The 114675-nt window shown below is 59.0% G+C and carries 106 protein-coding genes and 7 pseudogenes (1 of these 113 cut by a window edge); 66 read left to right on the top strand and 47 right to left on the bottom strand.

Annotated features, from left to right (window positions below; translation table 11 throughout):
* From M1D34_RS31775 to M1D34_RS31805, 7 genes are all read left to right on the top strand, one after another.
* Positions 1–137, top strand: partial view of a (2Fe-2S)-binding protein gene (locus M1D34_RS31775; RefSeq protein WP_127627010.1) — the end only. Its footprint begins 478 nt before the window's first position; 137 of the gene's 615 nt are visible here — the last part of the coding sequence; its start codon lies beyond the left edge, outside the window; the stop codon is at positions 135–137.
* 3 nt (positions 138–140) lie between these two features.
* Positions 141–1139, top strand: coding sequence for an FAD binding domain-containing protein (locus M1D34_RS31780; RefSeq protein WP_498786619.1), 999 nt, complete (start codon positions 141–143; stop codon positions 1137–1139).
* On the top strand, positions 1136–3271 hold the full coding sequence (locus M1D34_RS31785; RefSeq protein WP_498786621.1) for a xanthine dehydrogenase family protein molybdopterin-binding subunit: 2136 nt from the start codon (positions 1136–1138) through the stop codon (positions 3269–3271). Before M1D34_RS31780 ends, M1D34_RS31785 begins: the two co-directional genes overlap by 4 nt.
* 160 nt (positions 3272–3431) lie before the next feature.
* Complete coding sequence (locus M1D34_RS31790) at positions 3432–4199, top strand: SDR family oxidoreductase (RefSeq protein WP_088196158.1); 768 nt, start codon at positions 3432–3434, stop codon at positions 4197–4199.
* A gap of 11 nt (positions 4200–4210) precedes the next feature.
* Positions 4211–5992 (top strand): Rieske (2Fe-2S) protein, encoded by a 1782-nt coding sequence (locus M1D34_RS31795; protein WP_498786623.1) that lies wholly within the window; start codon positions 4211–4213, stop codon positions 5990–5992.
* 421 nt (positions 5993–6413) lie between these two features.
* Entirely contained in the window at positions 6414–7598 is a 1185-nt protein-coding gene (locus tag M1D34_RS31800; protein ID WP_498786625.1) for an MFS transporter, read from the top strand.
* Between the two features lie 661 nt (positions 7599–8259).
* Complete coding sequence (locus M1D34_RS31805) at positions 8260–9375, top strand: metallophosphoesterase (protein WP_498786627.1); 1116 nt, start codon at positions 8260–8262, stop codon at positions 9373–9375.
* A gap of 280 nt (positions 9376–9655) precedes the next feature.
* On the opposite strand, the pseudogene M1D34_RS31810 reads toward M1D34_RS31805, so the two are convergent.
* Positions 9656–10492: pseudogene (locus M1D34_RS31810) on the bottom strand (LysR family transcriptional regulator).
* Positions 10493–10647: 155 nt separating this feature from the next.
* Here M1D34_RS31810 and M1D34_RS31815 point away from each other — a divergent pair.
* Genes M1D34_RS31815 through M1D34_RS31825 form a run of 3 tightly spaced genes read left to right on the top strand, consistent with a single transcriptional unit; the run spans position 10648 to position 13725 of the window.
* Positions 10648–11094, top strand: coding sequence for a (2Fe-2S)-binding protein (locus tag M1D34_RS31815; RefSeq protein ID WP_498786629.1), 447 nt, complete (start codon positions 10648–10650; stop codon positions 11092–11094).
* A 13-nt stretch (positions 11095–11107) separates the two neighbouring features.
* Positions 11108–13354: a xanthine dehydrogenase family protein molybdopterin-binding subunit gene (locus M1D34_RS31820; RefSeq protein WP_498786298.1), complete on the top strand. Its 2247-nt coding sequence runs from the start codon at positions 11108–11110 to the stop codon at positions 13352–13354.
* Positions 13351–13725: a c-type cytochrome gene (locus tag M1D34_RS31825; RefSeq protein WP_498786300.1), complete on the top strand. Its 375-nt coding sequence runs from the start codon at positions 13351–13353 to the stop codon at positions 13723–13725. The genes M1D34_RS31820 and M1D34_RS31825 overlap by 4 nt, the downstream gene beginning before the upstream one ends.
* Before the next feature lie 194 nt (positions 13726–13919).
* On the opposite strand, the gene M1D34_RS31830 is transcribed toward M1D34_RS31825, so the two are convergent.
* Complete coding sequence (locus M1D34_RS31830; protein ID WP_498786302.1) at positions 13920–14759, bottom strand: MBL fold metallo-hydrolase; 840 nt, start codon at positions 14757–14759, stop codon at positions 13920–13922.
* A 471-nt stretch (positions 14760–15230) separates the two neighbouring features.
* Here M1D34_RS31830 and M1D34_RS31835 point away from each other — a divergent pair, with 471 nt between their 5' ends.
* The 6 genes from M1D34_RS31835 (at position 15231) to M1D34_RS31860 (ending at position 22730) form a co-directional block, all read left to right on the top strand.
* Positions 15231–15986 (top strand): SDR family NAD(P)-dependent oxidoreductase, encoded by a 756-nt coding sequence (locus tag M1D34_RS31835; RefSeq protein ID WP_498786304.1) that lies wholly within the window; start codon positions 15231–15233, stop codon positions 15984–15986.
* Positions 15987–16110: 124 nt separating this feature from the next.
* A complete protein-coding gene (locus M1D34_RS31840; RefSeq protein WP_498786306.1) occupies positions 16111–18588 on the top strand; it encodes an ATP-binding cassette domain-containing protein in 2478 nt (825 codons plus the stop codon).
* Positions 18589–18680: 92 nt separating this feature from the next.
* Positions 18681–19589, top strand: a complete 909-nt coding sequence (locus M1D34_RS31845; protein ID WP_498786308.1) for an ABC transporter permease — start codon at positions 18681–18683, stop codon at positions 19587–19589.
* Between the two features lie 35 nt (positions 19590–19624).
* Positions 19625–20653 carry a substrate-binding domain-containing protein gene (locus M1D34_RS31850; protein WP_498786310.1) on the top strand — a complete coding sequence of 343 codons (1029 nt, stop codon included), beginning with the start codon at positions 19625–19627 and terminating at the stop codon, positions 20651–20653.
* Positions 20654–20743: 90 nt separating this feature from the next.
* The gene (locus tag M1D34_RS31855; RefSeq protein ID WP_498786312.1) at positions 20744–21652 is read left to right on the top strand and encodes an SMP-30/gluconolactonase/LRE family protein; all 909 of its coding nucleotides are present in this window, start codon (positions 20744–20746) and stop codon (positions 21650–21652) included.
* A gap of 94 nt (positions 21653–21746) precedes the next feature.
* A complete protein-coding gene (locus M1D34_RS31860) occupies positions 21747–22730 on the top strand; it encodes a LysR family transcriptional regulator (protein WP_498786314.1) in 984 nt (327 codons plus the stop codon).
* A gap of 69 nt (positions 22731–22799) precedes the next feature.
* Here M1D34_RS31860 and M1D34_RS31865 read toward each other — a convergent pair whose 3' ends face one another.
* The 3 genes from M1D34_RS31865 to M1D34_RS31875 all read right to left on the bottom strand — a co-directional run bounded on the left by M1D34_RS31865 (position 22800) and on the right by M1D34_RS31875 (position 25862).
* Positions 22800–23786: a Bug family tripartite tricarboxylate transporter substrate binding protein gene (locus M1D34_RS31865; protein WP_498786316.1), complete on the bottom strand. Its 987-nt coding sequence runs from the start codon at positions 23784–23786 to the stop codon at positions 22800–22802.
* 295 nt (positions 23787–24081) lie between these two features.
* The gene (locus M1D34_RS31870) at positions 24082–24945 is read right to left on the bottom strand and encodes a fumarylacetoacetate hydrolase family protein (RefSeq protein ID WP_498786318.1); all 864 of its coding nucleotides are present in this window, start codon (positions 24943–24945) and stop codon (positions 24082–24084) included.
* 77 nt (positions 24946–25022) lie between these two features.
* Positions 25023–25862, bottom strand: a complete 840-nt coding sequence (locus tag M1D34_RS31875) for a hypothetical protein (RefSeq protein ID WP_498786320.1) — start codon at positions 25860–25862, stop codon at positions 25023–25025.
* Between the two features lie 127 nt (positions 25863–25989).
* On the opposite strand from M1D34_RS31875, the gene M1D34_RS31880 reads away from it, so the two are divergent.
* From M1D34_RS31880 to M1D34_RS31890, 3 genes are read left to right on the top strand one after another with little or no spacing between them, the layout of a single operon-like run.
* The gene (locus tag M1D34_RS31880; RefSeq protein WP_498786322.1) at positions 25990–26919 is read left to right on the top strand and encodes an HpcH/HpaI aldolase family protein; all 930 of its coding nucleotides are present in this window, start codon (positions 25990–25992) and stop codon (positions 26917–26919) included.
* On the top strand, positions 26916–27791 hold the full coding sequence (locus M1D34_RS31885; RefSeq protein ID WP_498786324.1) for an SDR family NAD(P)-dependent oxidoreductase: 876 nt from the start codon (positions 26916–26918) through the stop codon (positions 27789–27791). The genes M1D34_RS31880 and M1D34_RS31885 overlap by 4 nt, the downstream gene beginning before the upstream one ends.
* A 13-nt stretch (positions 27792–27804) precedes the next feature.
* Positions 27805–29256: an aldehyde dehydrogenase family protein gene (locus tag M1D34_RS31890; RefSeq protein ID WP_498786326.1), complete on the top strand. Its 1452-nt coding sequence runs from the start codon at positions 27805–27807 to the stop codon at positions 29254–29256.
* Here M1D34_RS31890 and M1D34_RS31895 read toward each other — a convergent pair.
* On the bottom strand, positions 29216–30226 hold the full coding sequence (locus M1D34_RS31895) for a LysR family transcriptional regulator (protein ID WP_498786327.1): 1011 nt from the start codon (positions 30224–30226) through the stop codon (positions 29216–29218). The genes M1D34_RS31890 and M1D34_RS31895 overlap by 41 nt on opposite strands.
* Before the next feature lie 204 nt (positions 30227–30430).
* Between M1D34_RS31895 and M1D34_RS31900 the strand changes: the two genes are divergently transcribed.
* From M1D34_RS31900 to M1D34_RS31920, 5 genes are all read left to right on the top strand, one after another.
* On the top strand, positions 30431–31414 hold the full coding sequence (locus M1D34_RS31900) for a Bug family tripartite tricarboxylate transporter substrate binding protein (protein WP_498786329.1): 984 nt from the start codon (positions 30431–30433) through the stop codon (positions 31412–31414).
* Between the two features lie 92 nt (positions 31415–31506).
* Positions 31507–32988 (top strand): aldehyde dehydrogenase, encoded by a 1482-nt coding sequence (locus M1D34_RS31905; protein ID WP_498786331.1) that lies wholly within the window; start codon positions 31507–31509, stop codon positions 32986–32988.
* A 55-nt stretch (positions 32989–33043) separates the two neighbouring features.
* Entirely contained in the window at positions 33044–33787 is a 744-nt protein-coding gene (locus tag M1D34_RS31910) for an SDR family NAD(P)-dependent oxidoreductase (protein WP_498786333.1), read from the top strand.
* Between the two features lie 28 nt (positions 33788–33815).
* A complete protein-coding gene (locus tag M1D34_RS31915; RefSeq protein WP_498786335.1) occupies positions 33816–34277 on the top strand; it encodes a tripartite tricarboxylate transporter TctB family protein in 462 nt (153 codons plus the stop codon).
* 10 nt (positions 34278–34287) lie between these two features.
* A complete protein-coding gene (locus M1D34_RS31920; RefSeq protein ID WP_088196137.1) occupies positions 34288–35781 on the top strand; it encodes a tripartite tricarboxylate transporter permease in 1494 nt (497 codons plus the stop codon).
* Positions 35782–36397: 616 nt separating this feature from the next.
* Here the strand turns inward: M1D34_RS31920 and M1D34_RS31925 are convergent.
* The 4 genes from M1D34_RS31925 to M1D34_RS31940 form a co-directional block, all read right to left on the bottom strand.
* Complete coding sequence (locus tag M1D34_RS31925; RefSeq protein WP_498786337.1) at positions 36398–36697, bottom strand: YciI family protein; 300 nt, start codon at positions 36695–36697, stop codon at positions 36398–36400.
* A 593-nt stretch (positions 36698–37290) separates the two neighbouring features.
* Positions 37291–38577 (bottom strand): phospholipase D family protein, encoded by a 1287-nt coding sequence (locus tag M1D34_RS31930; protein ID WP_498786339.1) that lies wholly within the window; start codon positions 38575–38577, stop codon positions 37291–37293.
* A gap of 120 nt (positions 38578–38697) precedes the next feature.
* Complete coding sequence (locus M1D34_RS31935; RefSeq protein WP_498786341.1) at positions 38698–39435, bottom strand: hypothetical protein; 738 nt, start codon at positions 39433–39435, stop codon at positions 38698–38700.
* A 5-nt stretch (positions 39436–39440) separates the two neighbouring features.
* Positions 39441–40505, bottom strand: coding sequence for a ComEC/Rec2 family competence protein (locus M1D34_RS31940; RefSeq protein WP_498786343.1), 1065 nt, complete (start codon positions 40503–40505; stop codon positions 39441–39443).
* Between the two features lie 222 nt (positions 40506–40727).
* On the opposite strand from M1D34_RS31940, the gene M1D34_RS31945 reads away from it, so the two are divergent.
* Positions 40728–40961 carry a DUF6429 family protein gene (locus tag M1D34_RS31945; RefSeq protein ID WP_100673318.1) on the top strand — a complete coding sequence of 78 codons (234 nt, stop codon included), beginning with the start codon at positions 40728–40730 and terminating at the stop codon, positions 40959–40961.
* On the opposite strand, the gene tnpC is transcribed toward M1D34_RS31945, so the two are convergent.
* The 6 genes from tnpC to M1D34_RS31975 form a co-directional block, all read right to left on the bottom strand.
* Positions 40942–42642 (bottom strand): IS66 family transposase, encoded by a 1701-nt coding sequence (tnpC, locus tag M1D34_RS31950; RefSeq protein WP_498786345.1) that lies wholly within the window; start codon positions 42640–42642, stop codon positions 40942–40944. The genes M1D34_RS31945 and tnpC overlap by 20 nt on opposite strands.
* 45 nt (positions 42643–42687) lie before the next feature.
* On the bottom strand, positions 42688–43026 hold the full coding sequence (gene tnpB / locus M1D34_RS31955) for an IS66 family insertion sequence element accessory protein TnpB (RefSeq protein WP_080579326.1): 339 nt from the start codon (positions 43024–43026) through the stop codon (positions 42688–42690).
* Between the two features lie 11 nt (positions 43027–43037).
* Entirely contained in the window at positions 43038–43484 is a 447-nt protein-coding gene (tnpA, locus tag M1D34_RS31960; RefSeq protein WP_411927416.1) for an IS66-like element accessory protein TnpA, read from the bottom strand.
* A 376-nt stretch (positions 43485–43860) separates the two neighbouring features.
* Complete coding sequence (locus M1D34_RS31965) at positions 43861–44784, bottom strand: DUF6615 family protein (RefSeq protein WP_498786643.1); 924 nt, start codon at positions 44782–44784, stop codon at positions 43861–43863.
* Between the two features lie 169 nt (positions 44785–44953).
* Positions 44954–45442, bottom strand: a complete 489-nt coding sequence (locus M1D34_RS31970; RefSeq protein ID WP_498786347.1) for a hypothetical protein — start codon at positions 45440–45442, stop codon at positions 44954–44956.
* A 307-nt stretch (positions 45443–45749) separates the two neighbouring features.
* On the bottom strand, positions 45750–46052 hold the full coding sequence (locus M1D34_RS31975) for a hypothetical protein (protein ID WP_498786349.1): 303 nt from the start codon (positions 46050–46052) through the stop codon (positions 45750–45752).
* 259 nt (positions 46053–46311) lie between these two features.
* On the opposite strand from M1D34_RS31975, the gene M1D34_RS31980 reads away from it, so the two are divergent.
* The gene (locus M1D34_RS31980; RefSeq protein WP_498786351.1) at positions 46312–47922 is read left to right on the top strand and encodes an RcgA family putative transporter; all 1611 of its coding nucleotides are present in this window, start codon (positions 46312–46314) and stop codon (positions 47920–47922) included.
* A complete protein-coding gene (locus M1D34_RS31985; RefSeq protein ID WP_498786352.1) occupies positions 47912–48937 on the top strand; it encodes an RcgR family putative quorum lactone hydrolase in 1026 nt (341 codons plus the stop codon). The genes M1D34_RS31980 and M1D34_RS31985 overlap by 11 nt, the downstream gene beginning before the upstream one ends.
* Positions 48938–49278: 341 nt before the next feature.
* Here the strand turns inward: M1D34_RS31985 and M1D34_RS31990 are convergent, their stop codons facing one another.
* The 3 genes from M1D34_RS31990 to M1D34_RS32000 all read right to left on the bottom strand — a co-directional run bounded on the left by M1D34_RS31990 (position 49279) and on the right by M1D34_RS32000 (position 51894).
* Positions 49279–50577, bottom strand: a complete 1299-nt coding sequence (locus M1D34_RS31990; protein ID WP_498786354.1) for a cupin-like domain-containing protein — start codon at positions 50575–50577, stop codon at positions 49279–49281.
* 68 nt (positions 50578–50645) lie between these two features.
* Positions 50646–51086: a CxxCxxCC domain-containing protein gene (locus M1D34_RS31995; protein WP_498786356.1), complete on the bottom strand. Its 441-nt coding sequence runs from the start codon at positions 51084–51086 to the stop codon at positions 50646–50648.
* 130 nt (positions 51087–51216) lie between these two features.
* Entirely contained in the window at positions 51217–51894 is a 678-nt protein-coding gene (locus tag M1D34_RS32000; protein ID WP_498786358.1) for a 2OG-Fe(II) oxygenase, read from the bottom strand.
* A gap of 83 nt (positions 51895–51977) precedes the next feature.
* On the opposite strand from M1D34_RS32000, the gene M1D34_RS32005 reads away from it, so the two are divergent.
* From M1D34_RS32005 to M1D34_RS32015, 3 genes are all read left to right on the top strand, one after another.
* Entirely contained in the window at positions 51978–52235 is a 258-nt protein-coding gene (locus tag M1D34_RS32005; protein ID WP_498786360.1) for a hypothetical protein, read from the top strand.
* Positions 52236–52538: 303 nt separating this feature from the next.
* Positions 52539–52754, top strand: a complete 216-nt coding sequence (locus M1D34_RS32010) for a hypothetical protein (RefSeq protein WP_498786362.1) — start codon at positions 52539–52541, stop codon at positions 52752–52754.
* Positions 52755–52839: 85 nt separating this feature from the next.
* On the top strand, positions 52840–53991 hold the full coding sequence (locus tag M1D34_RS32015) for a CgnE/CgnB domain-containing protein (RefSeq protein WP_498786364.1): 1152 nt from the start codon (positions 52840–52842) through the stop codon (positions 53989–53991).
* Positions 53992–54054: 63 nt separating this feature from the next.
* On the opposite strand, the gene M1D34_RS32020 is transcribed toward M1D34_RS32015, so the two are convergent.
* A complete protein-coding gene (locus tag M1D34_RS32020) occupies positions 54055–55299 on the bottom strand; it encodes a 2OG-Fe(II) oxygenase (RefSeq protein ID WP_498786366.1) in 1245 nt (414 codons plus the stop codon).
* A 621-nt stretch (positions 55300–55920) separates the two neighbouring features.
* Here M1D34_RS32020 and M1D34_RS32025 point away from each other — a divergent pair.
* Complete coding sequence (locus tag M1D34_RS32025; RefSeq protein WP_498786368.1) at positions 55921–56256, top strand: hypothetical protein; 336 nt, start codon at positions 55921–55923, stop codon at positions 56254–56256.
* Between the two features lie 69 nt (positions 56257–56325).
* Here M1D34_RS32025 and M1D34_RS32030 read toward each other — a convergent pair whose 3' ends face one another.
* The 7 genes and pseudogenes from M1D34_RS32030 to M1D34_RS32060 all read right to left on the bottom strand — a co-directional run bounded on the left by M1D34_RS32030 (position 56326) and on the right by M1D34_RS32060 (position 61842).
* On the bottom strand, positions 56326–56742 hold the full coding sequence (locus M1D34_RS32030; protein ID WP_498786370.1) for a hypothetical protein: 417 nt from the start codon (positions 56740–56742) through the stop codon (positions 56326–56328).
* Between the two features lie 142 nt (positions 56743–56884).
* Entirely contained in the window at positions 56885–57685 is an 801-nt protein-coding gene (gene istB, locus M1D34_RS32035; protein ID WP_498786372.1) for an IS21-like element ISSme2 family helper ATPase IstB, read from the bottom strand.
* Positions 57685–58978: pseudogene (gene istA, locus M1D34_RS32040) on the bottom strand (IS21 family transposase). Before istA ends, istB begins: the two are co-directional and overlap by 1 nt.
* Positions 58979–59038: 60 nt before the next feature.
* Entirely contained in the window at positions 59039–59596 is a 558-nt protein-coding gene (locus tag M1D34_RS32045; protein ID WP_498786374.1) for a hypothetical protein, read from the bottom strand.
* A gap of 406 nt (positions 59597–60002) precedes the next feature.
* Positions 60003–60704, bottom strand: a complete 702-nt coding sequence (locus tag M1D34_RS32050) for a thermonuclease family protein (RefSeq protein ID WP_498786376.1) — start codon at positions 60702–60704, stop codon at positions 60003–60005.
* Entirely contained in the window at positions 60701–61237 is a 537-nt protein-coding gene (locus M1D34_RS32055) for a thermonuclease family protein (protein WP_498786378.1), read from the bottom strand. Before M1D34_RS32055 ends, M1D34_RS32050 begins: the two co-directional genes overlap by 4 nt.
* Positions 61234–61842, bottom strand: coding sequence for a hypothetical protein (locus M1D34_RS32060; protein ID WP_454265387.1), 609 nt, complete (start codon positions 61840–61842; stop codon positions 61234–61236). The genes M1D34_RS32055 and M1D34_RS32060 overlap by 4 nt, the downstream gene beginning before the upstream one ends.
* Before the next feature lie 222 nt (positions 61843–62064).
* Here M1D34_RS32060 and M1D34_RS32065 point away from each other — a divergent pair, with 222 nt between their 5' ends.
* From M1D34_RS32065 to M1D34_RS32125, 13 genes are read left to right on the top strand one after another with little or no spacing between them, the layout of a single operon-like run.
* Positions 62065–62976, top strand: a complete 912-nt coding sequence (locus M1D34_RS32065; RefSeq protein WP_498786645.1) for a lytic transglycosylase domain-containing protein — start codon at positions 62065–62067, stop codon at positions 62974–62976.
* 11 nt (positions 62977–62987) lie between these two features.
* On the top strand, positions 62988–63326 hold the full coding sequence (locus M1D34_RS32070; protein WP_498786380.1) for a TrbC/VirB2 family type IV secretion system protein: 339 nt from the start codon (positions 62988–62990) through the stop codon (positions 63324–63326).
* Between the two features lie 3 nt (positions 63327–63329).
* Positions 63330–63629: a VirB3 family type IV secretion system protein gene (locus tag M1D34_RS32075; protein ID WP_498786382.1), complete on the top strand. Its 300-nt coding sequence runs from the start codon at positions 63330–63332 to the stop codon at positions 63627–63629.
* A gap of 2 nt (positions 63630–63631) precedes the next feature.
* The gene (locus tag M1D34_RS32080; protein WP_498786647.1) at positions 63632–66091 is read left to right on the top strand and encodes a VirB4 family type IV secretion/conjugal transfer ATPase; all 2460 of its coding nucleotides are present in this window, start codon (positions 63632–63634) and stop codon (positions 66089–66091) included.
* Positions 66088–67176 carry a lytic transglycosylase domain-containing protein gene (locus M1D34_RS32085; protein WP_498786384.1) on the top strand — a complete coding sequence of 363 codons (1089 nt, stop codon included), beginning with the start codon at positions 66088–66090 and terminating at the stop codon, positions 67174–67176. The genes M1D34_RS32080 and M1D34_RS32085 overlap by 4 nt, the downstream gene beginning before the upstream one ends.
* Before the next feature lie 11 nt (positions 67177–67187).
* Positions 67188–67895: a type IV secretion system protein gene (locus M1D34_RS32090; protein WP_498786386.1), complete on the top strand. Its 708-nt coding sequence runs from the start codon at positions 67188–67190 to the stop codon at positions 67893–67895.
* Positions 67896–67914: 19 nt separating this feature from the next.
* The gene (locus tag M1D34_RS32095; protein WP_498786388.1) at positions 67915–68112 is read left to right on the top strand and encodes a hypothetical protein; all 198 of its coding nucleotides are present in this window, start codon (positions 67915–67917) and stop codon (positions 68110–68112) included.
* A 15-nt stretch (positions 68113–68127) separates the two neighbouring features.
* Positions 68128–69159: a TrbL/VirB6 family protein gene (locus M1D34_RS32100; RefSeq protein ID WP_498786390.1), complete on the top strand. Its 1032-nt coding sequence runs from the start codon at positions 68128–68130 to the stop codon at positions 69157–69159.
* A 38-nt stretch (positions 69160–69197) separates the two neighbouring features.
* The gene (locus M1D34_RS32105; RefSeq protein WP_498786392.1) at positions 69198–69893 is read left to right on the top strand and encodes a VirB8 family type IV secretion system protein; all 696 of its coding nucleotides are present in this window, start codon (positions 69198–69200) and stop codon (positions 69891–69893) included.
* Positions 69890–70699 carry a TrbG/VirB9 family P-type conjugative transfer protein gene (locus tag M1D34_RS32110; protein ID WP_498786394.1) on the top strand — a complete coding sequence of 270 codons (810 nt, stop codon included), beginning with the start codon at positions 69890–69892 and terminating at the stop codon, positions 70697–70699. Before M1D34_RS32105 ends, M1D34_RS32110 begins: the two co-directional genes overlap by 4 nt.
* A complete protein-coding gene (virB10, locus tag M1D34_RS32115) occupies positions 70699–71910 on the top strand; it encodes a type IV secretion system protein VirB10 (protein ID WP_498786396.1) in 1212 nt (403 codons plus the stop codon). The genes M1D34_RS32110 and virB10 overlap by 1 nt, the downstream gene beginning before the upstream one ends.
* Entirely contained in the window at positions 71891–72919 is a 1029-nt protein-coding gene (virB11, locus tag M1D34_RS32120; RefSeq protein WP_498786398.1) for a P-type DNA transfer ATPase VirB11, read from the top strand. Before virB10 ends, virB11 begins: the two co-directional genes overlap by 20 nt.
* The gene (locus tag M1D34_RS32125; RefSeq protein ID WP_498786400.1) at positions 72916–75015 is read left to right on the top strand and encodes a type IV secretory system conjugative DNA transfer family protein; all 2100 of its coding nucleotides are present in this window, start codon (positions 72916–72918) and stop codon (positions 75013–75015) included. Before virB11 ends, M1D34_RS32125 begins: the two co-directional genes overlap by 4 nt.
* A 255-nt stretch (positions 75016–75270) precedes the next feature.
* Here the strand turns inward: M1D34_RS32125 and M1D34_RS32130 are convergent, their stop codons facing one another.
* The 7 genes and pseudogenes from M1D34_RS32130 to M1D34_RS32160 all read right to left on the bottom strand — a co-directional run bounded on the left by M1D34_RS32130 (position 75271) and on the right by M1D34_RS32160 (position 84684).
* Complete coding sequence (locus tag M1D34_RS32130; protein ID WP_498786402.1) at positions 75271–76671, bottom strand: hypothetical protein; 1401 nt, start codon at positions 76669–76671, stop codon at positions 75271–75273.
* Positions 76672–76778: 107 nt separating this feature from the next.
* Positions 76779–77744 (bottom strand): DUF4238 domain-containing protein, encoded by a 966-nt coding sequence (locus M1D34_RS32135; RefSeq protein ID WP_498786404.1) that lies wholly within the window; start codon positions 77742–77744, stop codon positions 76779–76781.
* A 104-nt stretch (positions 77745–77848) separates the two neighbouring features.
* On the bottom strand, positions 77849–79216 hold the full coding sequence (locus tag M1D34_RS32140; RefSeq protein WP_498786406.1) for a hypothetical protein: 1368 nt from the start codon (positions 79214–79216) through the stop codon (positions 77849–77851).
* Positions 79213–80382: a PD-(D/E)XK nuclease domain-containing protein gene (locus M1D34_RS32145; protein ID WP_498786408.1), complete on the bottom strand. Its 1170-nt coding sequence runs from the start codon at positions 80380–80382 to the stop codon at positions 79213–79215. Before M1D34_RS32145 ends, M1D34_RS32140 begins: the two co-directional genes overlap by 4 nt.
* Positions 80370–82655 (bottom strand): argonaute/piwi family protein, encoded by a 2286-nt coding sequence (locus M1D34_RS32150; RefSeq protein WP_498786410.1) that lies wholly within the window; start codon positions 82653–82655, stop codon positions 80370–80372. The genes M1D34_RS32145 and M1D34_RS32150 overlap by 13 nt, the downstream gene beginning before the upstream one ends.
* A gap of 343 nt (positions 82656–82998) precedes the next feature.
* A pseudogene (locus M1D34_RS32155) lies at positions 82999–83622 on the bottom strand (tyrosine-type recombinase/integrase).
* A 168-nt stretch (positions 83623–83790) separates the two neighbouring features.
* A complete protein-coding gene (locus M1D34_RS32160; protein ID WP_437409312.1) occupies positions 83791–84684 on the bottom strand; it encodes a LysR family transcriptional regulator in 894 nt (297 codons plus the stop codon).
* 125 nt (positions 84685–84809) lie between these two features.
* Between M1D34_RS32160 and M1D34_RS32165 the strand changes: the two genes are divergently transcribed.
* The 5 genes from M1D34_RS32165 (at position 84810) to M1D34_RS32185 (ending at position 90016) form a co-directional block, all read left to right on the top strand.
* Entirely contained in the window at positions 84810–85997 is a 1188-nt protein-coding gene (locus tag M1D34_RS32165) for an MFS transporter (RefSeq protein ID WP_498786412.1), read from the top strand.
* 121 nt (positions 85998–86118) lie between these two features.
* On the top strand, positions 86119–87198 hold the full coding sequence (locus tag M1D34_RS32170) for an alpha/beta hydrolase (RefSeq protein WP_437409309.1): 1080 nt from the start codon (positions 86119–86121) through the stop codon (positions 87196–87198).
* Between the two features lie 90 nt (positions 87199–87288).
* Positions 87289–88035, top strand: coding sequence for an SDR family oxidoreductase (locus M1D34_RS32175; RefSeq protein WP_498786414.1), 747 nt, complete (start codon positions 87289–87291; stop codon positions 88033–88035).
* A 145-nt stretch (positions 88036–88180) separates the two neighbouring features.
* Positions 88181–89368 carry a (R)-mandelonitrile lyase gene (locus tag M1D34_RS32180; protein ID WP_498786416.1) on the top strand — a complete coding sequence of 396 codons (1188 nt, stop codon included), beginning with the start codon at positions 88181–88183 and terminating at the stop codon, positions 89366–89368.
* Positions 89369–89605: 237 nt separating this feature from the next.
* Complete coding sequence (locus tag M1D34_RS32185; RefSeq protein ID WP_280731498.1) at positions 89606–90016, top strand: cyclophilin-like fold protein; 411 nt, start codon at positions 89606–89608, stop codon at positions 90014–90016.
* Positions 90017–90295: 279 nt separating this feature from the next.
* Here the strand turns inward: M1D34_RS32185 and M1D34_RS32190 are convergent, their stop codons facing one another.
* The gene (locus tag M1D34_RS32190) at positions 90296–90841 is read right to left on the bottom strand and encodes a cysteine hydrolase family protein (protein WP_046117505.1); all 546 of its coding nucleotides are present in this window, start codon (positions 90839–90841) and stop codon (positions 90296–90298) included.
* Between the two features lie 52 nt (positions 90842–90893).
* On the opposite strand from M1D34_RS32190, the gene M1D34_RS32195 reads away from it, so the two are divergent.
* Entirely contained in the window at positions 90894–91931 is a 1038-nt protein-coding gene (locus tag M1D34_RS32195; RefSeq protein ID WP_498786649.1) for a GlxA family transcriptional regulator, read from the top strand.
* A gap of 493 nt (positions 91932–92424) precedes the next feature.
* On the opposite strand, the gene M1D34_RS32200 is transcribed toward M1D34_RS32195, so the two are convergent.
* The 5 genes from M1D34_RS32200 to M1D34_RS32220 all read right to left on the bottom strand — a co-directional run bounded on the left by M1D34_RS32200 (position 92425) and on the right by M1D34_RS32220 (position 97836).
* A complete protein-coding gene (locus tag M1D34_RS32200; protein WP_498784522.1) occupies positions 92425–93618 on the bottom strand; it encodes an IS91 family transposase in 1194 nt (397 codons plus the stop codon).
* A 13-nt stretch (positions 93619–93631) separates the two neighbouring features.
* On the bottom strand, positions 93632–94519 hold the full coding sequence (locus M1D34_RS32205; protein ID WP_498784524.1) for a tyrosine-type recombinase/integrase: 888 nt from the start codon (positions 94517–94519) through the stop codon (positions 93632–93634).
* Between the two features lie 204 nt (positions 94520–94723).
* Positions 94724–94936: a hypothetical protein gene (locus M1D34_RS32210; RefSeq protein ID WP_498786419.1), complete on the bottom strand. Its 213-nt coding sequence runs from the start codon at positions 94934–94936 to the stop codon at positions 94724–94726.
* Between the two features lie 5 nt (positions 94937–94941).
* The gene (locus M1D34_RS32215) at positions 94942–97431 is read right to left on the bottom strand and encodes a conjugal transfer protein TraA (protein ID WP_498786421.1); all 2490 of its coding nucleotides are present in this window, start codon (positions 97429–97431) and stop codon (positions 94942–94944) included.
* 3 nt (positions 97432–97434) lie between these two features.
* Entirely contained in the window at positions 97435–97836 is a 402-nt protein-coding gene (locus M1D34_RS32220) for a plasmid mobilization protein (RefSeq protein WP_498786423.1), read from the bottom strand.
* 666 nt (positions 97837–98502) lie between these two features.
* Here M1D34_RS32220 and M1D34_RS32225 point away from each other — a divergent pair.
* The 4 genes and pseudogenes from M1D34_RS32225 (at position 98503) to M1D34_RS32240 (ending at position 100762) form a co-directional block, all read left to right on the top strand.
* Complete coding sequence (locus tag M1D34_RS32225; protein ID WP_498786651.1) at positions 98503–99216, top strand: ParA family protein; 714 nt, start codon at positions 98503–98505, stop codon at positions 99214–99216.
* Positions 99209–99646 carry a hypothetical protein gene (locus tag M1D34_RS32230; protein WP_498786425.1) on the top strand — a complete coding sequence of 146 codons (438 nt, stop codon included), beginning with the start codon at positions 99209–99211 and terminating at the stop codon, positions 99644–99646. Before M1D34_RS32225 ends, M1D34_RS32230 begins: the two co-directional genes overlap by 8 nt.
* 3 nt (positions 99647–99649) lie before the next feature.
* Positions 99650–100040, top strand: a pseudogene (locus tag M1D34_RS32235) (hypothetical protein).
* Between the two features lie 224 nt (positions 100041–100264).
* Complete coding sequence (locus M1D34_RS32240) at positions 100265–100762, top strand: helix-turn-helix transcriptional regulator (protein WP_498786427.1); 498 nt, start codon at positions 100265–100267, stop codon at positions 100760–100762.
* Between the two features lie 388 nt (positions 100763–101150).
* Here the strand turns inward: M1D34_RS32240 and M1D34_RS32245 are convergent.
* Positions 101151–101565, bottom strand: a pseudogene (locus tag M1D34_RS32245) (ATP-dependent DNA ligase); the annotation flags it as partial.
* A 297-nt stretch (positions 101566–101862) separates the two neighbouring features.
* Here M1D34_RS32245 and M1D34_RS32250 point away from each other — a divergent pair.
* Genes M1D34_RS32250 through M1D34_RS32260 form a run of 3 tightly spaced genes read left to right on the top strand, consistent with a single transcriptional unit; the run spans position 101863 to position 102710 of the window.
* Positions 101863–102315: a hypothetical protein gene (locus M1D34_RS32250; RefSeq protein ID WP_498786429.1), complete on the top strand. Its 453-nt coding sequence runs from the start codon at positions 101863–101865 to the stop codon at positions 102313–102315.
* Positions 102308–102490 carry a hypothetical protein gene (locus M1D34_RS32255; protein ID WP_498786431.1) on the top strand — a complete coding sequence of 61 codons (183 nt, stop codon included), beginning with the start codon at positions 102308–102310 and terminating at the stop codon, positions 102488–102490. Before M1D34_RS32250 ends, M1D34_RS32255 begins: the two co-directional genes overlap by 8 nt.
* Before the next feature lie 31 nt (positions 102491–102521).
* Positions 102522–102710 carry a hypothetical protein gene (locus M1D34_RS32260; protein WP_498786433.1) on the top strand — a complete coding sequence of 63 codons (189 nt, stop codon included), beginning with the start codon at positions 102522–102524 and terminating at the stop codon, positions 102708–102710.
* A 258-nt stretch (positions 102711–102968) separates the two neighbouring features.
* Here the strand turns inward: M1D34_RS32260 and M1D34_RS32265 are convergent, their stop codons facing one another.
* The gene (locus tag M1D34_RS32265; RefSeq protein ID WP_498786435.1) at positions 102969–103142 is read right to left on the bottom strand and encodes a DUF3606 domain-containing protein; all 174 of its coding nucleotides are present in this window, start codon (positions 103140–103142) and stop codon (positions 102969–102971) included.
* 103 nt (positions 103143–103245) lie between these two features.
* Here M1D34_RS32265 and M1D34_RS32270 point away from each other — a divergent pair, with 103 nt between their 5' ends.
* On the top strand, positions 103246–103488 hold the full coding sequence (locus M1D34_RS32270) for a hypothetical protein (RefSeq protein WP_498786436.1): 243 nt from the start codon (positions 103246–103248) through the stop codon (positions 103486–103488).
* 648 nt (positions 103489–104136) lie between these two features.
* Here the strand turns inward: M1D34_RS32270 and M1D34_RS32275 are convergent.
* Positions 104137–104271, bottom strand: a pseudogene (locus M1D34_RS32275) (transposase); the annotation flags it as partial.
* Between the two features lie 281 nt (positions 104272–104552).
* Between M1D34_RS32275 and M1D34_RS32280 the strand changes: the two are divergent.
* On the top strand, positions 104553–104948 hold the full coding sequence (locus M1D34_RS32280; protein ID WP_498786438.1) for a response regulator: 396 nt from the start codon (positions 104553–104555) through the stop codon (positions 104946–104948).
* Between the two features lie 242 nt (positions 104949–105190).
* Here M1D34_RS32280 and M1D34_RS32285 read toward each other — a convergent pair whose 3' ends face one another.
* Positions 105191–106189, bottom strand: coding sequence for a sensor histidine kinase (locus tag M1D34_RS32285; protein ID WP_498786440.1), 999 nt, complete (start codon positions 106187–106189; stop codon positions 105191–105193).
* A gap of 250 nt (positions 106190–106439) precedes the next feature.
* Positions 106440–106703, bottom strand: a complete 264-nt coding sequence (locus M1D34_RS32290; protein ID WP_498786442.1) for a hypothetical protein — start codon at positions 106701–106703, stop codon at positions 106440–106442.
* 157 nt (positions 106704–106860) lie between these two features.
* On the opposite strand from M1D34_RS32290, the gene M1D34_RS32295 reads away from it, so the two are divergent.
* Positions 106861–107121 carry a DUF2934 domain-containing protein gene (locus M1D34_RS32295; protein WP_018098581.1) on the top strand — a complete coding sequence of 87 codons (261 nt, stop codon included), beginning with the start codon at positions 106861–106863 and terminating at the stop codon, positions 107119–107121.
* A 214-nt stretch (positions 107122–107335) separates the two neighbouring features.
* Here M1D34_RS32295 and M1D34_RS32300 read toward each other — a convergent pair whose 3' ends face one another.
* A complete protein-coding gene (locus M1D34_RS32300) occupies positions 107336–107815 on the bottom strand; it encodes a DUF982 domain-containing protein (RefSeq protein WP_498786444.1) in 480 nt (159 codons plus the stop codon).
* A complete protein-coding gene (locus M1D34_RS32305; RefSeq protein ID WP_498786446.1) occupies positions 107730–108077 on the bottom strand; it encodes a nuclear transport factor 2 family protein in 348 nt (115 codons plus the stop codon). The genes M1D34_RS32300 and M1D34_RS32305 overlap by 86 nt, the downstream gene beginning before the upstream one ends.
* 317 nt (positions 108078–108394) lie before the next feature.
* On the opposite strand from M1D34_RS32305, the gene M1D34_RS32310 reads away from it, so the two are divergent.
* From M1D34_RS32310 to M1D34_RS32335, 6 genes and pseudogenes are all read left to right on the top strand, one after another.
* Positions 108395–108604 (top strand): hypothetical protein, encoded by a 210-nt coding sequence (locus tag M1D34_RS32310; protein WP_498786448.1) that lies wholly within the window; start codon positions 108395–108397, stop codon positions 108602–108604.
* A 404-nt stretch (positions 108605–109008) separates the two neighbouring features.
* The gene (locus M1D34_RS32315) at positions 109009–109902 is read left to right on the top strand and encodes an MBL fold metallo-hydrolase (protein WP_498786450.1); all 894 of its coding nucleotides are present in this window, start codon (positions 109009–109011) and stop codon (positions 109900–109902) included.
* 732 nt (positions 109903–110634) lie between these two features.
* Complete coding sequence (locus tag M1D34_RS32320; RefSeq protein WP_498786452.1) at positions 110635–111459, top strand: universal stress protein; 825 nt, start codon at positions 110635–110637, stop codon at positions 111457–111459.
* Positions 111460–111773: 314 nt separating this feature from the next.
* Positions 111774–112811 (top strand): TerC family protein, encoded by a 1038-nt coding sequence (locus M1D34_RS32325; RefSeq protein WP_498786454.1) that lies wholly within the window; start codon positions 111774–111776, stop codon positions 112809–112811.
* A 414-nt stretch (positions 112812–113225) separates the two neighbouring features.
* On the top strand, positions 113226–113789 hold the full coding sequence (locus M1D34_RS32330) for a dual specificity protein phosphatase family protein (protein ID WP_498786455.1): 564 nt from the start codon (positions 113226–113228) through the stop codon (positions 113787–113789).
* Positions 113790–114016: 227 nt separating this feature from the next.
* Positions 114017–114278 (top strand): annotated as a pseudogene (locus M1D34_RS32335) (DUF1476 domain-containing protein).
* The last annotated feature ends 397 nt before the right edge of the window (positions 114279–114675 follow it).

A 114675-nucleotide genomic window follows, 5' to 3' on the forward strand; every position in this document is an offset into this window, starting at 1 on the left:
GCGAGGGTCATGCGGGCTCGCCGGAGGAGATCCGCGAATGGATGAGCGGCAACATCTGCCGCTGCGGCGCCTATGACGGCATCGTCGCTGCGATTCAGGACGCGGCTGCCGCGCCCGGTTCGGTGCGGGGAGGTTGAGCCATGCATCCGTTTATCCTCGAACGCCCGCGTGACCTTTCCGCAGCGCTTGCACTGGGCGCCCAGGCCGGCCGCACGGATGCGCCGGCCGAATACATCGCCGGCGGCACCGATATGGTGCAGCTTCTGCAGGAAGATGTCCGCCGGCCCGAAAGGCTGGTGAGCCTGGCGGGCCTTCTAGACGACGGAATCGAATTCGGACTACAGGGGCTAAGGCTCGGAGCCGCCGCCACGATGGCGGATGTGGCGGCTCATCCAGATGTGGTGCAGCAGTTTCCTCTCATATCCGATGCTCTGCTGAATTCGGCGAGCCCTCAGGTCCGCAATCAGGCGACGATGGGCGGCAACCTGCTGCAGCGCACGCGCTGTCCCTACTTCCGGGATGTCGGCTACGAGGCCTGCAACAAGCGCACGCCAGGTTCGGGCTGCGCCGCGCTCGATGCCGAAAACCGCTGGCACGCCGTTCTCGGCACGAGTGACAACTGCATCGCCGTCAACCCCTCGGATCTTGCTGTGGCGCTGGTCGCGCTCGATGCGACGGTCGAGGTGCGCGGAGCCGGCGGTGAGCGCTCGGTGCCGCTTGCCGACTTCCATCGCCTGCCCGCCGACACGCCGCATATCGAAACCGTGCTGGAGCCGGGCGAGGTGATCAGCGCGATCATGGTGCCGGCCAATCCGGCGGCGCGGCGCTCACATTATCTCAAGGTACGTGACCGTGCCTCCTTCGAGTTCGCGGTCGTATCAGCCGCGGTGGCGCTGGACATGGACGGCGACCGCATCCGGCAGGCGCGCGTTGCCCTTGGCGGGGTGGGGACCAAGCCGTGGCGCGTTCCCGAGGTTGAAGCGGCGCTCGCCGGCGCCAGCCTCGACCCCGCTGCCCTCCGGCAGGCTGCCGCTCTTGCCGCCGAGGGAGCGCAGGGGCGCGGCAGCAACGACTTCAAGATCGAACTGATGCAGCGCGCCATCGTGCGTGCGGTCGAAACCGCAGGAGCTCGAGCATGACCACCGCCGTTATCGGAAAGCCTATCAGCCGTGTCGACGGGCGCGCCAAGGTCATCGGCAGCGCCACTTATGCCGCCGAATTCGATCAACCGAACCAAGCCTATGCGGCAGTTGTGCGGAGTACGGTCGCCGCAGGCCGTATTACCTCGATAGAAACAGCGGAAGCCGAGCAGGCGCCTGGCATCGTCGCTGTTCTCACCCATCGCAATGCGCCCAAGCTCGCCTATGCTCCGCATAAGGGCTTCACTGACCCCGCGATCGGCGAGCGGCTCCATGTGCTTCAGGACGACCGCGTGAATCATCAGGGCCATCCGATCGCCTTGGTCGTTGCTGACACTCTGGAACAGGCGAACCACGCGGCGACTTTGCTCCGCGTCACCTACGCGCCCGAGACCGCGGCCACCGATATCGATGCTGGCGAACCGGTTCTGCCAACTCAGCAAAAAACTGACCAGGCCACAACCCAGCCGCCCGAGACGCGGCGCGGCGATCCCGGCGGGGCGCTTGCAAGCGCCGAGGTCAAGGTCGAGCAGACCTATGTCATCCCGCGCGAGAACCACAACCCGATCGAGATGCACGCCACGGTAGCAGCGTGGAATGGCGACCGCCTGACGCTCTGGGACAAGTCACAATATGTGTATGGCGTGGCCGAAGAGATCGCCGCTGTATTCGGTATTAGGGCGGAGAACGTCCGCGTGGTCTCTCCTTTCGTCGGTGGCGCCTTCGGTTCGGGGCTGCGCGCCTGGTCGCATGTGACGTTGGCGGCGCTCGGCGCGCGCGTCGCCGGGCGCCCGGTCAAGCTGATGCTATCGCGGCGCGAGATGTACTATGGCACCGGCTTCCGGCCGCACACGGTTCAGAGGGTCGCCCTTGGCGCCTCGCGCGACGGCCGTTTAACGGCCATCCTGCACGACGGATACGAAGAAACGTCCACCTACGAGGAATTTGCGGAGGCCCTACTGGACGCGACGCGAATCCTGCATTCCTGTCCGAATGTCTACACGCGCCATCGTCTTGTGCCCATGAACGTGCACACCCCCATCTGGATGCGCGCCCCCGGCGAGGCGAGCGGTGTCTTTGCGCTGGAATGCGCACTGGACGAACTCGCGGTGGCCCTGGACATCGATCCCGTCGAGCTCCGCTTGCGCAACGAGCCGGAGCAGGACGAGTTCAAGAGTTTGCCATTCTCGAGCCGCTCGACCCGGGAATGCTACCGCGTTGCGGCCGAGCGGTTCGGCTGGAGCCGCCGGACGCCTAAGCCTCGCTCGATGCGGGACGGACGCTGGCTGATCGGCTGGGGCATGGCGACGGCAACCTATCCAGTGAACTTTGCGCCGGCTTCGGCCATGGCGCGTCTTCTGCCGGATGGGACCGCCGAGGTGACAAGTGCCGCCAGCGACATGGGACCGGGCACGTGGACATCCATGACCCAGGTAGCCGCCGACACGCTCGGCTTGCCCATCGAGCGGGTCAAGTTCAGTCTCGGTGATACACGGATGCCGAGAACACCCCCGCATGGCGGCTCGATGACCATGGCAAGCGTCGGTAGTGCCGTCCAGGCAGCTTGCCGTAAGGCGAGGGAGGATGCGCTTGCCCGTGGTGGAGCCAACGATCTCGTCGGGGCCATGGCTCGTCTGGGCCAACCCGTCGAGGCGACGGCAGACTCGACTCCCGGCGATGCGGGCCAGCGCTTTTCCATGCACTCCTTCGGCGCCGTGTTCACGGAGGTCGCCGTCGATCCGGATCTCGGCGAGACACGCGTGCGCCGCATCGTTGGCGCCTACGGTGCCGGCCGCATCGTTAACCCGAAGACCGCCCGCAGCCAGTGCGTCGGCGGCATGATCGGCGGCATGGGCATGGCGCTCATGGAGCATTCCGTCGTTGACCCCCGCAACGGGCGCGTTACGAACGCCAACCTCGCCGAATACGCTGTTCCCGTGCATGCCGACGCGCCGCCCGTCATGGACGTGATCTTCGTGGACGAGGAGGACCCGCACGTGAACCCGCTCGGTGTGAAGGGCCTCGGCGAGATCGCCCTCGTCGGCGTCGCCCCGGCAATCGGCAACGCTGTCTATCATGCCACGGGAAAGCGCCTCCGCGAGCTGCCGATCACGCCGGACAAGCTGCTCTGACTGGCTACCAGGCGAAGGCTCCGCACGGCGGGCAACAAGAAGTGGCGCGCGAGAGCGGCGGCTCGGGATTCTCCGCCAGGGCGCGGGCGAACTGGTTCACCGGGGGCATGTGAATAGGCCCACACGTTACGGCTACTCGCAGCATGACGAGAGGAATGAGATGAATCCGAGCTATGACTTCAAGGGGCAGGTGGCGCTGGTTACCGGCGCCGCCAAAGGCATGGGACTGGCGACAGCGCGGATGTTCGCCGAAAGCGGCGCCTCCGTCGTGCTAGCCGACCTGGACGGCAATCTCGCCGCGAAGGAGGCCGAGCAAATCGTCCGAGACGGCGGCATCGCGACCGGCATCGCCTGCGACGTTTCCGACGAGGCGCAGGTAGTGGCCCTGGTCGACCGTGCGGTTGCGGAGTACCGTCGGCTGGACATGGCGTTCAACAATGCCGGCATCCAGGTGCCCCCTACCGATGCCGCCGACGAGGCGATCGAGCAATTCGAGCGCGTCACCGCGATCAACCAGCGGGGAGTGTGGGCCTGCATGAAGCATGAGTTGCGCGTGATGCGCGATCAAGGGAGCGGTGCGATCGTCAACTGTTCGTCCTTGGGCGGTCTCGTCGGCCTCCCGCAACGTGCAGCCTATCACGGCACCAAGCACGCGGTGCTCGGAATGACCAAAAGCGCGGCGCTCGAGTATGCGCCCCACGGCATCCGCATCAACGCGGTATGTCCCGGAACGATCGACACGCCGATGGTCGCCGACATGCTCGCGAAAGGCGAGCTCGACATGGCCGAGGCGGTCCGCAACCAGCCGATCGGTCGTCTCGGAACCGCCAACGAGATCGCAGCGGCCGTCCTCTGGCTCTGCAGCCCGGGAGCCAGCTTCGTCGTCGGAGTCGCGTTGCCGGTCGATGGCGGCTTCACCGCGCAATGAGAGCTATACCGATGGATGTGCCGACCTCAGACTTTGTGCACGCCTGCAGTCTCGCTGAACTGAAGGCCAAGGGTGGGCTCGTGCTGCATGGCCGCCATTCCCCGATCCTGGTGGTTTATGACGAGGGGCGCGTTTTCGCCCTCGACAACCGCTGCCCACATTTGGGCTTTCCGCTCGATCGCGGCAGTGTGGAGGACGGTATCCTGACCTGTCACTGGCATCACGCGCGCTTCGATCTGGCGAGCGGCTGCACCTTCGATCTCTGGGCAGACGATGTCCCGAATTTTCCGGTCGAGGTGCGTGATGAACAGGTCTGGATTAAGCCGTCGTTAGCCCATGCCGACGCTTCGAGCCACTGGCGCGGTCGGCTCGACGACGGTCTGGCCCACAATCTCAGCCTCGTGATCGCAAAGGCCGTGCGCGGACAGCTAACGGCTGGTGTGCCCGCACCGGAGATCCTGCGGCAGGTGGCGTTGTTTGCTGTGCAGAACCGTGACGGATGGGGAATCGGCGCGACCATCCTCACCGCGCTCGGCAACTTACTCGCAGTGCTGCCGGAAGAGGAGATTTACCTCGCGCTCTTCAACGGCGCCCGGAGGGTCGCCGCCGACTGCGACGGCGAGGCGCCGCGACGGAAGCGTGACCCGCTTGCGAGCCGGCACGATCTTTCGACGCTCCAGCGCTGGCTCCGGCACTGGTGCGCCGTACGCCATCGCGAGGCCGCCGAACGCACACTGCTCACTGCAATTGCGGCGACTGAAACCCCGCCGACCGGCCTGGCGCGCCTGCTGTACGCGGCGGCGACGGACCGAGCCTTTGCCGACGGCGGGCACTCACTCGACTTCATCAACAAGGCATGCGAGTGCCTCGACCTGATCGGTTGGGAACATGCCGACACCGTGCTGCCGAGCGTGGTCGGGCAGATGGTGGCGGCGCGTGGCGCCGAGGAGACCACCGTATGGCGCCACCCGATAGACCTTGTCGCATTGTGCGATAAGGCGGCGGCGGACCTCGAAGAGACTTTCGAAACTGCGTCCCATACCGATGGTTGGTCCGATCATGCGCAACTGTCCGCCGCTCTTCTCGGCGACGATCCGAACTCGATCCTGGCGGCGCTCAAGGCGGCGGTTCGGGCGGGGGCTTCGCCTGCCGATCTCGGCCGTTCGTTGGCCTACGCCGCGGCGCTGCGCGTCGCGCGCTTCGGCAGCGCGAACGAACATGCCGACTGGGAGACGGCCCACCACGTCTTCACCTACGCCAACGCCGTCCATCAAGCGTTGAAGCGAATTGGGAGGGACAGTAGCGAGCCGAATGCCGGGATCGACGGGGTCCGGGGAGTGCTTCACGGGGCGATGGCGGTCTACCTCACCCGCTACCTCAACGTGCCACCCGCGCGGTTGCCCGGCGAAGGCGGCGAAAGTTTGGACGAGCTTCCCGACATGATCGAGGATATCGGGGCGGCTTTGCTGGGAGCCTTCAATCGCCAACGCCAGGTCGACACGGCCGCGCGGCTGGTCGCGCGTAATCTCACGCTCGGCCATCCGCCCGAGGCGCTCATTGCAACGCTCGCGCACGCGCTGCTCCGCGAGGATGCGGGCTTCCACGCCTATCAGATGCTCGATGCCGGCGTGCGGCAGTTCGGGGAGTGGGGCAACACCGATCAAGGCCGGCACATCCTGGTCGCGGTCGCGCGCTACCTTGCGGCCCATTCGCCCACCGAGCGGGCAATGTTTCAGACAGCTGACATTGCGCGACGACTGCTGCGCGGCGGCCAACTTCACAACGAAGTATGACCTTTGCAGCGTCGCATTCGACCGGTTGGAGAAGCCGATTCCGGAGGCTGGCGGTAAATGAGCCTCTTGCGGTGAATGGGAACTTGCAAACGCGTCATCACCAGCATTGATGAATGGTGCTCATAACAGCATTCAAAAAGCCCTGGATTATGGCGGGGCGGTGTCATCACTATATATTAGCTGGCGCATTTGGGAAGGCCGACGTTCATCACATCGAGTTTTGGTGTGGTGCGCCGTGGTGTTTGGGTGTCACGCTCGGCCTGAAGCTGTCGCAGGGATTCGCGCTCGCTGACAAGAGTGTCGAAAGCATCCATTAGAGACAGCGCAACCTGCTCAAACAGATGGCCCAACGCGCATGAGGGCGACGGCCCAAAGCGCCGGAAATTTCGAATTCTCACCCTTGGAGCTTGGTGCCCCACCGATGTCGATCTCTGATGGCATTTCTCGAAGGTTCGGGTTCATTGCGGCAACCCTCGCGCTGCTTTCCACTTTTGCCGCCTCAGCGGCTCCGATCCCACTCTATGGGATCTATCGTGAGGCGGAAGGCCTCACCTATCTCGACCTGTCTCTGACTGCGGTCGGCTACTTCGTCGGTACAATCGTGGCACTGGTGTTCCTCGGTCGTCTGTCGAATCATCTCGGGCGTCGTCCAGTGGTTCTGGTCTCACTCGCATTGGCGGCTGCCGGTTCGCTGGTCCTGCTCGACGTGCAACATGCCGCTCCCCTGATCCTCGGGCGTGTGCTGCTTGGGCTCGCCTGCGGCGTGGCGTCCAGCGCGACCAACACTTTCATCGTCGACAATGCGCCTTCCGATCCCCAGTGGCTCGCCGCGGCAGTCGCAAGCACCGCGCCAATGGTCGGTCTGACGATCGGTGCGCTCGGCTCGGGAGCGCTGGCCGAATATGGCCCGATCCAGCGAACCCTTCCCTATCTGGTCGTTATCGCCGGTCTGGTCGTCAGCGCCTGCATGGTGATGATGAGCAGGGAAACGGCGCCGTGCCAACCAGGTGCGGTCGCTTCGCTGCGCCCGACGGCGACATTGCCAGAAGCCAGTCGAAGGCTCTATCCGGTGGCGAGTTGCACCTTCGTCGCGACCTGGGCCTTGGGTGGGTTCTACCAAGCATTCGGACCCGCAATGGCGACGGATTTGCTCGGCTCGACAAACACGCTGATCGCAGCCGCCGTGTTTTCCTCAATGATGGCCCCAAGCGCAGTCGGTGGACCTCTTTCTGGACGATTATCCCCGGCGAGCGCGCAACGCATCGGCATGGTCGCCTTTACGCTATCGGTCGGCGGCATTCTTCTCTCCTTGTGGGTTGGCGCCGTTGTTCCTTTTCTCGTCGCAAGTATATTCGCCGGAACCGCGCAAGGCGTAGTATTGACCGGTAGCATCCGCGCGCTCGTAACGCCGGCCTCCGCGCGTGAGCGAGCCGGAATCTTCTCGCTGATCTACGCCACCTCCTACAGCGGCGCGGCGATCCCATCCTTCCTTGCCGGACAGTTCTCTCGAACGTTTGACCTTTTCGAGCTTGCGATGGGCTACGGCTTGCTGGCTGTCCTTACCTGCGTGATTACCTTGCTTGCCGCTAGAAAACCCGCACCTTAGCGCAAGCAACCAATGCTCCCGATCGCCCCGCCCGTTCCTGGGCCGCCGCTGCCGGGCGGCCGTGGGCGGCCAGAGTCGAGCGCGTCGAAGGCTTCGGAGAGCCGTCGCTCCAAACTGCTGCGATCTTGTTTGCCGAATTGGAGTTGGTAGACGGCATATAGGAGAAGTAGTCTGATGACCTTCAGTGAAAAAAGAACTTGGATTATAACAGCTGCCCCTCCGGTCGCTCGACGAACACGCTGGGATCTCCGTGGGAGATCGTCATGGCCCGGCGAGGTTCGTTTCGAGCAGCGGTCCAGCACGAAGTCCAGAAAGAGTGGACCCGGCTCGCATTTGGCTTTGTCCCACCTCCCTCGACGCCTGGTTTGGGACACGGACCTCTCTCGAAGTGAACGTCAACTAATCTCTCGCCAGGATAAACGTCGGACGGGGAGGCCTTCGAAATGGATGCGCTCCTGTTTCTGGGTAGCGGTCGCGAGTTGTTCTAACAGCTCCGCTCGGCGTTGCGGGCAACACGACCGTTCAACGCTTCAGCTTCCAAGTTCTGAACATAACGTGAGTAGGCGGATGCATCATGGCGCGCTAACACCGCCTTCGTCCTCCTTCATACATGTGGCGAGTGTGATAGATCATCCGCAGGCCGCCGAAATAGAGACCATCAATGTTCCATCTCGCCAAAGCTCTTCTCTGCCTGTACGTCGTCGTCCGCTTCCTTCTTCCTTTGCCAGGGCCGCGCTGGTTGAAGGGTTTACTGGCCGTAGTGCTGATGGTCGTGTTCCAGCACAGTCTGATCAGCCTCTTCGTGTTCGGCACGATGTTCTCTCCCGAAATCCCCAGGATGGCGATTATCTGGGTGAACTGGCTATCGGGGGTCGTCCTCTTCCTCGCCTTCTTTCAGTTGGTCCTTGATGTCGCTCTGCTGCTTGCGGTCGCAGCGCGCCGCCGACGCTTCCGGATCCCACAGGCGGCGCGGTACGGCGTAGGCATTGGGGCAGTCCTTCTAGCAGCGTTCGCCGTCAGCCAAGCCATTCGAGTACCTCCGGTCAAAGAGGTGGAGATCGCTGTCAAAGGTCTGCCAGCCGAGTTCGACGGCTATCGTCTGATCCAGCTCACCGATCTTCACATCAGCCGGCTCTTCCAGGCGCCATGGGTTGAGGAGACGGTGGCTCTAGCCAATGCACAGAACCCGGATCTAGTCGTGATTACGGGCGACCTGATCGACGGGGATCTTCAGGCGCGCAGCCTGGATGTTGCGCCACTTGCTAAACTCAAGGCCAAGGACGGCGTCTTCACCATTCCTGGCAATCACGAGTACTACTTCGGGCATGATGAATGGATGCGGCAGTACGAGGCCCTCGGGCTGCGAACGATTTCGAACAGCCATGTGGTGCTGTCGCGCGGCGAGGCGCTCCTGACGCTTGCTGGCGTGAACGATCTGGCCGCCGCTAGGTTCGATCTTCCGGGACCGGATCTGCAGCAGGCGCGCGATGGCGCCCCTTCAGACGCGCCTATCATCCTTCTGAACCACCAGCCGCGCGATGCACGTAAGGCCGCTCAGGACGGGGTGGCTCTGCAGCTCTCCGGACATACCCACGGCGGCATGATCCCGGGATTTGACCGCTTGATCGCGCGGTTCAACAACGGGTTCGTCTCCGGTCTTTACGAGGTGGACGGCATGAAACTCTATGTCAACAATGGTACGGCGCTGTGGATTGGCTTTGCCCTAAGGCTTGGCGTCCCTTCCGAATTGACGGTCGTCACGCTGAGATCAGCTTGAGTGCCGGGCGGTGGCACCGGCGGTTTTCGATTGGACCATCCGCCAGCCTCGGGAGGATTCACGGCATCAGGCGTACGCGGATGTGCTGGCCAGGGGCGGCGCTACGGGCGCCGGATCTCGTGCTGCAGTCGTGGGGAATGTGCGTCTAAGCGAGACGAAACTATGCGCTTTAAAAGAATAGAAGCGGCTTTCCGCCCGCTCTCTAACATTTCTAAGGGCGCAAAGCGTTCAGAAACTCGGTCACCACGCCATATGTGAGGGACCCGCGCAGTGACCGCAACTACGATCTTTGATATCGCAATGCGTCCACCACCACCTTGAATGCCGGGGAGTGCTGATGCCGGCTCGGATAGTAGATGTAGTAGCCGGAGAAGGGTGGGGACCAGTCGGACAGGAGCGCGACCACACGTCCCGCTTCAATATGTCTGGCGGCCAAGTCTTCCGGCAAAAAAAGCAATTCCATAGCCAGCCACCGCAACATCCACCATTGGATAGGAAGTGTTGAACGTGAGTTGCCCGTCGACCCTGACGCGAAGCTCCTGCCCGTTCTTCTCAAATTCCCACGTATAGAGCCCGCCGCCGGTTGCCTGCCGCATGTTGATGCAGTCGTGCTGCATCAGATCCTGCGGATGTTGGGGAACCATTCGACCGGCAAGATACCTGGGCGAGGCGACGGCCAACATACGCCAGTCCGGTCCAATTCTGACCGCGATCATACCTTTCTCGATACTCTCACCAAGCCTCACGCCCGCGTCAAAGCCATCCTCCACGATATTGCGCAGGCCATTGTCACGGCTCAATTCTATCTTGATGTCGGGGTATTTAGACATAATCGGCCGCAGTTTCGGCCAGACGATGGTCTCGAAAGCATGATCAGAAAGCGTAATCCTGATCGTTCCAGCCGGGGTATCACGCAGCGCCGTGAGCGCCGCCAGATCGTTCCTATCGCCGATATCCTAGGCGAAAGCGACTGAAAGACGCGATCCCCGGCTTCGGTCAACGCGACGCTTCGAGTGGTACGCGTCAGCAGTCTCAGCCCCATTCTGGTTTCAAGCCGCTTTATCGTGTGGCTTAGCGTCGACTGGGACATGCCAAGTTTAGCGGCCGCCTTCGCCATCGCCTCCCGCTTGGTCCTGTCTGATTTATGGGTCTCATCGATAAAAGTAAGCGAAACAGAGCAACTAATCCATAGCCGTGTCCTTTGCTAGCGTGTGCCGTGAGACAGTCCGCCTCTGTTTCGAGGCCGTCACTGCGCAACCCAAGGAGAGCACTATGGAACTCACCATCAATGGGACAAGACACCAGGTGGACATCGAACCCGATACCCCGCTGCTTTGGGTTCTGCGCGACGAGCTTGGATTGACGGGCACGAAATACGGTTGTGGGCTCGCCCAATGCGGCGCCTGCACGGTGCTAGTCGATGGGCAGGCAACGCGGTCTTGCGTTACATCCGTAGAAAGCGTCGCCGGCACCGAGATCATGACGATCGAAGCCGTTACTGATGATCCGGTCGGCCAGAAGGTCGTCGAGGCCTGGGTCTCCAACCAGGTCGCCCAATGCGGCTACTGCCAGTCCGGCCAGGTCATGGCAGCCACCGCCCTTTTGAAGCAAACGCCCAAGCCAAGTGACGAGGACATTGCCGGCGCGATGGTCAACCTCTGTCGCTGTGGCACCTACAATGCAATCGCCGCGGCCGTCCGCGACGCCGCTCAAGCTTGATTGAAGGTGCACCATGAACGACATGACACCAATTGTCCCCGAGGTTCTGGCTAGCGAAAACGGAAAGCCTTTCAAGGTATCCCGTCGCGGCTTTCTTGGCGCGTCGCTGGGCGCGCTTGTTCTCGGCGTCACGCTTCCGGCGGACCGGACCCGTGCGTTGGCGGCCGCGCCTGCGGCTATCACACCCGGCTCCCGGGTTGCGGCATTCCTGGAAATCCGGCCCGACAGCACGGTCCTTTTCCGCAGTGCCTTCATCGAAGGAGGGCAGGGAATCTTCACCGCCATGGCGCAGATCGTTGGTGAGGAGTTGGATGTTGACCCTGCGAACTTCGTCGTCGAAGGTGCGCCACCCGGTGCCGACTATCTACTGACGGGCGGCGGGCGATTCACGGGCGGCAGCATGTCCGTCCGCATGAGTTACGACACGATGCGTAAGCTCGGCGCTTCCGCACGGCATATGCTCCTTCAGGCGGCGGCGGCAAAGCTTGGCGTGCCTGTATCCGAGCTTTCGACTGAACCGGGCAAAGTGATCCACGTCGCCTCCAGTCGTACGGTCCCTTATGGCGAAATAGCCGACGACGCTGCCGCGTTGCCCTTGCCGGCTGAGGTTCCGCTCCGCGATCGGGCAAACTTCCGCTGGATCGGCAAGCCGTTTGCGCGGCTTGACGCGCGCGACAAATCGACAGGTAAGGCGAAATACTCGATCGATCAGACGATCGACGGCATGCTCTACGCCGCTGTCCAGCACAGCCCGCGGCTCGGCGGCGAGCCAGAGGCCATGCAGAATGAAGCTGACGTTCGCGGCATGCCCGGCGTCCATTCCGTCCACAGACTTCCGGGCGCAGTTGCCGTGGTCGCCAACAGTTGGTGGCGCGCCCGCCGCGCTGTCGAGGCCTTGCAGGTGAACTGGACCGAGGCCCCTTCCACGGCTTCGCACCCGATGCCGGCCGATTTCTCGTCCGAAGCGCATATGGCGAAATTGAAAGCGGCATCCGGCGACGGCGTAGCCTTCGAAACGGAGGGCGATGCGGCTGGCGCGCTTGCGGGCGCAACGGGCGTGGTCGAGGCGATCTATGACGCGCCTTATCTCGTGCACGGGCAGCTCGAACCCCCGTCGGCGCTCGCGCGCTGGAACGAGGATGGCTCACTCGAGTTATGGATTCCCAACCAGGCACCGGAGATGTTTCAAACCGATGCTGCGAAGGTCGCTGGCATTGCTCCGGAAAAGGTCATCATCCACTCGCCGATGCTGGGCGGCTTCTTCGGACGCCATTTTCTTTACCAGACAGCGAACCCGTATCCCCAGGCCATTCAGCTTGCGAAGGCGGTGGGGCGTCCGATCAAGCTCCTCTGGAGCCGCGAGGAGGAGTTCCTGCGTGACGCGCTCAGGCCGATGGCAGCGGTCCGTTTCCGTGGCGGACTTGATGCCAGCGGTACGCCGGTGGCACTCTCGGCGGTCGCGGTCGGAGAAGGACCCACAGGCCGATGGTTTGGTCGCCAGCCCGATAAGGTCGACAGCTCCGCAGTCGAGGGTATCGCCGGCAAAGTCTATGCGATCCCCAACCGGCGTGTCGGCCAGATCCACGTGGATGATCCCGCCATCATCGGCTTCTGGCGTTCCGTCGGCCACTCGATGAACGACTTCTTCTACGAGACGTTCCTCGACGAGTTGGCGGATGCAGGTCAGCAGGATCCTTACGAGTTGCGTCATCGTCTGCTGGCCGGCAGCCCGAGGCACAGGACGCTTCTAGAGGCTGTGGCCGATCTCGCCGGCGGATGGAAACGAGGTCCGTTTGTTGCCGAAGACGGCACTCGGCGCGCGAGAGGGGTGGCCATGGCCTCGCCCTTTGGCAGCGAGGTGGCGACGATCGCCGAAGTCTCGTTGCAGGAAGGCGAAATCGTCGTCCACGACGTATGGGTGGCGATCGATCCGGGCAGCATCGTCAATCCCGCAATTATCGAAGCTCAGATGAACTCGGCCGTTGCCCTCGGTCTTTCCTCAGCCCTCCTGGAGGAAGTCGTCTACGTGGACGGCGTGCCGCAAGCACGAAACTACGACGGCTATCAGATCCTGACGCCCGATCGAATGCCACGGGTCCATGTCCGGATCGTGGAAAGCGGCGCGCCCATGGGCGGTATTGGCGAGCCAGGATTGCCCGGCGTTCCGCCGGCCGTAGCCAACGCCCTTTCGGTGCTCGCCGGCAAGCGCATCCGAAGCCTGCCTCTGTCCAAACTCGATCTCAAGGAAGTCGACGGTTGAAGACGCTCATCCTTGCCTCATTGGCCTCTCTCATCATGGCAGGCGCTTATGCGCCTGCTTACGCCCAAGGAACGGACGCGTCGCCAGGCGAGCGGCTGTTTCAACAGCGCTGCGGCACCTGCCATCAGCTTGCCACTACTCGAAACGGTGTTGGACCTCATCTGCAGGGTGTGATCGGCCGGTCGGCTGGAAGTATCGAGGGTTTCAAGTATTCTCCCGCCCTTAAAGGATCCGGCGTGACGTGGACGCCGCAAACCTTGGAGACCTACCTGACTAACCCGGGCGCTATGTTACGCGGAACGCGCATGACGCAGCGCTTCAACAACGCCGAAGAGCGGCGCGCGATTATCGAGTTCCTAGGCTCGCACTAGGGCTTTCGAAACAACCTGGCATCGTGGCGGCGTCGTTACTCGGCGTCGCCACTCGGGACTTGCCCTTTCGCGGATCTATGCGCCACTTCGATGGATGCAAGCGAGCCGCGGCGGCTAATTCGATTTCGGTTGGTTGAAGGCTCGTCGCAGCAACGCTGGCCGCAGGCTGGCGTTCCGAAGAACCCTCGCGCCCGTCAGCCCCAGTCGCGGTCTGACAGCGGGGAAAAGCGATAGCCATCCCCAACGCGTTCCACGTAGCCAAGTCCTGGAAACGGGAAGTGGTAGAAGAAGGCTGGCATCGCCCGCGACGCCAGATACTCCAGCGTTCTAAGTCGTGTTTCGACACCCGCGTCAGGATCCGTATCGAAAAGCATTTTCATGTGGGGGTGGGATAGCTGACACTGGTGATGAACGATATCGCCAACGACAAAGAGCAGGTCATTATCGGAACCAATCACAAAGCTGGTATGTCCGACGGTGTGGCCCGGCGTGTGCATTGCAGTGACGCTTGGAAACGTCTCCTGGTCGTCGACGTGAAACTCCAATCGATCGAGGTTGGGCACGAGATTGCGACGTGCCACAAGTGCCGAACGCTCCCCGCGGGTGCCAAGCCGGTCATCGGCCAACCAGAATTCAACGTCGGACGCATGAAGATGAATTGCGGCATTTCGGAAGTTTCTGTGCCCGTCCAGGTCCATTATCCCTCCCACATGGTCGAGATGGGCATGCGTGGGAATAATTGCGTCGATCCGGCCCAAGTCAAAGCCCGCGGAAACGAGCCCCGCATGCAGTGGATTCAGGCCGGTATCTCGAAACGGTGCGCCCGTTTCAAAAATCGCGATCCGGCCTCGACTCCTTACAGCCAGAACGTTCTGTTCGACGACAATCCTGCCTTTGCTGCTAAGTTCGCAGACCTCTCCATGATCGCAATGCGCCGAATCAAAAGCCTTATCCGGTTCGCCGATGTCGAGCGGACCGGCCGAAACGACATACAATTCCACGTCTCCAACCTTGCCGGTGTTCTGCGACACCATGAGGGGAGGGGGCGCCTCTGTCGTAGTCTGCCGATGACGCACTTGACCTCCTGTTCAAGCTTGAGAACCCCACAAACTTCCATGCTCCAGAAAGAAGTGCTTGAAAACCGCGCTCGAGGCAAATCGAGCATATAAGCTCTACTTATCGCCATGATGCCTGCGCGCACAGGAGGGACGGTGAACGCTAAACGTGCGAGGCGCATATAACATTATGCTATATGTCTGAAATGGTGCAGATTCCACATAACGGATTGATAGGTAAGGGGGTTTCTCGCAGCTGAATTTTTCAGCTCGTCGCACATGCCGGTGATCATCGAAACCCTGCGTTGACAAAGACTGGTCTGAACCGAATACCGTTCGTCCTGCGAGCGCATCGGGAGACCGCTCCGCAAGAAAGATCGCCGGTCGATATTGTCGGTCACACCCGGAGCCGACCCTAGTGACGCTCCAGCATGCAGTGGAGGAAATGGAATGAAGCGCTTTGAAGGCCGTGCCGTGATCGTGACCGGTGCAGGCAGCGGTATCGGTGCTGCTTGTGTTCGGCGTCTGCACGCTGAGGGGGCAGACGTGGTGGCAGTCGACGTCACCCAGGAATCGGTGGACAAGATCGTGTCAGAATTTGGCGGCAGCGATCGCATCTTAGGTGCCGTGCTCGACGTCCGCGATCAGGCTGCCGCCCAAAATCTGGCAACCGGCACACGCGCGCGACTCGGCAGACTGAATGGATTGATCAACTGTGCCGGGATTACTGGCGTTGCGAGCATACTGGATGTCGAGCCGGAGAAGCTTGAACGCGTCATGGCGGTCAACCTGGGAGGCACCGTCAACATGTGCCAGGCCTTCGTACGTGCCGTGCGCGACGACACCGGCTCGCGCGCCATCGTAAATATTTCGTCCGGGGCGGGCGTGATGGGGGTTCCCAATCGCCTGCCCTATGTGGCTTCCAAGTTCGCCGTTTCTGGCATCACGAAGTCGATGTCGCCAGAACTGGGACCGCTGGGCATTCGGGTCAACGCAGTGGCGCCTGGAATGACCAAGACGCCTCTGGTCGAGTACATGTTGCAGGACCCGGCGGCCGTAGCCCGCATCAACGCAGCACATCCGATCGGCCGCATGGGAGAGCCGGAGGAGATTGCAGCGGTGATCGTGTTTCTCCTGACTGACGATGCCAGCTTCATGACCGGCGCCGTCGTTTCGGTGGACGGCGGCCAGACGGCCTGCCTGTAGTGGACAGATCCAAATCGAGCAATGCCCGTGCGGGCACGGGTGTCCGGTGAACGACATCGGACCGGCTGATGCTGTCCGTGCGCCTTGTCTTTCGGCACTGCAATGTCTTCTGGAGGAGGAGACGATGGAAGAGAAACGAGCGAATGAAAGCGTCCCGGAGCACGCAACACCGCCGCTTATCTCAGCACGTGACCTGTCGAAGAGTTTCGGCAATCACCGGGTACTTCGCAATGTCAGCGTTGATATCCACGCCGGCGAAATTGTGGTTCTGCTCGGCCCTAACGGGGCAGGCAAGTCGACCTTCCTGAACCTCATTGGTGGTACCTTGCAGCCAAGTTCCGGAACTATGGCTGTCGATGGAAATCCCATCGATTTCGAAAAGTACGTTGGAGCGAGCAGTCGGAGCCGGGGCATTCAACGTGTGTTCCAGGAACTCTCGACCTTTTCCAACCTTACTGTCGCCGAAAACCTGGCTCTCACCTCTGACCGCGGCAGCCTAGGGTCGCGACGCGAGATGGCCAGACGGGCAAGGGAGCGGCTGCAGGTCTTTCCCGGGAACAAGATCGACGTTGGCGCCGAGGTCGCCGGATTGTCGATCGCCGAACGCCAGATGATCGAAATCGCGCGGGCGATGACTGAACCGGGCACGCGTCTTGTCATCCTCGATGAACCGACCTCTGCGCTTTCGTCCCGCGAGGCGGATCAACTGGCAGATCTTGTCACCCGTAAGGCAGCCGAGGGCGTATCGATCATCTACGTCACTCACAAGCTGGAGGAAGCGATACGCCTCGCCCACCGCGTCGTTGTCCTGCGCGACGGAAAGCTGCACTTCGACGGTGACGGTCGAAACCTGACCCATGACAAATTACTGTCGATGCTGGGTGCGACCGCGGCGCAGGGTGCGCCGGTCTGCCCGCGGTCGAGTGACGCGAATTCCCACGAGCTTCTGACGGTCCAAGCACTGTCTTCATCCCGTCTACATGATGTCGCCATAACGGTGGGCGCCGGCGAAATTGTCGGGATTGCCGGCCTGGAAGGTGCCGGCCAGCGCGAGCTGTTGCAGGCGATTTTCTCCGCTCGCAAACGAAATACGGGTGCCATCTCTTCGAGCACCGACATCGCTTATGTCAGCGGCGACCGGAAGCGTGAAGGGTTGCTTCCATTATGGACCGTGCAGGACAACGTCGCCATCTCCGCCGCCCCAAGGCTGTCTTCTGCTGGATTCGTCGACTTTGCGGCACTAAAAACGGCTGCTCAAACATGGCTGTCTGAACTCGGACTAGCGCACCGTGCCCAGTCTCCGATTACAAGCCTCAGCGGCGGCAATCAACAGCGAGCGCTTCTCGGGCGAGCGCTTGTGAGCGAGGCCCCGCTTCTGCTTTTAGACGATCCCACCCGCGGCGTCGACGCAAGCGCAAAGGCTTCCATCTATGAAATCCTCGACAAGCTCAAGGAGAAGGGACGAAGCGCTATCCTCTATTCGACAGAGGTCGCCGAGTTTCAAAAATGCGACCGCGTTTATGTCATGGCGCGCGGGCATATCGTGGCTGAATTCGACGGCACGGAAGCAACCGAGGAACGTATCATCCAAGCCTCATTTCTCCGCCCCGGCGTCCATCCGTCAGCGAACGCGGCCTCGGGGCGCGCCGGACCCGTTGACCCTCCCGCCAAGGCATCTCTTGCGCCACTCCTTGCATGGCGCTCGCTTCCCGCAGCCATTTTAATGTTCACGATGTTTGCCCTTGCCATCTGGCAGCAGCCGAACGCTTTCAGCACATTCGGGCTGGAGCTTCTTCTTCAGGCGTCGTTGCCGCTGGCGTTCGCCGTCATGGCTCAGATGCTGTTTCTTCTTGGTGGCGACATCGATCTCGGTTTGGGTTTCGCCATCGGCCTCGTCAATATTCTTGCTGCGACCTACTTGGTTGACGCGCCGGCGGTCGGCGTCTTTGCTCTTGGGCTGGTTATTGGCGGATACGTGGCGTTGGCACTGATCGTCGAGCTTCTTGGCGTGTCGTCAGTGGTTGCCACCCTGGGCGCTTCGTTCGTATGGCTCGGGACTGGCCTCATCATTCGAGAAACTCCGGGTGGTCAATCGCCGGGATGGCTGACGGCGCTTGCAAACATCAAGCTGTGGCCGCTCCCGCTAGCCTGCTACGTATTGGTTGCTGTCGCATTGGTGGGCCTCTGGATTTGCCAGGGCTGGGGGTACAGCATCCGACTGCGCGCGCTCGGGCACAATCGGCGCATCTTTGTTTCATTGGGTTTCTCGGCGCTGGCCGGACGCATCACGATCTATGCATTGGCGGGCTTGTTTGCGGTGCTCTCAGGTCTTCTGCTGACGGCAACGACCGGTGCAGGAAACGTCCATGTTGCATCGAACTTCACCCTGGCGACCGTCGCAGCAGTGGTTGTCGGCGGAGCAAGCTTCTCCGGCGGAATAGTTTCTCCGATTGGTGCGGTGATGGCCGTCATCGGTATCTCGCTTGTCGCAACCAATCTGACCTTCCTCGGGATCAGCTCCGAATACTCGACCGCTATAGGTGGTCTGATCTTGATCCTTGCCCTCAGTTTCCGTTCGCTCGCGAGGTCGATCGAGCCATGACCACACAAACAACGTCTTCCGGTAGCGAAACGCCCATGTCGGAGGCTGACGCCTCGCAGGGAACCTGGCGCAATATCCTTAGTCGCTCATGGATGGGAGCGCTGGTCGCGGTCGTCATCCTTTGGTTGGTCGCCGGCTATGCCACGGGAACACTATCCCTTTCATTCATTCTCGCGAACGCGACGATTGCAGGCTTCCTTGCGCTGGCAGGGACAGCCCAGATGATCGTCATTGCAAGCGGCCCGGGGAATTTCGACCTTTCGCTACCGTTCATCATCACCTTTGGCGCCTACGTCATGTCGGCCGGCATCGCCGGAGACGGCAACATTGCCGGCTCCTTGGCACTTACGCTTTTGGTTGGAGCTCTGGCGGGAGCGGTCAACGCGGCCCTGATCGTCCGACTGCGCATTCCCGCAATCGTGGCGACACTCGCTTCCGGCTACATCATCTACAGCTTCATCGTCGCAATCCAGAGTAGGGGCTTCAGCCGCATAGGGGGGCTTTTCGAAGCTTCACTACGCATGCGTGTCTGGGGGATTTCCGGAGCGCTGGCGGTTTCGATCGTCACGCTGCTCGTGGTGGCAATCCTGCTTTCGCGGACGGTGTTTGGCCTCCAGCTTCACGCGCTTGGACAGAACGGGGAGGCGGCACGCTTGGCGGGCGTCAGGAGGGGCTGGCTGGTCCTGGGCGCGTTTGTTTTATCAGGTGTGCTGGCGGCTTGGCTGGGCGCGTTGCTGACGACGTACCAAGGCGGCGTCTCTGCAGACGTTGGTCGCAGTTACTTATTGGGATCAGTCGCAGCAGTTGTCGTCGGAGGAACGCGGATCACTGGTGGAGTGACATCCGTCCTGGGGACAGCCATCGGAGCGCTGGTGCTCACACTCGCCCAATCCGATCTGATCCTTCTGCAATTCAGCATCGGTTCGCAATACGTCATCCAAGGCCTGATCGTCCTAGTGACGGTCTGCCTCGCGGCCATTCGTTCGCCCGAGCGCAGGTAACACGAAGATCGACGCATAATATTGAGGAGGAGAAGATGACGAAGAATGTCGTGAAAAGGCGGTCGATTCTGGCCGGAGGGATGCTGCTTGTGGCAACGCTTGCCGGAGCAACGGCGCAGGCTGAAGACAAATTCACCATCGGTGTCGCAATGCCGTTCCAGGGCAATAGCTGGCAAAAGGGATTTCTCGCTGCGGCCCAGTGGGCGGCGGACGAGCTCAGCGCAAAGGGGAAGAAAGTCGAGCTCGCGGTCGTGGATGCCGCCGGCGACCCGCAGACGCAGATTCAACAGATCAACAACATGACGCTTCAAGGCGTGGACTTCATCATTCTCGAGCCCCTGTCCGATACAGCCTTGAACGGAGCGATCGACAATGCGCTCAGCGCGGGGATACCCGTTCTCACGACGGCTCTCGGCTCGGTCACGAATGCAAAGGCGATAGATCTTCAGTTCGACTACAATGAACTTGGTCAGAAATATGTCAGCTACATCGCTGAGCGGACGGGAGGCAAGGGCAACGCTTTGAACATCCGCGGACTTGCGGGAAACGCCGCGGAACAGGCAATCCAGGACGCATATATTCGCGCACTGGCCAAATACCCGGACATCAAGATCGTTTCAGAAGTCTACGGCGACTGGAACCAGTCGGTCGCACAGCAACGCGTTGCGGCCATTCTCCCAACCCTGCCGAAGGTCGACATCATCTTTTCTCAAGGCGTTGCAGCATTTGGCGCTGGGCAGGCGTTCCTGGCGGAAGGTCGCGACGTGCCGTTGCAGGTTTATGGCTTTGACGGAACGGACGTAAACCTCCTGATCGACCTCAATGCAAAGACTGGCTACGAATCCGTCGCCATCAACGTCGATCCCGGCATTGGCAGCCTGGCCGTGAACGTTGCCTATGCCAAGTTGAGCGGAGTCGACGTCCCGATGAAGATGGTCGCACCCATCCCCACCATTGATCTGCAGGAGCTCAAGACGAGCTACAACGGGATGGCCGACAGTGACATCGTGTGGGTGAAGTATGCCTACGACTGGACCTTGAAGAACGTTGTCGGTGCCAAATAGCCGAGGTGGCCCGACTGCGGTCGGGCCACATCATCTTCCAAGCGTTAGCGCGACCGATGCGTACTCACCCGTGAGAATTGGAAAGCAGGAATGTCAGAGCATTACGAGATCGTGGAGAAAATCTTCGGCGAGATGGTCGCGCCGATTTTCCCGCCCGAAGAGTTGTTCAGCCAGGGCCTTTTTACCGAGGGGCCGGCCTACTTCCCCGCCGGACGATATCTGCTGTTCACCGATATTCCGAACGACCGCATCTTGCGGCTGGACGAAACGGACGAATCGATCAGCGTTTTCCGTCAGGATTGCGGTCATCCCAACGGCCAGACGATCGATCTCCAGGGCCGCCTGCTGACTTGCGAGCACCGCCATCGGCGAATAAGCCGAACTGAGCATGACGGCACGATCTCAACGATTGCCGACAACTGGCGTGGAAAAAAACTGAACTCGCCAAATGACGCGGTCGTCACTTCTGATGGCGCCGTTTGGTTCACGGACCCGACTTACGGGATCCTTCACGACCTCGACGGCATCAAGGCGGATCCCGAAATCGGCGGTTGTCATGTCTATCGCGTCGATCCGGCGACAGGTGAGGTCGAGGCAAAGATCACCGACATGGTGATGCCCAACGGTCTGGCCTTCTCGAAAGACGGAAAAACGCTCTATGTCGTCGACAGTGGCAAAAGCCATTTCGAAGACGGCCCGGCGCATCTGCGCACATTCAAAGTCGCCGCGGACAACCGCCTCAGCGGCGGCGAAGTTCTTACCGACTGCCCAGTCGGCATTTTCGACGGCTTGCGACTTGATAGCGACGATAACATCTGGATCACAGCGGGAGACGGTGTCCATTGCTACAACAACAGCGGAGCCTTGCTCGGTAAAATCAAGCTCGGAAAGATTGCGGCAAACCTCACCTTCGCAGGGCCGCGCCGCAATCTCATGTACATCTGCGCCATGAATGGGCTTTATCGTGTCCGATTGAAGGTCAATGGCCGTCCGCGATAAAGGCGGGCGCTGGTGGCCGAGAGAGTGCATTGCGCCAACGGCGATCGGACCTACAGGAGCGATGGGCCTACAAACCAGAACGGGGACGATGCTGATGCAAGATCTCATGCTCAAGATCGACCCCAAAAAGCTGCTCTATCTTGCCACGATCATCGAACACGGAAGTCTCAAAAGAGCCGCCCGTTCCTTGAACGTTACCCAGCCGGCGCTCTCGAGCTCCATGAGCCGGCTCGAAAGTGAGCTTGGCATACGTGCTTTCGAACGGACACCCAAGGGTGTCATTCCTACGGATCTCGGCGAGATTCTTTATTGCCACGCACGACTCATTCGCGATGAAATCGGATTGGCGGAGCGTGCGTTGCTCAGCGCATGGGGAGGAGCCCCAGCCGCTGTCCGGCTGGGGAGCCTACCGAGCCTGGCGACCGCAGTCATGCCTCTCGCGCTGCAAAAGTGGGGACAAGCTCATCCTGACCGTGAATTGCAGATCGTGGAAAGCCCGCAGATCGATCTGCTGGTCGGCCTGTTGCGACGGGAGTTCGACTTCGTGATTGGTTTCACGGAATGCTACGATCTCGAGGAGGGCTTGCGTCAACGTGTGCTGTTTCGCGATAAGCTCCTGGTCATCGCGCGAAAAGGGCACCCGCTCGAAGGAAATACCGATGTCGATTGGCCTACTCTTGTCAGCTTTCCCTGGGTGTTTCCTACCGCGCGCCGACCGCACGCCGTTCTCGGCGCGGCGTTGAAAGCCGAAAACATACCGCCACCGGAAAACATAACAGTGTGCGGCTCCGTCATCCTATTGAAGGCGGTGGTCGCCAACAGCGATCACCTAGCGGTTCTGCCGGTACATGCGGTGAACGACGAGCTCGCCGAAGGTCGGTTGCGCAGCATTCCGATCGATGCGGCAGCGCTGGATCGAAACATCGCCCTCTACTTCAGGGAGGGGCATCAGATGGACGAAGCCAGCCGGGACTTGATCGCGATCATCGAGAAGGTCGGGCAGGAGATCTGCCAGAGAGGCTTGGCCACGCCGTCCTCCGACCTCAGCGCCACGGAAACACCAAGCAACCACCAGTAGCGGTGTCGAAACCCTTGCGGTTGTGTGGCACGAATGACGAGCCGCCCGATGGGGCAGCCCATCATGTTCTTATTCGCCGAGCGTGATCCCAAGATCGCGGATCAACGGCTGCCAAACAGCCTTGTCATCCTGCCAGCGTTTTTCAAAGGACGCGGGATCGCTTGCCGGCATGCCTAAGCCCAATTGCTCGTAACGCGATTTCACACCCGGATCCTGAAGAGCAATTGTGAGCGCGTCGCTCAGGCGATTGACGGCCTCGTCAGGGGTGTCATGCGGCACAACCAGTGCCTGCCACGCGACGGCCGAAAACCCCGGAAGGGCCTTTTCCCCGAAGGTGGGAACATTGGGAAGCGCGGAGAGGCGAGAGCGGGAGAATATTGCGAGTGGCCGCAGGTCCCCCGAACGGAGCATCTCTCGTGCGGTTGAGTAGTCGATGACGATCGCCGGGACGACGCCGGCAAGTGCATCGTTCAGCGCAGGCGCCATGCCCCGGTAGGCAACATGTTCCAGCTTGACGTCGGCTTCACGTGCCATCCGTTCCATCGCAAGATGGAGAGGTGTTCCGATCCCCGGGCTCGCGTAGGGGATCGGGTTTGACGCGGTCCTGGCCTGGCTCAGAAATTCCTCGACAGTGTTGAAAGGCTGGTCCTTTCCGACCGCCAGCAGGAAGTTCACCTCAGCGTAGACACCAACCGGCCTAAAGTCCTTGTCTGGATCATACTGCAGCGTGCGATAAGCAACAGGATTGATCACCAGCGTGCCGTTGTCCACCGACATCACTGTTAGGCCATCCGGTTTCGACTTGGCCAGGGCTGTGGCAGCAATGGAACTCCCGGCTCCCGGACGGTTGTCAACGATGATCGTCTGCTCGAGCTTTTTGGAAATTGGCGCCGCAAGAAGACGCGCAATGGCATCCGTCGAGCCGCCAGGCGGGTAGCCAACCAGCCAACGGATCTGCCCGCTGTCCGCAAAAGTCGGTGAAGTGCTCATCGCCACCGCTCCAAGGGCCAACATGGCCGTAAACAGTCGTCGTCTTGTCACCTGTAGCAAGTTCATTTGTTCCTCCCATAGAACAGTCATGGATTAAAGATGTGCTGGCAGCGTCCTCGAGCTCCTCTTCTCACTGAAGTGACGATAGCTGGCGGCCACCGCGAGACAAGTCCGCCTCCGCTGCCGATATAACGTTACGTTATATGACTTGGCCGCAATGCGGCTCTTTTTGGCGCGCCCCGCCAATGCCCGTAATCTTGCGGCCTTAGCGTTCATACGGAGCGGACCGTTTGGTCCGCCCACCAACTTGCCAGACTAGCAACGTCATCCCACATTTCCGCGAAATGCGGTGAAAGGCGCACTATGCGAAGGCGTTGCTCAGCGATCCGATGCCGGAAATCGTAATCTCGACGCGATCACCGGCCTTCAGGAAACGAGGCGGCGTGAATCCGATTCCAACGCCGGCCGGCGTGCCGGTGGCGATGACGTCGCCAGGCTGCAGAGTCAGGCCCGCGGAGATCGCTGCAATCAATTGCGGGATCTTGAAGATCAGATCGTTGGTGTTTGCCTTCTGCCGAAGTTCACCATTCACCTTGCACTCGATGTCCAGGTTGGCGCCGTCGATTTCATCGGCCGTGACAATCCAGGGACCCATCGGACAAAACGTGTCGAGGCCCTTGCCGGCAAGCCACTGTTTATGGTTGCGCTGGCGGTCGCGGGCGGTGACGTCGTTGACGATCGTGTACCCCCAGACGTGCTGCATTGCGTCAGCTTCCGAGATGTTGCGACCGGGCTGACCGATAACGACGGCCAGTTCGGCCTCATAGTCGACTGCTTGCGTCGCTTCCGGGTGCATTTCGACAGTATCATTGGGACCGGTCACGGTGCTGGGAGGCTTGGAGAAGATGGCGGGATACGAATCGATCTCCTGTCCCTTGACGGCGCCGGCCTCGAAGCCGCTGCCCGCAAACTCCTTTGCATGCTCGTAGTAATTCTTCCCCACGCAGAAGATATTCCGCTCAGGCACAATCGGAGCCATGAGCTTGACGTCGGAAAGAGGCAGCCCCGGCCTTGATCCTGTTTCAAAGATGAATCCCGACGCGCTAAAACGGATCAGGTCCGCCATGCTGGTTAAGTGGGAATCGATCGGGTGAATGGTACCCGCAGCGTCATCCACGACGCCGAGCAGTATCTTTCCGTTCTTGGAGAATCTGGCGACTTTCATTTCAGGCCCTTTTAAGACGATAGGCTCAATGCCGACGTGAAGCTTCTCAGGGCGGCATCTTGGAGCGTGCTCAAGTTTTAGAATTGCGGAAGGCGAATGGTCAGTAGCAGCGCATCTGCCGCTGCGGTGATCTCAGCGGGTGCGTCAGTCGGCAGCAGCTCTATGCCGGTCTGCGGGCCGTACGTCTTTCCGTCAACGGTGATTTCACCTTCACTGAGGAACAGCACTTCGATTGCGGTTCGGGTTCCCGTATTGAACGTCGCACCCGCCTCGATCTTGATAAAGCCAAGCCGCATTTCGCGCTCGGTGAACACACCCAGTGTCTTTGTCGAAACGCCTGGAGTTTCCGACTTCACCCACGGGCTCGCTTCCGGGTACATCACCACGACGTCGTCGTAGCGGGGCTCGGCAAATTCGAGTGTCTTGCCTGTAGCCTCTTCAACGCACGCGGCCGAACCGTCCTTGTTGTGCTTCTTTCCCTGTTCGTCATACCAGGTGAACACGCCGTTCTTGAACTCGCCCTTCTTCTTGAGCGCTTCATTGGCCGCTTCGCGCCGGGCGACGCTGAGAAAGCCTTGGCCGCTGGCGCCACCGAATTGAATGACCATCATTTCAAGCCCCTCGGGCCGATCCTGAGGGCCATAGTGCACGCTCTCCGGGAAGTAGGCGACGGTGCCCTCCTTCATGACCTTGTGAGGTGAAACCGGGTAGCTGCCCTTCAGGACGTAGCGGACCTGGTCGAAGTTATGACGATGGCGCGGCGTCCCCCAGCCCCCCGAGCCGGTCCGTCCAACATTCAACAGGTAGTTGTTCGGAGAGTCGTCATCGCCCGTCAGCAGAAACTTCTGGTCCAGCTTGCCGTCCCGCATGCTGCCGACGCTTCCGCCCTCGGCCTTGTCTGCTTCTGAGATACGCATTTCATCCTCCTCGGTTCGCGAAATCAGGTTTCTCTAGTTTTAAGAGACGCGGCACGCGGCGGGAATATGCCGATTTCCGAGGGTATAACTTATCTTATCCCCTCGCGACGCCAGCCGTTTATGCAGGTTGATTCCACACCTCGGCCGTTTCAGTTTTAGTTGGCATCGAAAGATCATCGCGCTGCTCTGTGTAGCGTTCGATCACATCTTGGAATTGCGAATGAACGACGGATGGGAGGCATTCGGCGTTAGAATGGAGATCCGTTTAATGTCAGAGCCAAGTGAAAGCTCCGCGAACCCCCTAGTCGACAAGATGGCGGCCGGGAATCTCACCGTCGGTATGATCGTGCGTCTCGTTCGGGGCGTGGAGATCGTAGCCATCGCCAAGACGGCGGGGTTCGATTGCCTTTTTTTGGACCTGGAGCACAATAGCTTTTCGCTGGAGACGATCAGCCAGATCTGCATTGCGAGCAATCTGGCCGGCATTACGCCCCTGGTGCGTGTCGTTGATATCGCTCACGGATCGATAACCCGAGCCCTCGAATGCGGCGCCATGGGCGTAATCGCTCCTCAGGTGGAATCCGCCAATGATGCGGCCGCAGTGGTTCAGGCCGCCAAGTTTCCCCCACTCGGTCACCGCTCGATCGCGCCCTGCCTGCCAGTGCTCGAATTCCGCCCAACGCCGGCAGTTGAAGCCATGCGACGCATCAATGCAGCCACCATGGTCGTGATCATGGTGGAATCGTTGGCGGCGCTGGATGCGATTGACGAGATCGCCGCGGTCGAGGGTGTCGACATGCTTCTCGTGGGTGCCAACGATCTGTGCAACGCGCTCGGCCTGCCGGGACAGATCGAACATCCGACGGTTCGAGCCGCCTTCGCGCGTGTTGCAGATGCCTGCGAGGCCAACGGGATCTACCTGGGCGTCGGCGGGCTTGGTGCAAATCCCGAGCTTGCCAAGGAAATGATCGCTCTTGGTGCCCGCTATGCGACGGCGGGAGCCGACGTAACCTTCTTCACCAATGCAGCCATGGCGCACGCAAGGAAATTCAAATGACCAAAATCACCAACGAGCTTGAGCCCCAAGTCGCTCTGGTGTCTGCCCAAACCGGCGACACCTTCGTTCACACCCCCCAGGACTCCGGAGTTCCCGGTTGGGCACGTGATTTCAGCGTCGTCAATCGCGTCGTCCTCATTACAGGTGGGGGGCAGGGGATCGGGCGAGAGCTGGCCCGCCAGTTCGCGGCCGCCGGTGCCACACCCGTTGTCGCAGATCTCAATCTCGCAAACGCCGAGCAAGTCCGAGACGAGATTCTTGCTGGCGGCGGGAAAGCCAGTGCCCTGCAAGTTGATATCGCGGACGCTGGGTCGGTCGAGGCCCTCGTGAAGTCTGTCATGGCCGCACATGGACGGATCGACGTGTTGATCAACAACGCCGCAATGTTCGCCACGCTCGAAAAGCGGCACTTCGAAATGATCCCGTTGGACGAGTGGGACCGCGTCATCCGGGTCAACGTGACCGGCCCTTTTCTGTGCGCTCGCGCGGTAGCCCCGTGGATGCGGGCTGCCGGCTGGGGAAGGATCATCAACGTTTCGTCCGATGCGGTTCCAAAGGGTGTCCGGAACTACCTGCACTACGTGACCTCGAAATCCGCAATTATCGGAATGACCAACGCGATGGCGCGTGAACTGGGTCCGGACGGCATAAATGTCAACTGCATTCGGCCGGGCCCGGTTGCCACCGAAGTCGAGCGAGCCGTCAATCCGACCCTTGACCTCAGGCGTCTACAATTGTCGCAGCAATGCATTCAAAGAGGGATGGTTCATACCGACCTCGTCGGCTTGATGATTTTCCTGGCAACTCCTGCCGCCGGGTTCATCACCGGTCAGACGATTGCCTGCGATGGCGGCTACACCCACAGCAGCTAAGGACACTCAGACCATGCGCGAATACCCTAGGCTTTTCATCGACGGGGAGTGGGTTCAGCCCTCCATATCAAGGACGGTGGAACTGTTGGATCCCACAACCGACACTCCTTTCGCGAGGGTCGCGATGGGTGGAGTGGAGGATGTGGACCGAGCCGTTGCGGCTGCGCGACGCGCCTTCGCAAGCTATTCCCAGACATCGATTGCCGACCGCCTCGACCTGTTTGACCGGATCATTGCTGCATACGAACAGCGAATAGACGAACTCTCCGCGGTTATCGCTGAAGAGATGGGCTGCCCGATCAGTGCCCGCGTTCAGGTCGTGGGGCCGCTCATACACTTCCGGCAGGCGCGCAAGGTTCTCCAAGAGTACCATTTTGAATCCCGGATCGGCGACACGATCATTCGGCGTGAGCCGATTGGTGTCTGTGGCCTCGTTTCGCCGTGGAACTGGCCGATCCAGACGTTAACCGTGAAGATCGCATACGCCCTCGCGGCCGGCTGCACGGTGGTTTGCAAGCCGAGCCAAGTCACGCCGATAAGCGCCATTTTGCTGACGGAGATTCTGAAAGCGGCAAAAGTGCCGAAGGGCGTTGTTAATCTTGTCATAGGGGAGGGGGCGACGGTTGGCGAGGCCATTGCCGCCCACTCGGAGGTCGATTTGATTTCGTTCACAGGCTCGACGGGAGCCGGCGCGCGGGTCGGCGCCGTCGCGGCACAAACGATCAAGCGGGTGTCGTTGGAACTCGGCGGAAAGTCCGCAAACGTCGTTCTTCGAGATGCAGACATCGCGGCCGCCTCGCGGTGGAATGTCCAGCGCTGCTTTTTCAATAGCGGCCAATCCTGCCATGCGCCAAGCCGCCTTCTCATTCCCCGCAGCAGGCTTGATGAAGCCGTGGCGGCGATGTGCGACGAAGTCAGCAAGATCCGCATTGGTGATCCCCGCGATCCGGCAACGACCATGGGGCCTATGGTAAACCGCGCTCAGTTCAACCGCGTTCAGCGGTACATCGAGATCGGCATTGAAGAGGGCGCCACCGTTGTTTGCGGAGGCCCTGGACTGCCTGCGGGCGTCAACCGAGGCGCGTTCGTGCGACCCACTATCTTCACGGACGTGACGCCCGAGATGACAATTGCAAGGGAAGAGATTTTTGGGCCGGTTCTCGCGGTCATCGCCTACGAGGACGAAGAGGAGGCCATTGCAATCGCCAATGAGGGTCCGTTCGGATTGGCCGGATACGTCTTTTCTGGCGACCCTGAGAAAGGTTACGCCGTTGGAAGCCGTCTGCGCGCGGGACGCGTTTTCTACAACGGGGCGGCAGGCGATCCTGCTTCGCCGATGGGCGGATACAAGCAGTCCGGCAATGGCCGCGAGATGGGCGTTTTCGGACTAGAGGAATATCTCGAGATAAAGGCGGTCTTCGGTTTCAAGGAGCGGGCAGACCGCTTGTTGCCTCTGGCTTCGTAACATTATTCTCCGGCGGCGCATCGTTCTCGATCGCCGCCCTTTCTCGCTCGCGATTGGACAGTTCCTGGCCAACGGAACCGACGAGGGAGACGAGCTCTCGGCTCGGCTCGTCAAGCTGGTAGCCTTCGCGGAAGAAGACTGCGATGTTGCGATCGAGCGCCGGGTCGCTCACGTCCAGTCGGCAGAGGCGCCCCTCATCCAGGTCGACACGCACCGCATGGGCCGGGAGCACCGCCAAGTGGTCGCCATTGACCACGAGGGATTTCAGCAGCGTGACCGATCCGCAAACGGTCATTTGTTCGGGGGGTGGAACATTGGCTTTTTTCAAGGCCGCATCGAGGATCACGTGCGATCGCCTGGCCGTCGGGCAGACCCACGGATAGGTCACGAGGACCTCCCACTGGAGATTGCGTTCGCCGGCTAACGGATGCCCCGCACGCGCGATGACACAGAGCTTGTCGCGGAACAGCACACGTTGGCGAAGCCCGTTTTCGAGATCGTAGCACTCCGTAAAACCGAAAACGAAGTCGAACTCCCGGCGTAGCAAGCCGGTGAGCAAGTCGATCTGAGGAACTTCCACAACCTCGAGCTCTCGTTCACGATAGATTTCGCGCCATCGACTTAGAGCGATGGGCATAATCGAACTGGCCAGGCTGGGAAGGCTGCCCACTCGAATGATTCCCGGATTTCCACCCTGCGCGCTCAGCAGTGCACGAGCGGCAAGACCGATCTCATCTCGGATCAAGCGCGCATGGCAATAGAGGACCTCGCCGGTGGCTGTCGGTACGACCCCTGTCGGCCCCCGTTCGAGCACCCGCATCCCGAGTTCTTCTTCAAGCCGGTTCATGGATGTGGTGAGAGCGGGCTGCGACATCTCCAGCGCCTTGGCAGCACTTTTGAGGCTGCCGTGCTCGATGATCGTCGCCAGATAGAGAATTTTCTTGGGATCGATCCTCATAGCGCTGGTCAATCGCGCCTCCTCTAATTCAGTTGGAGCCGCTGGCCCGGTAAGGTTCCACATTACGCTCAAAACGATCATGCAGGAAGAGGGCATAAGGCGATGTTATACCCTTTGTCCCTTGGCAGTGGTCTTGTGTGGCACCGGGTCGCTGCGTCGAATAGACTTTGATCAATAAATGCCGTGTGGAGGCGGCGCTTATCAAGGGAGGATACCATGATCATCAACCGTAGAAACTTTCTCATCGCCGCCTCGGCTGGCGCGGCTCTCAGCTTACCCTTCGCGCGATCGGCATTCGCGCAGGACAACTATCCAAACCGCCCGGTCAGTTTCATCATCGGCAATCCGCCGGGTGGCGATGACGATACGCTGAGCCGCTTCATAGCAGAGCAGATCCGAGCAGACCTCGGTCAGACGGTCATCGTCGACAACCGCGGCGGTGGGGCAACCACCGTGGCAGGCAATCTCGTTGCGTCGTCCGATCCAGATGGCTATCGCATTCTCTGCCTGACGACGTCGGGCATCGTGCAGACGGTGCTACGCGACAACCTCCCGTACAATCTCGATAGTTTCGCCCCAATCGTCGGCATCGGTGGTTATCCTATGGCGCTAGTCGTCTCCGGGCAGGGTGACATCAAGACCATGGACGATTTGATAAAGGTTGCGAAATCTCCCGACGGAATCACGTTCGGTAGCGCCGGTGCCGGAACCCTTGCGCATCTTACGGCCGTGCGGTTCCTGAAGGAGATCGGCGGCAATGGGGTCCACGTCTCCTACAGAAACAACCCGGAAGGCCTGCAGGCGCTGGGCGGCGGCTTCATTCAGATGATGTTCCCCTCGGCACGCGAAGCGGCGACGCTCTCGGCAAACGGTCTGCTCCGCGTCCTGGCCGTAACGTCTCCGGAGCGTACGTCAAACCTCCCGGACACTCCCACCATGCGCGAGCTCGGACACCCCGATATCGACAGCATGCTGTGGTATGGCTACACAGCCCCGAAAGGCACCTCAGACGCGGTTGTTAAGCGTCTGTCAGACGCTATCGCAAAGGGCGTCCAAAGCGATGCGTTTCACCAAAAATTCGGGCCGCTTGCATTCCAGGAGCAACTGCTGACAGGCGGCGAGCTGCGCGACTTCATGGCGACCCAGGCCCAGCGTTGGCGGGCTGTGATCACCGAAAATAACGTCAAGTTCACCGACTGACCTCATCAACGTCGGGCCCTCGGATATTCGAGGGTATGCTCGAGTGACCGACACTTAATGGCTTGAGTGCGAAAGCCTCAGAAGGATGTTCAATGAGACACTACCAAATGTTTGTCGCCGGCGACTTTGTCGATCCGGCGGACGGCGAGTTTTTGGAAACAATTGATCCTTATCGAGGGGAAGTGTGGGCAAGAATTCCCCGCGCGAAATCTCTCGATGTCGATCTAGCCGTGCGTAGCGCTCAAGAGGCAATGACGACAGGACCTTGGTCGTCGTTTACTGCGACTCAGCGTGGCAAGTTCCTGAACGCGATTGCGGACCTGGTCGACAAAAACCGCGATCGTTTGGCAGAGATCGAAACCCGTGACAACGGGAAGCTTCTCCGCGAAACGCGAGGCCAGCTCGGTGCAATTGCGGAATGCTGGCGCTATTACGGCGGCTTGGCCGACAAGATCGAAGGGCATTCGATTCCGATCGAGAAGCCCGACGCGCTTGCCTTTACCACCCGTGAACCAATTGGCGTAGTGGCCGCCCTGACGGCGTGGAACTCTCCTTTGTGGTTTGCAGCCATCAAATGCGCGCCGGCGATGGCCGCGGGTTGCGCCGTGGTGGTCAAGCCCTCAGAATTTGCGTCGGCAAGCACGCTGGAGTTCGCCGCCTTGGTAAGAGAGGCGGGCTTGCCGCCAGGGGTTTTCAACGTGGTGACTGGGCTTGGGCAGGAAGCGGGATCCGCTCTGGTCGAACACCCTGATGTGGCGAAGATCACTTTCACCGGCTCCGACGTAACCGGCGCAAAAGTTTATGAAACGGCAGCGCGATCGATGAAGCGGGTCTCACTCGAACTTGGCGGCAAATCGCCCAACATCGTGTTTGCGGACGCAAATATGGAGCTTGCCGCAGCTGGCGCCGTTTCGGGAATCTTTGGTGCATCCGGTCAAATGTGCACCGCAGGCTCCCGCTTGTTGGTGCAAAGATCCATCCTTGAAGAATTTACCGGTCGTCTGCTGGAACTGGCGCGCAACATCCGTCTGGGCGATCCTACGGATCCTGAAACAGATGTAGGGCCGATTGCGACCGCTCCCCAGTTTCAAAAGGTAATGGAATACCTGGGTGTCGCGCGTGCGGATGGTGCGCGGTGCATCTTGGGGGGAAAATCGGCTGAAGGGCCTGGTCTTACCGGTGGCCAGTTCGTGGAGCCTACGGTTTTCGCCGATGTCACGAACCAGATGCGCATCGCGCAGGAGGAAGTATTCGGACCAATCCTATCGATTATCCCATTCGACACTGAGGAAGAGGCGATCAAGATAGCCAATGAAATCGAGTACGGCCTCGTTGCCGGCGTTTGGACTACCAACATGGGTCGAGCGGTTCGAATGTCGAGGGCGCTGGATGTCGGAACTGTTTGGGTCAACACGTACCGGGCCTACAGCTACATGGTGCCGTTTGGCGGCATGAAACGATCTGGCCTCGGCCGGGAAAGCGGTATCGAGGCCGTAAACGAATACCTTGAAACCAAGAGCGTGATTATCTCGGTCGCGGAGGAGGCGCCCGACAATCCGTTCATCATGCGATAGATGGAGTGGCCCGACCAACGCGTTTTTCGAATGCCAACGGCAGGGAGGCCGTATCATGACTGAATCAAACACGACCGGCGCGGTGCGGCGGCTAACGGGCCGGCGGATCGTCGTCACAGGCGCCGCCTCAGGCATCGGCAGAGCGACTGCGGAGCTATTCGCGGCAGAGGGTGCGGTTGTCGCATGCCTGGATCGCAATGCTGCTGCTGCGGCTGAAGTCGCGAACGCGATCGGCGGTTACGCCAGTGCGGCAGACATCACCGACGAAGGCGACGTCACAACGGCGACCAGCCGCATTCAAGATCGTCTCGGGGGTATAGACGGCCTCGTGAATGCTGCCGGCATCATGGCAACTGGTTCTGTAGAGGACATGCCGGTCGCACTCTGGCGCAAGATCATGGACGTCAACCTGATCGGGACATACCTCGTCACGAAAAGCTGTGTGCCCCTGTTGCGCCGAAACGAAAGCGGCACGATCGTCAACATTGCCTCGGCGCAGGGCCTGTTGCCAAATGTCGCCGACCATACTGCGTACGCTGCATCGAAAGGCGGCGTCGTAAACCTTAGCCGCGCTCTCGCTGCCGAGCTCTCCCCGCAAATCAGAGTGAATGCCGTCTGCCCCGGCATGGTCGACACACCTATGGCTATCGGCAACCGAGGGGACGCAGCAAATTACGCAATGAAGCGCGTCGCTCGGCCTGACGAGATCGCAAGCGCCATTCTGTTCCTTTCGAGTGAGGAGTCTTCGTATGTCACCGGAGCCACTCTTGCGGTCGATGGCGGACGATCTTTTCACTGAACTGACAGCCGACAGTTGAGGCAAGACAATGAGCAAACAATTCAACGCCAAAGATATCGCGAGCGGAGTCATCCTGCTGCTGCTGACCGCGATCGGCATGTACATCAACCTCGACTATCCGTTGGGTACCGCCAGCCGAATGGGACCTGGCTACATGCCGCTTGTCGTACTCGTCGCACTCGGCGTGTTGGGCATGGGCGTGCTCCTCGCGGGGTTTTATGGTTCTCCGGTGCGCCTCGAAAAATGGGCTTGGCGCGAAGTGGGGCTGATCCTGGCGGCGCTATCGATCTTTGGCGCGATGCTTGAGGACTTCGGCTTGGCCGCGGCAACCGTAACGCTCGTTGTGATCAGCGGATTGGCAGACCGAACTCAGACGCCGAAGGGTATAGCGGCGCTGGCGATCGTGCTCGTCGCGATCTGCTGGCTGGTCTTTACATGGGGGTTGCAGATCAGCGTGCCCTTCCTTCCTCCGTTTCTGACGAATTCCTGAGGCCTGACAGATGTTTGACAATCTCGCGCTCGGGCTCTCGGTAGCCTTCACCTTCCAAAATCTGGCGTTCTCTTTCGTCGGGTGCATCATCGGCACGGCTATTGGCGTGCTGCCGGGAGTCGGACCGGTGGCAACGATCTCGCTGTTGCTTCCGCTGACATTTGGCCTCGATCCGATCACGGCCATGATTATGCTCGCCGGCATCTACTATGGCGCACAGTACGGCGGATCGACATCGGCAATCCTTTTGAACCTGCCCGGTGAAGTAACCGCGGTCGTCACAACGCTCGAAGGTCACAAGATGGCCCGCGCGGGCCGGGCTGGAGCCGCTCTCACCGTCGCAGCGATCGGGTCCTTCTTTGCCGGAACCGTCGCGACGCTGGTCGTCGCAGGCGCCGGACCTCTCCTGACCTCTGTCGCCATGGCGTTCGGCCCTGCCGAATACTTTTCGCTTATCTTGCTTGGTCTGATCGCGGCGACCGTCCTGGCGCACGGCAACATTTTCAAGTCCCTCGCCATGATCGTTCTGGGCGTCCTGTTCGGGCTGGTGGGGACTGACCTGCAGAGCGGCCAGATCCGTTTTACGCTCGGCTTTCCGCAACTGTTCGAGGGTGTTGGCTTTGTGCCGTTGGCGATGGGCCTCTTCGGAATCGCCGAGATCATACGAAACCTGGAATGTCCGGAAAACCGATCCGGAACGGTATCGCGCGTCGGTAAACTCTGGCTGACGAAAAAGGAGTTCTCGCGATCAGTACCCTCGGTTCTGCGCGGAACCGCCTTGGGGTCATTGCTTGGCGTTTTGCCGGGAGGTGGTCTCGCGCTCTCGACCTTCGCGTCTTACATGTTGGAACGCAAAGTCTCGAAACATCGGGAGGAGTTCGGCAGCGGCGCGATCGAAGGTGTGGCTGGCCCTGAAAGCGCTAACAACGCGGCGTCTCAAACGTCGTTCATTCCCATGCTCACGCTCGGGATCCCGGCAAACGCGGTCATGGCATTGATGATCGGCGCGCTCATGATCCAAGGGATCCAGCCCGGCCCGCGGATGATCGATGAGCAACCGACGCTCTTTTGGGGTCTGATCGCGAGCATGTGGATTGGCAATCTCATGCTGCTGATTATTAACCTCCCTCTCGTCGGCGTCTGGGTATCTTTGCTGAAGGTCCCCTACAAATACCTTTACCCCGCGATCCTCGTGTTTTGTGGGATCGGGGCATATTCCGTCAACAACTCGGCCTTCGATGTCTATCAAACAGTGATCTTCGGCCTGATCGGCTATGCTCTCATCAAGCTTGAGTTCGAACCGGCTCCGTTGTTGATCGGCTTTGTCCTGGGTCCGATGCTGGAAGAGTACCTCAAGCGAGCAATGGTCCTTTCGCGCGGTGACGTTAGCGTTTTCATCGAACGGCCCGTGAGCGCTGTGTTTCTTGCGCTCGGAGCGCTCGCGCTCGCCGCGATGATCGTGCCCAACATCCGTCGGCGAAAAGAAGAGGCTATCGCGGAGTAGCCTGCTGATCGAAATCTCGGATGAGGCGAACCCCGCGAGCGCGATGCGCCTGCGGGGGTTTTTAATTTAACCTCCCTGCCGGGATATCGGTATGGCGGCTGGCCGCATCCGGGAAATGTCTTTCAACCGTGAACCCGTTCCTTCGTAGTGCAATGGACGACGTTCCTAGTGGCGGGCCACGCTGCCGCTTCATTGTTGACCGAGGACCAATCAAAGCGGGCGACTGGCGCGTCCGAGCGAGGTAATAAATCGCAGAAGCTCGCTATTTGGTTAAGCCAAAAGCCTACCGAGAACGGGTGGGGGACCACACGGGCGTGCGTGAAGAGGCGATAGATCGGTCATCAGTCAGCTATTTCTCACTCAGTGGGCACCAGAAGTAGGGAGGAGAAACACGCTCATCTTGGACGGAAGGTGCGAAAGATGTGACCGTGAAAGCTGGGTCCCAGGAACGCCGCTCATTGCGGAACGCGCTGCGAAAGAGATCGAAAGCGGCGATTCTGTGCGCTACGCTCAATGGTGATGGTGATGGTCGGCCGAGCGACGAAGGATCTGTTGCCAAAATTCGCTGTTTGGTGATCCACGCAGCTAAAAACTGCGTGGACCTCGATTGTCGATATCAGGCGTTGACGCGCTTGTGGTCGAAGACGAACTTGCGCCATCGATCGACCGTGTAGTGCGTGAAAATTCCATTGAGAAAGAATGGATCATTTTCGATGTAGTCGATGGCGTCTTGTCGTGCGTCGGTGTCGAGGATAATCAGACCACCTATGGGGAAGTCGTCCTCTTCGGGAAACAGACCCCCGCTCGCGATAATGCGGGGCGCATTCTTGTTCACATATTCGAGGTGAACCGCGCGCAGTTCTTTCTTTCGGTCCAGAACGCCCGGATCATCGTGAAACATAATTACGTAGGGCATGTCTTCCTCGAGGAGTTGCTAGATAACTTCGCCGTCGGAGAGTTTTCCGCGACAGGTTCAAGAAGTATCTTCTCCAGGAGATCGGGGCAATTAAAGGTAGCCGCTCCATATAACTCGAGATTATAACCGGGCGAACGGCTGACGATTAATCCGAACTAAGCTGTGCGGATCGGCATCCGGCATTTGAAACGCCCGGATTAGTGGCCATGAGCCGCAACGCCTTGGTGCGCCTGTCGTCAAGGGAGCCAAACCTCTCGACAGCCTTAAGAGCTGGTCTTGCCGCTGTAGTCAGCGTTCTAGATGTGGGGGACGGGAACGTTGCGGAGGCCGCCGACCTCTCGTGCGCGCCATCGTCATTGCTTCGCTGCTGTGCCGCCTCGGACCTAAAGTCCGTTCCACGATCTAGTCGCATATCGTATGGCTAAATACGTCAAGCACCGCGGGTGGTCCCAGTCGGAGTTCCATAAGGTGTGTTATGCGATATGTTATATCATTACATTCGTATATGCCGACTCCCATCAGTAGATGGAAATCAAAGTTTCATCCGCTATACGCGCCAGTTGTTTCGCGCGTCAGACCAATCACGGAGACCATTAGGTGTGCTTTTCAACATCGAATCCAAGGAAGCGCAGCCCTTTGATTGTTCGCCCGTTGAAGGGCGGACGGTCTGGAGTCGACCACCCCGCCAACTCCATGACACAGGATCCCCCAAATCTATTGAGGCGATATCTAGGATCAAAGATGCAGTCGTATGCACGCTGAACAACGTCACCTGGCCCTCTGACCAGGTACTCGATCGTTCGCTTAATATCAGCCAGCTTATTTCGCTTGGCGAAGTCCGCTCGCAATCCTTCCAGCCCACCTTCTGTAAATCTCAACAGCTCGAGAAATGCATGGCAACCTACGAGTGTATCAAAGACGCCGTCATAGCTTAAGGCAGAGAGACGTTCGCCGTTGCCGAATTCCGAGCGAATGCGTTCAATGTTCTCGATCTCCTTCTCTGCGTGAAACATGTCTCCTGCCACGATATCGTCGGTAGCTTTCCACAACGAAAGGTACGCTCGGATCCGATCATCGAGCTGCTCGCCGGCCAGAATGGGCGCATTGCGCCAACTGTCGCCTGCCCCATGGCTGAGGCGCACCCAACCCAAAAACCGACCAATTTCGATTTGGGGATCGGCGCCGGCAAATTCAGGTCTACCGAACTCACCCCGCCCGAGTATCTGGGCCACCCTGCGCTGCGCGGGGATCAGCACCTCATCATATTTCCTTCGGAAAATTTGAAGGAACGATCTCTCACGGCTGATTTTATCACTTCCCACTAGGATCGTTGGCGGTGAGCAGCGCTTTATGAACTTATGTACGTGTGCTTCAAAGTCGTCCTCACCACCAGGTCGCCCAGGCGTTCGAAAGGCTTGTTCGTATATCTTCAGAACATCGGGGCTAAGCACGTCTGCATAATCCCACAGTGAATCAAAAATCCCTGGCAGCTCTTCAAACGCCAAGTCCCGCGACCTGCTGAGAATAATCGATACTTCCCTATTAGCGTACATGCCGGCGTCGGTGAGATTAGCTGAACCCACCATCGCTGTATCGTCCACAACGTAAACCTTGGCATGAAAACGGCGATCGGTGAAATACCGGACCGACACATTGGGATCGTTGACGGCAAGCTGTAAAGCGCTCGGGGTTGTTGCGGGGCTCAGCCGGACCAAAAGGCGCACCTTACAACCTCGTGCTGTCAGTGCTTGGACGGGCTTAAAGCTGTCATAGAAGGGACTGGCGAGCAGAGCATCTCGAGCACCGGGAGCAGTCAGCTCGAAAAAATCAATAGAATGCCCAGTATGTGACGTGTTTCCATAGAGGTCTCTTAATTTCATTCCTGACCCTCCCCCATTTCAAGAACTCAAAACAGAAGTCCAGACTCGCATTCATACTTCAACTTGTGTTGAGCGGCGGATTGCGGACGAGCACGACGGCTGCGCCGCCGATGCCGCCGTTTATGCATCTGGCGCCACATCCTTCATGAGGTTTTCGCAGCTAAGCAAGAGCTGCCTTGCATATTGGTCTGATGCTTGCGCGACCGCCCTTTCTGATACCAAGAAGAGGAAAAATCCTGCGTGGATCGCAGCGACGACAAGCACGGTGCCAATCTGAGCTTGGTTCCAGTGTCCGGCCCATGGAAGCCAAGCGTGCAGAACTGCGACGCAGAAGAAGACGACGCTGGCATTGAGCAGCAATCCCGGCCATTTAAGGCCGAGCAGATTGCGGCGAAAGCCATAGGTCTTGTTCTCCTCAAATAGGATCGGAAACTTGGCGGTGTCTCGCGTCTGTTCGCGCAGCCAGGTTCCGCACCGTTCGTAGAAGCCGTTGGCTTGGCTGGGATAGGATTGTTCATCACGTAAGGTCGGAGCTTGCTCGCCGATTTTGCGGGCCAGAAATTCCCGGTAGCGCCGCTTCGTCGTGTCATCAATTGTCGTATCCGAGTGCCGGAGGAACCTGACTGACGGCTTGCCTTCTGCCTTCGAAAACAAACGCGGTTCTATCCATTTGCCGCGCCGACGCGCGACATCGGCGAAGCCCACGAACAGTGCGGCGACTGCAGCTATCGCGATGGTCTCGGGCATACTGAAGCTCGTGTAAGACGTCGAAACCAGCGCCAGCGCGATAGCAGGAGCGATGGCGATGACCGCGGGCAGGAGCCGAGCACGGAGATTATAAGCGTCGAGAAAATTCATGACGCTCACTCATCGTAAGCATAGGAAAACGGTTCGGACGTTACGGGGACCTCACCGTCACGCGCCGGCATGTCATTGTAGTGCCGCTTCCATGAGTCACGCGTAGAAATGACATTATATCCTCGGCGCAGAAAGGCATTCTTCACTCGCGCGCGGGGATATTCGGGCTTGTTTCTCCCGACCGAGCAGAAAGCGGTTCCGCGCTTTGTTCCTTCGGCAACCGGGATACCAAGCCAGCGGTTTAGCACAGAGGGAGTGACGTTTCTGCGGCTTCCATGATGCGGAATCTGGACGAATGTCGGCGGCGATAGGATACCAAGGGCTGCCGCCCTATCGGCCGCTTCGGATAGCGCGATTGGCCCAGCATCTGCGGTTAGAAGCAAAGTTCGATCGCCAAGCCGCGCGAGCTGGACCACAGAGGACTCATTCGAGGCGCTGACCGTAGGCGGGTTTTCCTGCAACTGTTCGTCCCACCAAGTTTCGACATAACTGGCAATTTGTTTGGCGATCTCTTGGAGACGTTCGAGAAATCCGCCCTTGTGGGGCCGAGCATATGATGTCGGGGTGCGATCAAACTCCGGTATGAGCGACAAGTAGCGCTCGCGCGTAGGTGCCAAGACCTGAAAGGCACCGATTTGCACTCCGGAAAAAACATCGTAGATCGGAACGTGCTTCGCACTCGCGATGTCTTCCAATTCGGCCAGGAGTGGATAGGATTCGCGGATAGCCCGAGCCAAACCCTCAACTGTGTAGTTGCCGTGGAAGTCCTGGAAGATACGGGCGGCGTGAATCCACGGCCTGTTCATCCAAAGCGCCCCGACTTCGTAGTGCTTCATGATATCGATGAGGCCGGTCGCATGATCGGCATCGGCGTGCGATAACACCACGTGATCGATGCGCATCGGGTTTCCGTAGTACCGCGCAAGGTGAGTGATCATCGCCTGCGCGGTATCGGTGTAACCGGCATCGACCACATGGATCGTGTAGCCTGTGAGCGAATCACCATAACGAATGCAGATCGCGTCGCCATTACTCTCGCCTATCGGCAAGAAATCTATTTCGAATTTCATGTTGCCTCAGTCCCGATTCGCCCATCATTCAACTATGAGCTGAATTATATCGTTGGGAAAGGGTGAAAGTTGTTTGGAGCACTCGGTTCCGAGCCCAGCCCAGCCCCGCCCTACATTCCCCGTTGAACGAGGACGCGATCAGATCGCGGCACTTTGAGACTGTAGGTACCCATCCGAGCAGGGCCGCAGGATTTTGAGCGCCGCGCGTGGTAAATTCGGTTCATGGAGATCGATGAGGACAAGATCGACGATGCCGTTTTGGCGCTGTTATGGCTGACGCTGCATAACGAGCGTTGTGCCTGGAAGGGCTTCGACTGGGCAACGACGGATCGGCTTCACAAGAAGGGCATGATCGGCGACCCGGTAAACAAGTCGAAGTCATTGATCCTGACCGATGAAGGCTTGGGGCGTTCGGAGGCGTTGTTCCGGGAGCTGTTTACGCGGCCGCCGCAATAGCGGTCCCTTGTTGTGCCTTCCATTGCCAAGGCAGCAGTTCGTGCAGGCGGGAGACGGGAAGATCGGCGATGCGGGCGAACACATCGGCGAGCCACGCCTTTGGGTCGACGTCGTTGAGACGGCAGGTCGTGATGACGGAGAGCATGATGGCGGCTCGATCGGCCCCACGCTGGGAACCGGCGAAGGTCCAGTTTCGACGCCCGAGCGCAATTCCTCTCAAAGCGCGCTCGGCGGCATTGTTCGTGAGACAAATCCGGCCATCTTCCAGGAAACGGGTAAAACCATCCCAGCGCTTCAGCATGTAATCGATCGGCTCGATCACCTCGGACGATTTGCTGAGGGTGCCGCGCTCCCGTTTCAGCCACGCGTGCATGTCGTCGAACAGCGGCTTGCTCTTCTTCTGCCGCGCGGCCAGTCGTTCTGCGGCGCTCAATCCATTGATCTCGCGCTCGATCTCAAACAGCGCATCGTACCGTTGGACGGCCTCCAGGGCGATCGGCGAGATCGGCTTGCCCTTGCGTTTGCGGTCGCGGGCATTTTTCTGGATGTCGGCAAGCTCAAAGAATTTGCGCCGCGCATGCGCATGGCAAAAGGCGAAGGTGATCGGTACCGCTTTCTTTTCGGCGACACTGAGCGGCTCGAAGCCATTGTAGCAATCACTCTGCAGAATGCCGCCATACCCGGCAAGGTGCTTCTGCGGATGCTCGCCGCGGCGGTCGCTCGACGCATAGTATATGGCCGCCGGCGCCGCCGCGCCGCCGTAGGACCGGTCATCGCGCACGTAGGTCCATATTCGCCCGGTCGTGCATTTGTCTTTGGCCTGGATGGGAATGGTGGTGTCGTCGCCAAAAAGCCGCTCGGCCGCGAAGACATGCGTCTCGATCAGATCAAAGATCGGCAGGAGCGCGGCCGTTCCATACCCGACCTGGTCGGCCAACGTCGAGGTCGAAAGCTCGATGCCCTCGCATTTGAACCGGGTGCTCTGGCGGTTGAGAGGGCTATGCATGCCAAACTTGTCAAACACGATCGTCGCCAGCAGATGAGGACCGATGAAGCCGCGCGGCGTCGCATGGAACGGCGCCGGCGGTTGGCTGATCGCCTCGCAGTCTCGGCAGGTAAACTTCTCCCGCACCGTCTCGATCACGATGAACCGGCGCGGAATCTCCTCGAGCGTTTCGGTCACATCCTCGCCCAGCTTGGAAAGCCGGGATCCGCCGCAGCATGCACAGGTGCTGGGAGGATCGATGACCACACGCTTGCGCTCGACATCCTCTGGCCACGGCTTTCGGACCGGCCGCTTGCGCGTGAACGAACGCACGCTCGCGGTCTTGGCGGCCGCAGCCTGCGCTGCAACCTCGTCCTCCGTCGCCGCCATCACCAGTTCTTCGAGCTGCAATTCCATCTGGTCAAGCAATCGCGCGGTGCGCTCGGAACGCTTTCCGCGAAGCTCCCGCCTTAGCTTTTCGATCGCTAGCTCCAGTTTGGCGATCAGCGCCGCGCTGTCGGACAGCATCGCCTGCGCATTGGCGGCTTGCGCCACCGCAATGTCCCGCTCGGCGACGACGGTGTCGCGCTCGGCAACAACGACATCGCGCTCAGCCTGTAACATCTCACGCTCGGAAAGCAGCGCCAGATAGGCGCTCGCAAGGTCCGCAGGAAGATCCACAGGCTTCGAAGTCATGAAGCCATTGGATCAGATTCACTCAATATTTTCAATGCAATAATGCTATCCGACCCGTGTCGGACGCCAGGTTTCCTGCGGATTGCGCCAGTCGATCCCGGACAACAAATAGGACAATTGCGCCGGTGAGATTGCTACCGCACCGCCCTCCATATTCGGCCAGATAAACCGGCCCTTCTCCAGCCGCCGGGTAAAAAGGCAGGCGCCCAGACCATCATGCCAGATGATCTTCAAAATATCCGATCTGCGCCCCCTGAAGACGAAGAGATGCCCCGACAACGGATCGTGCTTCAAAACCTCCTGCACCCGAAGCGCCAGGGAGGGAAAGCCACAGCGCATGTCCGTATACCCCGTCGAAAGCCAGACCTTGACCCCTGTTCCCATCGGAAACGGATTCACCGCAGCGCCTCCAGTCCGCGCAGGATCCGAAGCAGCGCTTCAACGTCGACATCGCGTCCCACGATCACACGGCGACCATTGGCGCTGACAACCTCCATAAGCCCACGTTGTGCCGTCGAAGAATTGGTCGGCGCAACAACCGGCATGCCTGGCTCCGGGACCAACAGTGCAGGAATAAACCCTTCACTCCCCCGGCCATTGCCGAGCCGTCCCTCGCGAGCTGCTTTACGCCAATCGTTCAACTGAAAGCGTGTGATCCCATGGCGACGTGCTGTTGCCGTGACCTGACGCGGGGCGGAATAACTCTCCGCGACGATCGCAAGTTTAATCTCGTTACTGAAACGGCGACGCCGCCCGCTATCGACAATCTCCATCCGGCTGACTTGCGGCCGGCTCTCTATCGTTAAATCCACGGTTCTCACACTGTCTATATTGACGTCCATATAGACAGAACATCCAGTTCGCCTCACTTCTCAGCAAGGCGGCCCTCCTCGGATGCGTACGACTGTAGTCGGAATCGAGCATGTCGACGATCTTGTAGCGGGCTCGGTAAATACTCAGCTCGTTGCTCCGAACCTGTAATGGCCAGTGACAAGCTCTTCGGGCGACAAGTCCTCGAAGCGAGTTTTGCATTTCACCCTTGCCACCGCTCAGCACAGTGAGAGGATAGCGGGCGGAACGACCGCCCCTCGCCTTCCCACACGCGCACAACACTTGTGGAGCAATTCCCTCCTGCGGCGACGTGACAGCTCCGGACCCGGTCAGCCAGGGAGAGAGAGAGAGAGAGAGAGAGAGAGAGAGAGAGAGATCGGCTTCGCGTCAGCGCCGGCTGAGTTCATCGGCGCGTCCGAAGTATCGATCGGTCCGACTTAGGCTCGTGGTGAGGATCACGCGGGGGCGCTTGAGCTCCCTGCGGTCTTTCGCCGTGACCTGTCCTTCTATGGCGCGTTGGATCGAGGGAGGGATACCGTCTGCAGGTTCGATCACAAACTGCGCCGCCGGGGGCGCGCTGATTTGCTCTTGTCGATGACGAAACCGGCGGGCGACAAGGTCCGGATGAAAGGCGCCTGTTATCACGGGCAGGACGTCTTGGAAGGGCCCGATCATAAATTGTGTGGCGTCGGATGCAGCAGGATCACCCCGTGCAGTAATGCCTGCTGGCCAACACAGAATGTCGGAAAGCGGCATGAAATGATCGCGCCAATGGTCGACCTTCTTCTGTTTCTTCTTGCAGCCGCCCAATACCACCGGCGCGACGTGATGTGCGAAGACGAGATTGATCCCATCAATCGCCGGACGGTTGCTTGTGGCAGGGGTCAGCGCGGAGATTGGGTGATAGAGAATATAGAGCGGAAGCGTCGCCATGCCCGCGGGGGACCTTCCGGTGTAACCGACGAGCGTCTGGGCTTGTTGCCCTGCAGGCTTACCGTGATCGAGATGGTGATAGTACCAATAGCCACCGACCTTTAACTTGGCAAAGTGAGCGCGTTTGGCCTGCAAGATGAGTCGGAGGTATCGACCGCCGTGAATTTCGAGCGGAGCGGCAAAAATCCAGTCCATGTCGCCGCCCGTCGTTGGCTCGTCCGGAAAGTCCACCCGAATGCCAAACGCTTCCAACCCGACTAGGCTCGCCATTAACAAGTCGGTGACGGTTTCCTCACGAAAGTTGCGCTTTAGCCCGCGATCGCGCTCCAACAACTCGGCGATTCGGGGCGGGAGTGAGTGGGCGAGTTCACACAGCATCTTCAACCGTTATCTGCAAGGTGGACAACGGAGCCATTTGTTACGGGCGGAGGATTGAAGTCTCCTTAATTATTGACTTCTGGACTCAATCGCTATCCCGCGCTCGGGAACTTTTTTCTTTCAACTACTCAGATGAGCGCAGCGGAATTCACACTGCGAAAGGGCACGATCACTTTTTCTTCTGCTCGGCGATGACCGCGTTTGCCTTTTCGAGACGGTCGCGGGCGATTTCGACGATCTGAGGGCCCAGGATGGACGCGTATTTCGGTTTGATTGCCAATTCTTCGAAGGCGAGATCAAGGCGCTCGTGTTCGCGCAGGAAGCCAAAACCCTCGGTCTCGTTAACCATGATCCGCCGCATAGTTTCCACGGCACCACGGCGGGCGAGCATCTGATAGACACGGGAGCCCCCTTTCCTGCCGGTCTGCGACTCTCTGAATCGGACATAGTCACGCGTCACGTCGCGCATCCGCATGCCAAGGTCCGCTTCCAGCGCCTTATCTTTCAAGATCGGCCTCGTCTCGATGGTCTCGCCGAGTCTGGTGAGTTCGGCTGTGACCACTTCGTTGACCGTCGAGGTGATCGTCGTCTGCTTGACCTCGGCGAGGCGGCGGATGCGCGCTTCGGTTTGCGGATCATTGATGAGGACTGCTGCCATCGCTCTTCTCCTACGCGCCATGTTTGACGCGAGTCGGTTTATATATCGTGGCTCAGAAGAAGGAAAGTGGAAATATATACAGTGACTATGGATCGCGCCCGCAAAAGGGGAAGGGGAAGCCGAATCAAGTCGTTTTTCCAGGTTTCTTCAACACCTTAGTTCCATACGGACAATCGCGCGAAAAAACGTACTTGTGCCGCCGAATATGGCGTGGGTGACGCAATGCTCGACACGGGACGCCGCCGCCGACATAATCGACAGCAGTGTGGTCTCAGAACATTATTGTGCAATCGGCATAAAAGGAGACTCAGAAAACCGATGTGCTTGGCCGATCGCGAGGGGCTTCCAAGACGGAATTCATCTCATTGGGGTTAAGGGTGCCACGTGTCGCGATCAGGTAAGCCGCAATATAGGCCAGCTTCAGCCTCGATTCCCGATCGTCCCGCGGCCTGTAATTGACGATCGCCAGCCGGCCGGCTTCTTCATCCCGCGCAACGTCTAAAAGTCCGTTTGCATAGGCTACGTTCGAAACCTCGGTGGCTGCGCTGCGTTTATCCCAAACACGAGCGGCATCTGCGGTCACCCGTAGCGCAGCGATATGCTGATCCATCAAGTCGCAAAGGGCAACCGAAGGTTCCGCCCCACCCTCTCCTTTTTGTCCCGCACGCTCCGGCGCTGACGCACTCAAAGCCGTGCTCGGGCGTGGAGAAATGGACCCGATACCACGGGCCGAACGCGAACTGGATGACGACAACAATAGCATGGTGGAATGCCTCACCGATCAAGTTGCATGCCGGGCGTAAAACCATTGATTGAGGCTGAAGGCACGATAGGATACGAAACGAAACGAAATTTGGGCCTATAAGCCATTGGAAAAGAACGGGAAGATTTTTGTCGCACCGCCCAAGGACGGCAGCGATTTCAAGGAACTGTTCAAGCAGTTAGCCGCTGCGGGAGCGGGCCGGCCATTGGGCAGTGACGGGTTTCCGCAAGGCCCATGGACGCCGGAGCTTCTGACAGAGGCGATTTCACAGATCGACTCCAACCGGATCGGGGTCGATTTGCGGACGGTGCAGCTCTGGTTTCAAGAGAACGAGAAGGGGATTAGCTCGTCCAACATTCGTTGGCTCGCGCGGATCTTTGGGTGCGACGATCCGGAAGCGACCAGCGAATGGCAGATGGAGCTCAGCGCCGCGCAATCACGGCTAACCGCCAAGAGGCGAGATTCGAAGAAGGCGGGAAGCAGCACAGCGCTGCGGGTTCCAGATATGCCGCCGCCTGTGACGGTCGATGATCAGACGCAGCCTGCGGGCGATCTGCCACAAGGCATTGATGTCACCCGGCGAAGACAGGGTTTCAGCTTGGCGAGAATATCGGAGGCGCTTTTTAGCCATGGATCTCCCTTGAATCTACCGGCGTCGATATTCGCGGGTGCCTCCGCGCTTGGGTTTTTGTCATATATCGCGGGGATCCACAGCGCCACCTTTAGCCGGGCGGATGGTGTTGCTAAGCAGGTCGGTTTTCTATGGGCACCGAACTGGACGTTCCTCTTCATGGTGCTCTTGCCGCTATTTTTCGCGTTCGTGATAGAGCTGCTGGTCTTCTGGAAAAATGACGCGCGCTTCAGGCTGGTAGCGCAGGGCGACCGGTTGGAAAGCGACGATGCCTGGACCCGCAACGTTCAAGCTTATTCGTACACATACCGGGCGGTTTTCTTGATCTGCGTGTTGTTCGCGGGTCTTTTTCAGTGGATCGGCGTGTGCTTGATCCCGTTGATCAACGGCGGTGGCAACTATGCGATAGATTGGGGCAAGTTAGCCATTGTGCACCCTGAAGTCATATCAGTGCCAGTTTCGATTGTTTTCACGGCGCTCGCGTATCTTTACATGTGCCTTTGCTTTTATCTTTTTTTCGCGGGCCTCATTCTGCTTCATACGATCGTCCATGATCTCTGGAGAATTGAAGAGGCATCAACAATGCGACCGGTGGGACATCGGCGCGAGGGCGGTGAAATCGGCCTTAGGGTGATGCGGGGAATTTTCAGGTGTACTGTCCTGGGTGTTCTAGTCGCCATATGCATGAAGGTCCAAAGCTCTTACCTGAGCTCGAACGGAGGAGATATCGTGACCTGGATAGCCCACGATATGTCTTCGATCCTGTATGAGCGCCACGACGGCGGCAATAGCTTCAGCTATAGAATGCCAACGCATTACAGCAGCCTCCTAGTCGCCATTTCGACCTGTATCGTTTTTCTGTACGGTTCCATCCGCTTGGGTGTCGGAAAGCGGTTTCGCGTGCCTCTATGGAGGATGTCTGCGGTCGTAGGGTTGCTCTTTGCCAGCTACTTGTTGATCGATGCCTTTGAGGGCTTTTCGATCCTCGTCGGCGTTGGAGTGCTGCTCGCGACATACGGCCTCTTTGATCCAGAGTTTGGGCGATGGCGAGCAAGCGCGTTAGGAAGCAACCAGAGTGTATCATAATTGGCTTGATCGTTGGGACGAGCGGCGGGCGCGGCGCGGTGAGGAAGCGAAGAAAGTAACGGATTTCATCCTCGACGCCGGCCGGGCCTTTCCGGGCGAGAAGAGAATAGAAACTATCGACGAGTTTTGTGTCCTTGCGGACCAGGCCCTGTCTGATTCAAGCTTTTACGATGAGCCGAGCGGGAGCGGTCAGGGCTTTGAAAGGCACGATGGGTGGCTCAGATTTCCATCGGACATTTCTACTGACGTCGAAGAGAACAACGTCGTCTGGGCAAAAATCACCGAGAGCGGCTCGCTCGATCAGGCATTGGTGATTTTTCATCACTGGAATGCCAGCGCCCGAAATCGTCAGATTGCCCAGTTTTTCTCGCAGCGTGGGATCACGGTTGTCGAGATTGCTATGCCTTATCACTTCGAGCGCAGCCGTCCCGGCTCGCTGTACGCCGATTATATGCTTAGTTCGAATCTCGGCCGAACGATCCAGTCTGTAAGGCAGGCCGTATGGGATGGGCGAAAGCTCATCCGCTGGCTGAAGAGCGAAGGCTATCGAGAGGTCTCGGTTCTCGGCATGAGCCTTGGCTCCTGGGTTGCGGGATTGATCGCTGCGCATGATCCGGCCGTATCGAAGGCCTCGTTATTTTTGACGGCGGGTAGTCTCGCAGACATGGTTTGGACGGGGCGCGCGACCCGATCGATACGTGATAGCCTTGAACTTGAGATTGAGCTGAGCGATCTAAGAATTGCTTGGGGTCCACTTAACATGGAGAACTACGTACATCCTTTGGCACGGCCTGATCTCGATCTTCACGTTGTGTTGGCTAAGAGAGACAAAGTGGTTTTGCCAGAGCTGTCGGAGAGATTCACGCAGAGGCTGAAGGACGCTGGAGCCAAGCTAAATATTTTAAAATTAAACTGCGGCCACTATTCGCTCGCCATGCCGCCTTACATTTTACTGGCCGGTTTGAGCTTGAAGCGGTTTCTATCGTGTGCGGACAAATCGGCCCGGCGAATATGAAGTTGGCGTGGCCGCCCGCCCCTGCCGGAGCCCTCCCACCCGCGGCTCATAATCGACACCACGCGAACTCAAAATCTAGCGCATTTTAGATATGCAACATATGAGCCGGTTAGAGATGCGACAGTCGTCGCCTCTCGGCTCTCGGGATGTTGGTCAAACTTGAAAGTTTGGAAGGAAGACTGGCGACGTGAAGCGTGGCTGAGGCCATGAGCGTTTGAGCGTTCGGAGTCGTCGTGTCTTGCTTGATCAAGATGTTGCAGAAGGAATTGCATCGTCTCGAAGTCATCCGTAAGATCGCGAACGATCAAACACCATTATTTTTGGAGTATCCGTTCGGAGTTCTACCGATCCACCAACAGCAACCCGGAACGAATCATCCGGACAAGGTGATCTGCGAAGTCCCTTGGAGTAAATTCAGTTGCTATTGCAGCTGTATACGCCGCCGTCGGAGAGCACGGGCGTGAGAACGCATTCAGCAAGAAAGCACATTTAAGACCAAGAACCTGCTCGATAATCCCACAAGATGCCTTTATCTTTTCATCCCCGAGGAACTCAACTCGCAGTCCTGGCGCACAACAGAGGCGCAGGGATTCGTTCGACACGTCCAAATTCAGCGTTATGCGATGTAACTCGCGCTCCAGTCTCGAAATACGGTCACGAAGCTGGACAGTCCGTTCGGAACTCGGCGCACCGGCCAATCCTCCTGCGCCCGGCACCATATGGCTGAACGGATCGCCTCCTTTTTCAAATACATAGTGATCGATATTAGCTGCCCAGAATTGTCGCCAATGCTGAGGCAGCGGTTTCACATGAGCCAGAAGCCTGAGAAAGGTGATCTCCGCCTCAAGTTTCTGGGCATCATCAATATCGCTCCACCAAAGATTAGCAGAGATATTAACGCCCTCTGAAGAGACACTGTGCCACCAGTTTGCCGGGAGGTACAACATATCGCCCGGCGCAAGATCCGCCACTTCCGACGTTTGGATGGCGTCGTGAAACTTTGGGTACTTGTCATAATCGGGCTGAACTGAATTGACGGAACTTTCCGACGCGCCATTCTTTCCGCCTTCATATGACGCCGTGTACATGTTGACCAACTGGCCAGGTTCGAAAAGGCGAAAAATCTTTCGACCTTGTAAGACGAAATAGAAATTTTCGACTGAGTCGAAATGGGTGTTGATGCGATGGCCGCCCGATCCGATCCACAGGTTCCACGACGCGCTATGAAGATCTGCTGTGCGGACTTTAATGGCCGATAATAAGTCGGATAGTTCAGGTATCGTCTCCCCGACGTCGTTCACCTGCGAAAAGCAGTACGAGGCCGATCGTGCTGCGGCCGTCGCTTTTATTTCGTCCAAAAACTTCTGGAATCTGAATAGGCCCGAAGAAACATTTCTGCCGTAGCTACCGGAGTTCGGAGCCGAGTAGGTAACAAGCCCGCCGTCGGTACTGAGCCCCGTCGTTACAGACACCTCGTGGTTGGAGAGCCTGGAAGCAAACCAATCCGTGACACTGCCGTCCTCGGCGCACCGCACTAGAAAATCTCGCGCCGCTCCTCGAACGACAAGAGGTGTGTGCCTAACCACCATTTCGCTGCCGCTCACGCCGTCCGAACTGGGTACCTCTTCTGTGTACTTCACGTAACGCTCCCTGCTACTACTCGCAATTGAAGAGAAAGGACGTCCATAGTACGCACACACTCGTGCAGTTACAGGTCAGGCCATGCAACATTGCGGTCGGGAAAAGCAACTGCTTCCGGAGATATCTCGGATACAGCGCGTCCTTGCACAGTACGTCCTTGTGCTTGCATAAGCTCCATGGAACCTGCCACCAGCGGATGCCACGGATACAAATCCCGACCTTCAGCTAATAGCCTGTAAGCACACGTGGCAGGCATTGAGCAGCTCAGAACATTCTCTGCTGTAAGGACACCGCATTCAGGCACAACGTCGTGGCGGTTAGCGTATTGCTTACAAGTTCCACTCGACAGGTCCAACTGCCGGCATGCCACGTCAGTCCAGGTGACATCACCACTCGACGTCTTAGTCTTCAATAAGCAACAGCGCCCACATTTGTCGCACAGCGACTCCCATTCCGCTGAAGTCATCTCCGACAGTTTTTTGCGCTTCCAGAACGGTATCGAAGTCACGATTGCACACGCCCTTTAAAGGATTGCCGTTAACTATGGTGTTTTACTTGGAGGCGCACTCCAAACAGCCCTGTTGTTTCCCTCAACCCCGGTGGGTAATCGAACTCTCGCGTCGGTACGCAGCCTAGTGTCAAAAATAATCAAGTGTCCACGTGAAGCGACGCCCAACAGGTGCAATCGCTGCGACAGGCGTCACCCAGTGAACCGAATGCGGCCCAGGGGCAAATAGCATGGCAGTATTCAGCTGCGGGACTACCGTGATCTCTTCATCTCCATCGGCCCATCGGAAGTGGGTGACACCTCCGTACTCCGGCCGCCACCCCTCGGTTAAAGAGATGGACACGACCAATTTCGTCGGATGGTCCTCGTCACCCTCATCGCAATGCTCACCAATGAAGTCTCCTGGCCACCAACCGGTAAGTGTCCCCGGGAATTCGAAGCCACTCAGCTCTTCGCCGAGAACCTCGCCAAGAAACTCCAACATATCTTTTCCGGCAACAACATCGTTCAGCTCTTTGGGAACCGTGTTTGGAGGCCTCAATCGCATGTGTGTAGTGAGGTAATAGCGATCTGGGATTGGTTCTCCAAAGCCCTTCTCGAGCGTCGAGCCGTACGGATCGGGAGAATGAACACCGTAGTGCTCCATCGGAGAAGTTATGGCGAACTGCCTAATCGATGCCAGCACCTTCGCATCTAGGAAGTTCTCGGCCAAAGCGAAACTCCGCAGCGCTGCACCGGTCTGGAAACGCTCCCTCAGTTGGTGACGGGCATCCCAAAGCGATTGACTGATTGCCCTCGGCTTGATCATGGCCCCCCCGTGCGTCGACTGCTGCATTGACTTCGGGCTGCAGTTGTGTTCGCATACGTTACACGGTACATTAGGAGGCGTTCATGAGCAACTCCCAACGTGTGCTGCTAAGTAGCGACGAATTGACCGCTATTCAGCAGAAAGCAGAGGCCGATATGGCCGCCGTAGATTCTGACATGCAAGCAGTGCAATCAGATATGGCGCGTGTAGATGCTGACATGGCTGATGTAGAGAGTCGTGAGGCTACTGTCACTAGTGATGAAAAAGCTATTGAGGCCGCGTTATCTGCAGTCGAAGCAGATGACGTTCGTGTTCAGTCGGACATAACATCGGCACAGTAGCTCGCCCTGAGCTATCTTGAGAAAGGATACTAGTATGTCGAAAGTTCGAGACGACATGCTCGGGTCAGAGTCGTACTCCGACAAGGGAGCAGATAAAGGCGAACGTCGCCCCAGTGCTAGTCTGAACGATATGATAGAGCGAGAGATTGCTCAAGCTAGCGCGGATGCGAAGCGCCTTGAGGAGCTAAGTTCCAGTCAAGGCATCACCAGAAAGTTAGCCGGGGCACGATATCGAATTTATGAGACCTCAAGGTCCGAATAACGAGCTAATCGTCTGGCCCTCAGCACTAGCAGGAGATGGACATGACCAGCATACCCCATCATCACGACGTCCCAAGCGAGGTCAACGATGTAAATGAACTCCGCCCTGCATCCGGGGTTGAGGAAATGATTGCGCACGAGCTAGCTAAGGCCGCGGAGGATGTCCGTAGGTTGGAGGCGGATGCAGTTAAACGCGGGGCACCTCTCAAGCTCTCTGGCGCACGATATCGCATTTATAACACTGATGCCACGGATTGAACGGTTAGAATAGAAGGGAATGTCTGCGGCCACACGCGAGATGGGGTGTGGCCTTTTTTTATCGATTATCGGAGAGGTCGCGAAGATGATCAAGGAAGCGGTTTGGAGGGGCGTTGAGACGCTCATCGACCACTATGTTCGACCGCGACCTTCGGACGCGATTATAGTCGTCTTTACAAGCGAAACTGTCGAGTGCGCATCGTGGATTAAGGTCGCTCTTCAATTAAGAGGGCTCACATGTAGTCAGGTTTGGATGGTTCCCCTCGAAGATCAGATGTTCTCAGAGAGGTTTGCATCTGTCCTCCCGAAGGAAGCTGAGTTGATTGGTGATCTGATCGTTATAACGCTTGAACTGAATACACTATCGCACGATCAGGTTCTTCGAACACAATTGTCAAGATTCGACCCAAATAGGACAAAGGCGTTTCGAATTATCAGTGCTTGTGAGGAGCTCTTCTCTGAAGCACTTCAAATACTGCCTTCAGATTTGTCCGCTCGAAATGCAACGGTGCTTTCGAGGCTTATGGAAGCTTCTGAGCTCCGACTGACCACGAGGAGTGGCTCTGATTTGAGAGTTAGACTCGATTCCGCGAAGTATCGCTGGGTGAGCAACAGAGGGATCTGGAAACCAGGTAAGTTCACAATATTACCGCCTGGAGAAGTGGCTACTTTCCCAGCCAATATTGAAGGTGTGTTTGTTGCAGATTTTGCATTTAATGTAAACATGATCGCCGAACGTGACGCTCGGCTCACAGATCATCCAATAACCATTCAGATAGAGAACAACCGCGCTGTGAGTTCAGAGTGTGCGGACCCCGCGACGAAACGGTTTCTCGATGAGTGCTTTTGCACCTACTGCTCACACATTGTTGGAGAGCTTGGCTTTGGAACAAACATCGGTGTCAGGCAGCCGATTAGTCTGAACTCGCACATTAACGAAAGAGCTCCGGGAATTCATCTTGGCTTCGGATCGAGCAATCAAGCCCCGTCCACAGTTGGCTACAGTTGCGACATTCACCTAGACTTAATTGCTTGGGGCGGTGTGGTCGAAATTGACGGCGAAGCGGAGCCTTTGGACCTCGAGACTTTTACTCCCGGGGATGCTCCACATCCAGAGAGCACCTACGATGAAGACGCAAGATCGGGGGGGCCCATTGATGACATCGAAGTTGACGACTGTTGTGGGATCTTAACCCGGGATGGGATTCGTCTTTTTTCTGCAAATGCTCCTAGTTAATCTGTTAATCTCGCTGACAGAGCACCCGACGACGCGCCTGCGAATACTCGCCGCCGTGCCGACTTACTGAAGCACGTGTATAGCCGCTGCTTCGGCGCGCAATCTGTTTATCTCAGCATCTATTTTTATCCGCATCTCGACGTCCAAGGCATCCAGCTCCCGCAATGCCGCACATCCACGGTCAATTGCTTCACTGGTCTCAGCTTGTTCAAAAGTACTTGCCAATTCCACAAGCTTCACGTCTCTCGCCAGTGATGTTCCTTTATTTACGGGACTGCCAGATTGCAGGGTTCTGACTATCGCAAGGCTGTATTCGTCAACCAAAGGCGCGACGTCCGCCCAGGTCAGGTGGGGTGGAAGCCCGGTTGAACGGTCCCCGAGAGCTCGTCCCATCAGGCCAGCTAAACAAATGCTCAATGGGGCCCCCCACCGGAATAGCATCTCAAAGGTATAATACAGATGGCTAGAGAGGTTGGTCCCGCTGTATGGGACTTTTTCTGTTCCGGCCCTCAGCAACGCACTAAGACACGCCTTGATAACGTTCTTCTGATCTGAGCCGCGAAAGAGCACGGGGTAGGCCCAATACGACACTACGATTGCATATCGGACACCTTCGCTTACTCGCGAAACCGCGTGGTAGGAATTATCAGACAGCCGCATAAGTGCAGCGGAGTTAAAAACTGGCCTGATGACCGCTTCAACGGCGGTCTCCTCACTACTGCTGAACAGAAGCAGGTGCCCGCCTTGGCCATCGCTGTAATAGTGATTTGGGTAATAGATGAACCTGTGTGTCTCATTTCGCCCGCGGGCGCCTTCAGGCGAGTCATTATGTATGCTAATTACTTGGCCAGGCATCATCTTATGGGCGATAACTTTATAGTGCGTCCCAACAACCGCGTCGAACCTCTTGTCGATTAGCTCAGCACCAGCTCGCACCAAAGCCTTAATCTCCGGAGTGATTTTTCCGGTAGCATTGGTGTCAAATGTATTGATTACCCACTTGGCGTCATACTGGGAAAAGAACCACTTCTCGTGCAGAGACCAATTTGGCTCTGTTTGCACTGCTCTAATCAATGCGTTTGCGTCGTTCGTCCGAAGCAGGTTTTCGGTTACAAGATATTCTGGATTTCGAAGTTCATCTGGGGGGCGTCCGGCCTCGGTTTGCGGGGGGTGTTCGAAAGGGGGGGGCGAAGGGCTTCGAACGTCGAATGTGATGCCTCGTCGCTCTTCGGGTGATAGCCTAGCGGTCAATTTTGATGCCCTCAGGCCGGGAATCGTCGGCCGCTGCGCATGCGTTCTCCTGGCCATAAAATTTTATCCCCTCTTCGTATTGAGATCCGCGAAACGTCCGCGAAATAGAGAATTCTAGGGATTGAAGCGCCGCAGTTCCGAGTCAATTTATCTTCAAATGTGCGGTGGCTAGGGGTGTTCGTCAAGTCTCGTTCCACCGACATCCCCCCCTCCTCCTTGCGGAAGCTGCAATGACATTCGACACGGTGCAACCCGTAGATCACGAAGGGGGAGCCGATTTTTGTCGATTGGCGCAAATTGGGGGAACCTCAGTCATTGAGGCAGCCCATTAACTCGGAACGATCGAACGCTCGGCCGCTGTTGAGAGAGCTCTCCGTATTGCACGGAAACCGCGGCCTGCAGCCGCCGATAAATTCAACTCACTGAGAGGGGAAGAAAGAGCCCTGCCCTCTCTCCCCCACAAGCACTAAACCGGTCTCCCCATCCTTCGGCCCGATGGCCTGCAGCACCGGACGGCTGCGCCGTCACGGCCCTGCGGGTGGGTGATCCCCCTCCGGTTTAGCGCTTGTCCCCCTCTCTTCCGCTGTTCCGCACGAGCTCGGGAGCAGGAGCGGGCTCCTGCCCTCCCTTCGATTTGGGAGGTCCGGAATTAGAGCCGAGCCTGGGATTGAGGGTGCGATGACAGAAGATTTTGGAATGGAAGCCGCGGTGTCGTTGGAGGCGTTGATGGAGCGGCATATAGCGGCGCTATCGGCGACTTCTGATGCGGTGCGCGAATGGGATGAACGCCGCGCGGCTGGCGGTGTGAGCAACGTGGTCTACGCAAATGCTCTGCTCGAGGTGACGAAAGAGGAAGAGGCCGCCAGGCTACGCATCGTGAACCACCGGCCGTGCAACGATCAGCAAGGACGGCAAAAGTTGACCTACTTGGCCGCGTTTTTGTTCGCGACGCGAGGCTCGCTCAAGCCGGAAGAATTGGAGGCCGTCTTGAGCACGACCGAGCCTGTGGAATAGGCCGGGCAATGTGCTGGGTCGAGCGCGAAGGGCAGAAGAATAAAGCCGCCTTGTTGGGCGGCTTCTTTCTTAGTTGATTGTGGCGATCCACTCGCCGGATGCTGACTTAGCGAAGCCGACGATTCGATCAATAGGCCGCGCGTCAGGTCCCATCTTGACTGAGGTCATGCAGGCGACGCCCAGCCCTGCCCCGGCCTTGTCACATTGGCCGAGCGCCAGGGAGATTTCCGGCAGATTATTCCGGTCCCAAACGAGAGGTGATGCCGCGTGCGCTTTGCGGTAGGCGGCCAGTGCTTCGGCTTTCGTCGGCGCTTCAACGGTCGGAATAGGGCAAAGAGATGGATCAGCGGAAATAGCCGCAACCAGTTCTGCTTTCGAGATGGCCTGAGCTTCAACCTTCGGCTCGGAGGTTGCAATGTAGGTGCCGCCGGCGCCAGCCGCTATACCGAGGGTGGCTGCGATCGCGATTATGGCGTTCTGGTGCATAGATTGTTCCTCTTAGGCTAGGCTTAGGCTAGGCTAGGTGCGTAGATTGAACCAGAAGCGCTCTTTGACGCCCTTGTCGTTGGGAATGTTGTCAAGCGAATCGAGGAATTGACCCCTTTGGCGAATTGAAGAACTGACCCCCTCATTGGTTTGCGGTTTCGTTGGGTTGGAGCGCCGCTCCGGCTTTCTGCAGAAGGCCGGAGCGGCGCTTTTCGCGAAGCCGATAGCTGTCGCCCCGGATGGTGATCACCGTCGAGTGGTGAAGCAGGCGGTCCAATATCGCCGTGGCGACGACAGGGTCGCCAAAAACACTTCCCCATTCGCCCACGGAGCGGTTTGAGGTGATCAGGATCGAGCCCTTCTCGTAGCGCCGGGACACCAGTTGGAAGAACAGGTGGGCGGCATTGGCCTCGAAGGGCAAGTAACCCAGCTCGTCGATGATGAGCAATTTCGGTCGCGACAGGATCGTCAACTGCTTGTCGAGGGAGCCGTCGCTGTGGGCCTTCGCCAGCATCGCCACCAGCGTGGCCGCCGTGACGAACTGGACGTTGTAGTTTTGACGGATCGCTTCGCGGCCGAGGCTTACAGCCAGATGGGTCTTGCCTGTACCTGGCGGTCCAAGGAATAGCACGGTGTCGCCGTGGGCGATCCAGCGGCAGGTCGCAAGCTCCCTGATCTGTCCCTGATCCAGCGATGGCTGCGCCTCGAAGTCGAAGCCGTCCAATTCGCGCACGAACGGGAACTGCGCCAGCTTGCTCGACATCGATATCCGTCGCTCGTCGCGTCGGGCAATCTCGCGCGATACAAGGAAAGCCAGCGCCTCGCGCAAGGTCATCTTCGAACGAGCCGCCTCGTCCAGCAACGTGTCGAGCTGGTCGCGGATCGCCGTCAGCTTCAGCCGATCGAGCCTTGCGATCAGCACGTCATGATCCACGTTCGTCATCACCAGCCTCCTCCGGCAACCGCCTCGTATTCCGCAAGCGGGCGCAACAGGGTGGGAGGGGGGAGCTCGATGGGAGCGGCGGCTCGCACCAGACCCTCGGCGCCGGCAACACCGACAAAATGCCCCCGGTCCACGATCCGTTGTCGTCGTCCATCGCACAGGGCATGATCGGCCACCACCTGGCCCGCATGCCGGATGATGACGCGACCCGCCAACACCACGACCTGAACACTCTCGCCGATCAGGCGCCAGGGCACCGAGTAGCTGTTGGTGTCGAGGTCGATCGCGCAATCGGCTTGAACCTTGCGAACCAGATCCCGCAATTGCCCGAAGGGTGGGTGCCCGTCCGGCCAGCGGGCGCAGCTCCCTGGCTTCGTCGGCAAAGCGTTCCGCCGGTTTGACACCGGTGGTGCCGTGTTCACGCTGGTCGGCAACTTCGCGTGTCCATCGATCCAGATGCGCTTCAAACTCGGCCCAGCTCTCGAAGCGGCGCCCGGCGATCGCGTTCTTCTTGACGTAGCCGACCCCGCGCTCGTCTTTGCCCTTCGTTCTCGCCCGATACGGTGCGCAGGCTCGCGGCGTGAAGCCCCAATAACGGGCGAAAGCATGCAGTCGCGCGTTGAATCTCACCTCCCGCGTCACCGAATCATGATGCTCGACCAGGGCCTTCGCATTGTCGATCAGCACTTCCGCCGGAACCCCACCGAACCGCAGGAAAGCGCCTTCCATGCCTTCAAACCAGTCTGCCTGGCGCTCCCTGAGTGACGCGCGAGCATGCATCCGCCGCGAATAGCCCAGCGTCCCCACGAACAGGTGAATCCGTACCCGCTCATCGCCGATCCACACCTTCGTGTCACCGAAGTCGATCTGCATCTGATGGCCCGGCGCCGTTTCGAAGCGGACCGTCGCTCGCTTCTGTGCCTTTAGCTCTCGCCGCCATTGCCGTACGCGAAGCTCCACCGAACGCAGACCGATGATAATTCCGTGCTCGCTCGCCAACTCTTGGCGGATCACATCCGCATTACCGTCATGCCGGAAAAAACGCTCTCGAAGCCAATCATCAAGCCCGTCGAATGCACTGCGCCGAGCAGGCCGTTTAAACGGTGCAACTCCCCCCTCTCGAAGATATCGGCGAACTGTATTACGCGCGCATCCAAATTCTTTCGATAGACGTTTGCTACCCCAACCAAGCTCGTGCAGCCGCAGCATTGCCACCACCTCATCAGCCTGAAGCATATCCCCGCCCTGCATCGTTCGCGACAATGCAGGATGCGATGAAATCGCGCTCGTCATCCATAACTCCTCGTTTTGACACGAGGGGTCAGTTCTTCGCTTCGTTAGGGGGTCAGTTTTTCATTTCGCCCGACAAATGTCAAAGAACCAGGGATTTGCGCGCCGCGGACGGGGGGAAGTTACCTGCACCTTGCAGCCGTTGTAGCGATTGTCGCGATTCCCGAAATGGTCGCTGTTGCCGCTGATGGACCTTACGGTCACGCCGTTACGCTGGTTGGCGTCCTCGTCACCATAGAGGCGGTTGTACTCGCCGCGGTTCTCGCATCTGTCCACGACCCAGACGCATTGGTCCTCCTCGTTGCGGCGGCGCAAGCCGTTGTCGTTCCCATCATTGCTAGAGGTGGGGCGCGACCCTGCAGGGCAGTCCTCGAACTCTTGCCGGCCTGGCTCGCCGGCCTTCGCCTCGTGACAAATGGGCCAATGAAATCCCGGCTTTGCCATTGCGGCGATCAGCCTCTTCATCGGGGGCACGCAATAGGGAACGCCCTGCCAGGACGGATTTTGCGAGGCAGCGCAAAGGAGCACCTGGCAGCCCCAGGAAGCATCTTCTGCCTTTGCTCCTGTGGGGGCGAAGGTAAGCGCAGCAAGACCGGCTGCAGCATAAAGCAGGTGTTTCATGTGAGTTGGCCCTCATGATGGTTGCGGCTGGAGACGCGTGGTCGACGAATAGCTTGTCGAGCGGTGTGGCGTGGTGCACTTGACCGCCTGCTGCGTAGATTATGGCGGCAACGAGCGCGAAGGCTGAAAACCAGAGAATCCCGATCCGAAAAAGCATCGGCTGGTTGGGAATGTCCCGGCAAAGCGGTGGAAAGGCGAATAAGCCGACGAGAAAGCTGTCCAGCGCCAGATGACGTCGATCGAGAAAGAGGATCGAAAGGATCAGGAGCACCAGGGCGAACGGACCATGCACCCACCAGATTCGTTCTGAAACGACGATGAGCGCAAACGATAAGGGAATGGCGAGCATTAAGCTCGCCAGCGGATCGGTTGCGAATGAGTTCGCAATATGTGCGAAGTCGGGCAACTATCGGTCTGTCCTCTTCAGCTTTTTCCGCGCGTCGATGAAGGGAGGCGATATCTCGCTTTCCCGTTCGACAAGCAGGTTGAAATCAGCGATCGGCTGGCGGCCGAGCGTCTTGTCGACGGCCTTGCGACGCCACTCGTTCATGTCGAGAACGTCAGTGGCCCACAAGCCATAGCGGGCCGCCATCGCATGCTGCTGATAGGCCAGGTATTGGCTTTTGTATGAATAGGGCGACGCGACACGCGCCCATCCGACACGAAGCATGTCGACCGCAATATCGCGGCCGGCTGACGTGCAGCGGGCTTGGGGGATACCGTCATTGCCATAGGCTAAGACGGTACATTCGACCGGTTTGCTGCCTATGGTCCTCTTGAGCCAAGCTTTTGCAAGTGGGCCGCACGGAACGGGTGACGGCGCCTTTTGCCGCTCGCGATCCACCCACTTCGGATCGATCGCCCACTGTGGAAGCTCGCACGCGTCGATCTCGACGAGGCGAACGCGCTGCGCATATTGCGGATACCACAGGGTGCGGCCGTCCATGACGGCGACTCGGCCGTTGTAGACCGGATTTTGGTAGATCGGAGCCTCGCTCAATCTCTGCGGTGGCCGAGCCGCCGCGGCCGGAGTCTTGATGAGATCCGCGGCTGTCGCTGCGTGGGGGATCGTGGCGAGCGCGGCGGCTGCAAGTAGGTATCGCTTCATTGATCTGCCTTCTTGGTTCGCGCATTCACCTCGCGGCTCAAGAGAATGGCCGGATGCTGGACGTCTTCGAACTGCCAGAGGCCGGCACGCTTATCGCGTGCAAGTTTCTCAGCCATGGCATAGGGGACGTGATAGGGCATGCCCTCACCGTTGAGGGCCGCGAAGGCGTATCCGCTCGTGATCAGGACGTTTGCCAGATCAAGCCGCTGCTTCCCAACGGTGGCGTAGCAAACGACGTAAGCGATACTGTCTTTCTTCACCACCGGGGCGCAAACAGGTTTGGTGTCTTTGATATAGGCCGCCAGCACGGCAAGGGACGCCTCGCCGCAGTCACGTTTCTGCCCGTGCTTGTCCGTATAGGCAGTGCCGCGCAAACAGGACTGGACGCCGTAGAGACGGAATCTTTCACCATTGGAAACCCACGTGTCGCCAGTTTCCAGGGTGACGCCAGGAAGAAGATCGAAATAGCCTGCGGGCGCTGCGGATACGGATGTCGGCAAGAGAGCCACCAAAAGCGAAAGAGCATTTCTCATTGACCCTTCACCCTCGGATCGGCCCACATCCCGAATGACCCCTTCTGGCCGATCTCCTCAGCCTTCGAGAGATCCGGGCGAACGGGAGTTCCGTCTGGCTTTTTTGCGAGGCGGAGCGCGCCGAGCGACAAAAGCTGCTCCTCGAACATGTCGACGGAGTCGAGGCTACCGGGGAAATGATAGTAACCGTAGCAGGTGGCGTTCTGGACGGGCGAACCTTGCTCGCTCACGAAGGCACGGCAAAACACGACTTTCGGGTTTTGTAACAGGATCTGAAGTTGCTGCTGCGCATAATCGGTGCAGCTCCCGGCGAAGTCTTCACTGCGATTGACCATTTCGCCCTTGCATGGCTCCAGGCCAAAAAGGTGCAGTGTTGTCTTGTCATCCACGCGAAAGTCGGTCGGTGAAACGGCCTTAAATCCGGCCGTTGTTGCATAGCCCTTCCGATCGGCCACCTTCCCGCTTCCGTCGTAATATTCGAGCACGAGAACCGTCTTACCCGGCGCTGCGAGCGATTTGATGTAATCCTTGTTGATGTCCGAGAGGGACAAAGCAGGTGTTGCGATAGCGCAACTTGCGAGTGCGGCGATGATGGTCCGTTTCATTTTCTAGCCCTTACCCATACTGCTTCAGCTCGTTCCCCTGCAATAGGGGGTTTATGTCTGCCTCGAAAAGTTGTATCGCTGAACCAAATCGATGCGACACCTTCACCAGCTTAGTTGGTTTTCGTTTCGATCACAACACCGCAAGTCAGGCGCGGGGCGATGGAAAAAAGGGCTAGATTTTCAGGCGTTTTGGGCTGGGCCGCTTTGACGGGAAGCGCCCTTTTGTGCACGAGTTGGGTTCAGATTTCTCACGCCCAAGATGGGCAGAAATCTGCAAATATTGTAACAAATAGAGGCACTTGGCCTACCGAAAACAAGGCGGCGCTTGCAACGAACTTCGATGAGCGCTGGCGGGTCTCCGAGAAGGAGCTCGTGCTAGGCACTGATGGCGTAGTGAAGCAGGAAGATGCGGTTCAGAACAAAGCTGACCAAAGCCCCCATGATTTTGGGGGTTTGCATCATATTGATGCAGTTTTGAGCAACTTCGGCTCCTTCGACAACGCGCTGAACAGGGTTAATGAACTGCAAGTTCCCACGGGCTCGATACAGCACATCGGTGCAGTTCGGCGGATCGATGACAACACCAAAGACGTGTATGAATGCGGTCCGTCTCCGCTCAGCCCGGAAGAGGTTAAGTCTCTGGTTGTGCAGACGGCGCGCAAATATCGCGTCGATGAAGTCTTCGCGACGGCCATCGCCTGGGCGGAGAGCGGCTTTGACCAAAGCCGCAACTCCCCAAAGGGCGCGCGCGGACCGATGCAGCTCATGCCTGCTACGGCTGTGCGGTTCGGAGTTACGGACATCTGTGATCCCGCTCAGAATATCGAGGGCGGGATGAAGTACCTGCGCTTTCTGCTTGATGAGTTTCAGAACCCGCTCCTGGTCGCGGCTGCCTACAACAGCGGCGAACAGCGGATCTACCAACACGGCGGCATCCCGCCGTTCCAGGAAACAGTCGGATACGTCGCCAATGTGGTGAACTACCAACTCGGGCTGCCAATGCCGTCGGCAGAAGGCAAGGCGAGGCCGGCCGCCGCTCCGCAGGCGGTCTCGGATGCGAGTGACAGCGGCGACGCCGGTGTGATCGCCGTGAAGAAGACCGGCAAGTTTGTCGGCGGTGTCATGCACTTTTGAAGGAGAAAAACATGCAATCTGAAATGCAAACGAGGAAGTCTCAGGCCGTGAAGCTCGCAGCCACGATCGGCATTGTGGCGGCATTCCAAGTCGCGGGCGCTGATGTTGCCCTCGCGCAGAGCGCAGGCGGCGCGTTCGGGCCGCTGCAGACGGCGGTGCAGATGATCGTCGATTTCATCACCGGCCCGTTCGGTCGGCTGCTCGCGATCATTGCCGTTATCGGGCTTGGCTTTCTGGCATTCGCCGGACGCTTGTCGTGGTTCACTGCCGGCGCGGTCGTGATGGGCATTGGTCTGGTGTTTGGCGCACCCGCGATCGTCGACGAGATGATCTCGGCGGTCGGTCAGTGACCGATGAGTGAGTTTTGGGACGAAAAGCCAGCTCTGACGCCGTTGGTGATCGGGTTAACCCGGTCCCCAACGATATGGGGGGTCCCCTACATGGCGGTGGTACTGATCGTTGGCGTCACCATCATCGGCTGGCTTGCAACGAACGACCTCCTGGCGTTGCTCATCGCGCCGGTTGCTTACCTTGTCCTGTTCTCGCTCTGCACTTGGGACAACAGGATCCTGGACGTGATGCAGGTGACGTCCCGCAAGACGCCCCGCACGCCCAACAAGCGCTTTTGGGGCACCAACTCTTACGGACCGTGACCATGCTGAAAGTCGTCAAAGAAGAGCTCGGATTCGGCCGGGTCGCCAGCAATGAGCGGCCCATGTGGACTCACATTCCCTATCTCCGACACGTCTCCGACACAGTGATCGGGCTGGAAAACGGATCGCTTCTAAGCGTCATCAAACTCGATGGACTGTTCTTCCAGACGGAGGACCAGGCTGAGCTCAACATGAGGTCGGTCGTCCAGAACACGATGATCCGTGCCTTGGGGTCGAGCCGCTATTCTCTTTGGTCGACCGTAATCCGGAGAGAGGTCGAAACGGAGATCGGTGGCGCCTTCGACGAACCATTCTGCGACCTCTTGAACAAGCGCTACATGGGGCAACTGCGCCACAAGCGCATGTTTACGAACGAAATATACTTGACCATCGTGCGGTCTGGGATGCGGGGCGCCCTCGGCGTCGGCGACTCGTTGAAGAGGCTCTTTGACAAGGCAAACAGGGACGCTCGGGTCCAGCAAACGCGCGAAGATGTTACAGAGCTCGAGGAGCTGATCGGCAACATCGTCCGCGATCTGCACAAATATGGAGCCCGGGCGCTTGGAATTACCTATCGTCGCAGGAATGAGGACGAGGCCAAGATTGAAGGGCGTGAAGAGAAGGAGAAAGGCGAGCCCTACTCCGAACCCTGCGAGTTCTTCAATGCGATCCTGAGCTGCGGTGTGCCGCGCAAGATGCGCCTGCCCCGCATGGGCATTCGCAATTATGTCGGAACGTCGCGACTGCATTTCAGCAAGCGGACAATGCAAGCTCAAGCGGCTGTCGATGAAGACACCCGCTTTGGGGCGCTGCTGTCCATCAAGGAATATCCGCCCTTCACCGGGCCGGGAATGCTGGACGGTCTGGTGCAGGTGAACCACGAATTCATTCTGACGCAATCCTTCACCATTGCCGACAAGCCGATCGCTCAAGAACGTATTAGTCGATTGCAGAGGCAGATCAGAGCCTCGGACGAGTCCGGTAGCTCAGTCGAACAGGATATCGACTATGCGCTCAATAGCCTTATGAACCAGGAAGCCGTGTTCGGTTTCCACCATCTTTCGCTCCTATGCCTCTCCCGCGATCTCCCGGGCCTTAGCCGCACCATTTCTGAACTCGGTGCTTGCCTCACCGACATGAATCTCACCTGGCTTCGCGAGGATCTGAACCTCGAAGCGGGATTTTGGGCGCAACTGCCCGGCAATCACAGCTACATTGCTCGCAAAGCGATGTTGTCGAGCGCGAATTTTTCCGGCCTGTCCTCCATGCACAATTTCGCGACGGGCCAGGCCGATCGCACTCATTGGGGACTGCCGATCACCATCCTCGAAACCACGTCGCAAACGCCGTACTGGTTCAACTTCCATCGCCGCGACATCGGGCACTTCATCGTCACGGGACCAACCGGCTCCGGTAAAACGGTCGCTTTGACTTTCCTGCTCGCACAGGCGATGCGCGCTTCACCGACGCCGAAAGCCGTGTTCTTCGACAAGGATCGCGGCGCGGAAATCTTCGTAAGGGCTATTGGCGGTTCATATGAGGTGCTGTCGCCGGGAACGCCGACCGGCTTTAACCCGCTGCAGCTCGAAAATACCGGCCCAAACCGCGAATTCCTCCTTCGCCTCCTGAAGGCAATGCTGCGTTCCGGTGATCGCAGCGACTTCACTCAGGAAGATGAGGATACGCTAGAGCGGGCGATCGTCCGCCTGATGCAAGAACCTGCGGCGGAGCGCAACCTGGCGAACTTGGCCGGGCTGCTGGTGGGCCGGTCGCGGGCGGATGCCAATGACCTTCACTCTCGCCTTCGGCCTTGGATCGAAGGAGAAAAGGCGTGGCTTTTCAACGCCCAGCACGACGTCCTCTCTTTCTCGGGGCGCAGCGTCTTTGGGTTCGACATGACGAACATCCTCGGCAACGATGATCTTCGCACGCCGGCGCTGATGTACCTCTATCATCGCCTTGACGAGCTGCTCGACGGAAACCCGGTCATGTTCTTCATGGACGAGGGCTGGCAGCTCCTTATGGACGAGACATTTTCGGCGTTCATCGTCGACAAGATGAAAACCATCCGCAAGCTCAACGGCATTGTAGGCTTCGGCACCCAGTCCGCGGCGGATATCGCCAAGGCAAAAGCCTCGCATACGCTGATCGAGCAGTCGGCGACGAACATTCACTTTCCGAACCCGCGGGCCGACGAAGAGAGCTACATCAAGCGCTTTGGCCTGACGGTGAAGGAATTCAACTTCATCAAGAACACTCCGCCCGAAAAGCGAACTTTTCTAATCAAGCACGGCAATGACTCGGTAATCGCTCGGCTCGATCTCTCCGCCATGCCCGATCTCGTGAAGGTGCTTTCCGGCCGCAAGGAGACCGTCGAGGAGTGCGCGGCGCTTCGGGAACAATATGGCGACGAGCCTGAAAATTGGCTGGCTGAATTTTGCGGATGGGAGAAGGCCGAATGAGGAAGAGTCCTGCTTTGTGGGCGATTTCTGCTCTGTGGCTTGGTGCCTTCGGAACGGCGCACTCTCAGGTGCCGGTGCTTGACGGCAAGGTGCTCGAGACCGACACCAAACGCGACCAGACGACGACGGAAATCGAGAAGACGGACAGTGACCGTCATACGGTCACCAAAAGCGTGACCTGCTCAATGTATCGTCCAGGTCGCAGCGGTGACGCCGCTTCCGCTGCGACAGCTAACCCGGAAATCACCGGGCTCGTGAAGCGAGTGGCCCAGGAAGAAGGCGTCGACGAAAGCCTCTTCATGGCGCTCGTCTACCAGGAAAGCCGGTTCAATCCGTGTGCGAAATCGCCGGTGGGCGCCATCGGTCTTTCTCAGCTTATGCCGGGTACGGCAAAGGATCTCGGGGTCAATCCCTATGACATGGAAGATAACCTCCGGGGCGGCGCGCGCTATCTGAAGCAGCAGCTTCGCCGTTTCAACGGCAACACCAATCTGGCACTGGCCGCCTATAACGCGGGTCCTGGTAACGTCCAGAAGTGGGGCGGAATCCCGCCTTTCAAGGAAACGCAGGGGTATGTGGCGAACATCACCCAAAAGTGGCTTCCTGCTTTTGGCGGCTCCGACGTTGCGAATATCCCGGCGAATTATGGCGGCGGTTCTACCGCCTTCACCGGGATGCGGGACTCCACGATTAGTTCGATGGCGACATCGCAGGCGATCGGGGAAAGCAGCGGAAACGTTGCCTCTTGGCTGCAGCAGTTGGGCGCAATGTCCAGCGGGACGATCCAGGACAGTTGGGACCACAATTCCGGCGCGCGAAATGCCAACCTCGAAATGATGAACCAGGTCATCCGCCTCGGCACGACGATGGCGGACCTCATGAATTCTCGTAGTGCGGTCGATGTCGGCAATCTTTCCGGCGCATCACGTACGAGCGACTTCAAGAAGGATGACGACGAGGAGGATCGCGAAACGACCGGCGTTTGCGATCCTCGCGCGGGGCTTGAATGGAGCCCGACAGAAAAGGCTTGCGTCCAGAAGCGGGAGCGCGAAGCCAACGTAGATCTGATGTTGACCGCTCAATGAGGAGAACTGCCATGAAACGTTTGATTTTAACGGCGTGCTCGGTGGCCCTTGCGTCCGCAGCAACCGCTCAAGTCCCGGTCATCGACGCTGCTAATCTTGAGGTTGCGCAGAGAACGTCGAAAACCACCGATGACATTCTCGGCACCAACAAGGAAGTCCTGAAAACAGTCCAGGACACTCTTCAGGCGGTGACCGGCGATCGCGGTAGCGACGCCAACCAGATGCAGAACCTTGCTGTCGGCAATGGCTTCAGCGTCTCTCAAATGCCGTCCTTCGACAGCCTGATGTCGGGCGGCGTTCCGAACTTCGGCGGCATGGGCGGCGATGTTGCCAAGGTGGCAACGAACTTCATCAACGGCCTGCAATTGGTGAAGAACCTGTCCGGCCAGGCAGGCAGCTCGTTTTCGGGCGACAAGTCGTATGAAGAGATGGTGAACACCGTTCTCGGTGTAGCGGCGCTCGTGACTGGCTCTCAGCAAGCCGTCCAGACCCGCCGCACCTCTTTCGAGCAGGCCGGCGCAAACGTCGGTCAGGCCAAGGACATCAAGGGATCCATCGATCAGAACACACAGCTTCAGGTCCAGGCTGGCCTGACGATCAACGAGCTGATCGGCGTCATGAATGGTGCTGTGTCCTCGTTGCAGGCTGAAAATCAGCGCCGCCTGACCGACATCTCCAACTCCAAAAAGGTTCTCACGTACAGTGACCCCACAGAATAGAGTCCCCGTTGCGGCGAAGATGCTGTTTTCCGTCCTGATCGCGGCCGGCCTCGCCGGCTGCGGTACTGCGGCCAAGGAAAAGACCGCCCCTTGCAAAAGGCCAGCGAACCTAGCCTCTTACGCGCCCGATCCACGCCACGAATGCGGACCGATGATGAGCGTCAACGGCGATGCTTCGGCGGCGCTCGCGGCAATCGACGCAATGGTGGCTGAGTAGAGGATGTAGGGTGACATGGGCGGCGACTTCCTCGGGCAACTTCTTGAAAGAATCGAAGACACAGGCCAAACATTCAGCGCTCAGGCATATCGCGTCCTGGGCGATGAAATCATGCCGCTTCTGCAGGTCATGTTCCTTGCGTACGTCGCATACTACGGGGTTCAACTCGTTATGGGGACCGCTAGGATTAGCGTTGGCGAGGTGATCACGCGGGTTGTTCGGATGATGGTAATCCTCGGGCTCATCAGCGAATGGGATCACTTCAACGATTTCCTCTATAGCTGGCTCAACAACACGCCCGAAGATGTCGGCCGCGCACTTTTGACCGCTGCGTCCACCGGGATAACCGAGCCGACAAACGGTCTCTCCATGATTTGGAGATCTGCGAACCAGGCAGCGTCCGAGTTTGCTGAACAGTCTGGCTACTTCGCGGTTCTCCCGTCCTTGGTGGGCGTGGTCGTCATGCTCGGCGCACTCATCTTCATTGCGGTTGCGCTGGCGATCCTGCTTCTGGCGAAGGTAATGATGTGGGTGCTTATAGGAACCGCCCCGATCTTCATCGCCTGCATGCTTTTCGAGCCGACCCGAAACTATGGATACGGCTGGTTTCAGCAGGTCTTGTTGTACGCACTGATGCCGATGTTCGTGTACGTGATTGCGGCGTTTCTCATAACCGCCCTAGACCCTGAGCTTACAAAGCTAACGAATGCTGCAGGGAACAAAGAAATTCAGCTCTCTGACGTCGCTGGCTTTCTGCTGCTTTGCGCGGCGGGGGCTTTCGTGCTGGTCAATATTCAGACGCTTGCGCAAGGGATCGTCGGTGGGATGGCTGCTGGCGTTGGCACTATCGCAAAGTCAGTTGGTCGATTTACCGGCATTACCGCTCCTATTGCAGCCATGAGAACGGGGCGCCAGCTCGCCGGAGGCGCGGGCGACGCCGGCATGAGAATGCGAGAACGGATGCATGGCGGGATGCGAGACAATATCCGCAACGCCAGTGCTGAGGCGATGCAGAACCGCATTAGCAGCAACAGCATGCCTCGCTGAGGCGCGAATTTAAGGGCTAGATGTAAGGGCTAGAACGAATGGCAGAAACGAATGACGCAGCTCTTCGGAGCTACTTTCAGGACGGCGATCGTTGGGAACAGGAGATCGTCAAAAAGGCCAAGCGATCGCGCTCGCTCGCATGGTTCGTCACAATGATTTTCGGCGCGATTACCCTGCTGTCACTAACGGCATTGGTGATGCTCGTTCCGCTGAAGAGCTTCGAGCCTTACATCGTCGAGGTCGACAAGAATACCGGCTATATGGAGGTGAAGACCGGCCTAACCAGGTCCGCCAAGCTGACCGACCAACAGGCGGTCACCCAAGCGAACGTCGTGCGCTATATCCGATCTCGCGAAGGCTACGACCCCTTCGCGATCGAGCAGAATTTCGGGATCGCCGCCCTACTCTCCACTGATGATGCGGCCCGCGAGCTGCAGGAGCTTTACAGTGCGGCAAATCCCGACAATCCCGCAAAGGTCCTCGGCAAGAACAAGAAGGTCACGGTCGACATCAAGTCCGTCACCTTCTCCAATGCGAGCACGGCCTTGGTCCGGTTTTCGACAACGGAAAAATCGGACACGGATTCGATCGTGCGTCACTACATTTCAGTCGTTCGCTATCGCTATACGGACACCCCGGCGACCAACGAATGGCGTTTTGAGAACCCCTTGGGCTTCCAGGTCTACAACTACCGTCGCGATCAAGAAACGGTTACGCCGGGAGGTGAGGAATGATCAAACGCCTCCTGCTTTCCGCGGCCTGCGCGGTCGCGATGATGACTCACGCCCATGCTGCGCAGGCCCCTCGCCCGGGCAGCCTCGATTCGCGCGTGACCAGCGTCGTCTATCAGTCCAACAACGTGGTGAAGGTCTCTGCCACCTACGGCATCTCCACCATGATCATCTTTGACGAGGACGAAAAGTTCGAAACGATCTCGCTTGGCGACACCGATAGTTGGCAGGTTGCCCCTTCCGAGAAGGGCAACATTCTATTCGTGAAGCCGATCGCAAAGAACGTCGCCACCAACATGAATGTTGTGACCAGCAAGAGGATCTATTTCCTCGAGCTCAACGACCATGCTCCGTCCGATGGCAAGCAGGTGTTCGGGATCCGTTTCGTCTATCCCGAGAAGGATCTAAATGCCGCGCTCCGCAAGGAAGCTGAGTACCGGGCGGCCTACCCGAACATGTCGAATGTCGATAAGGCCAACGTCAACATCGACTATTCGTTTTCCGGTGATCCGGCGTTGAAGCCCTTGGTGATCCTCGACGACGGGAAAAAGACCTTCTTCAAGTTCGGCAGCCGGGTCCCGGCGATTTTTGCCGTCCAGGCCGACTTTTCCGAGACGCTGCGCAATTTCCGGAAGGAGGGCGAATACATCGTCGTCGATGGTGTCGCGACGCAATACACGCTGCGCGAGGGCAATCAATGGACTTGCATCTTTAACCTTCGCAAGCCCGACTTCGGCGCTCCGGATCCTGCCATTCTCGGTCCGGCTCCTGACACCAAGGCGACGAAACGTAGGAGGAGCGGCAACTGATGAAGCGCAGTCCCGAACTTGAGGCCATGACGGCGGCCGATGAAACGGCCGTCAGCAACAGAAACGCTGGACGGAATCAAACCATTGGCATGGCCGCCCTGCTCCTGGGGGGCGCTGTCGCCGCCTATTTCTTGCTTGCCACGGCAGGGGAAAAGCCGCGTGACGTCGCCGATAGGGATGAAGAGTTTCAGACGACCACCTTCCGGCCGCCGTCATTCGTGCGTGAGCAAGAAGAGCCGAAACCGGAGATAGAGCCTGCAGTCATCAATCTGCCCCCTCCTCCGGAGCCAGTTGAAGAAGAGCCTGCCGATACCACGGAGTTCAAGGTTCCACCGCCACCAGAGGTCGTTGAAGCCACGCCCGAGATTGCGCCTGTCGAAGAGTTTCCTGAACGCTATAGGTCGGGTCTGATTTCGCTTGATCAGAAGGGCAATGGCAACGGCAACGGCGGTTTTCCAGGCGAAGACGAGTCCGGACTCAGCGTTGCCGGCGAAGACCGCAACAGCAAGTACCTCGCTGCGGCCTCGAGTCTCGCCGATCGGAGCGCAAAGGCGCGTCAGATCGAACGCATCGACGCCATGATACCGGAAGGAACGTTGATCCCGGGCATCCTCGAGACCGCGATTAACAGCGATCTGCCCGGCCAGATTCGCGCGATCACGTCGCAGGACGTCTATTCCTTCGACGGGCGGCGCGTCCTGATCCCGACTGGGACGCGCCTCATAGGCGAATACCAGTCCGAGATCACCCGAGGGCAAAAGCGTATTTTCGTCATCTGGACCCGGCTCATTCGCGATGATGGCGTATCGGTGCGCCTTAACTCCATCGGTACGGATAGCTTGGGGCGCTCTGGTTTGACCGGCCATGTCGACAACAAATGGCGCGAAAGGTTCGGCTCCGCCATCATGCTTTCGGTCGTCGGCGCCGGCGCCAGCTTCCTGACCGGCTACGGAAGCGACGAGGCGTTCGGCGACAACAACAGCGAGGCACAACGTGGCGAGGAGCTCGCCCGCGAAACCATCGCCGAGACCTTCTCGGATATGGCGAACCAAGCGTTGAGCGAAAACCTTCGTATTCCTCCCACCATTAGCGTCAGCCAGGGCGAGCGGATCTTTGTCTACGTACGCCAGGACCTCGATTTCAGCGCCATGTATGACGACCCGGTCACCGAAGCGATGAAGGAGATTCAACGTGAACGTCGCCGCAGGTAACACCACTACGATCAGACGCGATCCCCATTACTTCCTCAACCGCGCTCTTGAACCGATCAGGGAATTTCTTGACGATCCGAGGGTGGTGGAAATCGCCGTCAACAAACCGGGCCATGTCTATGTGGAACGGTTTGGCGCCGATTACATGGAGCATCATCGAATCGACGCCCTGACGGGTGATGAAATCCAGAACATCGGCGAGCGTGTTGCGGCTGCCACGAACCAGTTCATCAGCCGCTCGAAGCCGATCCTCAGCGCCGCGCTTCCGACCGGCGAGCGTATCCAGATCGTCTTGCCGCCGGCGGCACCCGAAGGTGGCTCGATCTCGATCCGCAAGCAGGTGGTCAATAACTTCACGCTCGAGGAGTATCGCGACAACGGTTCGCTCGATAAGGTCTCTGTGGCCGTCGGCGGCCTCAGCGACATTGATCGCGCGCTGATAGGGCATCTGCGCGCAAATCGGATTTACGATTTCATCCATACCGCCATCACCAAGCGGGTCTCTATCCTGATCAGTGGCGGCACTTCCTCCGGCAAAACGACCTTCCTCAATGCCTGCCTGAAGAGCGTCGATCCGCATGAGCGGATCATCACGCTCGAGGACACGCGAGAGCTCTTCCCACCGCAAGCAAATGCCGTTCATCTGATTGCGTCGAAGGGCGACCAGGGCACAGCGGACGTGACAATTCAAAGCCTGCTCGAGTCATCGCTGCGCATGCGGCCGGACCGTCTGTTCGTCGGCGAAATTCGAGGCGCAGAGGCTTTTTCCTTCCTCCGGGCAATCAACACCGGCCATCCCGGCAGCATGTCGACGGTTCACGCCGACACGCCGATGGGCGCTTATGAACAGCTAGCCATGATGATGCAGCAAGCCGGCATGTCGGCGGGTTTTTCGAAGCAGGATCTGATGTCGTATATTCAGATGGTCATCCCGATCGTCATCCAGCTCCGCCGTGAAGGCGGCAAGCGGGGGGTCTCTGAGATCTTCTTCGCCCGGGATGAATCATGACGAAGCAGCTCCAGGCGTTCTACCTGCTCTTTTGCGTCGGGATAGCGTTCGTTGTCTGGATGCTCGGGTACGGCCTGGGACTTCAGCTCTTCTATAAGGACGGCCGGATCCTCGAAACGACGATCACGAGCAATCCCTTCGCTCCGATTCAACAGTTCTGGCATTACAAAGCGAGCCCTGCCCTCCAGAAGGTCGCGCTTGTTTCGATGGTGCCGGCGCTGCTGGCGGCAGGCCTCGTCGCCTACATCGGACTGAAACCGACGAGCAGCCCATTGGGGGATGCTGCGTTTCAGGACATGGCTTCGCTACGACGCGGGAAGTGGTTCCGCAAACAGGGACATATCTTCGGCCGGATCGGGCGGAACATTCTTCGGACCAAGGACGATCGGCACCATCTGATCATCGGCCCGACACGCTCCGGTAAAGGTGCCGGCTATGTGATCCCCAACGCGCTGATGCATGTAGGCTCGATGATCGTCACCGATCTCAAGGGCGAAGTGTTCAAGGCGACGGCGGGCTATCGCCGGCAGAACGGCAGCCAGGTTTTCCTATTTGCGCCCGGCTCCGAAAAGACCAACAGCTATAATCCGCTGGACTTTATCCGGCCCGAGCGCGGCAATCGTACGACCGACATTCAAAACATCGCCAGTATTCTCGTGCCCGAGAATACGGAATCGGAAAATTCGGTCTGGCAAGCGACCGCCCAACAGGTCCTTGCCGGCGTGATCAGCTACATCACGGAAAGCCCCTTCTACAAAGACCGGCGCAACCTCTCAGAGGTCAATTCCTTTTTTAACAGTGGCGTCGATCTCCAGGCGCTCATGAAATACATCAAGGAGAAAGAGCCCTATCTTTCGAAGTTCACCGTCGAGAGCTTCAATTCCTACATCGCCCTGTCGGAACGCGCCGCCGCGTCTGCTCTCTTGGACATTCAAAAGGCCATGCGGCCTTTCAAGAACGAGCGGATTGTTGCCGCGACCAATGTCACGGACATGGATCTTCGCGCAATGAAGCGCCGGCCGATCTCGATCTACCTGGCGCCGAACATCACCGACATCACCCTGCTGCGCCCTCTCCTCACCCTGTTCGTGCAGCAGGTAATGGATATCCTCACGCTCGAGCACGATTCAAATTCCCTCCCCGTCTACTTCCTGCTCGACGAGTTCCGGCAGTTGAAGCGGATGGACGAGATCATGACCAAGCTGCCCTATGTGGCTGGCTATAACATCAAGCTCGCCTTCATCATCCAGGATCTGAAGAACCTCGACGAGATCTACGGCGAAACCTCCCGGCATTCCCTGCTCGGCAATTGTGGCTATCAGCTCGTCCTCGGCGCCAACGACCAGGCCACAGCCGAGTATGCATCACGCGCGCTCGGAAAGCGCACCATCCGCTACCAGTCGGAATCCCGCACGATCGAATTGATGGGCCTGCCTCGCCGCACGAAGGTGGAGCAGATTCGCGAACGCGATCTGATGATGCCGCAGGAGGTCCGGCAAATGCCGGAGAACAAGATGATCCTGTTAATCGAAGGACAACGGCCGATCTTCGGTGAAAAGCTTCGCTTCTTCCAAACACAGCCCTTCAAATCAGCCGAGGCATTTTCTCAGTCCAACATTCCGCAAGTGCCGGAAGTCGATTATCTGGCACCGAAGCCCGTGCCGGCGACAACTTCAGAATATGCCAAGGGGGGAGATCCTTCCGTCGAAATTCACTCGCCGGCGCCAGCGAAAGAGGAGAAGCCTTTGACGGCCGCCGCGGCGCAGGCGAATCCGGTCAAGGCGGAACCTGCGGCAGACGAGAAAGCTGCAGCACCTGCCAAACGCACCGTCAATAAAAAGGCGCTGCGCCCGAAGCCTAAGGCGAATGCTGCAAACACTGGTGGTGCGGAAGCATCTGCAAGCCTCGATGCAATGGACGCCCGGATAAAGGCGATCGAGGAGGGCCTCAAACCAAAGGCCGCGCAGCTCAAGGAAGTGGTCGAGACGAAAGCTGAGAAGCTTGGCGACAAGTCTCCGACCAAGCGCCGCAACATCATGGAGATCTTCAGCGCGACTATCCCTGATCCCGTCGAAGTCGGCGTGACGGCCGAATAGCTTGCGAAGACCGCTTCCGACCCTGGCTGTGTTACACAGCCTGGACAGGCTTGGGGAACGTTTTGAACTGCCCACTCACGACGCTGATGAAGGCGAATTCTCGACCCATCTGAGACGTTCGGCGGAGTGAGGTTTGACGACTGGAATGGGGCCGTAAGCCGACCTTCGAACACCTAACGCGTTGCACAATCGACAAAGGCGGGGGATAGATCTGGGGCGCGCGGCACCGGAAGAAGTGATACGCATATCGCTTGACTAGTTGGATCGGGCGATACGCGCTCGCGTGAGATCGTGCACTAGCTTCAGCAGTTCGTGCAGCTTACCGTCCCCATCCTCGCTCGACCAAGGTTCGACCATCTCTCCATGCATCACCGAATTGCGGATTTGCGACCAGGTCTGCACATGGTCGGGGTTGACTATGCCGCGTGTCCCAAGCCCGCGCATGAAAGCGAGCACGCTTTTCCTGCTGATCAGACCTAGATTGTTAAGCAGTCGTTCCCGCAGTCGTTGGTCGCCCTGCCAGCTACGCAGATGTTTTTTCATCGACGAAAGCAATTCGTCGTCGAATTCCGATCGGCGATCCTCCTCGGTCATCAGTTCGGAAGCGAGTGATTCCACTGTACTAGCTAGGGTCAGCGTAACGACCCAGCGCGAGCCTTCCAAGGCCTGTGCCAGCTCAACATACTGCTGCGTCAGCGGATGCTGTTCGAACTGTCTGTCCTTGGCAATAATCGTCAAGATATCAGCATAGAGCTGCCAAAAGACCTCGCTGCGCCCGCTCTCTGTAGCAAAAGGCTGGAGCAGGCCGATAGCCGAAGATTTTCCCGTTCCCGGCGACGGCCGCAGCCATACGTGGGCGGTCCCATCGCCAAGGTTGCGTGCGACCATCCGCGGGTACACCGGCGTACCCAGCAAAATGTTGAGCGGCTCGGTCAGCCAGTTCTCAGCGAATGGATGATTAAATGCCTCGCTAGTATCCGCCGTGATCCACAGTGCCTGGCCGTCCTGCTCGTATGTGAATTTGACGACCGTCCCGAGCACCTCGATGAGCTGCTGGCCGGGCTCTTGGGATGAAAAGACCTTATCTTTACCGATGCGACACACCGTGACCAGAGATGTGGCCGTTGGCAAACGGACCGGAGGTATGAGCAGCAACTCGACACTGCTGCGCCTTGCGACCCATGGGCCCGTCGCCAAAGTCGTGAGCCCCATAATCTGCCCAGCCAGTGGCCAGCCGGCGTTGGCATCTGCGAAATAATTGACTGCGCACCAGCCGCACGCCCATTTGACCCCCTGATAGTCCGTTGCGTGAACCTGGAACTGCTCCAACGGATCATAAGTATGCTTGCTAGCCTTGATGTACTTGCGAAATGCCGCCTCGACATCGGGGGACTCAGCATAAACGAAAAAGCGCATATCAGTAGCAGAGCGGACCTCGATCCGGCCGGGCCCCACAAAGTATGGTTCGTGATGGTCTTTGCCGAGCAACTCGATCTTTCTACACTCTATGGTGCGCGGCAGCCCCGACAGCTTGTTGCGCCAATGATCGAGCGTGTGGAGCTCTCGATCGATCTCGTCGTCAGCCGCTGCAGGCGTCTGATCCGCGACTCGAAGCACATCGGCAAGCCAGTTCCTGACCGTCGCACCCCATCCCATCGCTTCTTCACGCTCCTAAATTGTTTGCCGCGCCTGCTGTGGTGTGACGGCTGGATAGCCACAGCGCTCAGTTGCCTAGAGCAGCCTGTTGAAAGCGTACGAACTCTTTATCGCGAGTAAGCAGCTCCTCGATGTCTACTTCCTCCGCGGCTTGGCTTTTTCGGTGCTGGGACCAGAGACGAGAACTCGTCCTTCGACATCTGCCGCCGAACCTCCGCCAAGATGGAGGCGTCAACGCCGTAGACATGGTGCCTGGCCTGCCCAATAATCGCACGGTTACACTCCCTCACCAGCCTGCCCTGTGGCCAGCGCCGCAACCCCTCGCCGAACTCCTTGTAGGATGTCGCAACGAATAGCTTGTCGGGACTGATTGGGAGCGCGATATGACCTTCGTAATGTGCAATGCCACCAGTGAAAATAACGGGACGATCGCTCGTTATCAGTTTCCGCGTCACTTCACTAGTATCGAGAACGTACCAATGAAGGTTCTCAATGAAAACGAGCGACGGAGCGTTCGCGATGAGTTTGGTCGAACCCATAATCGCCATGAGTTCCGGCGCCCCGTCGAACAGGCTGGAGGTTAGCTCATCCCAATCCTTTGGCTGACGATCCAGGCGCATCTTCAGATAAGCTGCCCGCATCTCCGGTGTCGGGTCCTTGACGTGTTGAGCCACGATGGCCTTCAGCCTGGCCATTTCTTCCGGATGTCTACCTTCGAGCGAAAGGATGAACCGCGCCCAGTCATGGCGTTCTTGTTTGGTCAGCGAGGTCGACCCCGCAAGCAGCTTGTCGCGGACCGCGGCGGCTGTGCGATCAACCGCCCCATAGAACTCTCGTTCCACGTTCTGCTGGGTGTCCTCGGTGACGCCCGGCAGGGTGTAGAGGTTCATGGCGAAGCCGACCGAAGCCGTACCCATCCGCCGGGAACGGATCTGGCCGCTGGGAGGCACCCGGCCAAATTCCTGGAGTTTGTTGTCGTCGCCTAACCACGGGCGCAGATAGAACTGCGGGATGAAATGGTGGCGTTCTTGGTTGAGTTGCTTTCGCTGCGCTCGCAGTTCGCGTTTCTTCATTGCGGCCGCCGAAATAAATCAGGTCGATTTTGCAGCAGATGGATCGTGGCGTCGCCTTGAATGGCGGAAGAGCAAACCGACCACGAGACTGATCGTAAGAATTCTCATTCGCGCGGTCGTGACCAATGAGACCATGGCTTCGTGTCGGCCTCAGGTGAAACCAGCATATGGCCCGGGAGCGGGGATTTGGTCCCATGCCTACCAACCCGGTAGGGAACCATCGTCTCGATGATCGCCCAAGTTTCGTCCTGACGCGTCGTATCCTCAGGAACGAAGTGATTGGCGTAGACCCATCGTAGCCGCGAACTGACTGGCTTGAAGGAACGTGCCTCGGAGCGGTTTTGCATATGCCTGAAGAAATCGACGAAGTTTCCAGAATAGCTTTCAATGCCAACGTGGACAGCGCCTGGCATGTCCGACGGCAATTGACCTTCCGCATTTGCCAGCACTCGCCTAAAATGCCCGGCCGTCTTCCTGGTGGATTCGGCTGCCGAGCAGCCCCAAACGACAACGCTGGCTTGATAAACGGCGTCGGCGTATTCGGGTCTGTCGGGTCTCGGTCGCCATTTGGCGGCCATGCTGTAGTCGGCTTCGTGTTGGAACCGTCCGGTGAGAAGCTCGAGCATTCGGCTTCCGCCGTAATACACGAAGTCATCAGACATCACCCCTCGCGTGAGGTCCCATTCCACCGGGCGAACGATACCTTGTGATCGCTCGTCATTCCACGCGAAGGAAAGTCTGCGCTTTAGGACCCTGTCGACGGTTTGGACCAGATAGTCGTCCGGAATGGTCGAGAGCTCGACTTTGTAAAGCACTTCGATGACGTAGGACACATATCGATCAAGACAGAGCGCGTGGACAGGGTCCGCGAGCTTCATTCCCCGCGAACGTTCTTCTTTTGCGTAGGTCGATGGCACCATTCGCTTGCACTCCACCGCCCAGGCACGCCGGGCTTTGGAAGCCAAAATGTCGGGCGTTCGCGGACCGCCCCGCTTCTCCGGCAGGAATTCTACATTGTCCCAGCCGTTGCGTTTCCACGCCAATCCAACGAGTAGTTCGAAAAGGGGGCCGTCGGGCTGCTTTTTGTCAGACGACATCATTCGTGCCGCACGCTCCTCCGCACGTTTGACCGACAGCATGCGGGGAAGCTCTTTGCCGATGCGACTAAGGTAGGGAACTGATCGCATCACCCCCTCTGGAGCGATGAACATCCTGTTCGTCGCGAACGTTTCCGCTTGGAGGATGTACCAGGCAATCGTATCGTTCTCATCGAACAGCGATGCCCGCTCACCGTTTCGTTGGCGTTCCCTCGCTTTCGCGAGATGCTCCTTCGCGGCATCGAGACGGCGCTCGATGTCACGTCGTGGAACGAGACTCTTTAGCCATGCCACCGCCAGCATGAGCTCGTCATCGCGCCAGTCTTGACCGCTTCGCGGCGCCCTCCAGTTCGGGTTACGTGTTTCCATGTTCATCGCTTCATTTTCATTGGTCGCGGTATGATGACGGCATTGGCGACACCTTTGATCGATTCCAGTCCCGCCTTGAGTTCGTGATGCTGTTCGGTCTGCGCGATGTCGTCCCAGACGACCGCGATGATGCTGTCGTAGCCGCTTTTCGCGCTGAGATAGAGGCTTGCGTCCGCCGCGACTTCCTCTGTGACTTTGGCGAGTGCGGCTTGCCCTGCGGAGCGCAGGAACTTCACTTCTACGATCGTCCGCAGGGAAGGGATGCCGAGATCCGCTCGTGGATGCTTGTGTCCGATTGAAGGTAAGTTTTCTTCTTCCTCCAGATCGGCGAACACAGGGGCAAGGATGGTCCAGAGAAGCGCCTGGACGTGGTACTCGTTTTCGATCTCCCAGCGCGTCGGGGCGGAGTTGGTCGTCCGCGGCTTATCCTCGTAACGCCAAAGCCTCAGCGCTCGGCCAGCATTGGTCAGAAGCGCCTTGAGGTCTTCAACGCCCGCGACGCCCACTGATACGTGGGCCAGCCTCGCGAGCGCGAACTCAAACACGGAGAGGCGGACTGCATCACGGGCGATGCCGTCTACATGTGGCTGCATACGAGCCACTGCCTGCCAAGCCGTTTCTATATCGCCGCTCTTGGTCTGCCAGCCAAGTCTTTCGGCCAATGCGACCGAGAGTTCCGCCGGAGAAACGGTGATGTCCTGCTCGCCGCAGACAATTTGCGCAGCACTAATCAGGCCCCGCTGCCAAGGATCGGTCGTTGACCACGCTTGATGGAGGAGGTCGGACAGCCAGGTTCCCCCGGTTTGCCCTGCCATTGCACCGAGAGCGATTCCCAGAAGCCCGACGCCGTCCGCCTCTATGCGCAACGGACGACCCCGCGAGAAGAAGTTGCGACCGGAAAGGTGTGTGATTTCCTTACTCATGAGCGCTAACTGCTCGGGGTCGAGGATGGAGCCTGCCGCGCCGAAGCCCAAGGCGGCGATATGCTCTGGATGCCGCGCCTGACCATCGAAGTCGACGGCGCGGCGCACCTGCTCCCGGAGCTCAGGTCCGTTCCCGGCGATCCACGCGCAGAACGCGGCGACATGACATGGAAGGTCGTCCGGTGCTCGGGTGGCAATGCGCAGCGCTTCGTGGAGGTCACCCAGGCCTATCGGTGTCAAAGAAACCACAACGTCCTTCCGATCTGGCCGAATTTCACAGCCTCGGCATCCCATTCGGGAACCGCCGCAAGCCCCGTCAGCCGTTCCGAAATCAGATCGGAATAGCGGATCGTGATCGGCAACGGCTCCGGCGACAACATCCGCCACGAATGGCCTGCGAACGCGAAGGCTTGACGGGCGAGGTAAGTCATATCCGTGAAAGTCGACAAACGGTGAAGCCTGAGGAGACATGGACGCGGCATGCCGTCCTCGGACCTCTTGAGCTCCGACGCACCCGAGAAAACTACGAGGGACTCCCGGTCACCGAGCTTCACGTGCAGACCGCGTGTGGGTCCGAGAACTCCCTTCTTGGGGTCGCGGTATCCGTAGCCCTTCTGAAATTGGTCGAAAACGATAAATGGGTGGTCCTGCGCGACATGGACGAAGGCGAACGTCACGTCGTGAAGCTCCAGATCGCTTACGACCCGCTCCACCGCTTCGGCTTCGACATCCTTCAAGGGCTTGAACATGTGAAAGACGAGGCGGACCTTGTCTGAACTGCGCCAGTTGTCTTGGGTTCGCACCGTTGTGATCGCGCGCTTGAGCGTCTGGTAGAGTGCGGAAGCATAGTCCTCGTAAGGAACGACGGCCGTCCGGTCGCTCAGGAGGTAGCTTCCGTCGCTGGAAAAGACGGTCGTGATCCCGACATAGCGCTTTCCGGTGCCGATCCGGCTTGTCGTCTCCGTGTGAGAGCCGAGGCCGATGACTAGCTCGTGGGCCACGGTCTGTTGGGCCGCGAGGAGCCACGGGGTCCCACCCAGCTTCGCATAGGTCGCGAGGCTCAGGTGGTTGAGTGAGAATACGAGTTCGCCGTCGGCCTGAATCATTGTTTCCAAACGGACGCTTTGAACAGGCACATCCCGTCGCAAGAAGATGGACTTAGTCGCGTAGTAGGGATTGTCGCCGCCATCGGAAGCTTTGAACTCTTCCTCCACCTGCACGATGGCCAAATGCCATGTGAAACCTTCGTCGGCGGCCTTCTCGAGCGCAGCTCGACTTGCCTCGACGTAATCCGCCGCGGTGGAACCTGCGGCGGTGAAGTATGAAACAGATGGCTTCTCGAGTTGGAAGCGGCGCAGAAAGCCGTCTCCGTACCGCGGTTCGTTCTTTGGCTTCGAGAGCACGTTCGGCATTCCCTCGAGGAATTTCGCCATGAAGGCGTCCACCCTACCTTCGTGGCGGGCCTGACACACCACCGCTATCCGCAGCTTCTTGGGTGTAAACGTCCTCTGGTCGTAAGGGCCGTTCTCCTTGAGGCCCCGTTCCTTCCAGGTGTATTTGCGCGTGCCGCTCGGGTCGAAAAGCAAGGGTGGATCGGAAATGCTTTCAGTCGACGGAAACGACTTGCTGCGGCTGGAGAGCATTTCTCCGACCACGAACTCGGCTCCAGCTACTGCCTCAAGCTTCGCCTTCTCGCGGAGATACCGTAACGCCTCCGCGATCTGGTCGCGTCGTCCCGGACCCGAGTGAAAGGCAGCAGCCTGGCGTTCGGCCTCTGCCAAAACGGACGAGGCGTGTCTTCCGAGCAGGCGGATAACGGCGTCCTCGATGATTTCGCGACGAGGTTCCAGAAAAGCTTCCGCCGAATTGACCGTTTCATAGCCTTCGGCGTGATCGGACAGCGCCAGCCTGTCGCCCTCCACTGCGATCACTTTGCCGACGAGGCGAGCGCGCTGCATGACGCGATCGTCCGCCGAGGGTTCACGGACGGTGACGTAACGCCCCAGTAGCGGGATGCCGTGTTCTGCGAGCACCGAACAGGGAGCGGCGATGAAGCTTTTGAGCCTGGTCTCGCAAACGATCCCGAGCGTGCTTTTTCCATCAGAGTGGATAGTCCTGGTGTCGAAGCGAAGAAGGGTGCGACGCTGAATCCAGTCGGGCAGTTCCGGATGTATCAAGTAGCCGCGGGCGACAGGTCCGACCACGCTGACCGCTCGGTCAGAGAGGATATCGCGAACGCCGCCGAACACACGCAGGAGAGCGGCCGAAAAAAGCGTTGGCCAAAGCCTGCGCTCGCGAAGCAGGTCGATTCTCTCATGAACGTTGCCTAAAGGAAGGACGTCTTCGCCTACGGGGATGTCAATGATCGTGTCGTCGAGACCGCTGCGATGGAAAACGTGGGTGCCTACAAACTCCGCCCTCAGGTCGGCAAGGCGTTCCGCATCGTAGCGTTGGCGACCGACGAGGATCGATGTGTTTCCGGATATGGAGAGTGGCGCGAAATTGAGCGAGAACTGGCTCATGGGCCCAGGACAACCCCGATGTTCGATATCGAAAGAATCGTGTCAGCTTACCGCAAGTCGTTAGTTCTGCCGAGGATGCAACCAAAGGCTATCAGGGCGATGCCCAGCTTTTTTTGCTCAGCAGACCTCAGTGGACATTGCGACCCTGGGGATGAAGTACAGCGTGTCACTGGAGTAGCCGCCCTTGATATGACACCATGACTACTGGCACAGATGGCGTCCCGTCAAACCAGGCGATGGCCGCTTTCGGGCAGAGGCGACAATTGCCTCTATGACCGAAAAGGGGGCGCAAAGCTGCTTCTGTCGAGAGGCACAGCCCCGCTCGGCGCGAGGCCGCACATTTTCAGATCTCTGTATGCTCCGCCAATTCCAGCGCATCCTCTATGTCGACCCAGGTACTTGACGGTGTTCTCGATCTTGGTGTGTCCGAGCAGGATCTGGATTGCACGAAGATTGCCCGTCGCCTTGTAGATCATGGCGGCCTTCGTGCGTCGAAGCGAGTGCGTTCCATAGTCCTCGCGTCTTAGACCGATTGCGGTCACCCACTCGTCGACCAGCCGGGCATACTGGCGAGTGCTGAGATGATCGGCGTGATCGATCCGACTGGGAAAGGCATAGTCATCGACTGTTCCTCCCCTCCGCTCAAGCCAGGCAAGCAGGCTTGCCCTGACCTCAGTCGTAATCTCGAACTGTACGGGACGTCCAGCTGGACGACCGTGGCACGAGTTCGAATTTCCTGGCCCGCGACGAGGGTCCCGATTTTGATCTTAACGAGATCGCAGCCGCGGAGTTTGCTGTCGATCGCGAGATCGAACAACGCCCGGTCTCGCATTCGCTCCTCTCTATCTAGGAAGAAACGAATTGCCCAAATCTGCCGCTGCTTCAGAGGCTTTTTTACGCCGACCTTTCGGCCGGCGTTCCATGCCGGGCGGCCCAGTGCAGCAGGATCATATTGTGCGATACCCATTTGAGTTCTCCTTGGGGCCACAATTGGTCCTCAGGAAAACGAGTGAGTTCAAGAAGTCAGAAGGCCCGCTAACGACGGTCCATGCGCCTACTGCCACCTGGAAGGTGGAGCCGCAGGGTGAGTTTCCTGTGGAAGGGGTTCCGGTCAATTCAAGGGCCGATCGCCTAACTAGCTCCGATGCCGGAGTGCGTCGACGATCACGGTCATGGCCGGAGACATTTGGCGCCTGCTTGGATAGTACAGGTGGTAGCCGGTGAAAGGCTGGCTCCATTCGTCCAATACAGCCTCCAGTCTCCTCGCAGCGACGTGTTCTTCAACAAGATCCTCCGGGACGTAGGCGATCCCGTAACCCCCCAAGGCCGCCTCGACCTGCGAGATCGACGAGTTAAAACTGAGCTGTCCGTCGACTCTTACCCGTAGCTCCCGGCCGTCTTTTTCGAATTCCCACGCATAGAACCCGCCCCACGTCGCCTGGCGCATGTTGATGCAGACATGGCCAACAAGATCTTGCGGCGCAGTCGGGATGCCATACTTGATCAAGTATTCCGGCGAGGCCACTGCGCGCAGACGCCAGTCCGGGCTGATCCGCACCGCAATCATGTCCTTGTCGACGCTTTCGCCAAGCCGCACGCCTGCGTCGAAGCGCTCCTCCACGATGTTGCGCATGCCATTATCGCTGTAAAGTTCCACCCGGATGTCGGGGTAGTCCACGAGGACGCGGCTCAGCTTCGGCCATACCGTCGTCTGCAGGGCGTGGTCGGACAACGTAAGACGGACGGTGCCGGACGGCTTTTCCCGGAATGCGACCAGGGCTGCCAAATCCGCCTCGATCTCCTGAAATCGCGGAGCGAGGGACTGCAACAGTCGCTCGCCCGCTTCCGTCGTCGCCACGCTACGCGTGGTCCTCGTGAGGAGCCGGACGCCCAGACGCGCCTCCAATTGCTTGATAGTGTAGCTCAGCGTTGACTGCGACGTCCCAAGCGCCGCCGCAGCCTTAGTGAAGCTCTGCTCCTTCGCCACCTCCAGAAACCAAAGCAGGTCTCTTAAATCTTCGCGCTGCATCACCGGCTCCCGATTGATATTGGATTTCGATAAGTACATGCGGATTAGCACGGATAGTCCGCAAAGTCCGTCAGCATTATCTTGTCCTCATCAGCAGAACCGAATGGCCACCGGGATTGAGGCACATGACCCTGACCTACAACGAAAACATTCACGACAGACGCTCGGCGTGGGGCGCCGTGTTTTCCATGACTTTGTGCGTTTTCGTGCTGATCGCATCGGAATTCATGCCCGTGAGCCTGCTGACGCCGATTGCCGCTGACCTGGGCGTTTCGGAAGGAAACACGGGTCAGGCAATCTCCATCTCGGGCATTTTCGCGGTTGTCACCAGCCTCTTCATAGCTGGACTGACGCGGCGGCTGGATCGGCGGGTGGTGGTGCTCGGCTTGACGACACTCCTGATGCTGTCTGGGATAGCAGTCACCTTTGCGCCCTCCTATTCTCTGCTGATGCTGGGTAGAGCGCTGCTTGGCATTTCTATCGGCGGCTTCTGGTCTATGTCCACGTCGATCGTGATGCGTCTTGTTTCTCACGACCAGGTGCCGAAGGCACTTGCCCTGCTCAACGCTGGCAATGCCATCGCGGCCACAGTCTCCGCACCTCTGGGAAGCCTGCTTGGATCCTATATCGGGTGGCGCGGAGCGTTCTTCCTCGTCGTGCCGGTCGGGCTGCTCGCGCTTGTCTGGCAGTGGGCCAGCCTTCCATCGCTTCCGCCGCGGCGCGATCATGCATCCTCGAACGTCTTCCGGCTGCTGTGGCGTCTGCCCGTCGCGATCGGCATGGTGGCGATCCTGATGCTGTTCATGGGGCAGTTCGCGCTCTTCACCTATCTGCGGCCTTTTCTGGAGCAAGTAACCTACCTCCGCATCCAAACCCTCTCGCTCGTCCTTCTCTTAATGGGATTGGCAGGAGCCGTGGGAACTTGGGTTGTGAGCCGACTGCTTAACGATCGCCTGTTCAGCATTCTGATAGCGATCCCATTCCTCATGGCCTGCATCGCTCTGACGATGATCGCCCTCGGCGACGCGCAGGCCCCCGTCGCCGTGTTGCTTGTCGGCTGGGGCTTTCTGGGAACCGCTGCGCCCGTGAGTTGGGGCACCTGGCTGAGCCGTGTTCTTGCCGATGATGCTGAGGCAGGCGGTGGACTTCAGGTCGCTGTGATCCAGCTCGCCATCACGGCCGGGGCGTCTCTTGGTGGGCTTCTCTTCGACGCCGCGGGTTGGCAGTCGACCTTCGCGCTCAGCGCTGCACTTCTGTGCGGTTCTTCCCTTGCATCCTTCGCCGCATGGCGTCTGTCCAGGAGATCATCTTGAACAAGACAATTCTCTTCAGATCGGATTTTACGGGGCCACCCCGTGGCTGCCCCGTCGTCCGCGTAGCCGGCTTCAGCCGTGCATCAATGAACCACGACCTCAATGCAACGGAGATCCTATCATGAGCAAGAAAATCGAGACCGACAACACCTGCAACACCAGCAGGCGCAACCTCATGAAGGGAACAGGCCTTGCCGTCGCGGCGATGAGCATGATCCCAGCGGCGACGGCGACACAAGCCTTCGCGCAGACCTCTGAATGGGACAAGGTGTTTCCGAAGAGCGACAAGGTTGATCACCAGAAGGTGTCGTTTAACAACCGCTACGGCATAACGCTCATTGCCGACCTCTACCTGCCGAAGAACCGCAGCGGCCAGCCATTGGCAGCTCTTGCCGTTGGCGGCCCCTTCGGTGCCGTGAAGGAGCAATCTTCTGGATTGTACGCTCAGACCATGGCCGAGCGGGGCTTTGCAGCGCTGGCGTTCGACCCTTCCTTTACCGGCGAAAGCGGTGGCAAGCCACGCAATGTCGCGTCGCCGGACATCAACACGGAAGACTTCAGTGCCGCGGTGGATTACCTCGGACTGCAGCCCTACATCGACCGTCAGCGGATCGGGGTGATCGGCATTTGCGGCTGGGGTGGAATGGCTCTCAATGCCGTTGCCGTCGACAAGCGTGTCAAGGCCGTGGTGGCCACCACCATGTACGACATGACCAGAGTCATGTCCAAGGGCTACAACGACAGTGTCACGCCGGAGCAACGCGGAGAGGCCCTGGAGCAGTTGAGCCATCAGCGCTGGGCGGACGCGGAAAAGAACATGCCAGCCTACCAGTCGCCCTACAATGAACTCAAGGGTGGCGAGCCTCAGTTCTTGGTCGACTACCACGACTACTACATGACGCCTCGCGGCTACCATCCGCGCGCCGTCAACTCCGGCAATGCCTGGACGCAGACCACGCCCCTGTCGTTTATGAACATGCCGATCCTGACCTACATCGCGGAAATCTCGCCGCGCCCGCTCCTGCTCATCCACGGCGAGAAGGCTCACTCGCGCTACTTCAGCGAAACAGCCTTTGCTGCAGCAGCAGAACCAAAAGAGCTGATGATCATCCCAAACGCCAGCCACACCGATCTTTACGATCGCATGGACAAGATCCCGTTCGACCGGATCGCCGACTTCTTCGGCCAGCATCTGGCATAGGCGAAGCCATTCCACCTAAGCGGCTATCGGTGGCGCAGGTCGCCGCTGTCGCCGCCATGCGACTGAAACACTCTCATTGGGAGACCTGAAATGACCGACAATATTGCTGGCAAGACCATCGTTATCACCGGTGCCTCAAGCGGGATGGGCGCCGCGGCCGCCCGTCACCTTGCCGCTAAGGGCGCAAGCGTAGTTCTTGGCGCGCGTCGCGCCGACCGCATCGATGCACTTGCGGCCGAGATCGCCGATGCCGGCTACAAGGCTACTGCTGTCGTGACCGATGTGACGAAGCAGGAGGACCTGCGCAAGCTGGTCGGCACCGCCGTCGAGACCTACGGACGAATCGACGTGCTCATCAACAATGCCGGCGTCATGCCGCTCTCGTCGCTGGAAAGGCTGAGGGTCGACGAGTGGGACCAGATGATCGACGTCAACCTCAAGGGCGTTCTTTACGGCATTGCCGCAGCACTACCGCGCATGAAGGAGCAGAAGTCGGGCCACATCATCAATCTCTCCTCCGTGGCCGGACACAAGCTTTTTGGCGGCTCGGCCGTCTATTCCGCGACCAAGTTCGCCGTGAGGGCGCTGTCGGAGGGGCTACGGCAGGAGATGGCGCCCTACAACATCCGCACCACGATCATCTCTCCTGGAGCGGTCAAGACGGAACTCCTCGACCACATCAGCGAGAGGGACGTGCAGAAAGCCAATCAGGATTATGTGGGACAGGTCGGTGTGCCGGCCGAGACATTCGCGCGGATGGTAGCCTTCGCGATCAGCGAGCCCGAAGATGTCGGGATCAACGAGATCCTCTTCCGGCCAACGGCTCAGGAACTTTGACGCGAGCAGAAGACTATTCGGCCCCCAAGGGTCAGACGCCCAGTCGCATGTGAAGTTTCGCCTAACTGACCAACACGTCGAGATCGTCCGACAGGACCTTTCCCACAAGGTCCCGCCACTCTGAAACAGGTAGAGGAAAACAAAGATGAAGAACATCGCCGCAGGAATCGCTATCTCGGCTCTCGCTGCCACAGGTGTAGAGGCGCAGGAAGAACGGAGACGGATCGCCCCGCCTGCCGTCTATGACGTCGCGCCAGGCCTCGGACACTTCACTGATAGCGTCCTGTTCGGTGAGGTCTGGGAACGAACGGAACTCCCGGCTCGCGACCGAAGCCTCGTCACCCTTTCGGCGATCGTGTCCACAGGCAAGACTGCGCAGATCGCCGCTCATGTGAGCCTAGCGCTGGACAATGACGTGAAGGCTGGAGAGATCGGCGAGCTCATCACACACCTCGCGTTCTACTCCGGCTGGCCGAACGCAATCTCCGCCGTGATGGAAACCAAGAAGGTCTTCGATGAGCGCCAGATTGCACCCCTGAAGAACAGCGAGGCGGCACGCATCGAATTGGAAGCCGCAGCCGAGGCAGCCCGTAGCGCCGCCGTCAACACCACGGTCGCACCGACGGCAGCGGCACTTGCCGATCTCACCAACCGCGTCCTCTTCGGCGAGCTCTGGCAGCGACCCGATCTGTCGGCACGCGATCGCAGCCTCGTGACGATGTCAGCCCTGATCGCAGTCGGTCAGCCGGAGCAACTACCCTTCCACGCCAACCGCGCACTGGACAACGGCTTGTCGCAGGGTGAAGCTTCGGAGGTACTGGCGCATGTCGCTTTCTACGCCGGCTGGCCGAAAGCTATGTCCGCGGTGCCTGTCCTTAAGCAGGTTCTCGAAAACAGGAAAGCAACTCAGGTGAGCGCTCCTCAGGCAGACCTTACGATTACTCCCGCAGGGACTGGTGCTGCGTCAGCTCCGGAGGAGTACTTCACAGGTAGCGTCCAGATCTCGGGCCGCTATCAAGCCGACGCTCCTGCGCGCGTTGGCGGAGCGACCGTCTCCTTCTCGGCTGGTGCTCGCACGGCATGGCACACCCATCCTCTCGGGCAAACCCTGTTCATTGTGAGCGGGCGCGGTTGGGTCCAGAAGGAAGGTGAGGCAGTTCAGGAAGTCGGTCGGGGAGACGTCGTATGGATCCCACCGCTGATCCGGCACTGGCATGGCGCTTCCAGCAGCGAGCCGATGACGCATTTTGCAGTGGCCGAGGCGCTTGATGGAAGCTCGGTCACTTGGATGGAGAAGGTGTCCGACGAGGACTACCGTAAGGGCGTTCGATAATAGAACCGAGACTGGCGGGGGGTCGAACTTCACCCGCGCAAACCGACGTCTCAAACAAGCAGAACACGAGCAGCGACCGCTACCAATCTTTCCCTTTCCCCCCGCTAGTCTTGCAGCCGAGAAAGGGAGCTAAACTGGTTTCGACGCCACCGGCTACGCTTGTGGCGGCAGCCGAACCACCTAACGACCGGCATGGGTGAGATTCCGTGCCACAAACCGGAACGGAGAGACGGGCTAATGCTGAAAACAATGCTGGGCTCTGCCGCTATCACTCTAGGAATGAGTGGACCCGTAATGGCTCAAGAACGTATCCTGATTTCTTCCGAATGGGGCGAGGTTACCGCCACCCTCGCCGATAATGAAGCCGCCAGATCTTTAGCTCAGATGCTGCCGGTAACGATCAACATGTCCGACCATCTCCGCCAGGAAAAGACGGGAAACTTGCCCTCGGCACTGCCGGAGCTGACACGGCAGCGAGACTTTTCCGTCGGCACGCTCGGACTGTGGAGTTCCGACCACTTCGTGATCTACTACCGGAGCGGTCGCGTGCCTTCGCCCGGCATCATTGTCCTTGGGCAGGCCACAGGCGATGTTTCGACATTCGACCGCCCAGGATCCGTCACCGTAACGCTCGAAGCGGCCGACTGAGCGGCGCCTCAAGCGGGGGCCGCTCCCCGCTTCTGCTTTCCGTGACGCCGACTTAGGCAGCGGTCGAGTATGTCTGCTTTTTGGGAGCGGCAGAGTTGGCCTGTACGACCGACATGGGGGCGCACAGTTGACGTGACACGCCCGCCGAGCGACGTCTGCTTTTAACTGCCTCTGTGATCAACACGAGGGCATAGCGGAAATCATTTCCGCTACCGGCTTGGACCCGACATGAATAGAATTGACGACGGGCGGCTGAACCGCCGTCAACTTCAGCATCGATCACTCCGCCAGGTATTCTGCTGTTGACACTACCTGCCCGTAACCAAAGGCGAGCGCGGACATATATGCGGCATGAACCTTGTCCGCGGACACGATCTTACCCTTGAACTCTAGGTCGCGCGTGGAGCAGGCGTCCTCCACGACCGTTGTCTTGAATCCGAGGTCGGAGGCAGCTCGGGCGGTCGCGTCGATGCACATATGGCTCATCGCGCCAACGACCGTAACCTCATCGACACCAGCAGACGACAGGATGTCGGCCAGCTCGGTTTCGCGGAATGCGTTGGGGTATCGCTTGGTAACGATCGCTTCTCCGTCCCGCGGAGCCATTTTGGAAATGATTTCCGCTCCCTCCGTGCCCATGGCGAAGAACGGTCCATCAGCGGGGCTCTCGTGACGAACATTGATGACGACATCACCGGAGCGGCGAGCCGCATCGACGACGCGTGCTGCATTTACGAGTGACGCATCTATTCCTACCAGGGGGTACCTTCCGGTCGTCAGATAGTCATTCTGTAGGTCAACGACGATGATTGCTCGCTTACTCATGGGGATGTCCTTTCCAAACTATGCCTTGTTTTACCAGCCGCATATCCACCATATGAGTGGCATTAGTGACAAAGAAGCGGGTGATATGGACAAACCGGCAGATTACGCAGAGATCGGAATTCTCGCTTACGAGGGCGCTCAAGCTGCGGCTGTGCTGGGTATGACTGATCTGCTAACTGCCGCCGCATCCATCGCCGGTCACGGGCATGGCGTCAGCGAACCTCTTCTTGGGGTGAGCCATTGGACGCGGGCAGACGGGAAAGATGCGCCCACGAGAGTTTTCTCTTCCGACCCCGCCAGACGAGCCGACCATCCGACCGTAATCGTAATTCCCCCGGGCCTTGGCGATCCGTTGCCGGAGACTGAGGCGCGGTACTATTCGAGCTGGCTGCGCTCCGAGCATTCACACGGCGCTGGCCTATGCTCGATCTGCAAAGGCGCGTTCTTGTTAGGGGAAACAGGACTCCTTGTTGGCCGGACGGTGACCACCCACTGGTCCTACGAGGAGCAAATGGTCTCCCGTTTTCCCGACGTCACCGTGAACACGGACCGCCTGATCATTGACGACGGCGACATACTGACGGCTGGCGGCGTAATGGCCTGGATAGACCTCAGCCTGATACTGATCGAGCGGTTTCTCGGAACAGCAATCATGCTTGAAACCGCCAAAGCTTTCCTGGTTGATCCGCCGGGCCGGGAACAAACCTACTACAGTGCCTTCGCGCCTCGTCTCAACCATGGTGACGAAGCAGTCCTGAAGGTTCAACACTGGCTTCAGGCCAGCGGCGGGAAGGACATGAGCCTGGCTGCCTTAGCAGATTGTGCCGGGCTCGATCCGCGAACCTTCATGCGGAGATTCAAGAAGGCAACTGGCCATACAGCGGGAGAATATATTCAACGGCTGCGCATAGAAAAGGCTCGTGACCTCCTCCAGTCTTCTCGCGAGCCGGTGGACGCTATTGCTTGGAGGGTCCACTACAGCGATCCCGGCTCCTTCCGGAAAATCTTCACCCGCATTATTGGTCTCACCCCTGCGGAGTATCGTCGGCGTTTTCGCATGCGTTCGCCTGGTAGTGCCGCCAAAACTTAGCGGATCGGTGTGAATGACCGTATGGTAGGCACACAGGGACACGTGACGCCGCTCCAAGACGAGGTCTGCTTTCAGGCACGCGCGATGACGACCTCTATGACCGACATGAGGGCGCAAATCGGTCGTCGTTGGGCCACGAGTTCAAGGACTGGAATCCTGAAGGTTTTTCGATGCGGGCCGCAGTGCGACGATTGCCGCTGGCGTTGGCGGCCCGCGTTGACAAACCTTGGAAGGAGGAAGCCGCGGAGGCTGGGTGGGACCTATGGGGAAAGTACGGGGCCGCGGACGTCTGTTGTGGACCTCGGCGCTGGCGGGAGAAGCAAAAGGGCCGACCTGAGGGCGTGGGATGACATGATCGGAAGCAGATCTGACGGTCTCGTTGCTGTCGATTTCGACGATTTTGCGAAGATCAGCGTTATTGGGCGCAAAGCGGTGCCAACTCGGAACGCAGAGTGTTTCCGGGTCGGCTTTGGCCAATGTGACGGGCACCTTGTCATGCGGCCTGCTTTCTCGGTGGCGCACGAGATCTGGGCTTCTGGCCGCGTCGGAAGATCTCGATGATGCGCATCGGGCCGCCGCAGTCGGGGCATGGCTCTCTCAGAGTGAGCGGGATGGTCTCAGCGCTTGGCGGATCATCGTGTTTGGCCGTTTCCGCTCCGAGCAGAGCGCGGATCTTTGCGACATTGGTCTTGCGGCCCGCACTGGCCAGCAGACCATAATGGCGGATGCGGTGGAAACCGTCGGGCAGCGCGTGGAGCAGGAAGCGGCGGATGAACTCGTCGGTGGCCAACCGCATGACCTTTTGTCGGTCGCCGGTCTTGATCCGGTAGTCCTTCCAGCGGAAAGTGACCGTCTCGGCATTCGCGCTGATCAGGCGGCTGTTCGAGATCGCCACGCGGTGGGTATAGCGGCTGAGATAGGCCAGCACGGCCTCGGGACCGCCGAACGGGGGCTTGGAGTAGACGACCCATTCGGATTTGCGGAGCGGCGCAAGCCAGGCGGCGAAGGCATCCGCCTCTGCGAGCCCGGCGAGATCCCCGAAGAAGGCGAGACCGCCGGATTGATGCAGTGCCATCAGGCCCTTAAGGAATAATCGCCGGAACAGACGCGACAGAACCTTTACGGGCAGGAAGAACCCGGGGCGACATGAGATCCAGCGCCTGCCATCCGGCGACAGCCCACCGCCGGGCACGATGATGTGCACATGTGGGTGATGCGTCAGCGCCGATCCCCAGGTGTGCAGCACGCTGGTCAGGCCGATCCGTGCGCCGAGGCGCTTGGGATCGGCGGCGATCGTGGTCAACGTCTCGGCCGATGCCCGAAACAGCAGGTCATAGACGGGCTTCTTGTTCCAGTAAGCGATCTGCGCGATCTCGGCAGGCAGGGTGAAGACCACGTGGAAATACTCGACCGGCAGCAGGTCTTCGGCGCGGGCGGCCATCCAGTCCCGGGCCGCGGGTCCCTGGCACTTCGGACAGTGCCGATTCTTACAGGAATTATAGGCGACGTGGTTATGGCCGCACTTGGTGCAAGCCGCCACATGCCCGCCGAGCGCCTCGGTTCGGCAGGCTTCGATCGCCGCCATGACCTTGAGCTGGGTCAGGCTGACATGCCCGGCATTGGCTCGCCGCCACGCAGGACCATAGGCCCGGAAGATGTCAGCAATCTCCAGCTTTTGCCGGGGCACCCCGGCGCACGCTTCATTCCAGCCCACGCCTCAGGGTCAGATCCTCCAGTTGCTTCAGGCGCTCGAACGGGCTGATGGTGTCGCGGATCAGCTTGGTGGCGACATGGGTGTAGCGGGCGGTGGTGCTCAGCTTGGCATGGCCGAGCAGAACCTGGATCACCCGCACATCGGTGTTCGCCTCCAGCAGATGCGTGGCGAAGCTGTGGCGCAAGGTGTGCAGCGTGGCGGGCTTGGCGATGCCCGCCATGTGCTTGGCCGCGGTGAAGGCCCGGTTGAGCTGGCGCGGCGTCAGCGGATTGATCTTCGGCTTGCCGGGAAACAGCCATCCCCGCGGACGCGCCTCCCGCCAGTAATCGCGCAGCAGATCCAGCAAGCCCGGCGACAGCATGGCCTTACGATCCTTGCCGCCCTTGCCTTCTTCGACGTGGATCAACATGCGCTCGCTATCGATGTCAGTGACCTTGAGGTGGCAGACCTCCGAGGCCCGCAGCCCGGCGCCATAGCTGATGCTGAGCGCCGCCCGATACTTCAGCCCGGGCCCGGGAGCGGCGGCCAGCAGGTCGGCGACCTCCTCGACGCTCAAGACGACCGGCAGCCTCTGCGGCTTGCGCTGGAACTGCATGTACCGCTTCATCTCCTCGCGCCCGCAGGTGATCCCGAAAAAGAACCTGAGCGCGATGATCCGGGCATTGAATGAGCAGGGCGTTACCCCGGCATTGGTCATGTGCAGCTGATAGGCCCGCAACTCCTCCGGCGTCGCCGTGTCGGGTGATCGCCCGAGAAACGCCGCGAAATCCTTGATCGCCCGGATATGGCCTTTCTGCGCCTTGTCGCCGATCCCGCGGATCCGCATGTCCTCGATCATCCGCTCACGCAGCGGGGTGGTCTTCTCCTCTGTCATCGGAACCTCCTGTCCATCAGATTGAGAAGCCTCAATCGTCAGGCCAGGAACCCGAGACACAAAGAACCGCCGTCGATCGGGAAACGCACCGCCAGCCACACGCGCGATTGCCGCGCGAGCGGCTTAGTCCTTCCACCCGAAGCAGTCAGGTCCGGCGAAAAGATCGGCGCGATTGACACCGATCTCGGAAAAAGAACAGGAGCTTTAGAAGGGCCAGAAGCCTGCCACATAGGTCGCGGCGTCGTTCAGCCAGATCATCGTGTCGCGGTACCAGGCCATGACAGATTCATGGACGTATCGTACGACGGCAAGGAACAACACGAACAAGACGACGGCGCCGAAGAATTTGCCGAACCATTCGTCGCCTTTGGGATCATTGCTCTGGATGACGTATTGTTGCCTATCATCGTTTAGCATGTCCTTTAACGGTCCCGATCGTCGCGGTCGCGTTCCCTCTGTTCCATTTGTTCCCGCTCCAGCTCCTCTAAACGAGGAATATGCTGTTGGGCGGGGTCTGTCCGTGTCGTTTCTCCGCTACGCTGAGCGGCTTCCTTATTCTTGTTTAGCCGATCTTGTAGGCGATTTGTAGCATCGACCGTGGACGCCAACTCGTGAGCTTCGCGCGTGTCGTTGTCGATCGGCTGCCGATCAGGCTCCTCGCGAGCTTCGCGCCGCTGGTCGGCAGCAGCATCCACATTCGCCGCCGCCTTGTCCTTTTCTTCGATCGGCCGATCGTCGTCGCGGTTCTTGACGGCTGCACGCTCGTCACCTTGTAGGTTCTGCACTTCGGCTTGTCTTTCCGCGCGATCGATGGCCTGTCGCAAATCCTGGTCCTGCTCGGCAACGTCTCTCAGGTAGCTGTTTCCTTCGACAGCCAACTGTGCGGCCCTTTCCATCGCCTGCTGAAGGCCGGCTTGCATCCCATCTTTGCGGTCGGCCGAAAACTCGCCGGCCTCGATCCGGTCAAGTCCCTCTCGGTAGTGCTCGATTTCGATCATGGCCTCGTTGCCGGCCTCGACAACAGCCTCGCCGTGCTTGGCGACCGCAGCGTCCCACTGATCGTTGGCCGGATCACGCGGCTCGCTGCGAGGCGCTTCGGCACCTTGCTCCGCCAATGCCTCTTTGCGCTGCTCATAAAGGTCCACCAGCTCACGCTTCTGATTGACGAAATCTCGGGCCAGGCCGGCTATCTCGTCAAAGTCCGCCCGATCGTCTGCCGAGATCGACCGCTCCAACTTGAACAAGGTCGTCTCGACCTTCTTCTCGTAAGTCTCAAACTCTGCCCGTGACATTTCGCGCACTTCCTGACCCTCCAAAACCATTACCTGCAATGTAGCCAAATTGATGCGGAAGTTCGATCCAAAATCCGCGCGGATGACACTGCCGCCCGTTTCGGTCTGCGCTGTCGAAACGCTTGATTCTAAATATTTTTGATGCTGCGTGGCATAGGCCACGATCTGATGATCTCCACCCGCCAGAGCGACCTTCTGCCATGATTCCTGCACCTTTATGATGTACTGTCGGCTCCGATCGCTCTTCGCGACCGTGCGTCGGCCGCCGCGCTTGGCGTCATACCTCGCCTGCGCAGCCTCGCTCGTCCCGACATGCTCTGTGCGGCCTTCTCGGCTCACCGGCCGGACCTGGGTGCGCGTGAATGCCGGCGGGGTGGCAAACTCGCGCCGGTCTGTCATTTCCATCTCAATGCCGTGCTCCCGGGCCTTCTCTGCCATGACGGATCGCCATTCGCGAAACACGGCAGGCGTCGTCTCGATGCGATCACCGGAATCCGATTTCATCGCCACGATCGCATGCGCATGCACATGCGGACGCTTTCCCCCCTCCCCCGCCTCTTTTGGATCGCTGGCCGGATCGTGCATAGCGAAGACATACCGGTGCCCAGCAAACTGATGCGCCAGGAAATCGCGAACCGCCCCTTCGAACGCGGCAACGTCGGTTCCGGCCCGAGCCGACATGATAACGTGCATCACGTCGCGGCTCTTGCGGCTGTGGAGCTCGCCGCGCCATTCCTTCTGCACCAGGTCGCCCGCGACCTTCTCATTCGCTATCGACTGACCGCGATCGTCGCGAACGTCGTCATGCCGATCGACCAGCCCGCGCAAGCGGCTGGCGCCGAACTCGACACCATTTCCGTAGCCATGAAAGGAGAACTTCGCCGCAGCCTCGCCCGCGGCCGCGCTGGCGTCGTATCGGCCTTGGATGATGCCGGCCGCCTTCACGTCGCCCGTTAGCCGCTCCCCCTGCCCGCTTCGCAATACGACAAGCCCCTGAACGGTCACAGAGCCGCCGTCATTTTTCGCGATGGCATAGGCATAGCGCCGGTCGCCAAAGCCGCTGGTCAGGGTGCTCCTCACCTGCCCGTGCAATGCCTCTTCCGAGGCAAAGTCGGGCGCCGCGATTTCGACGGAAAAACTCCCAATGTCGCGGCTTTCTGCGCGGTTCTGAAAAAGGTGGTCCCAATCGCCACGGATGCGCGCCAGTTCCTCCCGCCCCTCGAGGATCCTGCCGCTTTCGTTCTCCACCTTCAGCTCGCCGCCACGGGAGACATAATTCAGCATCGCACCGACCCGAGCACCGCCGCCGTAGGAAGCCATTTTGACGACTGCCGGCTGGCTTCCCTTTGCGACGGCCGCCAACCGCGCCTCCATCGGGCGGGCGACCGTTGTCGCCGACGTCGCCTGCGCTCGAGGAGCCCCCCTCCCCTTCGATGCGGATCCACGACCGCCGCCCGAGCCTCCGCCGCCGCCTGCAGCGCCGAGTTGAGCCAATTGCTTCAGGCGCTTTCGCATCTCTTCTTCTGCCGAAGCGCCTCGCCCGCCAGACGACATTTCGTGCAGCAGGGCCGCGCGCCGCTGCTCCCATTCGCTGGTGAATGCGCCGAAGAAGACTTCCAAAGGCTACATCTCCCCTCGACGCTGATAACCAGCTCGCCGCGTCAGAGCACGCAGCTCGCTCATCACGGCCACTTGAACCCGCTGCACGTTCTCCAGGTTGATGTCCAATTCGCTTGGGTGGACACCACGGCCGCTGTTGAGCGCCCTCGCAACTTGGTTCAGGTTGATCCCGATCATCCGCATGTCTTCGAGCAGAGCCGCCATGACCAGGCGGTCATCGCCGGTCAACATCGGCCGAACCCCTGCCCCCTCCAGAAGCAGCGACCGGAAAAAGCTGGATACCGTCATGTCGGCATCCTCAGCGGCCTTCTCGATCGCCGCATGTTCGTCACCTGTGACGCGCACATGCAAAGTGCGATCCTTCTTCGTCGGCTCGAGAAGAGCGTTGAATTTCTCCTCATCCATTTGGCCGTTGGCCCCCTACTGGCGCTTGTGTCAGATGATCGAGGGCTCGTCCCTCGATTGCAGGAAAGGGCGTAGCACATTTTTCCGTATTCAACTAAACAACCTCGAGCTGCCCTCGCTGCGCTCGGCCGTTTGCCTTTGCGGACCGAGCTTCGCCCGGTCGCTTAACGTGGCAACGCTCACCAGGGTTCACCTCCGAAATCCGCTTTTGAAGGCCTTTGTCTGCCCCTCGTACTCAGCCGCAAGGGACGCTCCGCTCTCCGCCCTTGCCGCTTCCGTGCGAGCGTCAAAGCCGGCCTTACGCGGCTCCGGGGTTCACTGATCGGGCGGAGCGTTTAGGTGGACGCCGCACCGAACGCCGGCGAAAAGCAGCCAGCGGTCACATACCAATGTCGTGTCGATATTTCACACGAGTTAGGAGCACGATTTTTCCACATCATGTGTTTCTGGGGCGACTGCGAAGATGGTTTCACATCGTGGGGGGAATTGTTCACATCCTATAGCCGTGGTTTAGTTGCTTCGATTGACTACACGGGCCGGTAGTGCAATGATTCCACAGCGTACGGGCAATTGTTCGCATCGTGTGCAAGTGCGACGCGGAAACTCCGTCCACGTCCACGACGAACTGCCGGAAAGACTTTGGACCAGCAAAGGGAGTTGCAACGCTTGCCACTATTCATTTCTGCCGTGAGCGGCAAAGGTGGGGCTGGGAAGACAACAGCAGCAATCTTAATCGCCGGGGAGTATGCGCTTCAAGGGAAGCGTGTGCTTCTCATCGATGCAGACGGACGCCAAAATCTGCAGGAATGGTGGAAGCGCTGTGAGGCAAAGGACAACCTGCCCGCCAACATCGAGCTTATAACCGCAGCCCGCCAGACCACCGTCCAGCAGCTCCTGGAGAACGAGGCGAACAAGTTCGATGTCGTTTTGATCGACTCTCCCGGCCAGGACACGGTTCTAAGGGACACGATCATCGCCGGCTCCGATATTGTGCTGACGCCGATCCAGCCGAACCAGGACGAGATCAAGGCGGCAGGACAGGCGGCGGCCGACACGGCCGACATTTCCGACAAAGTGGGGCGGCTAATACCGCACGCCAACTTCGTTACGAGGATCACCATGCCGGCGAAACTGCTGGAAGCCTACCGCCTGATCAGGCCGTTCGTGCAGAACCTGCAGGAAGGGGGCTACGACTCCTATCTCCTCCAAACGGAGCTAATGGAGCGAAATTGCTATCGCGAAATCCGAAACGGCTATGGCACCGTGCAAAGGCTGGATCTGACGGAGTCGGTGAAGAAAGCGAGGGCGGAAGTGATGAGCCTGGTTCGGGACATCGAAGCGATCTTGGCGGGAAAGAATGAGGTAGCAGCGAATGGCTAAGGGTCAAACGACCGTCTCTGACTTTGCAGTCGCGCCGCGTCGCAGCCGCTCAGTGGAGCAAGCTGCGATACCGGCGGACTCAGTACCGAAACCCGCTGAGCTGTCGACAGAAACCAGGAATGCAGATCAGCCTCCAGAGCCTGCACCGCTCGGGACTGAGGCTGATCAGCCCGCTAGTCGTCTGATCGCCCCGACACAAGAAGCTCGGCGTGAACGGGCAACCACGAGAGCATTGCAGCGAGAAGATTCCAGAGTTCGCTTGCGCGACCTGAAAAGGGCGCGCGATCGCGAATCCAAGCACTACGTCAACTGCCCGCTGGATTTCGACACGAAGATGCGGCTGCAAAAGGCCGCCATTGAGAACGACGTGAAGATGACGGTCATCATGAAGGCGGCGATCGATCAGTTCCTCAAAGATAACGGCTATTGACCGATGTTAGGCCGCGGCTTTCTTCTTAGCGTGGTCGTTGGCTGCGTCCTCGGCGTGTATGTTGCTCCCTACTCGGGCGCCCGACAGCCGAGATGGGACTCCTTTCAGGAGGCAATTTGCGTCAATCGAACATTGCGAGCGCTGTACCCGAAAAGGGTACGTGGCCGACAGACGAACAGGCCAAGGTTCAATTAGTCGAACTATCCAAATGGAATATAAGTAAGCATGGCAACGGATCAAAAGTGATCATCAATCGTTGCATTCGAATTGCCGGTACCGAGATCGCTTGCGAGCTTGCCGCGCACCTCAAGTGGATCGAGGACGAAACGCAATTGAGGCGGTTTTTCAGGGCGAAGACGGCGACGGGAAGATGATAGCCGCGAAAAACCGCTAATGGCTTTTCACGGCTGCTTCGCCATTCTCAGCGCCAAGTTTATTGGCCGAATGCTCGGGCGCGTGTTGAAGCATTTTGATCCATCGCCTCAATGAACTCGCGACCGCGCCTTCCCCCAAAAAGTTAGGGAAAATCGCTGTGATTCTTCGGAAAGCGTGCTCCAAAGTACTTCAATATGGTGCATAGTGCTCGCTGCGGGGCGGTTTACAAAAAGGGTCAGGTCGGTGACGGATGCAGTCAGCTTGATAAGCGCACGAGGTTTGGTTGAAGTAGCCGATCCGGAATTTGACAGGCCGGTCTTCCGCCAACCGGGTTTCCACGGCACCCTTACCGCGAAGGAGATGGATGAAAAGGTTTCGGCCTGGCTCAAGAAAACGCGCGAAGCCAAGGGTATTTCCCGCGCCGATTTAGCGCATTTGCTAGGACTCTCCGTATCCGTCTACGGAAGGTACGAGCGAGGCTCAGAAGCTCGGCTGTCGATCCCGCGCCTGATACATCTCTGTGAGATCATGGGCTTTATGCCTCTCGATGTGATCTTTGACACAGCGCCGCACTTGTGGGGCAAGACGCCTGAAGAAGCAGAGGACCGCGCGACATTGTTGAAGCTCGTCGAACAATTGCCGCATGATACCATGCGCGATCTGATCCGGCTTCTGAGGCGCATGACGCCAGGCGAACCAGCGGCTGACGCTGTGACCAACAGCGTGTCGGAAGGCCGCTAAGCAATCTTCATTTTCACGTCCAAGGCGCATGGCGTGGAGAATGAGAAATACGGCAGCCGACCCAAACCCGTTTACCACAAGGCTCCGGCCTTCTCTTCGGCGCAAATTGGGACGCGTTCCGGCCTCCGCCTGCTTCGCTCCGCCCAGCGGGCGGAGTGGAAACGGGATCAGGTCGGAATGTTCTGCTATCAGGAGGGTCTTGCAGGTGACTCCTTTGCCAGATGGCACCCCCCGATCGGCGTTACCGGACGTAGCATCAAATTCTTGAATCGGTGTGCGGTGATCGATTCAGAAATGTCGTTGGACGGTTGGACGGGGAATCCTTGGCTAGCCATGTTCATCGGCATGACGAAGCATTGGGCTCAACCTGTATGTTGAGCGCGCAGCGCAACCGGCGCAGATCGCGGCCGTCGAGATAGATTAGGTCAAAGGCATAGAAGACGATGGCTCCAGCCTCCACCGCCGACGGCAAGCGCCCCAGCGCCAGCTGCAGCATACCGGCCACTTTCGTCGAGCCCTACGGCTTCCCCATCCATGATCGCTGTCTTCACCGCAAGGCGCCTTGCGTCGTCGGCAATCGTCGGAAAGCGCTCGGTCCAATCGTAGCCGCCGCGCGTGAGGATCCGGACTCGTCCGAACTCGATATGCACGGCTAGCCGGTGTCCGTCCCACTTCACCTCGTAGGCCCAGTCAGCCCCCTTCGGGGGCCTGTCGACGAGCGTCGCAAGGCAGGGATCGACCCGCGCCGGCATGGGATCGGACGGGGCGATATCGCGAGGCTTCTTTGAGGATGCTTTGGCCATCAGGCCATTAACGCACAGGAGCGTCAACCGTCGCATTGCGGTGAGCCGCCGCCTCCTATTTCCAATTCAGAGGCGACGGCCACTACGCTTCCTTGCTTCGCAGTTGGGGAAGCACGCTAGTCCTATCGGCGCGCTGAGAAAGCCGCTTTCGATTTCGTGCGGCCTTTTCGATTTATTGCTGTGATCTCGCCAGAGACCCGCATTGACTCCGGGAAGAGCGAGAACATATTAGGAACATTCAACGGCGATGCGGCGCCATTCCATCAATCGGGGGCGGAAACTAGAAAGACGCGCGTCATGCGAACACTTGCCGATCAGATAGGAACCGCGATTGAAGTTGATCTTGCGGTAATGCCTCCGCACCAAAGGCGGGCCTACGCCGGCCTCGATCAGTATCGCCGTCCCGTCGAGGTGCGCGGCGTCCAGGAACTCGCCAAGGGAATTGCCGAATCCTTCGGGGCCTTTGCTATCTTCGATGTCGAGACGGTGCTGCGGTCTCCGGCGATCGCGCCGTTCGTTACGCAGACGCTCTACGCGATCCCGCTCGAACTGAGGCGGGCCGCCTGCGATCGCGACCGGCTGAAAGCAGAAGGGGCGCGAAAGGAGATGGCACGGATAATCTCGGCCGCACTGCTGGCGCGATACCATTTCGAGCCCTTGAAGCACGTCGGCGCCTCCTGCCATCCGAATTGGGAAGAGGCGTTCGAGCAGCAGTTTGGCGCCGCCCGCGGAGGCGATCGAGATGAGTGACGAACTGGGAGCCAAGCCCCACATCCAGGCCGGGCCGTTTGTCCACTACTGCGAGCACCCGGGCTGCACGAAATGGGGCAGCTTCGGCTTCGCCGTCGGCCGGTCGGAGCCGAATTGGTACTGCTTTGAGCATCAGCCCGAGTGGAAAACGGACCGATCACCCGGGCGCCATTGACGGCGCGGGCGACGCGCGGAATAACCGAGCTATGACAGTAACAGTTACAGAAGAACAACGTGAAGCCGCCGACAATCTGCGCGAGTCAATGCGGCTCTTTAACAATGCCATACGGATGGCAGCCTACCGGGGCCTGCACGTGGAGGTGACGATACTTCAGATGCATCGTACCGAAGGGCCGACCCCGGTTCCGCAGGTCGACGTTCTCGCGAAACTGTGACGGCGTTGAAGCTACTTTTTGCCGAGATACTCCATCACCTTTCTCGGGTAAGCCTCGCCGAAGTGGCACGAAGGCCGGTAAGGCTGGAAACAACGCCAGAAGGGAATGCTAAGCCCGGCAAATAAATGTGCAGAAAGCATTGGAACAAAGTTGCATGAGGTGCATTACTATGGCGCCGCGCTCTCTGCGGCACCAGGTCCCCAACCTGTTCAAAGTGCCCGCCCGATCCCCTCGCGCGGGCACTCACTTTTTATGCCTTTACTTGCCCTGAAGATACGCCATCACCTTCTCCCGGCTCGGGCCGGCTTCACGAATAGCCTCAAGGGCCTTCTGCCGGGTCACCTTTGCCGTCCTCATCAGGTAGACGACCTCGTGCTCCTGTTCGGAAACGAGCTCGCGGTCGCGGCCTTTCTTCTTCGGATTGTCTGCCATGCTTTCCTCCATGATCGAACAAGGAGGATAGGAGCCGTTCACATTCCGGCAAGGTCCGGAACCTCAGGCGCGGGCGACGTGTTGACCCGCCGAGGTGGCGTTCATGGCCGATAAAGAGAAGATGAAGCAGCTGATCTGGCGGTGCCAGCAGGACATCGCCGCATACCTGCCGCCGGAGAGCGGCATCACGGAGCACGAGCTGCTTCAGATGCTCATCGCCCGTCTCGATGGTAGCCAGGCGAAGGAAGCGCTGGGCGACGATTGGCAGGGGTGGTGGCCGGATAACGAAGATGGCGGTGGAGACGAGAGTCCCCCTCCCCTGCAGCCGCTACCGGAGCCGGCTTGAAAGTGGCCAGCCTTTGCAAAATGGGATTGTTCCGGAACATTCGAGCCAACACGGCGTTTGAGAGGCGTTCCCCATTTCAGAGGTTGTTTCTCCTCTGGATTTCGACTCGCGAACAATTGCACTTGGTCGGACAACTGCAGCGCTCCTAATCGCATCTGCGGGAGCGCTGCTTTTCGTTCGGTAAACCCAAAAATCTCGGGAACACACCGGGCGGCCGCCGGTTTGATTCGCGTCGCTGGCAGAGCGACTATCTGCGCGCGGAAACTTCGTGTCGGCTCTTTTATTTCTCCTTCCGCAGAAGCCGACCGAGTGGCAGCGTCCTTCTCAGTTCCCGCCCCCATGGGGCGCTGCCACTTCCAAGAATCCAACAGGCTCCCGATTCTCTGCGTAAACGCGGGAGCCAACGGCAAGACGCGAGATGGCGAAGGACAAACAGAGCTGCAGTGGCGGAAGTGGGAGACCGCTGCAGCTCCGATCGCGACGTGGCCATCATATAGATGGGGCGCAATTGCCCTGTTCCATTGAAGGGAACCGCTTCGAACGTCGCATGCGCATATTTTGCTCTCAGCACAAGCGGAATCAAGGGAAGCGGCTTTATTTGCCCAGCGGGGTTATCGACGATTCTTCAAAATCGGGAAATGGATCTCGCCCCAACGCCTCGTCCATCTCCTCTTCCAGCACCTCCTGCATCACCGTGCGGATCACCTCGCGCAGCCCATCGGGGTTCGAAAGCAAAATGTCTTTGACGGCGGCGCTGGCTGTCTTACCTTCGGTCTTGGCCATGGTGGCGTTCCTTCCAGGGAATCAGGTGACGTTCAACATCACCAGCCTGCCATGACCGCCTCTCTCAGTGAATTTGCAGAACCTTCAGCACACTACCGAACAAAGTGCGGCACCTGTGGACGCAAGCCGGTAAGTCACGAACGTGATTGGTCGCAGCTGCTGCGCGAATACCGGTCTCGCCTGACCAGGAAACCTGAGCAAGGCGCCGAATCCAGTCACATTTGAGGGAACCGTTTGCCAAACCGCGCGTTCACGGGAACCTTATTCTCGGGGGACAGGCATTGGAATCAGTCACCATATTGCTCGCAGAAGACGAGACTCTCCTGCTATTGGACTTCGAAGACGCGCTTAAAGAGGCCGGGTTCATGGTTCTGGCGGTGACGAGCGGCAAGAAGGCAGTCGAGCACTTGAAAGCCGCAGAGTCCTCCATTGCTGGAATAGTCACGGACATCCGCTTCGCTGAATCCCCGAGCGGTTGGGACGTCGCCCGCATTGCAAGGGAGATCGACCCTGAGATGCCGGTCGTCTACATCAGCGGAGACAGTGCTCCCGATTGGGCTTCTCAAGGCGTCCCTAAGAGTATCATGATCGAAAAGCCTTTCGGCATGTCACAATTGATCGTTGCAATTTCGCAGTTGCTAAACGACAGGACTGCAGGAGCTGCAACTTTGGAATGACCTGGGGCTAACCCCTCACGGGGGCTCTCGCCTTTGTCCTGTACGGAACCGTCCCTGAGGGTGACGTCAAGAATTGCCACAGCCGGCACTTCGCGAGCCAAAAATTCAAGCGCCTCCTTCACCGTTGCGGCAGTTCCGAGCACGCACCAGCCGTATCGCTCAAGCAGCAGCCATAAATCCATCGCGATGAGGAACTCGTCGTCCACGACAAGCACGGTCTTATGCATGTGACCAGCCTCAATTTATGAGACCGATCCTAACGGTGCGACGATCTCGACGATCAAACCGGAAGGTGCATAGTTCAGTTCCACCTGTCCTGCCAATTCGCGGCTGACAACGAAGTCGATAAGCTGCGTGCCGAAACCGGAGGAGGACGGCGGAGTTACCGAAGGGCCGCCGCTCTCTTGCCACACCAGCCGGACACTTGGAGCACTCGCTTCCTCAACCTCCCAGCGGACGCGAACCTGTCCAGAGGGTGTTGAAAGCGCGCCATATTTGATCGCATTGGTCGCGAGCTCGTGAACAATCAGGCTTAGCGGCATGATTTGCTTCGACGCAAGCGATACGCTCTGCCCCGGCTCGACGAGAACTCCGAGCGATCCTTCTGAATAGGGCTCGAGCGTTCGCTGAAGCACCTCTTGGAGGTCGGCCTCGCCTTCTTGCGAGTATGCGGCATCATGGGCCTGCACCAGCGCATTGAACCGACCGAGGAATGCGTCGCGGTATTCCTCGCCCGTTCGATCCAAGGCCTTGGTCTGGCGTGCAATGGCCTGCACCAAGCCGAGCAGGTTCTTCATGCGATGCCGGAGCTCACCCAAGAGCACATCCTTCTCGGCCTCAAGCTGGCGTCGCTCCGTGGCGTCCACGATCGAGAGTAGCAAGGTGCGGCTGTTGTTGTCGGGATGGAACAACCGGTGCGCACTGACGAGCATCGTTTTCCGGCCAATGCTCGGAAAGTGATGCTCGACCTCATAGTCCACGACCGCCGTGCTCTTCGGGATCACCTCTTCGAGCAGATGGCGCAGCTCAGGAATGTCCCATTGCCCGTTGCCGAGTTCATAGAGGTGCTGACCGATTGTCTCGTCACGGTCGACGTTGAAAGTTGCAAAAAATGCCCGGCTGGCGGATCCGACGCACAGGTTCCGGTCAAGCACAAGTAGAGGATCGGGGACCGTGTCGATGATTCCTTGCGCTTCGATATGACCGTTTCGCAAAAGCCGGTAAAGGTCTTCAAGGTTCATGCTTCTGCCCCCTCCCGCTGCGCCGTCTCGGAAAGATACTACAGCTCGCAATGCGTGCGCAAAGGGCCTTGTTCCTGACGGAAAGTCGATGGGATTGGCGGCTAGTCCCGACCAACACAGTTCGCCTCCGTTCGAGGGGATGGACACAGACCGCCGGCAAAGCGAAACGAGAATTGCCTGTCTTCTCGACAGCGGCCGCCAGCCGAGTGTTCCTGCAACTCGTTCCGGCCACCGCTCGCGCTGGAAAATCTTAGGAGGGCAACTGCGTCGTTTCCGACCTGGGTGAGGTCGGGCAGCCGCTGCGGCACATCAGTGGCTGGGAGCCGGCGACGATGTGATCGACCTCGCCGCCCACCGCCTGATTGAAGACCCGCGCGTCCTCGGAAAGTGCATGCGTCAGCCCGCCGCGGATGCCTAGGATTTCTGCGGCATTGAGCAGGCGCAAACCTGCGTCGCGAATTGGCGCTCTGCCGAACAGCGTCGCTGAAAGGCCCATCGCTGGCTGGGCAGCCAAGCACCGCAACCACAATTGAATCGGGCATTGTTGCGCCGAACCGACCAGGTGCTTCCGGCTGCTTCACCGCGCCGGAGACGAGTGCACAATAAGCGATGAGTCAGTTCCCTTCTCTAGCCAATGCCCTACATCCACTAGTCGTACAAGGGAGGAAATGATGGCTAACAGAAAGAAGCAGAACGAAGATCCGGTCGAAGGGTCGCGGGAAACGATCGAACGAGAACTGGAGAGAGAAGACCAGAACCGCACGGAACCACCGGATCGGATCACAGAAGACGATGAAGATCGGATTCGGGCACGCGCTTATGAGATCTGGGAACGCGAGGGGCGGCCTGACGGCGGCCATGAGCGGCATTGGCACCAGGCTCAAAAAGAGCTTGAAGAGGAAGGACGGATCTCGCCGCACACGGGAGAGTAGCACAGCTGATTGAGACGGACTGCTGATCTCACCAACGAGACTTGGGTCCACCCAATCCTTCGGAGACCCGTCGACGTTGATGTGTGACGGGCCCGATTTTGATCACAAGGCGCTGATCATCTGTAGGAGGTTGCTGTACCAATGATTTCAGTTAGCACTCGTGGAAGTTCCGCGCCGCCGCTCACGGGAGTGCAGTAGGCGTACCTGGCAGCTTTCAATGGTGCGGTGTGGCGGCGGAATTCCCCGACAACTCGGTCGCACAGCCGGCGTGCCCGTCGCTGCACGCCAAGGATGCCTCGGCGCAGGCGGTGGCGAATGAGGCTCTTGCGACCTCGTTACTTAAGATTCCGGACAGTGCGGCACGACAGTCGCGTACCGCACGGTGGTACCGCTTCCCGTGACATGGCCACTCGTATTCCAGGAAATCAAGAGCCTCATAGGGGCCCGTGAACCGGCGAGACATGCCGTTTTGCAGGGTTACCGACAGAGGTACGCGCCAAAGAACTTCCTTCATCTGGGACCTCCTGACGTATTTCCTTTGCGATAACCGGCAAAAGCTCATCCGGGTTCCAAATTCCAGCCCTTTCCTTTGCCTACATCGGCCGCCGCTAAGCCGCCACCAGCCTGTAGTGAATCGATTGGAAAACGATCTTTCCGGCTTTGATGACGAAACTGTCCGCACCCTCGACTGCATCGAAGCGCTGACTTGTCGCCCTCCAGATCAGCAATGCGTACCGCCCGTTCACCTGCTTAGCCACGAACTCAAACCTCGCCCCTGGGAGCTGCTCTCCGAGCCGAGCGGCCGATGCACGGATTGCGTCATGCCCGCTCATGTTCGAGTTTACCGTCAATAGCACCACTTTCTCCGAGTAGTTCTCGACGAGATCCCGTTCCAGATCGCCGTTGATTCGCAGGTTCAGATGGCTGTCGAAAACTTCACTGGTGGATCGGGGCACGGAGCTCTCCCTCTTGGTGGCGGAAACAGCGTGAACAACCCCGACGAGAAACTTTGGTTCCGGTATTCCGCGTCCAACGCGTGAAGTGGAACCGCCCATCCCAACCGGGAGTACCAAGAAGGGCGGCTATCATGCCGGGTGCGACACATCGGGAGCGGACGTAGGAAGCGTCCCTCGCGGCCGTTGAGTCAGGCTGCGGTTGGCCAAGAAGGATGCAAATCTGCCCGGAAAGCGTATACTGTGCCCTTCATCGACTTTGATGTGAGCCGGTTGCGACCGGAGACGATATTCTCCGACGCCACGTCTGGAGTTGCGCCATGGAACGCGGCAGCTACCAATCCGCAGCGATAAGTCCTGACGACGTAGAGATGCTGGGTAATCTCTTCGAACAGATCTTGGATGAATATCAGATCCCAAGAGACGGAGAGATAGCTGAAGAGCTCGCCGCGAGGCTGATCGCAACCTATCAAACGGGTGTGCGCGATGTGGAGATGCTGAAACGTCTCGCCATAGGTCCGCAAGGCTGACTCGTTAAGTCGCCCGAGGGACCACAGCATCTGGCGGTTCGCGTACGGTCCCCTCATTGGTAACTGGGTGGGCGCACGTCCAGAGCGGAGAGCGGCAGGAACGGCCCCCTGTCGTCCTAGGACAGCGGAAAGCGCATCCTACAGCCGCTTGGCGAGCAGCGCACGAGCAGCGCGGCCGCAAAGTCTGGCAATCTCCGGCCGAGAAGGGTGATTTGCCATTCCATCCTCCAAGCTCGCGCGTCCGTTCATTGAAACGCCATACTAAACAGGAATGTTCCTTCTGGGCGGTTCCCCAGTATCTGCCTCACGCCACGGACCTTTTTCGCCGGCTCTCGTACCTGCGGAACCAATCGCATCGGCGATTGTTCGGCCTCATTCCATTCAGCGGGACAGGAGGCAGGCAAATGGCCCAGCAGATACCGCTCGATCCCAATGGACGGGCCGAAAATCCGGAGAATGACGCGGCGCGCGACGACGGCACGCACGAAATCTGCCCCGATCTCGCCTATCGCCGGCTGGCAATTGTCAATGTCATCTTTTTTGGAACGCCAGGTGCCGGTGACCGCGAATGGGTGCTGATCGATGCCGGGGTCATGGGCACAACCGGTTTGATCACCGGAGCTGCCGAGGAACGTTTCGGACCGAACGCGCGGCCCGCCGCCATCATCATGACACATGGCCACTTCGATCACGTCGGCGCTCTCGAGGAGCTTGCCAACCGGTGGGACGCTCCCGTCTACGCGCACGCGCTCGAACGTCCCTATCTCGACGGCAGCGCCTCCTATCCGCCACCGGACCCCTCGGTCGGTGGCGGGCTGATGTCGTTGCTTTCGCCGCTCTTTCCGCGCGGCCCCGTGGATGTGAGCCGTTGGCTTCAAACTCTCCCCGAAGACGGCAGCGTGCCGGAAATGCCGGCCTGGCGCTGGCTTCACACGCCCGGACATACTCCGGGCCACGTATCGCTCTGGCGGGAGGCTGACCGCACGATCGTCGCAGGTGACGCCTTCACAACGACCCGGCAGGAATCCGCTTACGCCGTTACCGTTCAGCAGCCAGAGATGCACGGGCCGCCGATGTATTACACCACGCATTGGAAGAACGCCCGCACCTCGGTCGAACAGCTCGCCGCGCTAGAGCCCGAGCGCGTCATCACCGGTCACGGCCCTGCCATGCAGGGGACGGAAATGCGCGACGCACTGCATGCACTCGCCCGGAACTTCGATCGTGTGGCGGTGCCGGTGGAAGGGAAGTATGTCGACAGACCCGCCGGCGAACGAACAGGTGGCGAATATCGCTAGATCAATTCGCTGTTTCATTGAAACGGAGAAGTGGTCTAATGCGCTATGAAATTCGGCCGCAATGCCAAAAAAGTGCGTAACGCCTCGTCTAAGCCTTGGGCATTTCTACGAACGCCAGTCACTGCCTGCGCAACTGCAACTATCGCAAGACTACCACACCGAGACAACTCAAACTTTTCGGACCCCTACAGCAGAAATCCGGCAAATCATTTCCGCGCTATCGGCAGCGTGTTTTTCGTGAGTTGGAAGGATCCCCTTCAAGACGGGGCATCCCTACCGGTGAGTTGCCGACTATTGTGGTTAGGGTGGATGGAGCCAAAACCTTGTTCGGAACCGCGCGCAAGTAGCGAACGATTCGCTGTCGAAGCTCAAACCCATTGCTCACGCATCTGCAGATTGCCGTCACGCCGGCGGCCTCTACTAGGGTGCCGGTGATGACCGTCGTAATGCTGATGACAGCAAAAGAAAGCCTATAGGAGAGTTCACGGTCCGCGGTGGTTGCGATGGCTCGGATGGACGGCCACTGCCGCCCTCGCCGCATCCGTCCTCGGCATGGTTGTCGCTTCGTTCGGTTGAGCAAAAGGTAGCTCCGATCCAATCGCCTTACAGTCGGTCTTCAGCACTCGGTAGACCCGACGTCGAAACGGCTGCGCCCTGTCACGCGAAGTTCTTGTGCCCCGCGCTAGGTGGGCGCAAACTGTCTTCGCACTCACCGGGTCCGGGAGATCGATGATGACCTACAAATCAATTCTCCTTGTCGTTGGCGTCAAGCAATTCGAAGGTGATCTGAGGGCAGCTGCGGATCTCTGCTCCGCGCACGATGTGCACCTCACAGTAATGCCTGTTGCAATGGCAACGCTGCCTCCAATCAGAGACTTTGCCGCTGTTTCATGGGATTTCGACAGGACCAGCCAAATAGAAGAAGTCGGCCAGGCGATCGAGCGAGCTCGCGAGGCTCTCAACAACTCCGGAATATCTTTCAATGTTCTTGGGAGATACGCCGATTCGATGCGGATAGAACACGATCTCGGAGAATGTGCGCGATTTTCTGACATCACCCTCATCGGTCCGAGCCTGAGAGCGGATAAGCGTCTGCGGCGCCTCATGATAGAAGGTGTGCTCTTCCATTCGGCGCGCCCGATCCTGCTTGCGCCAGATCTCCGATCGGCAACCTTGAAGCCGAAGCGGGTTCTTCTGGCGTGGAACTCCTCCATCGAATCCGCGCGTGCTGCCCGCGAAGGGCTGGAGTTGATGAGAGGTGCCGACGGGGTGAACGTCGTTGTGGTCGAGCCCCGAGCGGTCGCAGAAACCGGGGTGGAAACTGGCGACGACATCGCCTCTTATTTGGCACGTCACGGCATCACAGTGACCATTGATAGGCTCCGAGGTGCCGGACGTCGGACCGAGGAAGTTCTCAACCAGCATGCGGTCGATACGTCAGCTGATTTGATCGTCATGGGCGCGTATGGGCATTCGCGCGTTCGCGAAAAGGTTTTCGGCGGCGTGACCCAAGCGATGATCGACGCGCAGGTTGTGCCAGTAATGCTGGTTCGATGATCTGACCTGCGCCGCATTGCAAGCTTGATTTTGGGCAGGGCTGTTATCACAGCAAAAATCTGCGCTGCGAGGGCAACCGGAAGGACCGTCCATACAGGCGTCCGGACACTCGTCGTAGGAATTGACTAGTTCACCGGAAACCCTATCCTATCCATGCCAGACCGGGCCCCTCTGGCGGTCGCGGAGCGATCGCGATGTCGGACTGGAGAATTGTGGGCGTGAGCGCACATTTCCCCGCTTAGACGGTCGCGCTTCTTCCGCCTGCAGTCCTTTCGTAACACGCGATTGAGTCCCTGCGGTGAAAGGAGCGGCCCTTGGACTTCCTCTCCATTGAGTATGCCGGACAGACGGCTTGGCTCTGGCTTGGTTTCTTAAGCTTTATTGGCTTCTTATTGTGGCTTGACCTCGGCATCATCAACCGGAAGGACCAGATCATCTCGCCTACTAAGAGCGCGCTGATGTGGGCGAGTTTCTCCGCATGTGCAGTGCTGTTCGGACTGTACGTCGCTCTCCTGTATGAGCCAGATCCGCAGTATTACGATATTCCCGCCGATCTGAACCGCCAGGCGGTCGTCCAGTACTTCACCGGTTATCTCCTCGAAACGGCACTAGCGTTCGACAATATCTTCGTCATTTCGCTGATCTTCACCCACTTCTGCATCCCTCGCGAGTATCAGCACCGTGTGCTGTTCTGGGGGATCATAGGAGCGATCGTGTTTCGCGGGATTTTCATCTCGCTTGGCGCCGCGGTCGTGAATTCCTGGACCTGGGTGCTCTACGTCTTCGCGGTGTTCCTTATCTACACCGGCTGGAAGATGATCACCGGACGCGGCGCGGAGTTCAGGCTTGGGGACAGCAGAATTCTCGCCTTCGCCCGCCGACACCTGCGGGTGACAGACCAACGGCACGGTCACCATTTCTTCGTTCACCTCCCGCATCCCGCGACCGGGCACGCGACACTCTACGCGACACCACTCTTTCTGGCGCTGGCGATGGTTGAAACCGCCGATATCGTTTTCGCCGTAGACTCTGTTCCGGCGATCTTCGCGGTCACGCGTGATCCCTTCATCGTCTACACGTCGAACGTCTTCGCCATCCTGGGCTTACGCTCGATGTACTTCATGCTCGCCGCGGCGGCGGCGCATTTCAAATACCTGAAGTACGGACTGTCGCTGGTGCTCGTGTTAATTGGGGCGAAGATCATCTGGAATTTTGGCCTTTCAAAAGAGCTCGGCCTGGTGCCTTACCTGGCGCCACAGTGGGCCTTACTTGTAACGCTGCTTTTGATCGGTGGCGCCATCGCCTATTCCGCGCTCCACACCCGCCGCTCTCGTATGAGGCAAAGGGGTTGAGCGCCGGGCTATCGGGCGCGCGCTTTGCGGGCGTTTTGCCGGAAGGATCCAGTATCGTTGGGAGCTTGCGAAAAGCGCCGCCAAGCCAAGTCTCACAGACCCGTCAGTATTTGGACAGGTCCGGGAGATAATGCTCCGACGATCATGGATCCAACGGCAACATCGGAGTGCATTATCTGAATCTATCCCAAACGTGTGACCTGTCAGGTCGTCGGGGTCGCGCCCGGCGTCGGCTGGAAGGCACCGCGCGCGGTCGTCCCGGCAAGTGTATCGATAAGGGTCGGACGATCACCCGATCACCGGCAATAGACCTCGGTCTTGGTCTCGCGAATGCAGTCGCGAGCATGGCGCTCCCGCCGGGAAAGCCAGGTCTGCTGATTCCGTCCACTTTCCTGCGCAACAACAGGGTTGAACATGAACAGATTTTTGAAGGCAATCGCAGGCACGGCCTGGACAACTGCGCTCGTTTTCGGCGGCTATCTGGGCGTTCTCCAACTCACCGGCAATTTCCACGAGGTGCTGCCGGCGGAGCTCTACCGGTCGGCGCAGCCTTCTGCCGCGGACATCGCGACCTATGCACGGCAATACGGCATCAAAGCCATTGTAAACCTCCGTGGCGAGAGCAGGGAGGCCTGGTATCTGCAGGAGGTCGAAGCCGCCGGCCACGCCGGCATCGCTCATTTCGATTTCCGGCTGTCAGCTTCGAAACGGGTGTCGCCGCAGCAGGCGCGGCAGCTGATCGCGTTGCTGCAGACCGCACCGAAGCCGATACTCATCCATTGCCAAGCCGGCGCTGATAGAACCGGACTGGCCTCCATGCTCTACCTTCAGCAGATCGCCGGCATCGACGAAGAGATCTCGGAGCGGCAGCTGTCGGTCCGCTACGGCCACATCGGCCTTCCCTACATTTCTGCAGCCTTTGCCATGGATGAAAGCTGGGAGATCCTCGAAGAGGCCCTCTTCGGTCTGACGAGTTGAGGCCTCTGGGTAGAACCTACTACGCTGTCGCCCACCGGGATTGCCGCGAGCTTGCGTCCACCGACTGACACGATCAGGACTTGCGAGCATCGTCCAACCGCGCCATGCTCGGTTCCGACGAACCTCGAGATCTGGTGGATATCGGGCACGTCGGAAATCATACCGGAACTGGAGGCTAAGCCGTGAGCATAAGAGATCGTCAGGAAGGCTTCGAAAAGAAGTTCGCGATGGACGAGGAAACGAAGTTCAAGGCCATGGCCCGTCGAAATAAGTTGCTTGGCCTGTGGGCCGCCGAAAAGCTCGGCGGATGCGGACGCGTATGCGAAGGAGGTGGTTCAAGCAGACTTCGAAGAGGCCGGGGACAATGATGTGTTCCGCAAGGTGCGCACCGATTTCGATGCGGCCGGCGTAGTCCTGTCAGATACTCAGATTCGCAGCATCATGGATGAATTGCTGGCGGCTGCAGTCGAGCAGATCAAAAACAACTGAGCACTGCTTAACCTGATAGAAATCACTTTGCCACGAACGGCAGCGCAGTTCCGATCGATACATTATGCGACCTTCTTGGCCCAACAAGTGAACATCACAGCAGCAAGCCGTGCAGGGCTCGTGGTCGAAGGAGCCGGCTGGTGATGCGACCCCAGCCGGTGCCCCTGAAGAGATTACTTTCGCGAACCTTCCCGAATGGTGCGACGTCCTGGGCAAGTGCCGGAGCTGCGGCCACCTTGCCCGAGTTGACCGGCGGTCGCTGGCCGCACGTTTCGGCAAGAGGCAAAGCGTCCTTCGGCTCGCACCGAAAATGCGCTGTGGGAAGTGTGAAAACCGAGACGGCAATGCAATCTTGATAAGGGAGCCCCGGCGCTGACGCGACGATGCGGCAGGCCAT

The organism is Ensifer sp. D2-11, assembly GCF_054161295.1.

Bases quoted from the DNA above. Each gene is read 5' to 3' on its own strand.
- M1D34_RS31830 (WP_498786302.1), bottom strand. From the start codon at position 14,759: ATGGTGTCGCAGAACACCGGCAAGGTTGGAGACGTGGAATTGTATGTC.
- M1D34_RS31930 (WP_498786339.1), bottom strand. From the start codon at position 38,577: ATGAAATTAAGAGACCTCTATGGAAACACGTCACATACTGGGCATTCT.
- M1D34_RS32170 (WP_437409309.1), top strand. From the start codon at position 86,119: ATGAGCAAGAAAATCGAGACCGACAACACCTGCAACACCAGCAGGCGC.
- M1D34_RS31935 (WP_498786341.1), bottom strand. From the start codon at position 39,435: ATGAATTTTCTCGACGCTTATAATCTCCGTGCTCGGCTCCTGCCCGCG.
- M1D34_RS31905 (WP_498786331.1), top strand. From the start codon at position 31,507: ATGAGACACTACCAAATGTTTGTCGCCGGCGACTTTGTCGATCCGGCG.
- M1D34_RS32025 (WP_498786368.1), top strand. From the start codon at position 55,921: ATGACAGAAGATTTTGGAATGGAAGCCGCGGTGTCGTTGGAGGCGTTG.
- M1D34_RS31845 (WP_498786308.1), top strand. From the start codon at position 18,681: ATGGGAGCGCTGGTCGCGGTCGTCATCCTTTGGTTGGTCGCCGGCTAT.
- M1D34_RS32110 (WP_498786394.1), top strand. From the start codon at position 69,890: ATGATCAAACGCCTCCTGCTTTCCGCGGCCTGCGCGGTCGCGATGATG.
- M1D34_RS32125 (WP_498786400.1), top strand. From the start codon at position 72,916: ATGACGAAGCAGCTCCAGGCGTTCTACCTGCTCTTTTGCGTCGGGATA.
- M1D34_RS31965 (WP_498786643.1), bottom strand. From the start codon at position 44,784: ATGCTGTGTGAACTCGCCCACTCACTCCCGCCCCGAATCGCCGAGTTG.
- M1D34_RS31875 (WP_498786320.1), bottom strand. From the start codon at position 25,862: ATGCGTATCTCAGAAGCAGACAAGGCCGAGGGCGGAAGCGTCGGCAGC.
- M1D34_RS32180 (WP_498786416.1), top strand. From the start codon at position 88,181: ATGAAGAACATCGCCGCAGGAATCGCTATCTCGGCTCTCGCTGCCACA.
- M1D34_RS32310 (WP_498786448.1), top strand. From the start codon at position 108,395: ATGGAACGCGGCAGCTACCAATCCGCAGCGATAAGTCCTGACGACGTA.
- M1D34_RS32135 (WP_498786404.1), bottom strand. From the start codon at position 77,744: ATGAAGAAACGCGAACTGCGAGCGCAGCGAAAGCAACTCAACCAAGAA.
- M1D34_RS32075 (WP_498786382.1), top strand. From the start codon at position 63,330: ATGAGTGAGTTTTGGGACGAAAAGCCAGCTCTGACGCCGTTGGTGATC.
- M1D34_RS32095 (WP_498786388.1), top strand. From the start codon at position 67,915: ATGCTGTTTTCCGTCCTGATCGCGGCCGGCCTCGCCGGCTGCGGTACT.
- M1D34_RS32185 (WP_280731498.1), top strand. From the start codon at position 89,606: ATGCTGAAAACAATGCTGGGCTCTGCCGCTATCACTCTAGGAATGAGT.
- tnpC (WP_498786345.1), bottom strand. From the start codon at position 42,642: ATGACTTCGAAGCCTGTGGATCTTCCTGCGGACCTTGCGAGCGCCTAT.
- M1D34_RS31800 (WP_498786625.1), top strand. From the start codon at position 6,414: ATGTCGATCTCTGATGGCATTTCTCGAAGGTTCGGGTTCATTGCGGCA.
- M1D34_RS32045 (WP_498786374.1), bottom strand. From the start codon at position 59,596: ATGAAACACCTGCTTTATGCTGCAGCCGGTCTTGCTGCGCTTACCTTC.
- M1D34_RS32230 (WP_498786425.1), top strand. From the start codon at position 99,209: ATGGCTAAGGGTCAAACGACCGTCTCTGACTTTGCAGTCGCGCCGCGT.
- M1D34_RS31820 (WP_498786298.1), top strand. From the start codon at position 11,108: ATGAACGACATGACACCAATTGTCCCCGAGGTTCTGGCTAGCGAAAAC.
- M1D34_RS32100 (WP_498786390.1), top strand. From the start codon at position 68,128: ATGGGCGGCGACTTCCTCGGGCAACTTCTTGAAAGAATCGAAGACACA.
- M1D34_RS31975 (WP_498786349.1), bottom strand. From the start codon at position 46,052: ATGGATCAGCATATCGCTGCGCTACGGGTGACCGCAGATGCCGCTCGT.
- M1D34_RS32030 (WP_498786370.1), bottom strand. From the start codon at position 56,742: ATGCACCAGAACGCCATAATCGCGATCGCAGCCACCCTCGGTATAGCG.
- M1D34_RS32005 (WP_498786360.1), top strand. From the start codon at position 51,978: ATGAGCAACTCCCAACGTGTGCTGCTAAGTAGCGACGAATTGACCGCT.
- M1D34_RS31945 (WP_100673318.1), top strand. From the start codon at position 40,728: ATGGAGATCGATGAGGACAAGATCGACGATGCCGTTTTGGCGCTGTTA.
- M1D34_RS32140 (WP_498786406.1), bottom strand. From the start codon at position 79,216: ATGAACATGGAAACACGTAACCCGAACTGGAGGGCGCCGCGAAGCGGT.
- M1D34_RS31920 (WP_088196137.1), top strand. From the start codon at position 34,288: ATGTTTGACAATCTCGCGCTCGGGCTCTCGGTAGCCTTCACCTTCCAA.
- M1D34_RS32220 (WP_498786423.1), bottom strand. From the start codon at position 97,836: ATGGATGAGGAGAAATTCAACGCTCTTCTCGAGCCGACGAAGAAGGAT.
- M1D34_RS32080 (WP_498786647.1), top strand. From the start codon at position 63,632: ATGCTGAAAGTCGTCAAAGAAGAGCTCGGATTCGGCCGGGTCGCCAGC.
- M1D34_RS31790 (WP_088196158.1), top strand. From the start codon at position 3,432: ATGAATCCGAGCTATGACTTCAAGGGGCAGGTGGCGCTGGTTACCGGC.
- M1D34_RS31860 (WP_498786314.1), top strand. From the start codon at position 21,747: ATGCAAGATCTCATGCTCAAGATCGACCCCAAAAAGCTGCTCTATCTT.
- M1D34_RS31780 (WP_498786619.1), top strand. From the start codon at position 141: ATGCATCCGTTTATCCTCGAACGCCCGCGTGACCTTTCCGCAGCGCTT.
- M1D34_RS32295 (WP_018098581.1), top strand. From the start codon at position 106,861: ATGGCTAACAGAAAGAAGCAGAACGAAGATCCGGTCGAAGGGTCGCGG.
- M1D34_RS32050 (WP_498786376.1), bottom strand. From the start codon at position 60,704: ATGAAGCGATACCTACTTGCAGCCGCCGCGCTCGCCACGATCCCCCAC.
- M1D34_RS32105 (WP_498786392.1), top strand. From the start codon at position 69,198: ATGGCAGAAACGAATGACGCAGCTCTTCGGAGCTACTTTCAGGACGGC.
- tnpA (WP_411927416.1), bottom strand. From the start codon at position 43,484: ATGGACGTCAATATAGACAGTGTGAGAACCGTGGATTTAACGATAGAG.
- M1D34_RS31915 (WP_498786335.1), top strand. From the start codon at position 33,816: ATGAGCAAACAATTCAACGCCAAAGATATCGCGAGCGGAGTCATCCTG.
- M1D34_RS32010 (WP_498786362.1), top strand. From the start codon at position 52,539: ATGACCAGCATACCCCATCATCACGACGTCCCAAGCGAGGTCAACGAT.
- M1D34_RS31835 (WP_498786304.1), top strand. From the start codon at position 15,231: ATGAAGCGCTTTGAAGGCCGTGCCGTGATCGTGACCGGTGCAGGCAGC.
- istB (WP_498786372.1), bottom strand. From the start codon at position 57,685: ATGACGAACGTGGATCATGACGTGCTGATCGCAAGGCTCGATCGGCTG.
- M1D34_RS31855 (WP_498786312.1), top strand. From the start codon at position 20,744: ATGTCAGAGCATTACGAGATCGTGGAGAAAATCTTCGGCGAGATGGTC.
- M1D34_RS32070 (WP_498786380.1), top strand. From the start codon at position 62,988: ATGCAATCTGAAATGCAAACGAGGAAGTCTCAGGCCGTGAAGCTCGCA.
- M1D34_RS31870 (WP_498786318.1), bottom strand. From the start codon at position 24,945: ATGAAAGTCGCCAGATTCTCCAAGAACGGAAAGATACTGCTCGGCGTC.
- M1D34_RS31900 (WP_498786329.1), top strand. From the start codon at position 30,431: ATGATCATCAACCGTAGAAACTTTCTCATCGCCGCCTCGGCTGGCGCG.
- M1D34_RS31890 (WP_498786326.1), top strand. From the start codon at position 27,805: ATGCGCGAATACCCTAGGCTTTTCATCGACGGGGAGTGGGTTCAGCCC.
- M1D34_RS32250 (WP_498786429.1), top strand. From the start codon at position 101,863: ATGCGAACACTTGCCGATCAGATAGGAACCGCGATTGAAGTTGATCTT.
- M1D34_RS32260 (WP_498786433.1), top strand. From the start codon at position 102,522: ATGACAGTAACAGTTACAGAAGAACAACGTGAAGCCGCCGACAATCTG.
- M1D34_RS32210 (WP_498786419.1), bottom strand. From the start codon at position 94,936: ATGCTAAACGATGATAGGCAACAATACGTCATCCAGAGCAATGATCCC.
- M1D34_RS31840 (WP_498786306.1), top strand. From the start codon at position 16,111: ATGGAAGAGAAACGAGCGAATGAAAGCGTCCCGGAGCACGCAACACCG.
- M1D34_RS32320 (WP_498786452.1), top strand. From the start codon at position 110,635: ATGACCTACAAATCAATTCTCCTTGTCGTTGGCGTCAAGCAATTCGAA.
- M1D34_RS32085 (WP_498786384.1), top strand. From the start codon at position 66,088: ATGAGGAAGAGTCCTGCTTTGTGGGCGATTTCTGCTCTGTGGCTTGGT.
- M1D34_RS31925 (WP_498786337.1), bottom strand. From the start codon at position 36,697: ATGCCCTACGTAATTATGTTTCACGATGATCCGGGCGTTCTGGACCGA.
- M1D34_RS32330 (WP_498786455.1), top strand. From the start codon at position 113,226: ATGAACAGATTTTTGAAGGCAATCGCAGGCACGGCCTGGACAACTGCG.
- M1D34_RS31815 (WP_498786629.1), top strand. From the start codon at position 10,648: ATGGAACTCACCATCAATGGGACAAGACACCAGGTGGACATCGAACCC.
- M1D34_RS32270 (WP_498786436.1), top strand. From the start codon at position 103,246: ATGGCCGATAAAGAGAAGATGAAGCAGCTGATCTGGCGGTGCCAGCAG.
- M1D34_RS31805 (WP_498786627.1), top strand. From the start codon at position 8,260: ATGTTCCATCTCGCCAAAGCTCTTCTCTGCCTGTACGTCGTCGTCCGC.
- M1D34_RS32130 (WP_498786402.1), bottom strand. From the start codon at position 76,671: ATGGGATGGGGTGCGACGGTCAGGAACTGGCTTGCCGATGTGCTTCGA.
- M1D34_RS31910 (WP_498786333.1), top strand. From the start codon at position 33,044: ATGACTGAATCAAACACGACCGGCGCGGTGCGGCGGCTAACGGGCCGG.
- M1D34_RS32315 (WP_498786450.1), top strand. From the start codon at position 109,009: ATGGCCCAGCAGATACCGCTCGATCCCAATGGACGGGCCGAAAATCCG.
- M1D34_RS31865 (WP_498786316.1), bottom strand. From the start codon at position 23,786: ATGAACTTGCTACAGGTGACAAGACGACGACTGTTTACGGCCATGTTG.
- M1D34_RS32255 (WP_498786431.1), top strand. From the start codon at position 102,308: ATGAGTGACGAACTGGGAGCCAAGCCCCACATCCAGGCCGGGCCGTTT.
- M1D34_RS32165 (WP_498786412.1), top strand. From the start codon at position 84,810: ATGACCCTGACCTACAACGAAAACATTCACGACAGACGCTCGGCGTGG.
- virB10 (WP_498786396.1), top strand. From the start codon at position 70,699: ATGAAGCGCAGTCCCGAACTTGAGGCCATGACGGCGGCCGATGAAACG.
- M1D34_RS32160 (WP_437409312.1), bottom strand. From the start codon at position 84,684: ATGCAGCGCGAAGATTTAAGAGACCTGCTTTGGTTTCTGGAGGTGGCG.
- M1D34_RS31970 (WP_498786347.1), bottom strand. From the start codon at position 45,442: ATGGCAGCAGTCCTCATCAATGATCCGCAAACCGAAGCGCGCATCCGC.
- M1D34_RS32060 (WP_454265387.1), bottom strand. From the start codon at position 61,842: ATGAAACGGACCATCATCGCCGCACTCGCAAGTTGCGCTATCGCAACA.
- M1D34_RS31885 (WP_498786324.1), top strand. From the start codon at position 26,916: ATGACCAAAATCACCAACGAGCTTGAGCCCCAAGTCGCTCTGGTGTCT.
- M1D34_RS32300 (WP_498786444.1), bottom strand. From the start codon at position 107,815: ATGCAGTCGAGGGTGCGGACAGTTTCGTCATCAAAGCCGGAAAGATCG.
- M1D34_RS31940 (WP_498786343.1), bottom strand. From the start codon at position 40,505: ATGAAATTCGAAATAGATTTCTTGCCGATAGGCGAGAGTAATGGCGAC.
- M1D34_RS32000 (WP_498786358.1), bottom strand. From the start codon at position 51,894: ATGATCAAGCCGAGGGCAATCAGTCAATCGCTTTGGGATGCCCGTCAC.
- M1D34_RS31795 (WP_498786623.1), top strand. From the start codon at position 4,211: ATGGATGTGCCGACCTCAGACTTTGTGCACGCCTGCAGTCTCGCTGAA.
- M1D34_RS31785 (WP_498786621.1), top strand. From the start codon at position 1,136: ATGACCACCGCCGTTATCGGAAAGCCTATCAGCCGTGTCGACGGGCGC.
- M1D34_RS32150 (WP_498786410.1), bottom strand. From the start codon at position 82,655: ATGAGCCAGTTCTCGCTCAATTTCGCGCCACTCTCCATATCCGGAAAC.
- M1D34_RS31850 (WP_498786310.1), top strand. From the start codon at position 19,625: ATGACGAAGAATGTCGTGAAAAGGCGGTCGATTCTGGCCGGAGGGATG.
- M1D34_RS32175 (WP_498786414.1), top strand. From the start codon at position 87,289: ATGACCGACAATATTGCTGGCAAGACCATCGTTATCACCGGTGCCTCA.
- M1D34_RS32090 (WP_498786386.1), top strand. From the start codon at position 67,188: ATGAAACGTTTGATTTTAACGGCGTGCTCGGTGGCCCTTGCGTCCGCA.
- M1D34_RS32195 (WP_498786649.1), top strand. From the start codon at position 90,894: ATGAGTGGCATTAGTGACAAAGAAGCGGGTGATATGGACAAACCGGCA.
- M1D34_RS32055 (WP_498786378.1), bottom strand. From the start codon at position 61,237: ATGAGAAATGCTCTTTCGCTTTTGGTGGCTCTCTTGCCGACATCCGTA.
- M1D34_RS32015 (WP_498786364.1), top strand. From the start codon at position 52,840: ATGATCAAGGAAGCGGTTTGGAGGGGCGTTGAGACGCTCATCGACCAC.
- M1D34_RS32265 (WP_498786435.1), bottom strand. From the start codon at position 103,142: ATGGCAGACAATCCGAAGAAGAAAGGCCGCGACCGCGAGCTCGTTTCC.
- M1D34_RS32285 (WP_498786440.1), bottom strand. From the start codon at position 106,189: ATGAACCTTGAAGACCTTTACCGGCTTTTGCGAAACGGTCATATCGAA.
- tnpB (WP_080579326.1), bottom strand. From the start codon at position 43,026: ATGGGAACAGGGGTCAAGGTCTGGCTTTCGACGGGGTATACGGACATG.
- M1D34_RS32020 (WP_498786366.1), bottom strand. From the start codon at position 55,299: ATGGCCAGGAGAACGCATGCGCAGCGGCCGACGATTCCCGGCCTGAGG.
- M1D34_RS32205 (WP_498784524.1), bottom strand. From the start codon at position 94,519: ATGACAGAGGAGAAGACCACCCCGCTGCGTGAGCGGATGATCGAGGAC.
- M1D34_RS32190 (WP_046117505.1), bottom strand. From the start codon at position 90,841: ATGAGTAAGCGAGCAATCATCGTCGTTGACCTACAGAATGACTATCTG.